Annotated in this window: 98 protein-coding genes, 3 tRNA genes and 1 other RNA gene (1 of these 102 cut by a window edge); 68 read left to right on the plus strand and 34 right to left on the minus strand. The window is 54.9% G+C overall.

All coding sequences use genetic code 11. The features are described 5' to 3' along the window. Positions 1-287: 287 nt before the first annotated feature. Entirely contained in the window at positions 288-1,439 is a 1,152-nt protein-coding gene (metK, locus tag PAGR_RS04470; protein ID WP_013027081.1) for a methionine adenosyltransferase, read from the minus strand. Positions 1,440-2,243: 804 nt separating this feature from the next. Between metK and speA the strand changes: the two genes are divergently transcribed. Together speA and speB are read left to right on the plus strand one after the other, a co-directional pair. Next, positions 2,244-4,223, plus strand: a complete 1,980-nt coding sequence (gene speA, locus PAGR_RS04475; protein ID WP_014594507.1) for a biosynthetic arginine decarboxylase — start codon at positions 2,244-2,246, stop codon at positions 4,221-4,223. Between the two features lie 159 nt (positions 4,224-4,382). Next, positions 4,383-5,303, plus strand: coding sequence for an agmatinase (speB, locus tag PAGR_RS04480; protein ID WP_013027079.1), 921 nt, complete (start codon positions 4,383-4,385; stop codon positions 5,301-5,303). A gap of 43 nt (positions 5,304-5,346) precedes the next feature. On the opposite strand, the gene loiP is transcribed toward speB, so the two are convergent. Further along, positions 5,347-6,102, minus strand: coding sequence for a metalloprotease LoiP (loiP, locus tag PAGR_RS04485; protein WP_014605118.1), 756 nt, complete (start codon positions 6,100-6,102; stop codon positions 5,347-5,349). 269 nt (positions 6,103-6,371) lie between these two features. Between loiP and tkt the strand changes: the two genes are divergently transcribed. The 8 genes from tkt to PAGR_RS04525 all read left to right on the plus strand — a co-directional run bounded on the left by tkt (position 6,372) and on the right by PAGR_RS04525 (position 15,315). Then, positions 6,372-8,366 carry a transketolase gene (gene tkt, locus PAGR_RS04490; protein ID WP_014605119.1) on the plus strand — a complete coding sequence of 665 codons (1,995 nt, stop codon included), beginning with the start codon at positions 6,372-6,374 and terminating at the stop codon, positions 8,364-8,366. 306 nt (positions 8,367-8,672) lie between these two features. After that, positions 8,673-9,692: an erythrose-4-phosphate dehydrogenase gene (epd, locus tag PAGR_RS04495; protein ID WP_014605120.1), complete on the plus strand. Its 1,020-nt coding sequence runs from the start codon at positions 8,673-8,675 to the stop codon at positions 9,690-9,692. 51 nt (positions 9,693-9,743) lie between these two features. Continuing rightward, positions 9,744-10,907 carry a phosphoglycerate kinase gene (gene pgk, locus PAGR_RS04500; RefSeq protein ID WP_013027075.1) on the plus strand — a complete coding sequence of 388 codons (1,164 nt, stop codon included), beginning with the start codon at positions 9,744-9,746 and terminating at the stop codon, positions 10,905-10,907. Between the two features lie 109 nt (positions 10,908-11,016). After that, positions 11,017-12,096 (plus strand): class II fructose-bisphosphate aldolase, encoded by a 1,080-nt coding sequence (fbaA, locus tag PAGR_RS04505; RefSeq protein ID WP_013027074.1) that lies wholly within the window; start codon positions 11,017-11,019, stop codon positions 12,094-12,096. Positions 12,097-12,400: 304 nt separating this feature from the next. Further along, positions 12,401-12,643, plus strand: coding sequence for a VOC family protein (locus tag PAGR_RS04510; RefSeq protein WP_231963249.1), 243 nt, complete (start codon positions 12,401-12,403; stop codon positions 12,641-12,643). Between the two features lie 176 nt (positions 12,644-12,819). Next, positions 12,820-13,695, plus strand: a complete 876-nt coding sequence (gene mscS, locus PAGR_RS04515) for a small-conductance mechanosensitive channel MscS (RefSeq protein ID WP_014594505.1) — start codon at positions 12,820-12,822, stop codon at positions 13,693-13,695. A 123-nt stretch (positions 13,696-13,818) separates the two neighbouring features. Next, a complete protein-coding gene (gene argO, locus PAGR_RS04520; protein ID WP_014605121.1) occupies positions 13,819-14,442 on the plus strand; it encodes an arginine exporter ArgO in 624 nt (207 codons plus the stop codon). A gap of 144 nt (positions 14,443-14,586) precedes the next feature. Continuing rightward, positions 14,587-15,315: an oxidative stress defense protein gene (locus PAGR_RS04525; protein ID WP_013027070.1), complete on the plus strand. Its 729-nt coding sequence runs from the start codon at positions 14,587-14,589 to the stop codon at positions 15,313-15,315. Positions 15,316-15,611: 296 nt separating this feature from the next. Here PAGR_RS04525 and PAGR_RS04530 read toward each other — a convergent pair whose 3' ends face one another. Beyond that, the gene (locus PAGR_RS04530; RefSeq protein WP_014594503.1) at positions 15,612-16,514 is read right to left on the minus strand and encodes a LysR family transcriptional regulator ArgP; all 903 of its coding nucleotides are present in this window, start codon (positions 16,512-16,514) and stop codon (positions 15,612-15,614) included. A gap of 181 nt (positions 16,515-16,695) precedes the next feature. Here PAGR_RS04530 and rpiA point away from each other — a divergent pair, with 181 nt between their 5' ends. Both rpiA and serA read left to right on the plus strand, forming a co-directional pair. Further along, complete coding sequence (gene rpiA / locus PAGR_RS04535; RefSeq protein ID WP_014605122.1) at positions 16,696-17,355, plus strand: ribose-5-phosphate isomerase RpiA; 660 nt, start codon at positions 16,696-16,698, stop codon at positions 17,353-17,355. A gap of 278 nt (positions 17,356-17,633) precedes the next feature. Beyond that, complete coding sequence (serA, locus tag PAGR_RS04540; protein WP_013027067.1) at positions 17,634-18,872, plus strand: phosphoglycerate dehydrogenase; 1,239 nt, start codon at positions 17,634-17,636, stop codon at positions 18,870-18,872. A gap of 42 nt (positions 18,873-18,914) precedes the next feature. Here the strand turns inward: serA and PAGR_RS04545 are convergent, their stop codons facing one another. The 3 genes from PAGR_RS04545 to zapA form a co-directional block, all read right to left on the minus strand. Continuing rightward, positions 18,915-19,511: a 5-formyltetrahydrofolate cyclo-ligase gene (locus PAGR_RS04545; protein ID WP_013027066.1), complete on the minus strand. Its 597-nt coding sequence runs from the start codon at positions 19,509-19,511 to the stop codon at positions 18,915-18,917. 77 nt (positions 19,512-19,588) lie between these two features. Then, positions 19,589-19,772, minus strand: a non-coding RNA gene (gene ssrS, locus PAGR_RS22970) — 6S RNA. Between the two features lie 39 nt (positions 19,773-19,811). Further along, on the minus strand, positions 19,812-20,141 hold the full coding sequence (gene zapA / locus PAGR_RS04550) for a cell division protein ZapA (RefSeq protein ID WP_015699590.1): 330 nt from the start codon (positions 20,139-20,141) through the stop codon (positions 19,812-19,814). A 171-nt stretch (positions 20,142-20,312) separates the two neighbouring features. On the opposite strand from zapA, the gene PAGR_RS04555 reads away from it, so the two are divergent. From PAGR_RS04555 to PAGR_RS04590, 8 genes are all read left to right on the plus strand, one after another. Next, positions 20,313-20,891 carry a YecA/YgfB family protein gene (locus PAGR_RS04555; RefSeq protein WP_024471434.1) on the plus strand — a complete coding sequence of 193 codons (579 nt, stop codon included), beginning with the start codon at positions 20,313-20,315 and terminating at the stop codon, positions 20,889-20,891. Between the two features lie 33 nt (positions 20,892-20,924). Continuing rightward, positions 20,925-22,247 carry a Xaa-Pro aminopeptidase gene (gene pepP / locus PAGR_RS04560; RefSeq protein WP_014605123.1) on the plus strand — a complete coding sequence of 441 codons (1,323 nt, stop codon included), beginning with the start codon at positions 20,925-20,927 and terminating at the stop codon, positions 22,245-22,247. Continuing rightward, complete coding sequence (ubiH, locus tag PAGR_RS04565) at positions 22,244-23,422, plus strand: 2-octaprenyl-6-methoxyphenyl hydroxylase (protein ID WP_014605124.1); 1,179 nt, start codon at positions 22,244-22,246, stop codon at positions 23,420-23,422. Before pepP ends, ubiH begins: the two co-directional genes overlap by 4 nt. Before the next feature lie 13 nt (positions 23,423-23,435). After that, the gene (gene ubiI, locus PAGR_RS04570; RefSeq protein WP_014605125.1) at positions 23,436-24,638 is read left to right on the plus strand and encodes an FAD-dependent 2-octaprenylphenol hydroxylase; all 1,203 of its coding nucleotides are present in this window, start codon (positions 23,436-23,438) and stop codon (positions 24,636-24,638) included. 432 nt (positions 24,639-25,070) lie between these two features. Further along, positions 25,071-26,168: a glycine cleavage system aminomethyltransferase GcvT gene (gene gcvT / locus PAGR_RS04575; protein WP_014605126.1), complete on the plus strand. Its 1,098-nt coding sequence runs from the start codon at positions 25,071-25,073 to the stop codon at positions 26,166-26,168. A 24-nt stretch (positions 26,169-26,192) separates the two neighbouring features. Then, positions 26,193-26,579, plus strand: coding sequence for a glycine cleavage system protein GcvH (gcvH, locus tag PAGR_RS04580; protein ID WP_014594498.1), 387 nt, complete (start codon positions 26,193-26,195; stop codon positions 26,577-26,579). 81 nt (positions 26,580-26,660) lie between these two features. Next, the gene (gene gcvP / locus PAGR_RS04585; protein ID WP_014605127.1) at positions 26,661-29,534 is read left to right on the plus strand and encodes an aminomethyl-transferring glycine dehydrogenase; all 2,874 of its coding nucleotides are present in this window, start codon (positions 26,661-26,663) and stop codon (positions 29,532-29,534) included. Positions 29,535-29,595: 61 nt separating this feature from the next. Continuing rightward, positions 29,596-30,339: an SDR family oxidoreductase gene (locus tag PAGR_RS04590; protein WP_014605128.1), complete on the plus strand. Its 744-nt coding sequence runs from the start codon at positions 29,596-29,598 to the stop codon at positions 30,337-30,339. 34 nt (positions 30,340-30,373) lie between these two features. On the opposite strand, the gene PAGR_RS04595 is transcribed toward PAGR_RS04590, so the two are convergent. Both PAGR_RS04595 and PAGR_RS04600 read right to left on the minus strand, forming a co-directional pair. Further along, a complete protein-coding gene (locus tag PAGR_RS04595) occupies positions 30,374-31,801 on the minus strand; it encodes a 6-phospho-beta-glucosidase (RefSeq protein ID WP_014594496.1) in 1,428 nt (475 codons plus the stop codon). A gap of 114 nt (positions 31,802-31,915) precedes the next feature. Next, positions 31,916-32,635: a MurR/RpiR family transcriptional regulator gene (locus PAGR_RS04600; protein WP_014594495.1), complete on the minus strand. Its 720-nt coding sequence runs from the start codon at positions 32,633-32,635 to the stop codon at positions 31,916-31,918. A gap of 163 nt (positions 32,636-32,798) precedes the next feature. On the opposite strand from PAGR_RS04600, the gene trhA reads away from it, so the two are divergent. Beyond that, positions 32,799-33,452: a PAQR family membrane homeostasis protein TrhA gene (gene trhA, locus PAGR_RS04605; protein ID WP_014605129.1), complete on the plus strand. Its 654-nt coding sequence runs from the start codon at positions 32,799-32,801 to the stop codon at positions 33,450-33,452. Between the two features lie 34 nt (positions 33,453-33,486). Here trhA and ygfZ read toward each other — a convergent pair whose 3' ends face one another. Continuing rightward, a complete protein-coding gene (gene ygfZ / locus PAGR_RS04610) occupies positions 33,487-34,473 on the minus strand; it encodes a tRNA-modifying protein YgfZ (RefSeq protein ID WP_014605130.1) in 987 nt (328 codons plus the stop codon). 224 nt (positions 34,474-34,697) lie between these two features. Here ygfZ and sdhE point away from each other — a divergent pair, with 224 nt between their 5' ends. Further along, entirely contained in the window at positions 34,698-34,964 is a 267-nt protein-coding gene (gene sdhE / locus PAGR_RS04615) for an FAD assembly factor SdhE (protein ID WP_014605131.1), read from the plus strand. Then, positions 34,939-35,352, plus strand: coding sequence for a protein YgfX (locus tag PAGR_RS04620; protein ID WP_044042288.1), 414 nt, complete (start codon positions 34,939-34,941; stop codon positions 35,350-35,352). Before sdhE ends, PAGR_RS04620 begins: the two co-directional genes overlap by 26 nt. A gap of 138 nt (positions 35,353-35,490) precedes the next feature. Here the strand turns inward: PAGR_RS04620 and fldB are convergent, their stop codons facing one another. Further along, positions 35,491-36,009: a flavodoxin FldB gene (gene fldB / locus PAGR_RS04625; protein WP_013027050.1), complete on the minus strand. Its 519-nt coding sequence runs from the start codon at positions 36,007-36,009 to the stop codon at positions 35,491-35,493. Positions 36,010-36,111: 102 nt separating this feature from the next. Between fldB and xerD the strand changes: the two genes are divergently transcribed. The 6 genes from xerD to PAGR_RS04655 all read left to right on the plus strand — a co-directional run bounded on the left by xerD (position 36,112) and on the right by PAGR_RS04655 (position 42,940). Continuing rightward, positions 36,112-37,005, plus strand: coding sequence for a site-specific tyrosine recombinase XerD (gene xerD, locus PAGR_RS04630; protein ID WP_014605133.1), 894 nt, complete (start codon positions 36,112-36,114; stop codon positions 37,003-37,005). 22 nt (positions 37,006-37,027) lie between these two features. Further along, the gene (gene dsbC / locus PAGR_RS04635) at positions 37,028-37,741 is read left to right on the plus strand and encodes a bifunctional protein-disulfide isomerase/oxidoreductase DsbC (protein ID WP_014605134.1); all 714 of its coding nucleotides are present in this window, start codon (positions 37,028-37,030) and stop codon (positions 37,739-37,741) included. A 3-nt stretch (positions 37,742-37,744) separates the two neighbouring features. Beyond that, positions 37,745-39,484 carry a single-stranded-DNA-specific exonuclease RecJ gene (gene recJ, locus PAGR_RS04640; RefSeq protein WP_013027000.1) on the plus strand — a complete coding sequence of 580 codons (1,740 nt, stop codon included), beginning with the start codon at positions 37,745-37,747 and terminating at the stop codon, positions 39,482-39,484. 200 nt (positions 39,485-39,684) lie between these two features. Next, positions 39,685-40,783, plus strand: a protein-coding gene (gene prfB / locus PAGR_RS04645) for a peptide chain release factor 2 (protein ID WP_104933680.1) whose coding sequence is annotated in 2 segments (ribosomal slippage) — positions 39,685-39,759 and positions 39,761-40,783 — 1,098 coding nt in all. Because the reading frame shifts where the segments join, the coding sequence is not laid out codon by codon here. Between the two features lie 9 nt (positions 40,784-40,792). Continuing rightward, positions 40,793-42,313 carry a lysine--tRNA ligase gene (lysS, locus tag PAGR_RS04650; protein ID WP_014605135.1) on the plus strand — a complete coding sequence of 507 codons (1,521 nt, stop codon included), beginning with the start codon at positions 40,793-40,795 and terminating at the stop codon, positions 42,311-42,313. Positions 42,314-42,445: 132 nt separating this feature from the next. Continuing rightward, positions 42,446-42,940: a cupin domain-containing protein gene (locus PAGR_RS04655; protein WP_014594486.1), complete on the plus strand. Its 495-nt coding sequence runs from the start codon at positions 42,446-42,448 to the stop codon at positions 42,938-42,940. Here the strand turns inward: PAGR_RS04655 and PAGR_RS04660 are convergent. Continuing rightward, complete coding sequence (locus PAGR_RS04660; RefSeq protein WP_014605136.1) at positions 42,937-43,563, minus strand: hypothetical protein; 627 nt, start codon at positions 43,561-43,563, stop codon at positions 42,937-42,939. The genes PAGR_RS04655 and PAGR_RS04660 overlap by 4 nt on opposite strands. A gap of 367 nt (positions 43,564-43,930) precedes the next feature. Here PAGR_RS04660 and PAGR_RS04665 point away from each other — a divergent pair, with 367 nt between their 5' ends. Beyond that, the gene (locus tag PAGR_RS04665; protein ID WP_014605137.1) at positions 43,931-45,094 is read left to right on the plus strand and encodes an MFS transporter; all 1,164 of its coding nucleotides are present in this window, start codon (positions 43,931-43,933) and stop codon (positions 45,092-45,094) included. On the opposite strand, the gene PAGR_RS04670 is transcribed toward PAGR_RS04665, so the two are convergent. Further along, entirely contained in the window at positions 45,091-46,011 is a 921-nt protein-coding gene (locus PAGR_RS04670) for a LysR family transcriptional regulator (protein WP_014594484.1), read from the minus strand. The two genes, PAGR_RS04665 and PAGR_RS04670, sit on opposite strands and share 4 nt — an antisense overlap. A gap of 100 nt (positions 46,012-46,111) precedes the next feature. Here PAGR_RS04670 and lysA point away from each other — a divergent pair, with 100 nt between their 5' ends. Then, entirely contained in the window at positions 46,112-47,362 is a 1,251-nt protein-coding gene (gene lysA, locus PAGR_RS04675; RefSeq protein WP_014605138.1) for a diaminopimelate decarboxylase, read from the plus strand. A 69-nt stretch (positions 47,363-47,431) separates the two neighbouring features. On the opposite strand, the gene PAGR_RS04680 is transcribed toward lysA, so the two are convergent. The 4 genes from PAGR_RS04680 to mutH all read right to left on the minus strand — a co-directional run bounded on the left by PAGR_RS04680 (position 47,432) and on the right by mutH (position 50,438). Further along, positions 47,432-48,472 (minus strand): NADP(H)-dependent aldo-keto reductase, encoded by a 1,041-nt coding sequence (locus PAGR_RS04680; protein ID WP_014594482.1) that lies wholly within the window; start codon positions 48,470-48,472, stop codon positions 47,432-47,434. Positions 48,473-48,612: 140 nt separating this feature from the next. Next, entirely contained in the window at positions 48,613-48,831 is a 219-nt protein-coding gene (locus PAGR_RS04685) for a YgdI/YgdR family lipoprotein (protein WP_014594481.1), read from the minus strand. Positions 48,832-48,949: 118 nt separating this feature from the next. Next, a complete protein-coding gene (locus tag PAGR_RS04690) occupies positions 48,950-49,660 on the minus strand; it encodes a TerC family protein (protein ID WP_014605139.1) in 711 nt (236 codons plus the stop codon). A 100-nt stretch (positions 49,661-49,760) separates the two neighbouring features. After that, positions 49,761-50,438: a DNA mismatch repair endonuclease MutH gene (gene mutH, locus PAGR_RS04695; RefSeq protein ID WP_013026989.1), complete on the minus strand. Its 678-nt coding sequence runs from the start codon at positions 50,436-50,438 to the stop codon at positions 49,761-49,763. A gap of 686 nt (positions 50,439-51,124) precedes the next feature. On the opposite strand from mutH, the gene rppH reads away from it, so the two are divergent. The 12 genes from rppH to recD all read left to right on the plus strand — a co-directional run bounded on the left by rppH (position 51,125) and on the right by recD (position 69,430). Then, entirely contained in the window at positions 51,125-51,652 is a 528-nt protein-coding gene (gene rppH, locus PAGR_RS04700; protein ID WP_013026988.1) for an RNA pyrophosphohydrolase, read from the plus strand. 12 nt (positions 51,653-51,664) lie between these two features. Beyond that, complete coding sequence (gene ptsP, locus PAGR_RS04705; protein WP_014605140.1) at positions 51,665-53,911, plus strand: phosphoenolpyruvate--protein phosphotransferase; 2,247 nt, start codon at positions 51,665-51,667, stop codon at positions 53,909-53,911. A 109-nt stretch (positions 53,912-54,020) separates the two neighbouring features. Further along, complete coding sequence (gene lgt, locus PAGR_RS04710; protein WP_024471441.1) at positions 54,021-54,902, plus strand: prolipoprotein diacylglyceryl transferase; 882 nt, start codon at positions 54,021-54,023, stop codon at positions 54,900-54,902. Then, a complete protein-coding gene (gene thyA / locus PAGR_RS04715; RefSeq protein WP_014594480.1) occupies positions 54,899-55,693 on the plus strand; it encodes a thymidylate synthase in 795 nt (264 codons plus the stop codon). Before lgt ends, thyA begins: the two co-directional genes overlap by 4 nt. Positions 55,694-55,885: 192 nt before the next feature. Further along, complete coding sequence (locus tag PAGR_RS04720; protein WP_013026984.1) at positions 55,886-56,356, plus strand: prepilin peptidase-dependent protein; 471 nt, start codon at positions 55,886-55,888, stop codon at positions 56,354-56,356. Then, positions 56,353-56,880, plus strand: coding sequence for a prepilin peptidase-dependent protein (locus tag PAGR_RS04725; RefSeq protein ID WP_014605141.1), 528 nt, complete (start codon positions 56,353-56,355; stop codon positions 56,878-56,880). Before PAGR_RS04720 ends, PAGR_RS04725 begins: the two co-directional genes overlap by 4 nt. After that, the gene (locus tag PAGR_RS04730) at positions 56,877-57,281 is read left to right on the plus strand and encodes a DUF2509 family protein (RefSeq protein WP_014605142.1); all 405 of its coding nucleotides are present in this window, start codon (positions 56,877-56,879) and stop codon (positions 57,279-57,281) included. The genes PAGR_RS04725 and PAGR_RS04730 overlap by 4 nt, the downstream gene beginning before the upstream one ends. Next, positions 57,241-57,567, plus strand: a complete 327-nt coding sequence (locus PAGR_RS04735; RefSeq protein WP_230957768.1) for a prepilin-type N-terminal cleavage/methylation domain-containing protein — start codon at positions 57,241-57,243, stop codon at positions 57,565-57,567. Before PAGR_RS04730 ends, PAGR_RS04735 begins: the two co-directional genes overlap by 41 nt. 112 nt (positions 57,568-57,679) lie before the next feature. Continuing rightward, positions 57,680-61,057 carry an exodeoxyribonuclease V subunit gamma gene (gene recC, locus PAGR_RS04740; protein ID WP_014605144.1) on the plus strand — a complete coding sequence of 1,126 codons (3,378 nt, stop codon included), beginning with the start codon at positions 57,680-57,682 and terminating at the stop codon, positions 61,055-61,057. A 101-nt stretch (positions 61,058-61,158) separates the two neighbouring features. Further along, positions 61,159-64,050: a pitrilysin gene (gene ptrA, locus PAGR_RS04745; protein ID WP_014605145.1), complete on the plus strand. Its 2,892-nt coding sequence runs from the start codon at positions 61,159-61,161 to the stop codon at positions 64,048-64,050. Then, positions 64,047-67,586, plus strand: coding sequence for an exodeoxyribonuclease V subunit beta (recB, locus tag PAGR_RS04750; RefSeq protein WP_014605146.1), 3,540 nt, complete (start codon positions 64,047-64,049; stop codon positions 67,584-67,586). Before ptrA ends, recB begins: the two co-directional genes overlap by 4 nt. After that, positions 67,583-69,430, plus strand: a complete 1,848-nt coding sequence (gene recD, locus PAGR_RS04755; RefSeq protein WP_014605147.1) for an exodeoxyribonuclease V subunit alpha — start codon at positions 67,583-67,585, stop codon at positions 69,428-69,430. Before recB ends, recD begins: the two co-directional genes overlap by 4 nt. A 34-nt stretch (positions 69,431-69,464) precedes the next feature. Here recD and argA read toward each other — a convergent pair whose 3' ends face one another. Further along, positions 69,465-70,793 (minus strand): amino-acid N-acetyltransferase, encoded by a 1,329-nt coding sequence (argA, locus tag PAGR_RS04760; protein ID WP_013026976.1) that lies wholly within the window; start codon positions 70,791-70,793, stop codon positions 69,465-69,467. Between the two features lie 233 nt (positions 70,794-71,026). On the opposite strand from argA, the gene amiC reads away from it, so the two are divergent. Continuing rightward, positions 71,027-72,271 carry an N-acetylmuramoyl-L-alanine amidase AmiC gene (gene amiC / locus PAGR_RS04765; RefSeq protein ID WP_013026975.1) on the plus strand — a complete coding sequence of 415 codons (1,245 nt, stop codon included), beginning with the start codon at positions 71,027-71,029 and terminating at the stop codon, positions 72,269-72,271. 130 nt (positions 72,272-72,401) lie between these two features. Here amiC and dsdA read toward each other — a convergent pair whose 3' ends face one another. The 4 genes from dsdA to PAGR_RS04785 form a co-directional block, all read right to left on the minus strand. After that, on the minus strand, positions 72,402-73,730 hold the full coding sequence (gene dsdA, locus PAGR_RS04770; protein ID WP_014605148.1) for a D-serine ammonia-lyase: 1,329 nt from the start codon (positions 73,728-73,730) through the stop codon (positions 72,402-72,404). A gap of 195 nt (positions 73,731-73,925) precedes the next feature. After that, a tRNA-Met gene (locus PAGR_RS04775) sits at positions 73,926-74,002 on the minus strand. A 60-nt stretch (positions 74,003-74,062) separates the two neighbouring features. Continuing rightward, a tRNA-Met gene (locus PAGR_RS04780) sits at positions 74,063-74,139 on the minus strand. A 61-nt stretch (positions 74,140-74,200) separates the two neighbouring features. Next, positions 74,201-74,277, minus strand: a tRNA-Met gene (locus PAGR_RS04785). 204 nt (positions 74,278-74,481) lie between these two features. Here PAGR_RS04785 and mltA point away from each other — a divergent pair. Continuing rightward, positions 74,482-75,630, plus strand: a complete 1,149-nt coding sequence (gene mltA / locus PAGR_RS04790; RefSeq protein ID WP_014605149.1) for a murein transglycosylase A — start codon at positions 74,482-74,484, stop codon at positions 75,628-75,630. A gap of 49 nt (positions 75,631-75,679) precedes the next feature. After that, positions 75,680-76,480, plus strand: a complete 801-nt coding sequence (tcdA, locus tag PAGR_RS04795; protein WP_014594469.1) for a tRNA cyclic N6-threonylcarbamoyladenosine(37) synthase TcdA — start codon at positions 75,680-75,682, stop codon at positions 76,478-76,480. On the opposite strand, the gene csdE is transcribed toward tcdA, so the two are convergent. Together csdE and csdA are read right to left on the minus strand one after the other, a co-directional pair. Continuing rightward, the gene (gene csdE / locus PAGR_RS04800) at positions 76,477-76,926 is read right to left on the minus strand and encodes a cysteine desulfurase sulfur acceptor subunit CsdE (RefSeq protein WP_014594468.1); all 450 of its coding nucleotides are present in this window, start codon (positions 76,924-76,926) and stop codon (positions 76,477-76,479) included. The genes tcdA and csdE overlap by 4 nt on opposite strands. Positions 76,927-76,928: 2 nt before the next feature. Beyond that, positions 76,929-78,137, minus strand: coding sequence for a cysteine desulfurase CsdA (gene csdA, locus PAGR_RS04805; RefSeq protein WP_014594467.1), 1,209 nt, complete (start codon positions 78,135-78,137; stop codon positions 76,929-76,931). 211 nt (positions 78,138-78,348) lie between these two features. Here csdA and PAGR_RS04810 point away from each other — a divergent pair, with 211 nt between their 5' ends. The 4 genes from PAGR_RS04810 to rlmM all read left to right on the plus strand — a co-directional run bounded on the left by PAGR_RS04810 (position 78,349) and on the right by rlmM (position 81,363). Further along, positions 78,349-78,570, plus strand: a complete 222-nt coding sequence (locus PAGR_RS04810) for a YgdI/YgdR family lipoprotein (RefSeq protein WP_013026969.1) — start codon at positions 78,349-78,351, stop codon at positions 78,568-78,570. 336 nt (positions 78,571-78,906) lie between these two features. Beyond that, positions 78,907-79,824 (plus strand): transcriptional regulator GcvA, encoded by a 918-nt coding sequence (locus PAGR_RS04815; protein ID WP_014594466.1) that lies wholly within the window; start codon positions 78,907-78,909, stop codon positions 79,822-79,824. Between the two features lie 50 nt (positions 79,825-79,874). Beyond that, positions 79,875-80,270 carry a DUF423 domain-containing protein gene (locus tag PAGR_RS04820; RefSeq protein ID WP_014605150.1) on the plus strand — a complete coding sequence of 132 codons (396 nt, stop codon included), beginning with the start codon at positions 79,875-79,877 and terminating at the stop codon, positions 80,268-80,270. Beyond that, positions 80,263-81,363 (plus strand): 23S rRNA (cytidine(2498)-2'-O)-methyltransferase RlmM, encoded by a 1,101-nt coding sequence (gene rlmM / locus PAGR_RS04825; protein WP_013026966.1) that lies wholly within the window; start codon positions 80,263-80,265, stop codon positions 81,361-81,363. The genes PAGR_RS04820 and rlmM overlap by 8 nt, the downstream gene beginning before the upstream one ends. 42 nt (positions 81,364-81,405) lie before the next feature. Here rlmM and xni read toward each other — a convergent pair whose 3' ends face one another. The 3 genes from xni to queF form a co-directional block, all read right to left on the minus strand. Continuing rightward, the gene (gene xni, locus PAGR_RS04830) at positions 81,406-82,164 is read right to left on the minus strand and encodes a flap endonuclease Xni (protein ID WP_014605151.1); all 759 of its coding nucleotides are present in this window, start codon (positions 82,162-82,164) and stop codon (positions 81,406-81,408) included. Between the two features lie 33 nt (positions 82,165-82,197). Continuing rightward, positions 82,198-83,562: a nucleotide 5'-monophosphate nucleosidase PpnN gene (gene ppnN / locus PAGR_RS04835; protein ID WP_014605152.1), complete on the minus strand. Its 1,365-nt coding sequence runs from the start codon at positions 83,560-83,562 to the stop codon at positions 82,198-82,200. A gap of 169 nt (positions 83,563-83,731) precedes the next feature. Further along, positions 83,732-84,577: an NADPH-dependent 7-cyano-7-deazaguanine reductase QueF gene (gene queF / locus PAGR_RS04840; RefSeq protein WP_041455829.1), complete on the minus strand. Its 846-nt coding sequence runs from the start codon at positions 84,575-84,577 to the stop codon at positions 83,732-83,734. Between the two features lie 61 nt (positions 84,578-84,638). Here queF and syd point away from each other — a divergent pair, with 61 nt between their 5' ends. From syd to PAGR_RS04860, 4 genes are all read left to right on the plus strand, one after another. Next, positions 84,639-85,187 carry a SecY-interacting protein gene (gene syd, locus PAGR_RS04845; RefSeq protein WP_014594463.1) on the plus strand — a complete coding sequence of 183 codons (549 nt, stop codon included), beginning with the start codon at positions 84,639-84,641 and terminating at the stop codon, positions 85,185-85,187. A 579-nt stretch (positions 85,188-85,766) separates the two neighbouring features. After that, positions 85,767-86,096, plus strand: a complete 330-nt coding sequence (locus PAGR_RS04850) for a YqcC family protein (RefSeq protein WP_014594462.1) — start codon at positions 85,767-85,769, stop codon at positions 86,094-86,096. After that, positions 86,096-86,875, plus strand: coding sequence for a tRNA pseudouridine(65) synthase TruC (truC, locus tag PAGR_RS04855; RefSeq protein WP_014594461.1), 780 nt, complete (start codon positions 86,096-86,098; stop codon positions 86,873-86,875). The genes PAGR_RS04850 and truC overlap by 1 nt, the downstream gene beginning before the upstream one ends. 12 nt (positions 86,876-86,887) lie before the next feature. Beyond that, entirely contained in the window at positions 86,888-87,334 is a 447-nt protein-coding gene (locus PAGR_RS04860; protein WP_014594460.1) for a flavodoxin, read from the plus strand. 119 nt (positions 87,335-87,453) lie between these two features. On the opposite strand, the gene garD is transcribed toward PAGR_RS04860, so the two are convergent. Next, complete coding sequence (gene garD / locus PAGR_RS04865) at positions 87,454-89,013, minus strand: galactarate dehydratase (protein ID WP_014605154.1); 1,560 nt, start codon at positions 89,011-89,013, stop codon at positions 87,454-87,456. A gap of 511 nt (positions 89,014-89,524) precedes the next feature. Here garD and PAGR_RS04870 point away from each other — a divergent pair. The 6 genes from PAGR_RS04870 to PAGR_RS04895 all read left to right on the plus strand — a co-directional run bounded on the left by PAGR_RS04870 (position 89,525) and on the right by PAGR_RS04895 (position 96,500). Further along, positions 89,525-90,868 carry an MFS transporter gene (locus PAGR_RS04870; RefSeq protein ID WP_014594458.1) on the plus strand — a complete coding sequence of 448 codons (1,344 nt, stop codon included), beginning with the start codon at positions 89,525-89,527 and terminating at the stop codon, positions 90,866-90,868. Positions 90,869-90,877: 9 nt separating this feature from the next. Beyond that, complete coding sequence (locus tag PAGR_RS04875; protein ID WP_014605155.1) at positions 90,878-92,224, plus strand: enolase C-terminal domain-like protein; 1,347 nt, start codon at positions 90,878-90,880, stop codon at positions 92,222-92,224. A gap of 10 nt (positions 92,225-92,234) precedes the next feature. Further along, complete coding sequence (gudD, locus tag PAGR_RS04880; protein ID WP_014605156.1) at positions 92,235-93,566, plus strand: glucarate dehydratase; 1,332 nt, start codon at positions 92,235-92,237, stop codon at positions 93,564-93,566. A 46-nt stretch (positions 93,567-93,612) separates the two neighbouring features. Next, complete coding sequence (garL, locus tag PAGR_RS04885; RefSeq protein ID WP_014605157.1) at positions 93,613-94,383, plus strand: 2-dehydro-3-deoxyglucarate aldolase; 771 nt, start codon at positions 93,613-93,615, stop codon at positions 94,381-94,383. Between the two features lie 18 nt (positions 94,384-94,401). Then, positions 94,402-95,286: a 2-hydroxy-3-oxopropionate reductase gene (gene garR, locus PAGR_RS04890; RefSeq protein WP_014594454.1), complete on the plus strand. Its 885-nt coding sequence runs from the start codon at positions 94,402-94,404 to the stop codon at positions 95,284-95,286. A 74-nt stretch (positions 95,287-95,360) separates the two neighbouring features. Then, positions 95,361-96,500 carry a glycerate kinase gene (locus PAGR_RS04895; RefSeq protein ID WP_014605158.1) on the plus strand — a complete coding sequence of 380 codons (1,140 nt, stop codon included), beginning with the start codon at positions 95,361-95,363 and terminating at the stop codon, positions 96,498-96,500. A gap of 56 nt (positions 96,501-96,556) precedes the next feature. Here PAGR_RS04895 and barA read toward each other — a convergent pair whose 3' ends face one another. Next, the gene (gene barA, locus PAGR_RS04900; RefSeq protein WP_031283989.1) at positions 96,557-99,286 is read right to left on the minus strand and encodes a two-component sensor histidine kinase BarA; all 2,730 of its coding nucleotides are present in this window, start codon (positions 99,284-99,286) and stop codon (positions 96,557-96,559) included. 86 nt (positions 99,287-99,372) lie between these two features. Between barA and rlmD the strand changes: the two genes are divergently transcribed. From rlmD to PAGR_RS04930, 6 genes are all read left to right on the plus strand, one after another. After that, positions 99,373-100,692 carry a 23S rRNA (uracil(1939)-C(5))-methyltransferase RlmD gene (gene rlmD / locus PAGR_RS04905; protein WP_014594451.1) on the plus strand — a complete coding sequence of 440 codons (1,320 nt, stop codon included), beginning with the start codon at positions 99,373-99,375 and terminating at the stop codon, positions 100,690-100,692. Positions 100,693-100,724: 32 nt separating this feature from the next. Continuing rightward, positions 100,725-102,956, plus strand: a complete 2,232-nt coding sequence (gene relA, locus PAGR_RS04910; protein ID WP_013026949.1) for a GTP diphosphokinase — start codon at positions 100,725-100,727, stop codon at positions 102,954-102,956. A gap of 92 nt (positions 102,957-103,048) precedes the next feature. After that, entirely contained in the window at positions 103,049-103,837 is a 789-nt protein-coding gene (mazG, locus tag PAGR_RS04915; protein ID WP_044042520.1) for a nucleoside triphosphate pyrophosphohydrolase, read from the plus strand. A 229-nt stretch (positions 103,838-104,066) separates the two neighbouring features. Further along, the gene (pyrG, locus tag PAGR_RS04920) at positions 104,067-105,704 is read left to right on the plus strand and encodes a glutamine hydrolyzing CTP synthase (RefSeq protein WP_013026947.1); all 1,638 of its coding nucleotides are present in this window, start codon (positions 104,067-104,069) and stop codon (positions 105,702-105,704) included. A 76-nt stretch (positions 105,705-105,780) separates the two neighbouring features. Next, positions 105,781-107,076 (plus strand): phosphopyruvate hydratase, encoded by a 1,296-nt coding sequence (gene eno, locus PAGR_RS04925; protein WP_013026946.1) that lies wholly within the window; start codon positions 105,781-105,783, stop codon positions 107,074-107,076. 239 nt (positions 107,077-107,315) lie between these two features. Further along, entirely contained in the window at positions 107,316-108,431 is a 1,116-nt protein-coding gene (locus PAGR_RS04930; RefSeq protein WP_014594448.1) for an endonuclease/exonuclease/phosphatase family protein, read from the plus strand. Between the two features lie 57 nt (positions 108,432-108,488). Here PAGR_RS04930 and PAGR_RS04935 read toward each other — a convergent pair whose 3' ends face one another. From PAGR_RS04935 to PAGR_RS04945, 3 genes are read right to left on the minus strand one after another with little or no spacing between them, the layout of a single operon-like run. Continuing rightward, complete coding sequence (locus PAGR_RS04935; protein WP_014605161.1) at positions 108,489-109,601, minus strand: M20 family metallopeptidase; 1,113 nt, start codon at positions 109,599-109,601, stop codon at positions 108,489-108,491. Between the two features lie 3 nt (positions 109,602-109,604). Continuing rightward, positions 109,605-110,072, minus strand: coding sequence for a YjiG family protein (locus PAGR_RS04940; protein WP_014605162.1), 468 nt, complete (start codon positions 110,070-110,072; stop codon positions 109,605-109,607). Further along, entirely contained in the window at positions 110,065-110,778 is a 714-nt protein-coding gene (locus tag PAGR_RS04945; protein WP_014605163.1) for a nucleoside recognition domain-containing protein, read from the minus strand. Before PAGR_RS04945 ends, PAGR_RS04940 begins: the two co-directional genes overlap by 8 nt. Positions 110,779-111,045: 267 nt before the next feature. Between PAGR_RS04945 and queE the strand changes: the two genes are divergently transcribed. Then, positions 111,046-111,717: a 7-carboxy-7-deazaguanine synthase QueE gene (gene queE, locus PAGR_RS04950; protein ID WP_014605164.1), complete on the plus strand. Its 672-nt coding sequence runs from the start codon at positions 111,046-111,048 to the stop codon at positions 111,715-111,717. A 32-nt stretch (positions 111,718-111,749) separates the two neighbouring features. On the opposite strand, the gene PAGR_RS04955 is transcribed toward queE, so the two are convergent. From PAGR_RS04955 to PAGR_RS04965, 3 genes are all read right to left on the minus strand, one after another. Continuing rightward, positions 111,750-112,349: an inorganic diphosphatase gene (locus tag PAGR_RS04955; protein WP_013026940.1), complete on the minus strand. Its 600-nt coding sequence runs from the start codon at positions 112,347-112,349 to the stop codon at positions 111,750-111,752. A 176-nt stretch (positions 112,350-112,525) separates the two neighbouring features. After that, positions 112,526-112,885 (minus strand): 6-carboxytetrahydropterin synthase QueD, encoded by a 360-nt coding sequence (queD, locus tag PAGR_RS04960; RefSeq protein WP_013026939.1) that lies wholly within the window; start codon positions 112,883-112,885, stop codon positions 112,526-112,528. Positions 112,886-113,014: 129 nt separating this feature from the next. After that, positions 113,015-113,842, minus strand: a complete 828-nt coding sequence (locus tag PAGR_RS04965) for an arylamine N-acetyltransferase family protein (RefSeq protein ID WP_014605165.1) — start codon at positions 113,840-113,842, stop codon at positions 113,015-113,017. 273 nt (positions 113,843-114,115) lie between these two features. On the opposite strand from PAGR_RS04965, the gene cysJ reads away from it, so the two are divergent. After that, a protein-coding gene (gene cysJ / locus PAGR_RS04970; RefSeq protein WP_044042292.1) for an NADPH-dependent assimilatory sulfite reductase flavoprotein subunit crosses the window boundary here: on the plus strand, positions 114,116-115,343 show its 5' portion. Its footprint extends 575 nt past the window's final position; the window shows 1,228 of its 1,803 coding nt (coding positions 1-1,228); it begins with the start codon at positions 114,116-114,118; the stop codon falls past the right edge of the window.

Here is a 115,343-nt window from a genome sequence, read left to right on the forward strand (position 1 = left end):
TGAGGTATAGCACCCTCGAAGTTTCTGACAATGCCCTGTTTAACGCCTATCAGATGACGCTGAAAATAACGCATTTTAGGAAGAATAACTACGGCGATAAATTCCTAAATAGCCGATATCTAAAGCGTTTCAAATTGTAAGCGTTAACACATTAGCTGAGCACAGGCTGAGAGAAAGTGTAGCTGAGTTAAAAAAATGTGCAGGTGGGGGAAACTGAAGGCCCGAAAGGAATAAAAAGAAAAAAAAAGCCCCGCCGCGAGGCAGGGCTTTTTGAGACGTTTTCAGGCTTACAGGCCCGCAGCCTCACGCAACTGTTCTGCTTTGTCAGTTTTTTCCCAAGGGAAATGTTCGCGACCAAAGTGGCCATAGGCAGCGGTTTCTTTATAGATCGGATGCAGCAGATCCAGCATCTGAATCAGGCCGTAAGGACGCAGATCGAAGAACTCGCGCACCAGTAAGGTCAGCTGTTCAGTAGACACTTTCTCAGTGCCAAAGGTCTCGACCATGATGGAGGTCGGCTCGGCAACACCGATGGCGTAGGAAACCTGGATCTCACAACGATCGGCCAGACCCGCTGCCACGATGTTTTTTGCAACATAGCGGGCGGCATAGGCGGCTGAACGGTCAACTTTTGACGGGTCTTTGCCTGAGAAGGCGCCACCGCCGTGACGTGCCATACCGCCGTAGGTATCAACAATGATTTTGCGACCGGTCAGGCCACAGTCACCCATTGGGCCACCAATAACAAAACGGCCCGTTGGGTTGATGTGATATTTGGTGGATGCGCTCAGCCACTCGGCAGGCAGGACGGGCTTGATGATTTCTTCCATCACCGCTTCCTGCAGATCTTTTTGTGAGATCGCTTCACTGTGCTGAGTTGACAGAACGACCGCATCAATACCGACGATTTTGCCGTCGTCGTACTGGAAGGTCACCTGGCTTTTGGCATCCGGACGCAGCCATGGCAGCGTGCCGTTCTTACGCACTTCGGCCTGGCGCTGAACCAGACGGTGCGCATAGGTCACCGGGGCTGGCATCAGAACATCGGTTTCGTTTGTCGCATAGCCAAACATCAAACCCTGATCGCCCGCACCCTGTTCCAGTGGATCGCTACGGTCAACGCCCTGGTTGATATCCTGAGACTGTTTGCCAATAGCGCTTAATACTGCGCAGGAGTTGGCATCAAAGCCCATATCGGAATGAACATAGCCGATTTCACGTACGGTATTACGAGTGATTTCTTCAATATCAACCCAGGCGCTGGTGGTGATCTCACCGCCAACCAGAACCATACCGGTTTTAACGTACGTTTCGCAGGCCACGCGCGCTTTGGGATCCTGTTCCAGGATCGCATCAAGCACAGCATCAGAAATCTGGTCGGCGATTTTATCAGGATGTCCTTCGGATACGGACTCGGATGTAAAAAGATGTTTAGCCATTATGTTCTTTACCTTACCAATGGTTTGAATTCGACTGCATAGCGCAAGTGAGTATTAGCTGACTTAACGCCCCTTAAGGCAAAGCCGTGAGCAGTCAGGTAGTGTCAGCACGCAGGCCAACTCCGCCTGGATATTAACCTGTTTAGATGGAAAACCATCTGGACGTCTATTTTAGGTTACGCGGTGAGCGAATTACCAGCCCTTTTTGATGTTGCACTGTTAACTTTACGCGCAGCAGTGGAAAATCCTGCTGACAGCGCGTGCATTAAGCAAATAATCTCTTTGCTTTTTTTAGGCGCAAAATGTATAAAACGCCGCTGCGTTCTCAGCAGAAAAAAAGGATGACGCGCTTACCGCGTCGCGCCCGTCAGACAGCTGTCTGGCTTTCACCCTGGTGGTTTTCCACATGTCCAGGACATGTGCGGAGGTGATACGAGTAATGAGCCTTATCTTCTCTCTCCCGGCCTTTTCGCGTGCTGGCACGGCGCTGGCGTTATCCTGTTTCCCGTCCTTATTTCTCTTCTGCCGACATTTTATTAGTTTCGGTAATTATCCCGACACAAGCGCTGGTTAACCTCTGACGCGATAGCGGTTTATATCGTCCAGGCGGTGAGCGTCGTGAATTATTCGCGGCCCTTTTGTACCTGACGTGGCTGAGTGTTTTACACTTAACACTACAGTGATGCATCGTGCAGGTTCGCAACGCAGACAGAGCATGACGTAATATGTGGCAACGAATTTCCAGACTCCCGACCTTCAAGTCGGTTTACATTATTATCTTTCAACGGAAAATTGAGGTTCGCGATGTCTGACGGCATGAAGAATATCAAGGGTTCGTCAGCTGGCGAACAAGGTGCACTCCGCTCAATGCAGGAGGTGGCGATGAACGATCAGGACGCCAGCCTGATGCTGCGGACCTACAACATTGCCTGGTGGGGCAATAACTACTATGACGTCAATGAACTGGGTCATATTAGCGTCTGCCCCGATCCGGATCGTCCGGATGTGCGTGTCGATCTGGCTAAGCTGGTTAAGGAACGCGAGGCCCAGGGCCAACGTCTGCCCGCGCTGTTCTGTTTCCCTCAGATTCTTCAGCATCGCCTGCGCTCAATAAACGCTGCTTTTAAACGCGCACGTGAGTCTTACGGTTATACCGGTGATTACTTCCTGGTGTATCCCATCAAGGTGAACCAGCATAAGCGCGTCATCGAATCCCTGGTCAATTCTGGCGAACCGCTGGGTCTGGAAGCCGGTTCAAAAGCCGAACTGATGGCGGTACTGGCCCATGCCGGTCAGACCCGTTCGGTTATTGTATGTAATGGTTACAAAGATCGTGAATATATTCGTCTGGCGCTGATTGGCGAGAAGATAGGGCACAAGGTTTATCTGGTTCTGGAGAAGATGACCGAAGTGCGCATGGTGCTGGAAGAAGCCGAGCGCCTGAATGTGGTGCCGCGTCTGGGCATTCGTGCACGTCTCGCTTCACAGGGTTCTGGTAAGTGGCAGTCGAGCGGCGGCGAAAAATCTAAATTTGGCCTGTCAGCAACGCAGGTGCTCAAGCTGGTTGAAATCATGCGTGAAGCGGGCCGGATCGACAGCCTGCAGCTGCTGCATTTCCATTTGGGATCGCAGATGTCTAACATTCGCGATATCGCGACCGGGGTGCGTGAGTCTGCGCGCTTCTATGTGGAACTGGCAAAACTCGGTGTCAACATTAAGTGCTTTGACGTTGGCGGCGGCCTGGGCGTTGACTATGAAGGTACCCGTTCACAGTCCGACTGTTCGGTCAATTACGGACTGAATGAATATGCCAATAACGTGATCTGGGGAATTGGCGCAGCCTGTGACGAGCATGGACTTGAGCACCCAACGGTGATTACCGAATCCGGCCGCGCAGTCACGGCTCACCACACGGTGCTGGTATCTAACATCATCGGCGTTGAGCGTAACGAATTCAGTAAGCCAGAAGCGCCAGAGATTGAGGATGCCCCGCGTCCTATCCTGAGCATGTGGGAAACCTGGCAGGAGATGCACGAGCCGGACACGCGTCGTTCGCTGCGTGAATGGCTGCACGACAGCCAGATGGACCTGTTTGATATCCATACAGGCTACTCATCCGGTACCTACAGCCTGAAACAGCGCGCCTGGGCAGAACAGCTTTATCTGAGCATCTGTCACTACATTCAGCAGCATCTTGATCCCAGCAACCGCGCGCACCGTCCGATCATCGACGAGTTGCAGGAGCGCATGGCGGACAAGATCTACGTTAACTTCTCGCTGTTCCAGTCCATGCCGGATGCATGGGGCATCGATCAGCTGTTCCCTGTGCTGCCGCTGGAAGGCCTGAATAAAAAACCGGAACGTCGTGCCGTGCTGCTGGACATCACCTGTGACTCTGACGGTACCATCGATCACTATGTTGATGGTGACGGTATTGCCACAACCATGCCGATGCCGGAGTACGACGTGGACAACCCACCGATGCTTGGCTTCTTTATGGTCGGCGCCTATCAGGAAATCCTGGGTAACATGCATAACCTGTTTGGTGACACCGAAGCGGTTGACGTGTTTGCCTTCCAGAATGGCGAGGTGGAGGTTCAACTGTCGGATGAGGGCGATACCGTGGCCGACATGCTGCAGTATGTTCAGCTCGATCCGAACGAACTGATGACGCTGTTCCGTAAGCAGATTCAGACTTCTGAACTGGATGACGAACTGCGTGAGCAGTTCCTGCAGGAGTTCGAAAGCGGTCTGTATGGCTACACCTATTTAGAAGACGAATAAAGCCCCGCGAAGCGCTTGCAGCGGGTCGGGACATTGTTGATAATCGGCAGCAACCCATCCCTTCCTCGTCGGGCCTAACGACGCGGAGGGGATTTTTTTTATCTCAACCTTCATGGTGCGCGCTCCAGGCCCGCCTCATGCACAGACAGAGGACGACTTATGTACAATACCCTCGGCAATCAGTACGACAATTCACTGGTTTCTAATGCCTTTGGTTTTATGCGTTTTCCGGTTAATTTCCAGCCTTACGACAGCGACGCAGAGTGGGTGATCACCGGGGTGCCCTTTGACGCCGCGACCTCAGGCCGTCCAGGCAGCCGTCTTGGCCCAGGCGCTATCCGCCAGATTTCGACCAATCTCGCCTGGGAAGGCTGCCGCTGGCCGTGGGAGTTTGACCTGCGTCAGCGCCTGAACGTGGTGGACTGCGGCGATCTGGTTTACGCCTTTGGTGATTCACAGGATCTGTCTGACAAGCTGCAGGCCCACGCAGAGAAACTGCTGGCGAACGGCAAACGCATGATGACCTTTGGTGGCGATCACTACGTCACGCTTCCCCTGCTGCGCGCGCATGCGAAGCACTTTGGTAAAATGGCGCTGGTACACTTTGACGCCCATACCGATACCTACTCCAATGGTCCAACGTTTGACCATGGCACCATGTTCTTTACCGCACCGAAAGAGGGGCTCATCGATCCTCAGCACTCGGTGCAAATCGGTATTCGTACCGAATTCGACAAAAGCCTGGGCTTTAACGTGCTGGATGCTGCTCAGGTTAACGACCGCAGCGTGGACGATCTTCTGGCGGAAATTAAGCGCACCGTCGGCGACCTGCCAGTTTATCTGACATTTGATATCGACTGTCTGGATCCTGCGCATGCGCCGGGCACCGGTACGCCGGTCATTGGCGGTTTAACCACAGATAAAGCCACTAAACTGATTCGTGGTTTACAGGGCATGAATATCGTGGGGATGGATCTGGTGGAAGTCGCGCCGGGTTACGATCACGCCGATCTAACGGCACTTGCCGCCGCTACGCTGGCGCTGGACATGTTGCACGTTCAGGCAGCGAATAAAGGCTGATGCGACAGAGGGATAACCTCAGGGTTATCCCTCTGATTCTGACTTACTTGCCGTCTGCGGCGATGCGATCGCGAATATGCTGCGCACGCGCTTCGGAGTCAGGATGCGAGTCAAACATTGAGCTTTGACGGCCCTGTTCCAGTTTTGCCAGTTTTTCAAAGCTGGTTGCCAGCCCGACCGGATCAATACCGCGCTTTTTCAGCAGGTTGTATGAGTAGTCATCAGCCTGAGTCTCCTGCGTCTGCGAGAACTGGGCATTCACTAATTTTTCACCCATATCACCCAACTGCGACTGTGACAGCGAACCAATAATACCGCCAGCCGATGCCGCCGCGGTGCGTGCTGCCGTTGTGGTGAAGGCGACCTGCATCGCTTTGCGCGTATGACCCAGCGCAACGTGGCCCATTTCATGGCCCAGTACCGCCTCGACTTCATTGTCGGTCATCATATCCATCAGTCCGCTGTAAACGCGGATGCAGCCATTGGCCATTGCCCAGGCGTTAACGTCTTTGGTCTGGTAAACCTTGTAGTTAGCCGGGATACCATTGATGTTGTCGCCCAGTGCCGAAGCGATTTTATTCAGCCGTTGCTGGTACTCGCTGTCAGCTGGCGCGACCTGATTTTCTTTGTCCATTTGGGCGCAGGACTGATCGCTAAGCTGCTTAACCTGAGCATCACTCAACGTGTAAGCCTGAAATGCCTGTGCGCCGGATTGCAGCAGACCATTACTATTTACACCCTCACAGCCGCTAAGCAGCGCAACCAGGCCCAGAGCCAGTGCCGTTTTATGAATTTTCATTCTGTCGTCCCATAAGTAACAAGATAAAAAACAAACACCTGAATCCCTACAAGGTGGTTTAACCAACAGGTTATAGTTCGTGATAAACCTTTTTGCTAGCAGACATGACTGGAAAAGCCAGACGAAGCGGGAACATTTAGCGTTTTACGACATTACTTTTGCCCCGTTTTTCATGTACATTGTGGTGAAACTTTTCCCGTGCTTTGCCCGATAGCTGATTAATTACAACAGGTTAAGGCGCAAATCATTAATCCGAACTGGAGTAGAAGATGCCCTCTCGTAAAGATCTTGCCAACGCCATTCGCGCGTTAAGTATGGACGCAGTGCAAAAAGCTAAATCGGGACATCCGGGTGCCCCGATGGGCATGGCGGATATCGCCGAAGTCTTGTGGCGCGGCTATCTCAATCATAACCCAACCAACCCACACTGGGCCGATCGCGACCGTTTTGTTCTGTCCAATGGTCACGGTTCGATGCTGATTTACAGCCTGCTGCACCTTACCGGCTACGATTTACCGATTAGCGAGCTGGAAAACTTCCGTCAGTTGCATTCTAAAACGCCGGGGCACCCTGAATATGGCTATACCGTGGGCGTGGAAACCACGACCGGTCCGCTGGGGCAGGGCATCGCTAACGCCGTAGGTTTTGCCATTGCGGAGCGCACGCTGGCAGCACAGTTCAACCGTCCGGGCCATGAGATCGTAGATCATAATACCTGGGTCTTTATGGGCGACGGCTGCATGATGGAAGGCATCTCACACGAAGTGTGCTCGCTGGCGGGTACGCTGAAGCTGGGCAAGCTGGTGGCATTCTATGATGACAATGGTATCTCCATCGATGGTCATGTTGACGGCTGGTTCACCGATGACACCGCGAAGCGCTTCGAAGCTTACGGCTGGCATGTGGTGCGCGGCGTTGACGGTCACGATGCCGACGCCATCGCGAAAGCCATTGAAGAAGCGAAAGCGGTGAGCGACAAGCCGTCACTGCTGATGTGCAAAACTGTGATCGGTTTTGGTTCACCGAATAAAGCGGGGACCCACGACTCACACGGCGCACCGCTGGGCGATGACGAGATAGCGCTCACCCGCAAACAGTTAGGCTGGGACTATCCGCCTTTCGTTATTCCTTCAGACATTTATGCTGAGTGGGATGCTAAGGAAGTAGGCAAGGCGAAAGAGGATGCGTGGAACACGAAATTCGCGGCCTATGCCAGTGCCTTCCCAGAGCTGGCTGCAGAATTTACGCGCCGCATGAGCAACGAACTGCCGGCTAACTGGCAGCAGGAATCGCAGAAGTTTATCGAGCAGTTACAGGCTAACCCGGCGAAAATCGCCAGCCGTAAAGCCTCACAAAATGCGATCGAAGCCTTTGGTAAAATCCTGCCAGAATATCTGGGCGGTTCGGCTGATCTGGCACCCAGTAACCTCACCATCTGGTCTGGCTCTAAGCCCATCAATGAAGACGCTGCCGGCAACTATATTCACTACGGCGTGCGTGAATTCGGTATGACCGCGATTGCCAACGGTCTGGCGCTGCATGGCGGCTTCCTGCCTTATACCGCGACCTTCCTGATGTTTGTTGAGTATGCACGTAACGCCGCCCGTATGGCCGCGCTGATGAAAATCCGTCAGATTATGGTTTATACCCACGACTCAATTGGCCTGGGCGAAGATGGCCCGACGCACCAGCCGGTAGAGCAGATGGCGAGCCTGCGTACCACACCAAACATGAGCCTGTGGCGTCCGTGTGATCAGGTGGAATCAGCAGTGGCGTGGAAATATGCGATTGAGCGTAAAGATGGTCCAAGCGCACTGATCTTCTCTCGTCAGAATCTGGCGCAGCAGGATCGTACCGCAGAGCAGCTGGCAAACGTGTCCCGCGGCGGTTATGTGCTGAAAGACAGCGCGGGCACGCCAGAGCTGATTCTGATCGCCACCGGTTCAGAAGTTGAACTGGCTGTGGCTGCGTATCAGAAACTGACCGATGAAGGCCGTAAGGTTCGCGTGGTTTCCATGCCATCAACGGATGCGTTCGACAAGCAGTCTGCAGAGTATCGTGAATCTGTCCTGCCGAAGGCCGTTGCCGCTCGCGTTGCTATTGAAGCGGGTATTGCAGACTATTGGTTCAAATATACCGGCCTGAACGGCGCTATCGTCGGCATGACCACCTTTGGTGAGTCAGCGCCTGCTGAGAAGCTGTTTGAAGTCTTCGGCTTCACGGTAGACAACGTAGTAGCGAAAGCAAAAGCGTTGCTGGCCTGACAAAAGGGCGCAGGCGAGTGAAGGCTCGCCTGAACCAGATGAAAGGGGGCCCAGTTTGCCCCCTTATCGACAAAATTATTCCTGTAGTAATAGCGATTTTTTGCGTAATTTTGTGATGTAGATCCAAAAATACGCAGCCCGCTTGATCGCAATCATTCCCGTTATTCCGTCCTTCTATTATCCTAGCTGAACCGTTTCAGTTTAGGCTGCTTTGCCAGCGGTCGGGCTAAGAATCTCCTGTACAAAATGCAGTGAAACGCTCAGGCTATCTGCACCTTTTTTTCAGTCTGGTTTGGCAGGAGAAAGATGACCATTCGGGTAGCGATAAACGGCTTTGGTCGCATTGGGCGCAACGTGTTGCGTGCACTGTATGAAACGGGGCGCCGCGCGGAGATCACAGTGGTGGCAGTTAACGAACTGGCTGAGGCTGCGGGCATGGCGCACCTGCTAAAGTACGATACCAGTCATGGGCGTTTCGCGCTGGATGTGCGTCAGGAGCGTGATCAGCTGTGGGTCGGAGACGATATTATCCGTATCCTGCATCGTGCCGGACTGGACGAACTGCCCTGGGGCGAGCTTAACGTTGACGTGGTGCTGGACTGCACAGGCGTTTACGGTTCCCGTGATGACGGCGAAGCCTATCTGCGTGCAGGAGCGAAGAAAGTGCTGTTTTCCCATCCAGGGGGGAACGATCTTGATGCAACCGTGGTGTACGGCGTTAACGAGCAGGAACTGAAACAAACGGACTGTATTGTCTCTAATGCATCCTGTACCACTAACTGCATTATTCCGGTGATTAAGCTACTGGACGACGCTTTTGGTATCGAGTCGGGGACGGTAACGACTATCCATTCGGCGATGCACGATCAGCAGGTGATTGACGCCTACCACAGCGATCTGCGCCGTACGCGTGCGGCCAGTCAGTCTATCATCCCGGTGGATACCCGGTTGGCGGCAGGCATTGCGCGTATTTTTCCGAAATTTAACGATCGCTTCGAAGCCATCGCGGTTCGCGTACCGACGATCAACGTGACGGCCATTGATCTCAGCGTTTCCGTGCGCCAGCCCGTTCGGGCCTGTGAGGTTAACGCCTTGTTGCAAAGCGCGGCAGAAGGGGCATTTCGTGGTATAGTTGACTATACAGAATTGCCGTTAGTCTCAGTAGATTTCAACCATGATCCGCACAGTGCCATTGTGGACGGTACACAAACGCGGGTCAGCGGTCAGCATCTGATCAAAACCCTGGTCTGGTGTGACAACGAATGGGGCTTTGCTAACCGAATGCTCGACACAACGTTAGCGATGGCCGCAAGCGGTTTCAGGTAAGACGCGGTTTGCGTCTGGCAAAACTTATGAGAATCAACGAGAGGGTTCACCATGTCCGTAATTAAGATGACCGATCTGGATCTTGCTGGCAAACGCGTTTTAATTCGCGCCGATCTCAACGTACCAGTGAAAGAAGGGAAAGTGACGTCAGATGCACGTATTCGTGCTTCACTGCCAACTATCGAAGCGGCGTTGAAACAGGGCGCCAAAGTGATGGTTACCTCTCACCTGGGTCGTCCGACCGAAGGTGAATACAACGAAGAATTCTCACTGCTGCCAGTAGTGAACTACCTGAAAGAGAAACTTAACGGTACTCAGGTTACCCTGGCGAAAGACTACCTCGACGGCGTCGATATCGGCGCGGGCGAACTGGTCGTACTGGAAAACGTTCGCTTCAATAAAGGCGAAAAGAAAGACGACGAAGCGCTGTCTAAGAAATACGCTGCGCTGTGCGACGTCTTTGTTATGGATGCTTTTGGTACCGCGCACCGCGCCCAGGCATCCACGCATGGCGTTGGCAAATTTGCCCCTGTCGCCTGTGCTGGCCCGCTGCTGTCAGCTGAGCTGGAAGCGCTGGGTAAAGTGATGAAGAACCCTGAGCGCCCGCTGGTGGCTGTGGTCGGTGGTTCTAAGGTTTCAACCAAATTTGACGTGCTGCAGTCGCTGGTGAAGATTGCCGATACCGTGATTGTCGGCGGCGGCATCGCCAACACCTTTGTCGCTATCGACAACAACGTGGGCAAATCGCTGTATGAGCCAGACTTCGTTGACGCGGCCAAAGGCCTGCGCGATCAGTACGGCATTCCTGTTCCAACCGATTCACGTGTTGGCACGGAATTCTCTGAAACTGCCCCGGCAACCGTGAAAAAGGTTTCGGAAGTCGCAGATAACGAAGAGATTATGGACTTCGGTGATGAAACCGCTCAGGCCATGGCGACCATCCTGAAGAATGCCAAAACCATTCTGTGGAACGGCCCGGTGGGCGTGTTTGAATTCCCGAACTTCCGCAAAGGCACCGAGATTGTGGCTAACGCCATTGCAGACAGCGAAGCATTCTCAGTGGCGGGCGGCGGTGATACGCTGGCGGCTATCGACCTGTTCGGTATCGAAGACAAAATCTCCTACATCTCTACCGGCGGCGGTGCCTTCCTGGAGTTCGTGGAAGGCAAAAAACTGCCTGCCGTAGCCATGCTGGAAGAGCGTGCGAAGCAGTAATCCTTTGGGGGCGGTGCCCTACGGCATCGCCTGAAAACTCGCCCGAAACCGGGCGTTTAAATCGCTGTCCCCGTATCGGGGATAACCGGTCACGAAACAGGACACAATCATGTCTAAAATTTTTGATTTCGTAAAACCCGGCGTTGTCACTGGTGATGACGTTCAGAAGATCTTCAAAGTAGCGAAAGAGAACAAATTCGCTCTGCCTGCGGTCAACTGTGTCGGCACCGACTCCATTAACGCTGTACTGGAAGCCGCGGCGAAAGTAAAAGCGCCGGTTATCGTACAGTTCTCCAACGGTGGTGCTGCATTCATCGCCGGTAAAGGTTTTAAAACAGACAAGCCACAGGGCGCAGCGATTTTCGGTGCCATCTCTGGCGCACACCACGTGCATCTGATGGCTGAGCAGTACGGCGTGCCGGTTATCCTGCATACCGACCACTGCGCCAAGAAACTGCTGCCGTGGATCGACGGTCTGCTGGACGCGGGCGAAGAGCACTTCAAGAAAACCGGTAAGCCGCTGTTCTCTTCTCACATGATCGACCTGTCCGAAGAGTCACTGGAAGAAAACATCGAAATCAGCAGCAAATACCTGGCGCGCATGGCGAAAATCGACATGACCCTGGAAATTGAGCTGGGCTGCACCGGTGGTGAAGAAGATGGCGTAGATAACAGCCATATGGATGCTTCAGCGCTTTACACTCAGCCAGAAGACGTAAACTACGCGTACGAAAAACTGAATGCGATCAGCCCGCGCTTCACCATTGCGGCCTCTTTCGGTAACGTGCACGGCGTTTACAAGCCAGGCAACGTTAAACTGACCCCAACCATTCTGCGTGATTCACAGAAATATGTCTGTGAAAAACACGGTCTGCCGCACAACGCGCTGGATTTCGTATTCCACGGTGGTTCAGGTTCATCTGCTGCAGAAATCGAAGAGTCTATCAGCTACGGCGTGATCAAGATGAATATCGATACCGATACTCAATGGGCAACCTGGGACGGCATCCTGCAGTACTACAAAAAGAACGAAGGCTATCTTCAGGCGCAGCTGGGTAACCCAGAAGGCGCAGACAAGCCTAACAAGAAATACTATGACCCACGTGTATGGCTGCGCTCTGCCCAGGCATCCATGGTGGTGCGTCTGGAGCAGGCGTTCAAAGAACTCAACGCCGTTGACGTTCTGTAAGCATCACGCTGCTGGCGTCTGAGTTCGAGAGAACGGCAGACGAACGACTCAGTCCCGATCGTCCGATCGGGACTTTTTTTTATCCTTTCTGCTCACGCTCAGTTTCATTTCTTTTTGTCGGGCGACACATTCTGACGTGCTGTCACAACCTCACTGCAGCGCGCGCTGTATCCTGTGTGTGGCTTAACAGGTGAGGGCAATCGTATGGCCGTCAAACGCATTGTGGCGAATATTCGGGCCGGAAATATGGAAGAAGCAGAACGCTTTTACAGTGACATTCTCGATCTGAAACTGGCGATGGATCATGACCTGGGCCGCGGATAACACGATGGTGCCGCAGGTCAGTATTGCGCGGGAAGGCGGCGCCGGCACAGCTGTTCCGGATTTATCCATTGAGGTTGATAATCTTGATGAGGTGTATCAACGCGTTGTCGCTGCGAGGCTGCCGGTCGACTATGCGCTTACAGAAGAAGCGTGGGGCGTGCGTCGTTTTTATGTCCGTGATCCGTTTGGCAGGCTGATTAATATACTCAGCCATGTGCCCTGAACAAACATCGTGCGCGGAGGCCGGCGTGCTGATGCGTAAGTGTGCAAAACCGCCTTCCCGTATCACTCAGTTTGGCGTCTGGCTAAATAATTGATTACCCTTAACCATTGGGTGTCGGATTACATCTGGCAGTTTTTTGTCTTTCCCCACAGGGGAACTATCGACAGGGCTTACAAATGGAAGACTTGAATGTTGTTAATGGCATTAACAGTGCCGGGGGCTGGCTGGTACACAACCAGGCGCTGATTCTGAGTTATGCCGTCAATATCGTCGCGGCAATTGCCATTATCATTGTCGGCATGATCATCGCCAGGGTGATTTCTAACACGGTTAATCGCCTGCTGCTCGCGCGCCATATTGACGCCACCGTAGCCGATTTCCTTTCCGCCCTGGTGCGCTATGGCGTTATCGCCTTCACGGTCATTGCTGCGCTGGGTCGTGTCGGCGTGCAGACGGCATCGGTTATCGCCGTGCTGGGTGCCGCCGGTCTGGCAGTAGGTTTAGCCCTGCAAGGCTCGCTCTCCAATCTGGCGGCTGGCGTCCTCCTGGTCACCTTCCGTCCTTTCCGCACCGGTGAGTTTGTCGATTTGGGCGGCGTAATGGGCACCGTGCTCAATGTGCAAATTTTCTCGACCACCCTGAAATCTGCCGATGGCAAAATCGTTGTGGTGCCAAATGGTAAAATCATCAGTGGCAATATCATCAACTTCTCGCGCGAGCCAGTGCGCCGGAATGAATTCATTATCGGCGTTGCCTACGAAGCCGATGTGGATGAGGTGATTGCCCTGTTGCGCGGCGTCGTTGAGGCCGATCAGCGCGTACTTAAAGAACGTGGCATCCAGATTGGCCTGAATGAATTAGGGGCGTCATCGCTTAACTTCGTGGTGCGTTGCTGGAGTAACAGCAGCGATCTGCAGGACGTTTACTGGGACTTACTGAAAAACTTTAAACGTGCGCTGGACAGCAAAGGTATTGGCATCCCTTATCCACAAATGGATGTGCACCTGCACCAGGTTCAACAACCTGAAAGCGAGACGACCGCAACGCAGTAATGTTAATGGGCGGCAGCGGTCGCCCATTAATTTTGTTAATAGCAGATTAATTTTTTCAATTTCCGCTAATCAGACTCGCTCTTTATAATCCCTGCATCTCGCCGATGTAAGGAATGTCATCCAGTGTTAACCATTTACTTTCAAGGGCTTGCTCTTGGGGCTGCGCTTATCCTGCCGTTAGGCCCACAAAACGCCTTCGTGCTGAACCAGGGGGTAAAGCGCCAGTATCATTTGATGACTGCGGCGCTTTGTGCGTTAAGCGATATCGCATTGATCTGTGCAGGCATTTTTGGCGGCAGTGCGCTCCTGAATCAGTCTCCCTTACTGCTGATGCTGATTACTTGTGCCGGGGTTGCCTTTCTGCTCTGGTTCGGTTGGGGAGCCTTACGCACGGCATTTAGCCGTAACATTGAACTGGCATCGGGTAGCCACGCAACGCAGAGCAGAAAACGAATTATCGCGACGATGTTGGCGGTGACCTGGCTGAATCCGCATGTTTATCTTGATACCTTTGTTGTGCTGGGAAGCCTGGGCGGGCAGTTACCCGGAACGGTTGCGCGACAGTGGTTTGCGCTGGGGGCCATCAGCGCCTCGGTGCTGTGGTTTTTCGGTCTGGCGCTGCTGGCGGCCTGGCTTGCGCCTCTACTGCAAACGGCGCGCGCTCAACGCATCATCAATCTGCTGGTCGGTGCGGTCATGTGGTTTATTGCGTTTCAGCTTGCCCGGCAGGTCATCACGGGATTTTGAGTAAAAGCTATACGAAAACGGGTTATTGAGGCCAGTCTGCCGAACTTTTGCCATAATCTTCACTCCAAACAACGCGTAATATGATGCGCTTGTGGGCTTCATGTACTGGGAGCCATCGAACTGACCTTTTCAAGGAGGACTTTCATGAAACTGAAAGCATTGGCGCTTGCCGCGATGATGAGTGCAGGGGCATTGCCTTTGAGCGTACAGGCTGACGAACTGCCGAACGGACCCCATGTTGTTACGTCAGGTAAGGCAACTGTAGATGCCCGCCCGGATATCGCGACGCTGTCAATTGTGGTGAATGTCTCATCGAAAGATGCCGCAGAGGCAAAAAAGCAGGTCGATAGCCGCGTAGCGCAATATTTTGATTTCCTGCAAAAAAACGGTATTGAGAAAAAGGATATCGAAGCCGCGAACCTGACGACGCAGCCAGAATATGATTACACCAAAGACGGTAAGTCACAGCTCAAAGGCTACCGTGCGGTGCGTCAGGTTCAGGTCACCGTACGTCAGCTGGACAAACTTAACGATCTGCTTGATGGTGCGCTGAAGTCAGGTCTGAATGAAGTGCGTAGCGTTGAACTGGGCGTCGCTAATCCTGAGAGCTACAAGCAGCAGGCACGTCAGGCCGCAATCAAAAATGCGACCCAACAGGCGGCTGAACTGGCTGAAGGTTTTAATGCCAAACTGGGCCCGATCTACAGCATTCGTTATCAGGTGGCAAACTATCAGCCAATGCCAATGAACCGCATGTTTAAAGCCGCGGCTGTGGCAGATACTTCTGCACAGGAAACCTACGATCAGCAAAGCATCAACTTTGATGACCAGGTGGATGTGGTTTTTGAGATGAAACCAAATACGGCACAGTAAGCCTTTATTGGTATTGTGGTTAAGCCATCAGGGGCAATTTTTGCCAGGCGGTCCTCGCGCCGCTGACGCGGTTCCTTCACATCGCTCATCAACCTGACGGACCGGCGCAGACGGCACATCCCTGTGCCGTCTGCGCCTTTTACCCGCATCCTTGCGGGTAAATCCTGGTTGATTCCCTCTGCTCAGCGCTGCGTATTGCCTTCTAAAAAATGCCCCTGACGGCCATTAACGCCGTGCCGCTTTCACAAGTGCACCTTCTCACCGCAACGCCCAAATTTTGCTGCGGCAAAGGGCGATTATTCCGCCGTATCCTGACGTAGCACCCGATGGCCATGCGCAATCAGCGCATCCGTTACCCGACGCATCAGGCGGCTTTCAGGTGCAAAGCGGTGCCAGTACAGCATCCGACGTTGATACAGCCCCGGCGTGAGGTCGATTAGCTCGCCACTCGCCAGTTCGCGTTCAATCTGCAGATGAGGGATCATACAGCAGGTCGAGCCCTGCCGGGCCATTTGCACAAACGCTTCGGACGAGTTGACGATGTGGCAGGGAACGCTACCCGGTGATAAATCAAAATTCTGCTGCAAAAAGGCCTGATGCATATCATCCAGGTGATCAAATGCCACGGCTGGCGCTTTAAGCAGGGCGGAACGCGTTACACCGTTGGGGAAAAAGCGCTCTGCAAAATCCTTTGACGCCACAAACAAATAATCCAGCGCACCCAGTTGATCCACCAGACAGCTGGGTAGCGGCTGCGGTTGAATACTGACTGCGCCAACCACTTCGCCTCGTCTCAGACGCTCTTGAGTGCGGGTTTCATCCTCAACCTGAAGGTTCAGGCGTACAGGTGAATCGGCCAGTACGTCTTTTAATGCCGGTAACAGCCACGTTGCCAGACTGTCGGCGTTGACCGCCAGCGACAGCAGTAGCGGCGTCGTGCCGCTGTTCTCATCGCCCAGCCACTCTTCCTCCAGTAACTCAACCTGGTGCAGAAGGGCGAGCAGCTTTTGCCCTTGTTCAGTGGGACGAGGCGGTACCGTACGAACTAATAACGGCTGACCAAACAGATTTTCCAACTGTTTAATGCGTTGCGAGACGGCAGACTGCGTAATGCAAAGTTTTTGTGCGGCACGTTCAAATCCGCGTTCACGTATCACTGCGTCCAGCGCCTGAAGCGTTCTGTAGTCCGGGCGTTTCATTATTTTTCTCTCTCCTTCAGGATGGACGTTACTATGCCACAAATACTCCAACGGAAATGTCAGCGATATTTTTGTGGGCTGGCTTCCAAAGCATTAAATCCGCCCAATGCATCCGAGCATTTTCAGCAAGCCTTGCTTTATACTACGCGCATTTCCTTATCGCACAGGTTCTAAACATATCATGACCCAGGATGAACTGAAAAAAGCTGTTGGTTGGGCCGCACTGGATTATGTGCAGCCCGGTACTGTCGTCGGCGTCGGTACGGGTTCTACGGCCGCTCACTTTATTGATGCGCTCGGCAGCATTAAACATCAGATTGAGGGGGCCGTATCCAGTTCCGAAGCGTCGACGCAAAAGCTAAAAAGCCTGGGCATTCAGGTGTTTGATTTGAACGAGATTGATGATCTGGCCATCTATGTCGACGGTGCCGATGAAATTAACCCACAAATGCAGATGATCAAAGGGGGCGGTGCTGCCTTAACTCGCGAGAAAATCGTCGCGGCGGTTGCCAAAAAGTTTATCTGCATCGCCGACGCATCCAAAGAAGTGGACGTGCTTGGACGCTTCCCGTTGCCGGTTGAAGTTATCCCGATGGCGCGAAGCTATGTCGCGCGTGAACTGGTGAAGCTGGGCGGTTTGCCGGAATATCGTCAGAATGTGGTGACTGACAACGGTAATATCATTCTTGATGTGCACAATCTGCGTATTCTCGATCCCATCGAGCTGGAAAAAACGATTAATGCCCTGCCTGGCGTCGTCACTGTGGGGCTGTTCGCCACGCGTGGCGCAGATGTCGCATTGATTGGCGGACCTGACGGTGTCAAAACCCTCAAAAAATAAAGTACGGGCGCGCAACAGGGCGCCCGCTTTTTTTGATTTAAAAAAACTTTTCTCACCAGGCTGAAATTTGGTGACTTATGTCACATAACCGTCATCGGCAGCGGGTTCGTTCTTCTCGATGCGGCCAACCCACGATTTTGTCTGGCAAAGTACGCCCTCTGAGCCCTGCCATGCTGGCGGTCAGGCAATCGTTTGTATTGCCGCAGGCGATTTTTTTGATATTTTGACAGACGGCTGACTGCGTTCAGTCCTCGTTGAATTCTGAATAGGGTTGGGAAATGGCAAAGGTATCACTGGAAAAAGACAAAATTAAGTTCCTGCTGGTGGAAGGTGTCCATCAGAGCGCGCTGGAAAATCTTCGTGCTGCAGGTTACACCAATATTGAATTCCACAAAGGCGCACTGGATGCCGAGGCGTTAAAAGCTTCCGCTCGCGATGCGCATTTTATCGGTATCCGTTCCCGTTCCCAACTGACCGAAGAGATTTTTGCTGCTGCAGAAAAACTGGTAGCGGTGGGCTGTTTCTGTATCGGAACGAATCAGGTTGATTTAAATGCCGCAGCGAAACGCGGTATCCCGGTTTTTAACGCACCTTTCTCAAATACGCGCTCTGTGGCCGAGCTGGTTATTGGCGAGATGCTGCTGATGCTGCGCGGTGTTCCGGAAGCGAATGCCAAAGCGCACCGTGGTATCTGGAATAAAATCGCCAAGGGCTCTTTTGAAGCGCGCGGTAAAAAGCTGGGTATCATTGGCTATGGCCATATCGGTATGCAACTGGGCGTGCTGGCAGAAAGTCTGGGCATGCACGTTTACTTCTATGATATCGAAAACAAGCTGCCGTTGGGCAACGCATCACAGGTTCGTAGCCTGACGCAGCTGCTAAATATGAGTGACGTTGTCAGCCTGCATGTCCCGGAAACCGCCTCTACGCAAAATATGATTTCTGCCAATGAGCTGGCGCAGATGAAGCCTGGCGGCCTGCTGATAAACGCCTCACGCGGCACCGTGGTAGATATTCCTGCACTGTGCGAAGCGCTGGCCAGCAAGCAGGTTGGTGGCGCTGCGATTGATGTGTTCCCTGTAGAGCCGGCGACCAACAGCGATCCGTTTGTTTCCCCACTGAGCGAATTCGACAACGTTATCCTGACGCCGCACATCGGGGGATCGACGGAAGAAGCGCAGGAGAATATCGGGATTGAAGTCGCGGGCAAGCTGGCGAAATATTCGGATAACGGTTCAACGCTGTCCGCCGTCAATTTCCCGGAAGTGTCATTGCCGATGCACGGCATTAGCGCCAGTCGTCTGCTGCATATTCACGAAAACCGTCCGGGCGTACTCACCGCGATCAACCAGATTTTCGCTGAACAAGGCATCAACATTGCCGCTCAGTACCTGCAAACCTCTCCGATGATGGGTTATGTGGTCATCGACATTGATGCTGAGCACGAACTGGCAGAGAAAGCTCTGCAGCTGATGAAGGCGATTCCGGGAACGATTCGCGCCCGCCTGCTTTACTGATCCCACGCTGTCACCTACCCGGGCACACAAGCATGCCCGGGTTTATTCATCCCATAGCCACAGTTTTGATGGCGTCAGCACGGCCGGCAAAGGAATGTCCCACGCCGCTGTAGGCAGCGCGTCAACCCGCTGACAGTCATGAGCGATACCCACCGGTAAAAACCCATGCTGTTTCCAGTTCTGTAAGGTGCGATCGTAGAAGCCGCCCCCCATTCCTAAACGCTGTCCGGCGCGATCAAACGCCACCAGCGGTACCATCATTACATCCAGTTCATCCAGCGTGATCAGATGGCGGATATCCAGTGGGGGTTCGGGAATGCGCAGTTTATTTTGGATTAACTGTGTTTCTGGCGTATAGCGCAGAAAAAGCAGATGGCCCGCTGCGAAGGGGTGCAGAACCGGCAGGTAAACCCGTTTGTTTTGCTGCCACAGCCTGGCGATAAGCGGTCGTGTATTGATTTCGCCATCAACAGACAAAAACAGTGCCACGTTGTTGGCATCGGCCAGTGGTGCAAAGTTGATCGCATGTTGGGCGAGTTGTTCGGCTGCCGCATGTTGCTGCTCAGCGCTCAGAGCGCGACGTAGGTGGCGAACGTGCTGACGGATGTCCTGACGCAGTACTAAAGAGGGTGCTGACATGGTGTCCCCCAGACAAAGTCGCTTAAGCGACGCATTATATCATGCCTGGTGGGAGGTAATGCAGTACGACCAGAAAGGAGATCTCCGAGATGCCGCCGTAGGCTGTAACCCTTGAACCCTTGGTTCAAGGTGAACATGCCGTCGCAACCATCAGGCTTCTCGGACGGACCGAGCATGCTCACAGGTTGCGGAGCGTCACATTCTGTTGGTATGAAATATCGGCTCAGGGGACTGGCCCACTTGCAAACATCTCAGAGAAAATTGACTTCACCGTTAGTGTAGCACACTGACCATGAAGTGTTATTCGAACTTCGCATCCTGGCGGTCGGTTATGCGACCTTGCTCAACTAAAGCCTGTTCAATGGTCTGCTGTAACATACGGATTCGTTGTTCCATGTTAGCAGCATAGTCACGCGTCTTACCTTTCTCTTGTGCCAGTTCATGGCAAATGTTTAACGCGGCAATGAACACCAGTTGCTCTGTATTTGTGACTCTAGTGCGAACTTTTAAATCTTGCAACCGTTGATTGAGATCTTCTGCCGCCGCGTTCAGCGCATCTTGCTGTTCAGGCGGACAATTCACTCTCAAAGAACGACCAAAAATTTGTAAATCTACCGGTTGTGCAGACATGCCACCTTCCTGACTGATTACCTGGCTCGCCATTCCCCTTAGCCTTCAATGGCCTGGGAGGCGGGCAACTATATAGACCTGAGAAATAAGATACAACCCCTTTTCTGGAAACCTTGAGGCAGCTAGTGGTAGCATACCACGAACTCTTACAGCCAACGACGATGAAAAATGATGTCTTCACAGAACGCAACCCCCGATTACAACGCGCTGGCGGCGGCGCTCTCACAGCATGGCGTGGGCATGACGCCTGCGGAAATGCACGGCTTACTCAGCGGCATCTTATGTGGCGGTAACGCGGATAACAGCTGGAAAACGCTGGTCCACGATCTTGCGAACGAAGGCATGGCTTTTTCGCAGACGCTGTCCCTGCCACTGCAGTCTTTGCATGAAAGCATTGCGACTGCGCTAGAGGACGATGGCTTCCTTTTTCAACTGATGCTGCCCGCCGATGATGACATTACGGTGTTTGATCGCGCTGATGCACTGGCGGGCTGGGTAAACCATTTTTTACTCGGTCTGGGCGTAACCCAGCCTAAACTGGATAAGGTCACCGGTGAAACGGGCGAGGCCATTGACGATCTGCGCACGATTGCTCAGTTGGGCTACGACGAAGACGAAGATCAGGAAGAATTAGAGCAGTCGCTGGAAGAGGTGATTGAGTACGTTCGTGTTGCAGCACTACTTTGCCACGACACTTTCACTCGTCCGCAACCGACTGCGCCAGAAGTACAAAAGCCAACGCTACACTAAGCCAGCTATCTGAGTTTAACAGGGAGTGCAGACATGATTTCACTGGAAAATTTTCAGCAGCGCCGTCAGGCGCTGCTGGCGAAAATGGTTCCGGGCAGCGCAGCGTTAATTTTTGCCGCGCCTGAAGTAACGCGCAGTAATGATAGCGAATATCCGTTTCGTCAGAACAGCGACTTCTGGTACTTCACGGGGTTCAATGAGCCTCAGGCGTTACTGGTGCTGATCAAAAGTGATGAGAACCACAATCACAGTGTGCTGTTTAATCGTGTTCGCGACCTGACTGCAGAAATCTGGTTTGGCCGCCGTCTGGGACAGGATGCGGCGCCCGCTAAGCTCGGCGTGGATCGGGCCCTGCCCTGGAACGATATTGGTGAACAACTCCACCTGCTGCTGAACGGCCTGGATGAGGTTTACCATGCGCAGGGCCAATATGCTGAAGCCGATAAACTGGTGTTCGGTGCGCTGGATAAACTGCGGCAGGGTTTTCGCCAGAATCTCAGCGCGCCTGCCAGCCTGACAGACTGGCGTCCCTGGGTGCATGAGATGCGCCTGTTCAAAAGTCCGGAAGAGATTGCCATTCTGCGCCGTGCGGGTGAGATCAGTGCGCTGGCGCATACGCGCGCAATGCAGGCCTGCCGTCCGGGACTGTACGAATATCATCTGGAAGGGGAAATTCATCATGAATTTAACCGCCACGGTGCGCGATTCCCGTCTTACAACACGATTGTGGGTTCCGGCGAAAACGGCTGCATTCTGCACTACACCGAAAACGAGTGTGAGATGCAGGACGGTGATCTGGTGCTTATCGATGCCGGATGTGAATGGCAGGGCTATGCGGGTGACATTACCCGGACGTTCCCGGTTAACGGTAAATTCACTCAGCCGCAGCGGGCGGTGTACAACATCGTACTCAAATCACTGGAAACGGCACTGTCCCGATTCCGCCCTGGCGTTAGCATCCGCGAGGTTAATGATGACGTCGTGCGCATTATGGTCACTGGACTGGTTGAGTTGGGGATAATGCAGGGCGAGGTCGATACGCTGATCGCTGAAGATGCCCATCGTAAATTCTTTATGCATGGTCTGGGCCACTGGTTGGGTCTGGATGTCCACGATGTGGGGCACTACGGCACACCAAGCCGCGATCGTATCCTGGAGCCGGGCATGGTTATCACCGTCGAACCGGGGTTGTATATCGCGCCCGATGCTGACGTCCCTGTGGAATACCGCGGTATCGGCATCCGCATCGAGGATGACATTGTGATTACCGAAACCGGTATTGAGAACCTCACCGACAGCGTCGTGAAAGATCCTGATGCAATTGAAGCGCTGATGGCGGCGGCACGCGCGTTATGACCATTCTTATCGCCGGTGGAGGAATGACTGGCGCCACACTGGCGCTGGCCATCGCGCATCTGACACAGGGTAAACTGCCCGTGACGCTGATTGAAAGCAGCGAGCCTGGCAGCCGTGCGCATCCGGGCTATGACGGCCGGGCGATTGCGCTGTCTGCCGGAACCTGCCAGCAGCTTGCTGATATCAATCTCTGGCAGCGGATTTCCCCCTGTGCCACACCGATTACCACTATTCACGTATCCGATCGCGGCCATGCCGGTTTCGTGTCACTCGCCGCCAGCGATTATGCGATTCCCGCGCTGGGGCAGGTGGTTGAATTATTCGACGTAGGGCAAAGCCTGTTCACACAGTTAAAACAGGCACCCGGCGTCACACTGCGCTGTCCCGCGCGCGTCACTCAGGTGGCCCGAACCCAGGAAAGCGTTCGGGTCACGCTTGATAATGATGAACAGCTGGAAGGCGACGTGCTGGTAGCCGCTGATGGCACCCGTTCAGCCGTTGCGGCCGCCTGCGGCATGCAGTGGCACACCGAGCCCTATCAGCAGTTAGCGCTTATTGCCAACGTCACCAGTGAGCTTCCCCATCAGGGCCGGGCTTTTGAACGCTTTACCGAGTTTGGCCCGTTGGCGCTGTTGCCAATGTCAGATAATCGCCTCTCGCTGGTGTGGTGCCATCCGCTGGATCAGCGCCCGCAGGTCGAAAGCTGGAGTGACGAGGCGTTTCTCAGCCAGCTTCAGCGCGCGTTTGGCTGGCGACTGGGCAAATTTATCCATACCGGTAAGCGTGACGTTTATCCGTTAGCGCTGCAGCAGGCCGATTCGGTGGTTTCCCATCGCGTCGTTACGGTTGGTAACGCGGCACAGACGCTGCATCCTATTGCCGGTCAGGGGTTCAATCTTGGCCTGCGTGACGTGATGTCGCTTGCAGAAACCCTGGCAACCGCGCACCGACAGCAGCAGGACCCTGGCAGCTATGCGGTCCTGCAACATTACCGCCAACGTCGCCAGCAGGATCGGGCCATTACCGTGGGCATCACTGACGGCCTGGTGCGTATGTTTGCCAACCGCCATGCGCCGCTGGTCGTCGGGCGCAACCTTGGCCTGCTGGCAATGGATCACCTGCCATGGCTGAGAAATCTTCTGGCCGAGCGTACGCTCGGCTGGGTTAAGCGTTAACTGAGAGGCACTGATGCAAACTTACGATGTAGTGGTCGCCGGTGGCGGTATGGTGGGTCTGGCAGTAGCCTGCGGTCTGCAAGGGAGCGGATTACGCATTGCCGTGCTGGAGCAGTCTGCCGGGCCGCAATTTGATGCAGGCGCATCGCCGTCCGTACGCGTATCCGCAATTAACGCGGCCAGTGAACGTCTTTTGCAGAAGCTGGACGTCTGGTCAACGATTCTGTCGCTCCGTGCCAGCCCTTATCAGGCAATGGAGGTCTGGGATCGCGACAGCTTCGGTGCGATCGCATTTGACGGTGAGCAGCAGGGCCTGACGCATCTTGGGCACATCATCGAAAACCCTGTGATCCACAGCGCCTTATGGCAGCGCGCCAGCCAGTGCAGTGATGTTACGCTGCTGCCTGCTTCCCAACTGCAGCAGGTGGCCTTTGGCGATAATGAAGCCTTTATTACGCTGCAGGATGGCAGCATGATGAGTGCGCGGCTAATGGTGGCGGCGGACGGGGCCAACTCCTGGTTGCGTAACAAAGCCGATATTCCCCTGACGTTCTGGGATTACGATCATCATGCGCTGGTCGGGAATATTCGCACGGCGCTGCCACACGACGGCGTAGCGCGCCAGGTTTTTCACGGCGATGGCATTCTGGCTTTCCTGCCGATGCAGGATCCCCATCTCTGTTCTATCGTCTGGTCTCTTTCTCCTCAGGAAGCCAGCCGTCTCGAAACCATGCCGGAGGCGCTGTTTAATCAACAACTGTCGGTCGCGTTCGATATGCGCCTGGGGCTGTGCCAGCTGGAAGGCGAGCGCAAGTGTTTCCCGCTCACGGCACGCTATGCACGTAACTTTGCCGCTCACCGGCTGGCGCTGGTGGGCGATGCGGCACATACCATTCATCCGCTGGCAGGACAGGGCGTCAACCTGGGTTTCATGGATGCTGCTGAGCTGATTGGCGAAATCCGCCGCCTGCACCAGCAGGGCAAAGATATCGGCGAGCACCTTTATCTGCGCCGCTACGAGCGCAGTCGCAAACACAGCGCTGCCATGATGCTTGCCGGAATGCAGGGTTTTCGTGAACTGTTTGCAGGCAATCATCCAGCCAAAAAGCTGTTTCGCGATCTGGGCCTGAAACTGGCTGATAACCTGCCGGGCGTGAAGCCGGTAATGCTGCGTCAGGCCATGGGCCTGAACGATATGCCAGCATGGCTGCGGTAACGCCGCTCACCCGCAAAAAGCCAGCATAATTGCTGGCTTTTTTTATGCTCACCCTCCGCTGCACCGTAAAAATGCAGGGCTGCACTCTGACTGCGCATCGTTTGATTTATTCTAATTTTGCGTGAAGTTTCGCATTACTTTTTTTTATCCATGGCTGTTTTCGACCCGCTATTTTTTTAACATCCTGCTGGACTGTGCGCATAAATTTGCTGTTAATAAATCACTATGGCGTATTTATTGCGTGGTTAATCACAAAATTATAGTTTTTTATCCTGATTAACCCGGGGCCTGGTTAGGCTGTGCCACGTCTTTCGACCTCGCTTTGCTTATGGTTAATCGCCTGATTCGGTGGTAACGTCAAGGCAAAGAGAACGTTTGCGTCGGCTACATGGCGCGTGGTTTCAAACTCACTCGTTTCTGCACAGGATAGTTATGACTCAGCACACACCTTTGTTTGAACAGCACCAGGCAAATGGCGCGCGGATGGTGGATTTCCACGGTTGGATGATGCCGTTGCACTATGGCTCTCAGATGGATGAGCATCATGCCGTGCGCAGCGACGCGGGCATGTTCGATGTTTCGCACATGACCATTGTGGATTTAAAAGGTGAGCGCACGCGCGAGTTTTTGCGCTTCCTGCTGGCAAACGACGTCGCCAAACTGACTCAGCCGGGCAAAGCCCTGTATACCGGCATGCTGAATGCTTCCGCTGGCGTAATTGACGATTTAATTGTTTATTTTATGGACGAGACGTTTTTTCGTCTGGTGGTCAACTCCGCGACGCGTGAAAAGGATCTGGCCTGGATCGGCGAGCATGCACAGGGTTACGGCGTCGCGTTAACAGAACGCGACGATCTCGCACTCATTGCTGTACAGGGCCCGCAGGCGCAGCAAAAAGCCCAAACCTTATTCAGTGACGCACAGCGTCAGGCTGTAGAGGGCATGAAGCCGTTCTTCGGCGTGCAGGCCGGTGAACTGTTCATTGCCACAACCGGTTATACCGGCGAAGCGGGCTATGAAATTGCGCTGCCTGCCGCCGATGCCGTCGGATTCTGGCAGCGTTTGTTGAGTGCGGGCGTCAAACCCGCCGGGCTGGGCGCACGCGACACCTTGCGTCTGGAAGCGGGTATGAATCTTTACGGTCAGGAAATGGACGAGAGCGTATCGCCGCTGGTGGCCAATATGGGCTGGACCATTAGCTGGGAACCTGGCGACCGCCACTTTATCGGACGTGAAGCGCTGGAAAGCCAGCGAGAAAAGGGCACTGAAAAACTGGTTGGGCTGATCCTCACGGAAAAAGGCGTTCTGCGTAACGGGTTGCCGGTGCGTTTTACCGATCAGCAGGGTCAGTTGCAGCAGGGGGTGATCACCAGCGGTTCCTTCTCACCGACGTTGGGTTACAGCATTGCACTGGCCCGCGTGCCGGCAGGGATTGGGGAAAACGCGATTGTTGAGATCCGTAACCGTGAAATGCCTGTGAAAGTCACTAAACCAATTTTCGTTCGCGCCGGAAAACCGGTTGCGCAGTAAAACATAATTACAGGAGAAAGGGCGATGAGCAATGTGCCAGTGGAGTTGAAGTACCGCGACAGTCACGAATGGCTGCGCAAAAACGCGGACGGTACCTATACCGTTGGTATCACCGAACATGCGCAGGAGTTGCTGGGCGATATGGTGTTTGTTGACCTGCCTGAGGTCGGTGCCACTTTCTCTGCCGGAGAAGAGTGCGCAGTTGCGGAATCGGTCAAAGCCGCTTCAGACATTTACGCGCCCATCAGCGGTGAAATCGTTGCCGTCAACGACGCCCTTAACGATTCCCCTGAACAGGTTAACAGCGAGCCTTATGACGGCGGCTGGTTATTCCAGATTAAGGCCAGCGATGAGTCAGAAATCGACTCGCTGCTGGATGCGGATGCTTATAAAGCCTCCATTGACGAGTAATCGTCGTGCGGCCTCAAACTGAGGCCGCAGATATCTGACTTGCATTCTCTGTTCCCCAGCCCGATTCAGGATTTACAGCTCATGACTCAGACTCTCAGCCAGCTTGAACACAACGGTGCCTTCATTGAGCGCCATATTGGTCCGTCGCCAGAACAACAGGCCGTCATGCTGGAGGCGATCGGTGCCAGCTCTCTGGCGTCGTTGATTGGTTCTATCGTTCCCGCCGACATTCAGTTGCCAGGCCCGCCAGCGGTGGGCGATGCCGCAACTGAACAACAGGCGCTGGCTGAGTTGAAGGCCATTGCCGGGCAAAACCTGCTTTATAAATCCTGGATCGGCATGGGATACAGCGCGGTGATTACGCCGCCGGTGATTTTGCGAAATATGCTGGAGAACCCCGGCTGGTACACGGCGTATACGCCGTATCAGCCAGAAGTGTCGCAGGGACGGCTTGAAGCCCTGCTTAACTTCCAGCAGGTTACGATCGATTTGACCGGCATGGACATTGCCTCCGCTTCTCTGCTGGATGAAGCGACCGCCGCCGCCGAAGCGATGGCGATGTCAAAACGCATCAGCAAACTGAAAAACGCGACCCGGTTCTTTATCGCTAACGATATTCATCCGCAAACGCTGGACGTCGTGCGTACCCGTGCCGAAACCTTTGGCTTTGAGCTGATTATTGACAGCCCGGCCAAAGCACTGGATCACGACAACCTGTTTGGTGTGCTGCTACAGCAGGTGGGCACTACGGGAGAAGTACACGACTACACCCACCTGATTAGCGAGCTGAAAGCACGCAAGGTGGTTGTCAGCGTCGCTGCCGACTTTATGGCGCTGGTGCTGCTGACATCTCCGGGCAAACAAGGCGCGGATATCGTGTTCGGTTCGGCCCAACGCTTTGGTGTGCCAATGGGTTATGGTGGCCCGCATGCTGCCTTCTTCGCCAGCCGCGACGAACATAAGCGTTCAATGCCTGGCCGCATTATCGGCGTTTCCCGCGATGCCGCAGGCAACACCGCCTTGCGCATGGCGATGCAAACCCGTGAGCAGCATATCCGTCGCGAAAAAGCGAACTCCAATATCTGTACTTCTCAGGTGCTGCTGGCCAATATCGCCGGGCTGTATGCCGTGTTCCACGGGCCGGTCGGGCTGAAACGTATTGCGTCGCGTATCCACCGCTTTACCGATATTCTGGCTGCCGGACTGCAGCGTGGCGGGCTTAAACTGCGTCATAGCCATTGGTTTGACACACTAACGGTAGAGGTTGCGGATAAAGCGGGCGTACTCAACCGTGCGCTGAGCTTCGGTGTGAACCTGCGTAGCGACATTCTCAATGCCGTCGGTATCACGCTGGATGAAACCACGCGCCGTGAAGACATCGCTACGCTGTTCGCTATTTTGCTGGGGGATGAGCACGGTCAGGATATCGATCGGCTCGACAGCCTGGTTACGGCCGACAACCCGTCCATTCCGGCCGCGCAGCAGCGTGAAAGCGAGATTCTGACGCATCCGGTGTTTAACCGTCATCACAGCGAAACTGAGATGATGCGCTATATGCACAGCCTGGAGAAAAAAGATCTGGCGCTGAATCAGGCCATGATTCCGTTGGGTTCCTGCACCATGAAACTCAATGCCGCCGCCGAGATGATCCCCATCACCTGGCCTGAATTTGCCGAACTGCACCCGTTCTGCCCGGCTGAACAGGCTGGCGGCTACCTGCAAATGATTGGGCAGCTTTCACAGTGGCTGGTTCAACTGACTGGTTACGATGTACTCTGCATGCAGCCTAACTCGGGTGCGCAGGGTGAATATGCCGGTCTGTTAGCGATTCGTCGTTATCACGAAAGCCGCGGTGAGGGGGAACGGCATCTCTGCCTGATCCCCAGCTCGGCGCACGGTACTAATCCGGCTTCGGCTCAGATGGCGGGCATGGATGTCGTGGTGGTCGCCTGTGACAAGCAGGGCAACATCGATCTGGGCGACCTGCGTGAAAAAGCGGCTCAGGCTGGCGATAAGCTGTCATGCATTATGGTGACCTATCCGTCTACTCACGGCGTTTACGAGGAAACTATTCGCGAGGTGTGCCAGATTGTGCATCAGTTCGGCGGCCAGGTTTATCTTGATGGCGCCAACATGAACGCGCAGGTAGGCATTACCACGCCGGGCTACATCGGCGCAGACGTTTCGCACCTTAACCTGCATAAAACCTTCTGCATCCCGCACGGCGGAGGTGGGCCGGGAATGGGACCGATCGGCGTGAAAGCCCATCTGGCCCCGTTTGTGCCGGGCCACAGCGTTGTACAAATTGACGGCATGCTGACGCAACAGGGCGCAGTTTCCGCTGCGCCATTTGGCAGCGCATCTATTTTGCCTATCAGCTGGATGTATATCCGTATGATGGGGGCAGAAGGGCTGAAGCAGGCCAGTTCGGTCGCGATCCTTAACGCTAACTATATTGCCAGCCGGCTAAAATCGGCCTATCCCATCCTGTATGCAGGGCGCGACGGCCGCGTAGCGCACGAATGTATTCTTGATATTCGTCCGTTAAAAGAGCAAACCGGTATCAGTGAACTGGATATCGCGAAACGCCTCATCGACTACGGTTTCCATGCGCCCACCATGTCGTTCCCGGTCGCCGGAACACTCATGGTCGAACCGACAGAATCAGAAGGCAAAATTGAACTGGACCGCTTTATTGATGCCATGCTGGCGATTCGCATGGAAATCGGCCGGGTGGAAACGGGTGAGTGGTCACTTGAGGATAACCCGCTGGTTAACGCGCCTCATACACAAATGGAAGTCATCGGAGAATGGTCTCATTCCTACAGCCGTGAACTGGCCGTGTTCCCTGCTGGCAGCCACAATAAATACTGGCCAACGGTGAAGCGCCTGGACGATGTCTTTGGCGATCGTAACCTGTTCTGTTCGTGTGTCCCGATGAGCGATTATGCGTAAGTCAGCTTAACGCGTTTAGTTATGAGGGCCGATTTTCGGCCCTTTTTTTATGGAGGTTTGTATGCAGCTCGCACTCGTTACCGGCGGCAGTCGCGGCATTGGTCGCGCGACGTCCCTCTTACTGGCATCCCGAGGCTACCGGGTGGCGGTCAATTTCCGTTCACGTGCCAGTGAAGCCCATCAGGTTGTAGATGAGATTGTACGTAACGGCGGTGAGGCCTTTAGCGTTCAGGCCGATATCAGCGATGAAACACAGGTGATGTCGCTGTTTCAACGGCTGGATCAGGAAGATCTGCCGTTCACGCTGCTGGTGAATAACGCCGGCATTCTGTTCCAACAATGTCGCCTTGAGCAACTGGATGCCTCGCGTATTCAGCAGGTTTTTGCCACGAATGTGCTTGGCGCATTTCTTTGCTGTCGTGAAGCCGTCCTGCGCATGGGCACCCATCATGGCGGTCAGGGCGGCAGCATCGTCAATGTCTCCTCTGCAGCTGCCCGCACGGGGTCGCCAAACGAATATGTCGACTATGCGGCATCGAAAGGCGCAATGGACACCATGACCAAAGGCCTGTCGCTGGAAGTGGCCCAGCAGGGAATTCGGGTCAATGGCGTACGTCCGGGGATGATTTACACCGAGATGCATGCTGACGGCGGAGAACCCGGCAGGGTAGACAGGCTGGCCAGCGGCATACCAATGGGGCGTGGCGGCTATGCCGAAGAAATCGCAGAAGCCGTTGTCTGGTTAGCCAGCGATGCCGCTTCTTACATTACGGGCAGCATTATCGATGCTGCCGGCGGGCGCTAGAATGATGCCGCAGCAGGGCGCTGCGGCAAACGACTTACAGCTTTTCACCATTGCTGGCGATGACCTGTTGATACCAGGCAAAACTCTTTTTCCTGGAGCGCGAGAAGTCTCCGCTGCCGTCATCGTTTTTATTCACGTGAATAAAACCGTAACGCTTGTTGTACTGACCGGTAGTGAAAGACACGCAGTCGATACAGCCCCAGGGCGTGTACCCCATGAGATCCACCCCGTCATGAATGACGGCTTTTTTCATCTCTTCAATATGCGCGGCCAGATAATCAATGCGGTAATCATCCTCTATCACGCCCTGCGCATTCGGTTTGTCGATGGCGCCAAAACCGTTTTCAACAATAAACAGGGGTTTCTGATAGCGTTCATACACATCATTAAGAACATACCGCAGACCAACAGGATCGATCTGCCAGCCCCAGTCTGAGGCTTTAACGTGCGGATTTTTAACCGTGCCTTCGAAGCCGGTAATAGGATCATCAACGCCACTGGCGCGGGTCTGAACGGCTGTACTCATGTAATAACTGAAGCCCACATAATCGGCACAGCCATTGCGCAGGGTTTCAGCGTCTTCAGGCTCCATGTCGATATGATAGCCTTTGCGCGCCCACTCTTTCAGGGCGTAAGCCGGGTAGTAACCGCGCATCTGCACGTCGCTAAAGACATAGCGTTGATGCATCGCTTCCTGAGCGAGCATGACGTCATCCGGATGGCAGGAGAAGGGGTAAACCGGCACCATGGCGATCATGCAGCCAATCTTAAACTCCGGGTTGATCTCGTGGCCCAGCTTCACGACTTTGGCGCTGGCAACAAACTGGTGATGCATGACCTGATACATCGCCTGTTCAGGTTTTTCATGTTCCGTGAAAATAACGCCTGAGCAGCAGTAACCAAACAGCGGATATTGCCAGTTACGCTGGTTGTTAATTTCGTTAAAGGTCATCCAGTATTTCACTTTATTCTTATAACGCTTCAGCACAACTTCACTAAAGCGCACAAAGAAATCGACAACCTTACGATTGTGCCAGCCACCGTATTCTTTTACCAGGTGATAGGGCATTTCAAAATGGGAGAGAGTAATAACCGGCTCAATACCGTATTTAAGCAATTCATCAAACAGATCGTCATAGAATTGCAGGCCGGCTTCATTGGGTTGCGGTTCATCGCCGTTAGGGAAAATACGGGTCCAGGCAATTGAGGTACGGAAGCATTTAAATCCCATCTCAGCAAACAGCGCGATATCCTGTTTGTAATGAGAATAAAATTCAACAGCCTGATGATTTGGATAGAATTTTCCTGGCTGGACGCCGTCGGTGATGACGCGGTCCACGCCATGAGCGCCGCCGGTCAGTACATCAGCAATACTGATGCCCTTACCGCCCTGATCCCAGCCGCCCTCTACCTGATGAGCCGCGACCGCGCCGCCCCACAGAAACGTTTTTGGTAAGCTCATTATGCACTCTCCCCTGAGGATTAAATTGGGGTGAGTGTAGCAAAGCACTTAATAATGTCACGCTATAACACCGCCGCGAAAAAGGGATTTGTTACAGCTAAAAAACGCTTTGTTTTATTTACCCAGTTGCCGACCCAGTGACTCGATAATATACATGACAGGCACCTGGGTCGTAATATCGCTCTGGTCGGGCATACGTATCACCGGTACATGATAGGACACCGTAAAGTCGCTCATTTTTGCCAGCGAGCAGGTTTCACTATTCGTAATGGCGATGATTTTACACTGATTCAGGTTGAACTGACTGGCAATGCGCAGCACCTCTTCCGTTTCGCCGGAGACAGAAAGAATAATGGCCAGGGCATTTTCATATAAACTCGGACTGATCGGATAATAGGGATCGTCGATCGCGTGGCTGAATTTGCCCACGTTTGAAAAAAAACGTGCCCCGTATTTCCCCAGGCTGCCCGATGTGCCGACACCAATAAAAAACACCCGCTCAGCCTGATTAATCATCCCCACAGCCCGATGGATGACCTGCTCAAACTCATCATTATTGATGCTTTTAAAAAAACTCAGCATATCTGCGATGCCGGAGACAGGCAGCGCAGGCGCGGTTTGTTCCCTGGCCAGACGCAGTCGGATACGGAATTCTGACCATCCTTCACACTGCATCTTGCGACAGAAGCGTAATACCGTTGTGGTCGATACCGCAGCCTGTTCAGCCAGCTCGCGAATGGTCATGTAACTGACGCTGTCACGATGTTTGATAATGTACTGATAAACCTGCATTTCAAGATCGTTCAGGGTAGCAAGATCGTGATGCGAGAACATGGAAAAGCTCACCCGGCAATTAACTGGCCCGCATTTTAACAGAATTCGAAGGGGAGGTGACCGCAATAATTATTTTAAGCTTACACTTGTACACTGAAAGTTTTTCTGGGTAATCTGTTGGACGATAAATCTGCAGTTGTTATCACTTTCAGGCAGGAATGTTATGAGTCACAAAAGTTTGCCGACGCAGGGTTATCCATTGGCAGAGGAAATTGCCAACAGTATTAGTCATGGACTGGGTTGTCTGTTCGGCATTGTAGGGTTAATGCTGCTGCTCGATAAGGCATCGGTCATGAATGCCGGGCTGACCGCCATTGTCAGCTCCAGCCTCTATGGCGGCAGTATGATTCTGCTGTTTCTGGCCTCAACGCTTTACCACGCCGTCAGCCACCCACGTGCGAAGCGCGTACTGAAAAAAGTGGATCACTGCGCAATCTACCTGTTAATTGCTGGCACCTACACGCCGTTTCTGATGGTTGGTCTGCAGTCGCCTCTCGCCTATGGGCTGATGGCGGTAATATGGGGCCTGGCACTGTTGGGCATTATTTTTAAGCTGACGATTGCCGAACGCTTTAAGGTACTGTCGCTGGTGACTTATCTCTGCATGGGATGGCTGTCGCTGATTGTGGTCTATCAGCTGGCGATGAAACTGTCGGCGGGGGGCATCTGGCTGCTGGCGTCGGGGGGCATTATCTATTCCCTGGGCGTGATTTTTTACGTCGCGCGTCGGGTGCCGTTTAACCATGCTATCTGGCACGCGTTTGTTTTAGGCGGTTGTGTTTGCCATTTCTGCGCCATCTACTTCTACGTTATGTAACGTCACAGGGCGGGACGTGGTCCCGCCCCTGAACTCAGCTTTCTTCCAGCGAGTAAGGCAAGGGCTGAATCATCAGCTTACCGCCTTCATCGCCTTCAACCCGTAATACGCTATCCGGCTCCAGATCGTTGTTCATGACCACCTGCACCCAGATGACGCCGTCGTCCAGTTGCACCGCAGCAAGAACGGTGCCCGTGCGACGCCAGCGCTCGCCCATCTGCAGCTCCAGGGAATCGTTGGCGGCGGGCAGGTGGCTGGCTTGTCCTGACAGCCAGTAGAGCGCCCGTTTATTCGCGCCCCGGTATTTGGCTCTGGCCACCATCTCCTGGCCGGTATAGCAGCCCTTTTTAAAGCTAATCGCGTCCAGCGCCTGCATGTTTGCGGCCTGGGGAATAAACTGCGCGCTGGTGGCTGCGTCAATAACCGGAATTCCGGCTTCGATGTCCAGGGCCAGCCACTGGGTGCTGTCATTGAACTGCGCATCGTCTGCCAGCGTCTGCTTCAGGGCATCGGCCTGGGCGGGCGACGTGACCAGCAGAAAGCGTTCTGCTGGATGGGCAAACCACAGCAGCGTGGTGTCGCCCTGCTGTACCACCGGGGTGGTGCTGTCAGGCAGCGTGTCAAAAACATTGGCCAGCGCCGCGCGGGCCTGGAAACCCGCCACGCCCAGCAGTGCGACATCGTCATCCGCGGTCAGGGTAACTTTAGAAAATACGGCGTATTTTTTTAACTCCAGCAGCTGAGTGTCTCGCAACTCACGACGCACCAAATAGGCATAACCCTCAGCGCGATGAAACAGGCGCAGGTTGCTCCACATCTTGCCCTTGGCGTCACAGTGGGCGGCAGGCAGGTGATGAGAGGCATCCAGTGCCGCCACATCCAGGGTCAACTGGCCTTGTAAATAGGACGTGCTGTCAGGGCCGACCACGGCAACCAGTGCCCAGGCATCCAGAGACATTAACGTGAGCGGCAGACGTGATGAGGCCGCAGGTTGGCGTGGGGGAAGCGTAAATGTTGGCATCGATAAATCCTGAGTCTGAAGGTTCATCCGAAACAATGTCTTCAATGGTAAAAGAGCACACTGGCAATGCAACCTGTTTACTAAAGAGGGCGCACAAAACGCGTGCCGATGTGTAAAAAAAGCCTGAGTCTGCGGCGCGTTGCACAGGGTCGGTTTGTGAACCTGCAGCCAGCAGTAATCCAGGGTACACTAGCTGCCACGATGTGAAATGTGGAAACGAATGCATGGATATTCATAATAAATCGCGCGTTCAATGGGCCTGCCGTCGTGGCATGCTGGAACTGGATGTCGCTATTATGCCGTTCTTTAAGTACGAATATGACACGTTAAATGATACCGATAAGCAGGTGTTTATCGCACTGCTGAAAAGTGACGATCCCGATCTTTTCAACTGGATGATGAACCACGGTGAGCCTGCCGATCCCGAGCTGAAACGCATGGTGAAGCTGATTCAGCAGCGTAATCGTGAACGCGGTCCGGTGGCAATGTAAACTTCATCCCTCTTTGCGCGCACGCCTGATCCTCGCACTGATGCTGTCAGTAACGATAGCAGGCGTTGGCATTATGGAACTGCCTGCGGCAGAGTGGATGATAAAGCCCGGGCTGGTCGTGGTGGTGCTGTGGGAAGGATGGAAACAGGATCGCCGCTTGCGTCAACGGCATGGACAGTTACGGCGCGACAGCAATCGTGAGTGGCACTGGCAGGGAGAAGACTGGCAAACGCAGCAGCCGTTGTACTGGTTGCCTGGCGCGGTGTTGCTGGTCGCACGAAACCGCAAGGGCAAGATCTTACGGCTCTGGCTGATGCAGGACAACATGCAGCCAGAGGCGTGGCGCGCCTTGCGGTCATGCTGTTTCAGCGAAACCGCAAGGCGCTAAATAGCGTGCCCGGAACAGCGCATCACGAGAAAGCGTGCCGATTTCAGAACACGCTTTTCCAGGTCAGGCTTTCCAAATACAGTCGTATCGACGGCGCGTCCTTTGCCAGGATTTCAGGATTGCGTTTTAGCGCGCGGCTTAAAGCCGCTCGGCGGTTTCTGTCAGAATCTGCTCGCACCACTGCTCAACGCGCTCATCCGTGGCTTCAAACTGATTGACGTCATCCAGCGCCAGTCCGACAAATTGCTTGCCGTCGGCACTCAGCGGTTTGGGGCTGGTAAAGTCATAGCCGTCCAGCGGCCAGTAGCCCACAAACTGCACCCCCATCGGCTGGAGCAGTTCATGTAGCATGCCTAAAGCATCCAGAAACCACTCACCGTAGCCAATCTGGTCGCCCATGCCGTACAGCGCCACGATCTTGTTGCGCAAATTGAGCGTCGGCAACTGGGGCCAGATAGCTTCCCAGTCCTCCTGCAGCTCGCCAAAGTCCCAAGTGGGAATCCCCAAAATCAACAGATCATAGTCTTCCATCAGACGCGGATCGTCATCTTTCACGTTGTGCAACGTCACCAGCTCGTCGCCAATAAAATCCCGAATTTTCTCCGCTACGATTTCGGTGTAACAGGTACTGGAACCGTAAAAAAGACCTATTTTCATGCAGATAGTGCTCTGTTAATCCTGACTTTGGCGTAATTGTATCAGAAGCAGGGTTGAATCAGGCATAATGAGCACGATTTCATACTGAACGGTGGGGAAAACGTGCAAGATAGTGAACTGACAGAACAGTTTCTTGATGCGCTGTGGATCGAGCGCAATCTGGCGCAAAATACCCTGTCCTCCTATCGGCAGGATCTGCAAACTCTCACCGGCTGGCTGGCGCATCACGGCTTAACGCTGACAACCCTGAGCGCGCCCGATCTGCAACAGTTTCTCGCGGAGAGACTGGAAGGCGGCTATAAAGCCTCCAGCTCTGCACGCCTGCTCAGCGCCATGCGCCGTCTGTTTCAGTATTTGTACCGCGAAAATATGCGCACTGACGATCCCAGCGCAATGCTGGCCGCGCCCAAACTGCCCCAGCGGTTGCCAAAAGATCTGAGCGAGGCGCAGGTGGATCGCCTGCTGCAGGCACCCGATGTTAACGTGCCGCTTGAACTGCGCGATAAAGCCATGCTGGAATTGTTATATGCCACCGGCTTACGGGTTTCGGAACTGGTGGGACTGACCCTGAATGACGTCAGCCTGCGCCAGGGCGTGGTGCGCGTGATCGGTAAAGGCAATAAAGAGCGGCTGGTGCCATTAGGTGAAGAGGCGGTTCACTGGCTGGAATACTATATGGAGCACGGGCGGCCGTGGTTGCTCAATGGGCAGACGCTGGACGTGTTTTTCCCCAGTAACCGTGCCCAGCAGATGACGCGGCAAACCTTCTGGCATCGTATCAAGCATTACGCCATGCTGGCGGGCATTGATAGCGAAAAGCTTTCTCCCCACGTGTTGCGCCATGCTTTCGCCACGCATTTGCTGAACCATGGGGCTGACCTACGTGTCGTACAGATGTTACTGGGGCACAGCGACCTCTCAACGACGCAGATTTATACGCATGTCGCCACGGAACGTCTGCGACTGTTACATCAACAGCATCATCCGCGCGCATAGCTGGCGGAGAGTAAGGAAAACAATGAACAAACATGTTGCCATGCTGGCGCTGCTGGCCAGCGCTTTTTCCGGTTTGACCCACGCTGATGACAGCGCCATTCAGCTTTCCCTGAAGAAACTGGGTTTGCACCAGGCTGAGATCCAACCTGCACCGCTGCCGGGTTTTAAAACCGTGCTCACCGAAAGCGGCGTGCTGTACGTTACCGATGATGGTAAACACATGATCCAGGGACCGCTTTACGATGTCAGCGGTGCTCAGCCGGTCAACGTGACGAACGCGCTACTGGATAAAAAAGTTGAGGCGCTGGTTCCGGAAATGATCGTGTATAAAGCGCCCAAAGAGCAGCATGTGGTGACAGTGTTTACGGATATCACCTGTGGCTACTGCCACAAACTGCACGAACAAATGGCTGACTACAACGCGCTGGGCATCACCGTTCGCTATCTGGCTTTCCCACGTGAAGGCATGAACGGCAAAGTTGCCAGCGCCATGAAGGCCGTGTGGTGCAGCGCCGATCGCAATAAAGCCTTTGATGAGGCGATGAAAGGCGATGTGCCGAAGATGGATGCGCCAGCCTCCTGCACGATTGATATCGGCAAGCAGTACCAGCTTGGCGTACTGTTTGGTATCCAGGGCACGCCGGCGATTCTGACTGAAAGTGGCATGATGATCCCCGGCTATCAAAGTCCACAGGAGCTCAAGCAGGTACTGGATAATCAAAAGCGTGGTGGTTAAGGCGTGGTAAAGCACGAAGTTGAGTTACGTCGCCGTGAAGCGGTAGCCGATTTGCCGGGGCTACCGGCAGATTTACCGCCGCTCCTGCGTCGGCTTTATCTGCAACGTGGCGTCACCAACGCCGCCGAGCTCGAAAGGGGCGCGAAAAACCTGCTCCCTTTCAGTGCACTGAGCGGCATAGACAAGGCCGTTAACCTGCTTCATCAGGCGCTGCTGGATGGCCGCTGCATTATGGTCGTCGGGGATTTCGACGCTGACGGTGCCACCAGTACCGCCCTGACGGTGCTGGCGCTGCGCAGCATGGGATGCAGCAACGTGCAGTACCTGGTGCCCAATCGTTTCGAAGATGGCTACGGCCTGAGTCCGGAAGTGGTTGAGCAGGCCCGCGCGCGCGGTGCAGAGATGATTCTGACCGTCGATAACGGCATTTCGTCCCATGCGGGTGTGGCGCTTGCGCATCAGCACGGCATTGCGGTGTTGGTGACCGACCACCACTTACCGGGCGAAACGCTGCCTGACGCCGATGCTATCGTTAATCCCAACCTGCCTGACTGTCATTTCCCCTCTCGTTCGCTGGCGGGCGTGGGCGTCGCTTTCTATCTGATGATGGCCCTGCGCGCCCACTTGCGCACTCAGGGCTGGTTTGGCGTCACGCGGTCGGAACCCAATCTGGCCGACCTGCTCGATCTGGTGGCGTTGGGCACGGTGGCAGATGTGGTGCCGCTGGATGCCAACAACCGCATTTTAGTGTGGCAGGGCCTGAGTCGTATTCGGGCCGGAAAGTGCCGTCCGGGCATCAAGGCCCTGCTGGAAATCGCCAACCGCGATGCCCGACAGCTGGCCGCCAGCGACCTGGGTTTTGCCCTGGGGCCCCGGCTTAACGCTGCCGGTCGGCTGGACGATATGTCTGTCGGGGTGGCGCTGTTACTGACCGACGATCTCAGCCAGTCGCGCATGTTAGCCAGTGAACTGGATGCGCTGAACCAGATGCGCAAAGAGATTGAGCAGGGGATGCAGAGCGAGGCACTGGCGTTATGCCAAAAGCTGGAGAACGAGCAAACCGATTTGCCGCTGGGGCTGGCCTTTTATCATCCTGAGTGGCATCAGGGCGTGGTCGGGATTCTGGCTTCCCGCCTGAAAGAGCGTTTTCATCGCCCGGTTATTGCCTTCGCACCGGCCGGTGATGGCATGCTGAAGGGATCGGGACGATCGATTGCCGGTCTGCATCTGCGCGATGCGCTGGAGCGTCTTGATACGTTGCATCCTGGCCTGATGCAGAAGTTTGGTGGTCACGCGATGGCCGCCGGACTGTCGCTGGAAGAGGCCCGCTACGACGAGTTTCGTCAGCGTTTTGCGGACCTGGTGGGCGAATGGCTGGCCGGCGAAGCGTTGCAGGGCGTCATCTGGTCGGACGGTGCCCTGCAGCCCGCTGAATTTTCTCTTCAGACGGCGGAAGTGCTGCGTGATGCCGGCCCATGGGGCCAGTCTTTCCCTGAGCCCGCTTTCGACGGCCGGTTCAGGCTACTGCAGCAGCGCCTCGTTGGTGAACGTCACCTGAAGGTCATGGTTGAACCTCTGGAAGGCGGACCGCTGATCGACGGTATCGCGTTCAACGTGGATACCACGTTGTGGCCTGACAGCAGCGTGCGCCAGGTCGAACTGGCCTATCGGCTTGATATCAATGAGTATCGCGGCAATCGCTCCGTCCAACTGATCATTGAACATCTCTGGCCGCTCAGTTAGCCAGCGGTGACGGCGGGGCCTCACATTCCCGCCGTTGCCAGTTTAACCTTGCCACGCCCGCGTCGGCAGAGCCAGTCCAGCTGGCTCAACGAAAGATTAACCTCTGCGCATTTTCTCAACGCTACAAACCGCCGTCGGTTTCGGGTAAACTCGCAGGTTAAATTTCTTATTCCATCGAACGTAAAAAAGACGCTAAACACATGTTTGAAATCAACCCGGTCAAATACCGTATTCAGGACCTCAGCGAACGCAGCGACGTTCTTCGGGGGTATCTTTGACTACGATGCTAAGAAAGAACGCCTTGAGGAAGTAAACGCCGAGCTGGAACAGCCCGACGTCTGGAACGAGCCTGAACGCGCTCAGGCACTGGGCAAAGAACGCTCCTCCCTGGAAGCCATCGTGGATACGTTCGATCAGATGAGCCAGGGGCTGGAAGATGTGCAGGGGCTGCTTGATCTGGCGGTAGAAGCCGATGACGAAGAAACCTTCAACGAAGCGGTCGCCGAGCTGGACGCGCTGGAAGGCAAGCTCGGCGAGCTAGAGTTCCGCCGTATGTTCTCTGGCGAGTACGACAGCGCCGACTGTTACATCGATCTGCAGGCCGGTTCTGGTGGAACAGAAGCGCAGGACTGGGCCAGCATGCTGATGCGCATGTATCTGCGTTGGGCAGAAGCCAAAGGGTTCAAAACAGAAATTATTGAAGAGTCAGAAGGTGAAGTCGCGGGCATTAAGTCGGTGACGATTCGCGTGTCTGGCGATTACGCGTTTGGCTGGCTCCGCACCGAAACCGGCGTACATCGTCTGGTACGTAAGAGTCCATTTGACTCCGGTGGTCGCCGCCATACCTCCTTCAGTTCAGCCTTTATCTATCCGGAAGTGGATGACGATATTGATATCGACATCAACCCGGCTGACCTGCGTATTGACGTGTACCGCGCCTCTGGTGCAGGTGGTCAGCACGTTAACCGTACGGAATCGGCGGTGCGTATTACCCACGTTCCAACCGGTACGGTCACCCAGTGTCAAAACGATCGCTCTCAGCACAAAAACAAAGATCAGGCGATGAAGCAGATGAAGGCGAAGCTGTACGAGCTTGAAATGCAGAAAAAAAATGCCGAGAAGCAGATGCTGGAAGACAACAAGTCTGACATTGGCTGGGGCAGCCAGATCCGTTCTTATGTTCTGGACGACTCACGTATTAAAGATCTGCGTACCGGCGTGGAAACGCGCAACACGCAGGCGGTGCTGGATGGCGATCTGGACCGTTTCATTGAAGCAAGTTTAAAAGCAGGGCTATAAGGAACCGACATGTCTGAACAACAACCGCAGAGCGCTGACGTCGCACTTGAGTTAAATAACGAACTGAAAACGCGTCGCGAGAAGCTGAGCGTGCTGCGTGAAAACGGCGTGGCGTTTCCTAACGATTTTCGTCGTGATACCACCTCCGATCGGCTGCATGCCAGCTATGACGAGAAGAGTAACGAAGAGCTGGAAGACTTAGGCATTGAGGTCAGCGTGGCTGGCCGTATGATGACGCGCCGTATCATGGGCAAGGCGTCTTTCATTACCCTGCAGGACGTGGGCGGCCGCATTCAGCTGTACGTGGCACGTGACGATCTGGCCGAAGGTATCTACAACGAGCAATTCAAAAAGTGGGACCTGGGCGATATCCTCGGCGCACGCGGTAAGCTGTTCAAAACCAAAACCGGCGAATTGTCGATTCACTGCTCAGAGCTGCGCTTGTTAACGAAAGCCCTGCGCCCGCTGCCAGACAAATTTCACGGTCTGGCCGATCAGGAAACGCGCTATCGTCAGCGCTATCTTGATCTGATCGCCAACGATGAATCACGCAACACCTTCAAAATCCGTTCGCAGATCATGGCCGGCATTCGTCAGTTCATGGTTGGACGCGATTTTATGGAAGTGGAAACGCCAATGATGCAGGTGATCCCGGGCGGCGCTTCAGCGCGTCCGTTTATCACGCATCACAACGCGCTGGATATCGATATGTATCTGCGTATTGCGCCAGAGCTGTATCTGAAACGCCTGGTGGTGGGCGGTTTCGATCGCGTGTTCGAGATCAACCGTAACTTCCGCAACGAGGGGATTTCGCCTCGTCACAACCCAGAGTTCACCATGATGGAACTCTATATGGCTTATGCGGATTACAAAGACCTGATTGAACTGACCGAAAGCCTGTTCCGTACGCTGGCGCAGGATATCCTGGGCTGCACGGTTGTGCCTTACGGTGAGCAGGAATTCGATTTTGGTAAGCCGTTTGAAAAACTCACCATGCGTGAAGCGATCAAGAAGTACCGTCCGGAAACCGATCTGGCCGATCTTGACGATTTCGACAAAGCGGTGGCGATTGCTCAGACCATTGGCATCAAAGTCGAGAAAAGCTGGGGCTTAGGGCGCGTAGTGACCGAAATTTTTGAAGAAACCGCTGAAGCACATCTGATTCAGCCAACCTTCATTACCGAGTATCCGGCTGAAGTGTCGCCGCTGGCCCGTCGCAACGACGAAAATCCTGAGATCACCGATCGCTTTGAGTTCTTTATTGGCGGACGTGAAATCGGCAACGGTTTCTCTGAGCTTAACGATGCGCAGGATCAGGCTGAGCGTTTCCTGCAGCAGGTGAATGCGAAAGATGCGGGCGATGATGAAGCGATGTTCTATGACGAGGATTATGTCACCGCCCTGGAACATGGTTTACCGCCAACGGCAGGCTTAGGCATTGGTATTGACCGCATGGTCATGCTGTTTACCAACAGCCACACCATCCGCGACGTAATTCTGTTCCCGGCGTTGCGCCCAGGCTCAAAGTAATTATCAGATGCTGGTTAAAGGCCGGGTGATTCCGGCCTTTTTTATTTCTGCTCTGCAACCCGCCACGGCATGTGCGCTTGAGTATTCCCGTCCCCTCTGCCAGGCTGAACATCTCAACCTGGAGCCACCATTATGAAGCCACGTCCTGACTGCATTCTTCACTGGCAAGCGCTGGAAGGCGAAGACAACGAACATTATTCCGATAGCGATGAGCTGATGTCCATTGGTACACCACTGGCGAAACTGTCTGGATTAACCCGGCTGGGCATTCATCATGAAAGGTTGCCGCCCGGACGCCGCATGTCTTATCCCCATGCGGAAAGTGCGGAAGAGGAGTTTATCTTCGTGCTGGAAGGTTATCCACACGCGTGGATCAATGGCGAATTGTATCCGCTGTCACCGGGAGAGGCCGTGGCGTTTCCGGCCGGTACCGGCATTTGTCACACCTTTATCAATAACAGCGACGCCGACGCGCGCTTTCTGGTGATCGGCGAGGTCAGCAAAGCGGAGAACCGCATTACCTATCCGCTAAACCGCGACTACGAAGCCACGCGCGAAGACAAGTGGCTTAACCCACCGCAACAGCAGATGGGCACACATCCCGGACTGCCGGACGAAAAGCCTTAAGATTTCACAGCATTATCCAGCCAGGTCTGGAAGCGTGAGTAGGGCACATAGAGCGCCACATCTTTATACAGCGTTTTTCCGCTCTGGTTGTCGTTGATGCGCTGGCTGTAACCCACAATCACGCCTGCCAGCGTGTCGTCAGATGCATTATAAACCGCGCCCCCTGACATGCCCTTAACCACGCCCGCATTGGCGGCCACGACAACGCAGTTCGCTTTGTTCCAGTCATTTGCCAGCGTGGTGTTCACCAGGTTTTTCCCGGTAGAGCTCACGGGCATTGCAGAGATGAAGCTGTAGCCGTAAAGATTCACTTTGTCGCCAATATGGCTGTTACGGAAGGACGGTGGCAGGTTGGCTTCGCTGTTCTTGTGGTAGACGATCGCAAGATCGCACTCAGGATGCCAGGCTTTCACGCGGTACAGCGAATATTTTGCGACGTGGGCGGCCGTGAGGCTGTAGTCAGGGGTAAGGGGAATAGTCGTGCCCAGCGTGCCCAGCCCCAGCACGGTGGGAATGCCTGTTACGGTCATATCCACGCGCTTCTCTGCTTCTCTACTGTATTCATAATGGCCGACTGAGCAGCCTGTAAGACTGATTACCATCAAAACGATAAGCCGTTGCATTTTCTCTCTCCGCGTCAGTTGGACTGCATTTCATCTGGCGATTCATAAGAGCTATATCGGCAACGCTAATACTTTATTGATAACTAAAATCGGTATTAGCAAAAAAACGGCTACTTCGCTGGCAACCTTTATCATCGTCCGGTGCGTTACGCGGCGGCATGCTCGCTAACTGTATGTTTAATAAGCCTGGTTGATGTGTGTGTCAATTATTGCCATACACGCAATAGATTGTTGTTGTTATGTGAGTATCAGATGACAGGTAGCTATGCTGTAATACGTAGTGTGATATAGATCATAAATTATAGCTCGTTTATCAGGATGCATGCGTCATCCGTCTCGTTGTAATTATCATTTTTGGGAGAGTGTTATGCCTGTTGCATTGCTTGCACTGGCGCTGAGTGCGTTCGCTATCGGAACCACTGAGTTTGTGATCATGGGCCTGTTGCCGGAGGTCGCAAACGATTTGCGCGTGTCCATTCCGTCCGCAGGTTGGTTAATTAGCGGCTATGCATTAGGCGTAGCAATCGGTGCACCGATCATGGCGCTGTTAACGGCGAAGTTGCCCCGTAAAAAAACGCTGATTCTGTTGATGGTAATTTTTATCATCGGCAATCTGCTGTGTGCTCTGGCCTACAGCTATAACCTGCTGATGCTGGCACGGGTGATTACCGCCCTCTGTCACGGGGCTTTCTTTGGGATTGGATCGGTGGTCGCGGCCAGTCTGGTTTCCGCCGATCGTCAGGCTTCTGCCGTGGCGTTGATGTTTACCGGTCTGACGCTGGCCAATGTATTAGGCGTGCCGTTGGGAACCTGGTTTGGTCAGCTGTTTGGCTGGCGTGCGACATTCTGGGGCGTTTCGGCTATCGGCGTACTGGCCTTCATTGCCTTAATCACCAGCCTGCCGGGAAATAAGAATGAGAAGCCGGTCGATCTGGCGAGCGAAATCAGCGCGCTGGCCAACGTCAAACTGTGGCTGTCATTACTGATGACGGTCTGTTTTGCTGCCGCCATGTTTGCCCTGTTTAGCTACATAGCACCGCTGCTGCTGCAGGTTACCGGCATCAGCGATCGTGGCGTGAGCTGGACGTTGTTTCTGATTGGCGCGGGCCTGACCGTGGGCAATATTCTGGGGGGCAAAATGGCCGACCGCAAAGTCTCCCTGAGCCTGATAGGCAGTTTTTCGCTGATTACGCTGTTCTCACTGCTGTTTAGCTGGACCAGCCACGCGCTCTGGCTGGCGGAGATCACCTTGTTCCTGTGGGCAATGGCAACCTTTGCCACGGTTCCCGGCCTGCAGATCAATGTGGTGCGTCACGGTAAAGAGGCACCTAATCTGGTTTCCACCCTGAATATTTCTGCCTTTAACGTTGGCAATGCGCTTGGCGCGTGGGTAGGCGGCGCGGTGATTGCGCGCGGCTATGGACTGACCGCGGTTCCTGTTGCCGCCGCCGCGCTGGCGGCGGTTGGACTGATGGTTTGCTTGATCACCTTCCGCAAATCCGGCGGTGCTGCGGCCCGGGTGCATGCCTAAGCGAGTCTGTCCGCAATTTGCTCAGGAAAACGGGCCACCTGTTGCTGCAGGTGGTTCACAAACGCCTCTACCAGCGCGGATGCCGGCCGATGCTGCGGCCTGACGAGGCTAACGGTAAAAGGCACAGCGACGCTAAAAGGGCGCATCACCACACCGCTGTCGGCGTAATCCAGCGCCGTCAGCGGATTCACCACTGAGATCCCCACTCCGGCCTGCACCATCGCGCACACGGACGCCGCGCTGTGGGTTTCCATCACCATCCTGCGTGTCACACCTTGCTCATGAAACAGTGCGTCGAGCAGCTGGCGGTAGCTGTCCGTGCGCGACAGGCTGACATAGTTCTCACCGGCGAAGTCCTGCGGCGTCAGCAAGGCGCGCTGCGCCAGGCGATGGTGCTGCGGTAACACGCACACTTCATCGCAGGTCAGCAGCGCCTGGCGATCGGTCCCGGCGGGGGCGTGCTGCGTTTCCGTAATGCCCAGATCGTAACGCTGAGCCGACAACCACTCTTCCAGTAACGGGGATTCCTGCGGAATAATGTTCAGACTGACATCAGGGTAGCGCTGCAAAAAGGTCTGGCAGACGGGCGGCAGCAGTGACTGGGAAAAAACCGGCAGGCAGGCGATAGAGAGCTCACCCTGGCGAAACTGGCGTAATCCCTCTGCGGCATCAATGATGCGATCCAGCCCATACCATGAGCGCTGCACTTCTTCGAACAGCCGTAAGCCCTGTACGGTAGGCTGTAAGCGGCCGCGCACGCGCTCAAACAGCGTCAGACTCAGCTGCCGTTCCAGTCGCGCCAGCTCGCGGCTGACGGTAGGCTGGGACGTCTGCAGCAGAGTCCCAGCCTGCGTGAGGTTTCCGCTGGTCATAACAGCATGAAAAATCTCGATATGCCGCCAGTTGATTTTTGCCATGCATCATTCCATATCATTTTTGCATAGATGCTATTAAAACAGATATTTTTCGGCATGGCACGATTCTGGCTTAATGGTTTTATTGCCACAGGAGAACCCCATGCCTCGTCCACTTAATACCACCGAAACCGCCCTGAACGTCGATAATTTACTGCCGCTGGCACGTCAGTACAGCGGCCCGTTCTGGGCTTATGATGCGCAGGTTATCCAACAGCGTATTGCTCAACTCCACGCATTTGATGTGGTGCGCTTTGCGCAAAAAGCCTGTTCTAACACCCACATTCTGCGCCTGATGCATTCTGCGGGCGTTAAGGTTGATTCGGTTTCCCTGGGCGAAATTGAGCGTGCGCTGGTGGCCGGTTTTCAGCCCGACAGTGACGAAATCGTATTCACTGCCGATGTCCTGGATAACCCTACGCTTGCCAGGATTGCAGAGCTTAAGGTGCCGGTTAACGCCGGATCCGTCGATATGCTGCATCAACTGGGTGCCGTTTCGCCAGGACATGCCGTCTGGCTGCGCATTAACCCCGGCTTTGGTCACGGGCACAGCCAAAAAACCAATACCGGTGGCGAAAACAGTAAGCACGGCATCTGGCCCAGCGATTTGCCCGCTGCTCAGGCGGCCATCGAACAATATGGACTGCGCCTGATCGGCATTCATATGCATATCGGTTCAGGCGTGGACTATGCGCACCTGCAGCAGGTCTGCGATGCCATGGTGGATTTGGTCGTGGAATTTGGCCAGGATCTTGAGGCTATCTCTGCCGGAGGCGGTTTATCCATTCCCTATCACTACGGGGAAGAGGCGATCGATACCGATCACTATTTTGGCCTGTGGGACACGGCACGCCAGCGCGTGGCGGACCATCTGGGCCATGCCGTGAAGCTGGAAATCGAACCCGGCCGTTTCCTGGTCGCGGAGTCAGGCGTGCTGGTCTCTCAGGTTCGGGCAGTAAAAGAGATGGGCAGCCGCCACTTTGTGCTGGTGGATGCAGGCTTCAGTGATCTGATGCGCCCCTCCATGTACGGCAGCTACCATCATATCTCTGTGATGGCGGGCGATAACCGGGCGATCGATGAACAGGCAACGATCGACAGCGTGGTTGCAGGCCCTCTGTGCGAGTCGGGCGATGTTTTCACACAGCTTGAAGGTGGCAAGGTGGAAACCCGCGCTATTCCGGCCGCGAAAGTCGGGGATTATCTGGTGTTTCACGACACCGGCGCTTACGGCGCATCGATGTCCTCAAACTACAACAGCCGCCCACTGATTCCTGAGATCCTGTTTGAAAACGGCGAGCCGAGAGAAATCCGCCGCGCGCAGCGCATTGAAGATCTGCTGGCGCTGGAATGAGGCTACTGCGCCTGTTGAAAGACGATGACTGACAGGCCAGCCGTGCCACCGCACGGCTGGTCGTCCCCGTCAGGGGGCTGGATAGGTGTAACGGCGATGGATCGCTTCGAGTTCTTCCAGAACCTCATTGCTGAGCGTTACGTTGGCGCTGTCGATATTGATCTTTAACTGATCCAGCGTGGTTGCGCCCAGCAGGGTGCTGGACACAAAAGGTTGTTGACGAACAAACGCCAGTGCCATTTGTGAAGGATCAAGCTGATGTTTTTGGGCCAGCGCCACATATTCCGCCACCGCCAGTTGAGACTGCTCACCGCTGTAGCGGGTAAAGCGGCTAAACAGGGTATTACGTGAACCCGCGGGCTGCGCGCCATTCAGGTATTTACCGCTCAACGTACCAAACGCCAGGCAGGAATAGGCCAGCAGCTCCACGCCTTCATGCTGGCTGATTTCCGCCAGGCCCACTTCAAAACTGCGATTTAGCAGGCTGTAGGGGTTTTGAATAGAGACGATACGCGGCAGTTCATGCTTTTCTGCCAGCTGCAGATAACGCATGACGCCCCACGGCGTTTCATTCGACACGCCGATATAGCGGATCTTACCTGCCCGCACCTGCTCAGCCAGAGCCTCCAGCGTTTCTAACAGCGTGACAGGGACGCTGTTCTCACTGTACTGATAGCCCAGCTTGCCAAAAAAGTTGGTTTGACGCTGCGGCCAGTGAAGCTGATACAGATCGATGTAGTCGGTGTTTAAACGTTTCAGGCTGGCATCCAGCGCCTCGCGAATATTTTTGCGATCCAGCGCCATATTAGGACGAATCGACGCATCGTTGCCGCGCGTTGGGCCGGCAACTTTACTGGCAAGAACGATTTTGTCTCGGCTACCGGTCTTTTTTAACCAGCTGCCAATATATTTTTCGGTCAGCCCCTGAGTTTCGGGCCGCGGGGGAACAGGATACATCTCGGCAGTATCAATCAGGTTGATGCCCGAACTGAGGGCTAAATCCAGTTGAGCGTGGGCGTCGGCTTCGCTGTTTTGCTCACCAAACGTCATGGTGCCCAATCCAAGCTGGCTCACTTCCAGCGAGCTATGGGGGATACGGTGATAGTGCATTGCCGGCTTCCTTTTCTGTAGGGATAAGTAATATGACTTCAGGGACTATAGCGCGAGGCGTAGCGGCTAAGAAAGGGGGATAACAGAGAGAAATAGCCTGCCGACGCGGGGGAGGGGCGACAGGCCGATACTTTTCGCATCTAACGTTCAATAATGGTAGAAACGTCGTCACTGTTGATCTGCACCGTATGGCCTGACTGATCGGTGTATTGCACCAGCCCCGTTTCTTTATCAATGCTCGGTTTGCCTTCGGTCATAATCATCCGGCCATCTTTTGTTGCCATAACATAATTGGAACTGCATCCACCCAATGTCACCGCAGCAACGGCCAATAATACAATTTTACTCAGCCCTTTCATTATGCTCATCCTCACGAATCGTCCACTGCAAAAAGTGTAGTAATAAATCCTTTTACCGATTGGGTTAATCGTATCAATCTGAAAATAACCGGGCGGCGCGGAGCCGCCCTTGACAACATTAGTGCGTTTTTTTCTTACTGCGCATCAGGTTAAGGCACTCAACGGCCATCGAGAAGAACATGGCAAAATAAATGTAACCTTTTGGTACATGCACCGCGAAACTTTCCAGGATCAGGGTAAAACCCACCAAAATCAGGAACGAGAGAGCCAGCATTTTGACCGATGGATGACGATCAACGAACTCGCCAATACTGCGGGCAGCGACCATCATCATTAATACCGCAATCACCACTGCCGCCATCATAATAAACAAATGGTCGGAGAGGCCCACGGCCGTAATAACGGAGTCGAGACTAAAAATGATGTCGAGCAACATGATTTGAACAATGGCACCCATGAAAGAGTGAACGTTGGTTTTGTGCTCGGCTTCTTCGCCTTCTATCGTTTCATGAATCTCCATGCTGGACTTCCACAGCAAGAATAATCCACCAAACAACAGGATGAGATCGCGTGCTGAAAAAGCATGATCCATGAGGGTAAACAATGGGTTGGTCAGTCTTGCGACCCAGGCAATAGAGGCCAGTAACCCCAGACGCATCAGCATTGCGCCCATCAAACCGATGCGGCGTGCGCGGGCTTGCTGATGTTTGGGGAGTTTTGCCACCACTAACGACAGAAAGATAATGTTATCAATGCCCAGAACCACTTCCAGAATGGTCAGGGTGCCCAGCGCCAGCCAGGCGTTGGGATCGGTAATCCACTCGAACATACCTGCACTCATATCCTAAACGAAAATTAAACAAAGATTATACGCACCAAATTTGTCTAACTCACATTTAAATACCGCCAGGGACGCGAGAATAAGGCTGTCAGACCAGAAAATGGCGTGCCAGAAGCGGGCCTGTAAAACTTTTCTTGAGATAAAACCCGCGTGGCAGCGTCATGATGGGCTGTCCGCGATCGCCGATCCCTTCCGTTAAGGCTTTGCTGTTTGCTGCTTTGGGGCGAATCTGCAGCCAGGCACCGTGACGGGCGGTGATGCGTTCTACCTGACCCAGTACGATCATATCCATCAACTCCTCCCAGTCCTGGCGCAGCATCTCATCTTCCTGCGCGTCGGGGCTCCACAGCAGCGGCGCGCCAACCCGACGTTCGCCTAATGGGATGTCACGCTCGCCCTCTACCGGCATCCACAGGACGCGCGCCAGCTTATGGCGGACATGGCTGTTTTGCCAGGTGACGCCGCTGTTTCCGGTGAGGGGCGCAACGCAAACAAATGTTGTTTCCAGCGGCTTGCCATAGCGATCGACAGGGATCGTTTTCAGTTCAATTCCCAGGTGTGCGAAATCCTGTTCTGCTTTACTGCCCGCACTGGCGCCCAGATGCCATTCCAGCAGCATCCCGACCCAGCCTTTATCCCGTTTCAGGTTGGCCGGTATCGGAATGCCTGCCTGGTCGGCCAGGGTTTGCAGCGTTAAACCTGCCAGTGACTGGGCGCGCGATAACAGTGTTGACTCATCTTCAGGTGGCCCGGGAAGGAATGTCATGTGAATAACTCATAATGATTAATAATTAAGCAGCCTGCAGCAGCCTCAGGTTTTCCACAGGAAAGAACGCGGTATAACTCACATAATAACATGAAACATAGTACTTTTTTTTACAGCGAAATTGGCAGGCTCCAACTCATGTCGCAGGTTATCCCAACTTGCTATCAACAATGAACAGGATCTCAAGCCCAGTTATCCACAGAAAAATGGGATAACCCCGTCTCAGGTTGCCTACTGGTTCCATTTACAGCCTTGACTTTGCTGTTTTTCAACAAAAATTAAGCCGTTTGATGCAAGCTTGAGCCGATCGCTGTGGATAAAAAGCATTGTGGTGGATCTTTAGCCAATTGTCAGCACGAAGGAATTATCCGCCCCCTTTCCGGCAGGGTAAAAGGCAGCAGAGTAAAAAAATAGGCTTATATTTCAAGAATAAATCGTGGTCTGGTTTTTGGTGCCTTCAGATTCATCCTGGTACGTTATTCAGTTAACTCCCGTGTTCTGCACAAAGCTATCCACAGAAAACGTGAATAAGATCTCTCTTTTTACGGACTTTTGTTTATAACTTCGCATGAGTCTGTGAGTTATCCCGACATTACGCCCCTAAGCGCCCGCAAATCCAGTGGTTTACCGCCTGTAAGGAGTGTGAAACAATCAGACCATTCAATTTTAGCTTTTGAGGTAGTCCGGTGATCGATGATGATGGCTACCGCCCGAATGTTGGTATCGTAATTTGTAACAGGCAGGGGCAAGTGTTATGGGCCAGGCGCTTTGGACAGCACTCCTGGCAATTTCCTCAGGGAGGCATCAATCCCGGTGAAACCGCGGAACAGGCGATGTATCGCGAACTGTTCGAAGAAGTCGGGTTACACCGCAAAGATGTTCGAATACTTGCATCTACCCGTAACTGGTTGCGCTACAAGTTGCCAAAACGTTTGGTGCGTTGGGACACAAAACCGGTTTGTATTGGTCAGAAACAAAAGTGGTTTCTTCTGCAGTTGATGTGTAATGACGCAGACATTAATGTGCAGCACAGCAGCACGCCGGAATTCGACGGCTGGCGGTGGGTAAGCTTTTGGTATCCGGTCCGTCAGGTTGTCTCTTTTAAGCGCGATGTTTATCGTCGGGTGATGAAAGAATTCGCTGGCGTAGTGATGTCCATGCAGGAGAGTGCGGTGCAGCGAAATCATCCTGCCCATCGACGTAAAAGAGGATAGGCCACGCCCTTTATGCTCACTCAGTTGCGAGAAATTGTTGAAAAGGTGGCGAGTGCGCCACGTCTGAATGAAGCACTCGACATTCTGGTTAATGAGATCTGCCTGGCGATGGAAACGGAAGTCTGTTCCGTCTACCTCGCCGATCACGAACGTCGCTGTTATTACCTGATGGCGACACGCGGTTTGAAAAAACCGCGTGGGCTAACGGTCAAGCTGGCGTTTGATGAAGGTATTGTCGGTCTGGTGGGGCGACTCGCTGAGCCGATTAACCTTGCCGATGCGCAGAGCCATCCCAGCTTTAAGTACATTCCTTCAGTAAAGGAAGAGCGCTATCGCTCTTTCCTTGGCGTGCCTATTATCAGCCGCCGCCAGCTTATGGGCGTGCTGGTGGTTCAGCAGCGTGAACATCGGCAGTTCGACGAAAGTGAAGAGTCGTTTCTCGTTACCCTGGCCACGCAGCTGGCTGCCTTACTGTCACAATCGCAACTGAGTCAGTTGTTTGGTCAGTATCGTCTGGCACGTATTCGGGCCATTGCTGCCGCCCCAGGCGTTGCCGTCGCGCCGGGCTGGGTAGACGAAACCCAGCCCTTACTCGATCAGGTTTCTGCCGCCTCAACGCTGGATCCGCAGCGTGAACGCGAGCGTTTGTCACTGGCCATGACCGAAGCCGCCAGTGAATTCCGTCGCTTCAGTAAACGCTTTACCGCCAGCGCGCAAAAAGAGAGCGCGGCGATCTTCGATCTCTACTCGCACCTGTTAACGGACGCACGCCTGAAAAAGGATCTTTTCGCGGAGATCGAGCGGGGATCCGTTGCCGAGTGGGCGGTCAAAACCGTCATTGAAAAGTTTGCCGCCCAGTTTGCCAGCCTGACGGACAGCTATCTGAAAGAGCGCGCCGGCGATCTACGGGTGTTGGGTCAACGTTTGCTGTTCCATCTCGATGATTCTCTGGTGGGCGTGAACGCCTGGCCTGAGCGTTTCGTGCTGGTGGCAGACGAACTCACCGCCACAACGCTGGCGGAAATTCCGCACGAGCGTCTGGCAGGGATTGTGGTACGCGACGGCGCGGCGAACTCCCATGCGGCCATTTTGACCCGGGCGATGGGCATTCCGACCGTCATGGGTGCGGACATTCAACCCAGTCAGTTAAATAAACGTTTGCTGATTGTCGATGGCTATCGCGGTGAACTGCTGATCGATCCTGAACCGGTTCTGGTGCAGGAGTACCAGCGGCTAATCAGTGAAGAAAATGCCCTCAGCAAAATGGCTGAAGGCGGCGTGGACAGGCCGGGCGAGCTGCGTAGCGGTCAACGTATACAGGTTATGCTGAACGCGGGGCTGAGCCCGGAGCATGAGCAAACGCTGGGCAGCTGGGTTGACGGTATTGGCCTTTACCGCACTGAAATTCCCTTTATGCTGCAAAGCGGTTTTCCATCGGAAGAAGAGCAGGTTGCTCAGTATCAGGGCATGCTGCAGCTGTTCCACGAAAAGCCGGTTACGCTGCGCACGCTGGATATCGGGGCAGATAAGCAGTTGCCTTACATGCCGATCAGTGAAGAGAATCCTTGCCTGGGCTGGCGGGGCATTCGTCTCACGCTCGACCAACCAGAGATTTTTATGGTGCAGGTGCGCGCGATGCTGCGTGCTAACGCCGCGTCAGGCAATTTGAGTATTTTGTTGCCGATGATCAGCCATATCGATGAGATAGACGAAGCCAGGCGGCTCATTCAGCGTGCCGGGACAGAAGTGGAAGAGATGCTCGGCTATACCATTCCGGCGCCGCGCATCGGGATTATGATTGAAGTGCCTTCTATGCTGTTTATGATCCCGCACCTCGCGTCGCGCGTCGATTTTGTGTCTGTCGGGACCAATGACCTGACGCAGTATTTACTGGCGGTGGATCGTAATAATACTCGCGTGGCGAACCTGTATGATTCGCTGCATCCGGCTATGCTGCGTGCGCTACAGGCAATTTCCATTGAAGCCCATTTGGCGAATCTGGAATTATGCTTATGTGGTGAAATGGCGGGCGATCCGATGTGTGTGGCGCTATTGATAGGGATGGGATATCACCATCTCAGCATGAACGGGAAGAATGTCTCACGCGTGAAATATCTGCTGCGTCATCTGGATTACGAAGAAGTCCAGAAACTCAGCACCCAGGCGCTCAAAGCCTATTCAGCGTCAGATGTGCGTCAGCTGGTCTCGGCGTTTATGGAAGAGCGCGGCCTGGGCGGCCTGATTCGCGGCGGTCGTTAACCCAGGTTACATTTCTGCGGCTACTCAGAAAACTGGCTGTGCTATGATGCCCAGCCCTAATTTATGTGCATCACGTCCCCTTTTCAGGGCTGAAAATAAACGGTGAATGATGAATAACGGCTATATCGCATTTCCGCAGTTCGATCCGGTAATCTTCTCGATCGGACCGCTTTCGCTTCACTGGTACGGATTGATGTATCTGGTGGGTTTTGTTTTCGCCATGTGGCTGGCGGTGCGTCGGGCCAACAAGCCAGGCAGCGGCTGGAAAAAAGAGGAAGTAGAGAACCTGCTTTACGCGGGCTTCCTGGGCGTTTTCCTGGGTGGTCGTATTGGTTATGTGCTGTTTTATAACCTGCCGCTGTTTCTCGATAATCCGCTTTACCTGTTCAAAGTCTGGGATGGCGGTATGTCATTCCACGGCGGGCTGATTGGCGTGATCCTGGTGATGCTGATATTTGCGCGTCGCACCAAACGTAATTTCTTTCAGGTCTCTGATTTTATTGCGCCGCTTATTCCGTTTGGCTTGGGCGCTGGTCGCCTGGGTAATTTTATCAATGGTGAACTCTGGGGCCGTGTCGATCCCAATTTCCGTTTCGCCATGCTGTTCCCCGGCTCGCGCAGCGAAGATATCGCGCTGGCGGCCAACAACCCACAATATCAGGCCTTACTGAACACCTATGGCGTGCTGCCGCGTCATCCTTCACAGCTGTACGAGCTGTTTCTTGAAGGCATCGTGCTGTTCATTATCCTGAACCTGTTTATTCGTAAACCTCGCCCGATGGGCAGCGTCTCTGGCCTGTTCCTGATTGGCTACGGCACATTCCGCATTATTGTTGAATTCTTCCGTCAGCCAGACGCACAGCTTGGTTTGCTCACCGGTGGACTGAGCATGGGGCAACTCCTGTCGATCCCAATGATTATTGCCGGTGTGATTATGATGATTTGGGCGTACCGCCGTCGCCCGCAGCAACAACTTCACGAGGAAAAATGAAACAGTATCTGGACTTAATGCGCTACGTGCTGAACGAAGGCACACCAAAATCTGACCGTACCGGTACAGGCACGCTTTCAATTTTTGGTCACCAGATGCGTTTTAATCTGCAGGATGGTTTTCCGCTGGTCACCACAAAAAAGTGCCACCTGCGCTCCATCATTCATGAACTGCTGTGGTTTCTGCAAGGCGATACCAATATCGGTTACCTGAAAGAAAACAACGTCTCAATCTGGGATGAGTGGGCGGACGAGCAGGGTAATCTTGGGCCAGTCTACGGCAAGCAGTGGCGCAGTTGGGGCACGGCAAGCGGTCAGGAAATTGATCAAATCACCAAGGTGATTGAACAACTGAAACGCGATCCGGATTCCCGCCGCATTATTGTGTCAGCCTGGAACGTCGGCGAGCTGGATGAAATGGCGCTGGCACCCTGCCATGCGTTTTTCCAGTTCTATGTTGCGGACGGTAAACTCTCCTGTCAGCTTTATCAGCGCTCTTGCGATATCTTCCTGGGGCTGCCGTTTAATATCGCCAGCTATGCATTGCTGGTACATATGGTGGCACAGCAGTGCGATCTGGACGTGGGTGATTTTGTCTGGACCGGGGGCGATACGCACCTTTACAGCAACCATCTGGAGCAGGCACGTCTGCAGCTGACACGTGAGCCGCGACCGCTGCCGACGCTTGTCATCAAGCGAAAACCTGCTTCGTTGTTCGATTATCGCTTCGACGATTTCGAGATTGAAGGTTACGATCCGCATCCGGCGATTAAAGCCCCGGTTGCCGTCTGACGTTTTCCTGATAATAAGCCCCGGTATGACGTTGCATGCTGGGGCTTTTTTTATCTTTCCGCCCAGCGCTTTGCGGCGATGATCTCAAACGATGCTTCAAACACGGCATGCAGTTGAAATAGTCTGCAGCGCCGCTTCCCGTTCCCGCTTTTACTCATTGCCATCCCGCCCGCCAGATCGCACGCTGTTGCCATGAAAAGACCAACATCAAAAGGGTTTACGCTGGCAGAGCTACTGTTTGTCATGGTGATTGTCGGCATTCTCAGCGCGTTTGCCACTCAGGGCTGGCAGCGCTGGCAGCAGCGTCAACAATTACGGGATAGCGCTCGCCAGCTGCAGTTTTTTTTGCTCAGCGTACGGGCTCAGGCCAACTGGCAAAACCGCGACTTTGTGCTGTGGGCGCGAACCATGCAGCCCTGGTGCTTAGGCGTTGGCGATGCGCCGGTGAACGGCTGTGATCCCGCCCGACGCCTGCATTTTATTGCGCCGCACACGGGCGTGACCTTGCAGCCGCTACGCGGTGAGCCAGGCTTTTACGGACGGCGCAACGTGGCCAGAGCGGGCAGCATTGAGCTGGTCAATCCAGCGGGACGAATCCGGCTGATCATCTCGTCACGGGCGCGGATTCGCCTGTGCTCCTCAGAGGAAGCAGGCTGCGAATGAAAGTGGCCGGATTTAGCCTGCTGGAAATGCTGATTGCGATGGCCATCAGTGCGGTACTGATGGTGGGCGCAGGGCGCTTTATGCCGCTGCTGTTGGGGGAAAATCTCCGTCTGCAACAGCGGGTGCAATTGCAAACGGAGCTGCAGCAGATGTTGTCTACACTGGAAAAAGCCGTGCGACGGGCAGGCTATTGCCCGGGAGAATGTGGCCGTGAAGGATTAACAATAACCGGGAGCTGTCTGCTTATCCGCTTTGATGAGAACAGCAACGGTCGCTGGGAAGATATCAGTCATGGTGAAAGCGACTATTACGGCTACCGGCTGCGGCAAAAGCAGCTGGAGATGCAGCGCGGTGTGGATAACTGCAATGGCAGTGGCTGGGAGCGCTTGTCCGACCCCGCGTTTCTCTCTGTGGAAGCCCTTGAACTGCAGCGGGAAGGCCAGCGGGTCAGGATAATGCTGCAGGGGCGAACGGGTCAGCAGGAGGAAACAGTGGTGCGCTGGGTGGAGGGCATGAATTTGTGAAGGCGCAGGGCAACAGCGCGCTGGGGATGGTGTTAATCATCATGCTGACAGGCGGCATAACGCTGCACGCCAGCCGCGACATGCTGACGCAGGGGATGCGCGGGGTTGCCGATGAGCAGCGTTTCATTCAGGGATTCTGGCAGGCGCAGTCGGCGCTGCAGTGGGGGCTGACCTTACAGTGGCCCGAGCAACCGTCGTTGATCTGCCAACAGGAGAACCAGTATGGCTGGCAGAGCTGCCTGCACAGAACCGCAGATGACAAAGGATTACTTAAAGGTGAAGACCGCACAGGCGAGATGGCCCTGTGGCGCTGGGTACGGGTGCAGGGCAGCACCATTCATCCTTTGCCGCAGGGCTGGATTGACTACTGCCCGCTGGCCGCGTCAGAGCAATGTTTCTGACGCGCGTGGGTTCAGCCTGCCGGAAGCCCTGTTTGCCCTGCTACTGATGGCTGTGAGCACCAGCGCTCTGCTTCAGTATCACCGCGTGTTGACGCTGGGTTTCAGTCAGCAGTGGCAGCAACGAGAAGCCTGGCGCGTTGCAGAGCAGCGACTGCTTGGCCACGAGGTGCCAGGCTGGCAATCCCGTTTCGAGAAAACACAAGGTCCGGGAGGCTGTGCGCTGGAAAAAGCCGAGGTGAGCGGGCCGCATCAACGTCACGCCAGCCTGATGCGTTTAACCTGTTAAGCGGTTAGGGCATTATGCTTACCCGCCTTTTGGTAGGCTTGAAATGCGATACGCGGTAGAGTGAGTATCCTCTGAGGTCGCTATGCCGTTTTGATTTTCCACAGGAGTTTTCATGTTTCACGTTTATCACTCTAATCAGCTTGATCTGCTCAAAAGCCTGGCAGCCAGAGTGATTAAACTGGATCCGCTTGACGATCCTTTTGCCTCAGAAATGGTGCTGGTACAAAGTCCGGGCATGGCGCAATGGTTACAGATGGAGCTGGCGCACACCTTTGGCATTGCGGCGAATATTGAATTTCCGCTACCGGCCAGTTTTATCTGGGAAATGTTTGTTCGCGTACTGCCGGACATTCCGGTCGAAAGCGCTTTTAGCAAAGCCAGCATGAGCTGGAAGCTGATGCACCGTTTACCCTCGCTGCTGCTACAGGATGAGTTTGCCTCACTGCGCCATTACCTGAGCGATGATGGTGACAAGCGCAAACTGTTTCAGCTCAGTGCCCGCGTCGCTGACCTGTTTGACCAGTATCTGGTTTATCGCGCCGACTGGCTGAACAGTTGGGAGCGGGGTCAGCACATCGACGGCCTGGGCGATGCCCAGATTTGGCAGGCGGCGCTATGGCGTGACTTAGTGAATTACACCGAGGAACTGGGCCAGCCTAAATGGCACCGTGCCAACCTCTATGCGCGCTTTATCCATACGCTGGAGCAGACGCAGACCCCACCAGCCAACCTGCCCGAACGGGTTTTTATTTGCGGCATATCAGCGCTTCCGCCGGTCTATCTTCAGGCGTTACAGGCGCTGGGGCGACATATCGATATCTATCTGCTGTTCACGAATCCCTGCCGCGACTACTGGGGCGACATTCAGGATTATGCTTTTCTGGCGAAGTTACAAAGCCGTCAGCGTCGCCGCCACGATCGGGAGGAGTATCGTGGATTGTTTAGCGATGTGGCGCGTGCGCCTGCGCTGTTCAGTGACGAAGGCGAGCAGCAGCTCACGAACCCGCTCCTGGCCTCCTGGGGCAAGCTGGGGCGCGATAACCTTTACCTGCTCAGCCAGATGGATCTTAACAGCGAAATTGACGCCTTTGTCGATGTAGAGGAAGACAACCTGCTGCACAGCATGCAGCACGATCTTCTCAATCTGCAGGACAAGGCCGTGATCGGTCTGACGGCCGACGAACTGGCCTACAGTGGGCAAAAGCGTTGTCTGGATCCAGCGGATCGATCCATCGCCATACAGGTTTGTCACAGTGCCCAACGCGAAGTGGAAGTGTTGCAGGATCATTTACTGGCGCGGATGGAGGCGGATCCCGGGCTAAAAGCACGCGATATCATTGTCATGGTCGCCGACATTGACGCCTATGCGCCTTTTATTCAGGCCGTGTTTGCTAATGCTCCGGCCGAACGTTATCTGCCGTTTGCCATCTCTGACCGCCGTGCCAGTCAGGCGCATCCAGCGATTGTGGCTTTTCTGCATTTACTGGCGCTGCCCGACAGCCGTTTCGTCTCCGAAGATGTGCTGGCGCTGCTGGACGTGCCCGCCTTAGCGAACCACTTCTCGATTGACGAAAGCGGGCTGCGTTTACTGCGGCGCTGGGTGAGCGAATCGGGCGTACGCTGGGGGCTGGATGATGCCAGCGTTGAGGCACTGGCCCTGCCGGTTACCGGTCAGCATACCTGGCGCTTTGGGCTGCAACGCATGCTGCTTGGCTATGCGATGGAAAGCCAGCATGGCGACTGGCAGGGCATCCTGCCCTACGATGAGTCAAGTGGACTGGTGGCCGAACTGGCAGGTCATCTGGCTGAGCTGCTGTCGCGGCTCAACCACTGGCGTCAGGTGCTGTCCGAACCGCGCCCGCTGGAAGCGTGGCTGCCTTTGTGCCGCGAGCTGCTCAATGCATTCTTTACGGCCGATCCCGAAACTGAAGCTGCACTGCTGCTGGTGGAAGAGCAGTGGAAGGCGTTGATTGAATACGGCATGGACGCACGCTTCGATGAGCCCATTCCGGTGGTGTTGCTGCGCGACGATCTGCGCGGCCGACTGGACCAGCAGCGTATCAGTCAGCGTTTTCTCGCCGGACAAATCAACTTTTGTACCCTGATGCCAATGCGTTCCATCCCGTTTAGCGTCGTGTGTTTACTGGGGATGAACGATGGCGTTTATCCGCGTACCCTGGCGCCGCTGGGATTTGACCTGATGCAACAGCAGTCGCGTAAAGGGGACCGTAGCCGCCGTGATGACGACCGTTACCTGTTTCTGGAGGCCCTGATCTCCGCGCAGCAACAGCTCTATATCAGCTATATCGGACGCGCGATACAGGACAATACCGAACGTTATCCGTCCGTGCTGGTCACAGAATTACTGGAATATATTGGGCAAAGTTTTTATCTGCCAGGCGATGAAGACCAGGATCTGGACGAGAGCGCGCGCCGGGTCAGGTCGCATCTGGAACACTTACACAGCCGGATGCCGTTCGCGCCCGAGAACTTTCAGCCCGCGTCGGCAGCCCACAGTTTTGCCCGCGAATGGCTTCCCGCCGCGCGGGGTACGGGTCAGCCCCAGCCCGATTTCGTTCAGCCCCTGCTCACGCCGCCCGTAGAGACATTAGCCCTTGAACAGTTCCTGCGATTCTGGCGTCATCCCGTGCGGGCCTGGTTTCAGCAACGCTTGGGCGTGAGTTTCTGGCTTGAAGAAAATGAACTCCCCGACAGCGAACCCTTTGCGCTGGATAGCCTGGAGCGTTACCAGATTAATGCCCAACTGCTGAATGCACTGGTAACAGGCGAGGACACCGATCGTCTTTATGCCCATCACCGCGCTGCCGGAAACTTACCTTATGGCGCGTTTGGTGAACTGTTCTGGCAGGCTCAGCGTGAAGAGATGCAGGAGGTGGCGGCAGACGTCACCTCTCAACGTAGCGAAGGGGAAAGCTGGGAAATCAATCTGGATCTGGACGGCGTCAGCCTGTCCGGCTGGCTGACTCAGGTGCAGAGTGACGGGCTACTGCGCTGGCGGCCAGGCGTGCTGAATATCAATGATGGTTTATTACTGTGGCTCGAACATTTAGTTTATTGTGCACTGGGCGGTAACGGCAGAAGCCGCATGTTTGGCCGCCAGCAGAGCTACTGGTGCTTCCACGCCGTTGCGCCGGATGACGCCACGGCCCAGTTAGCGCGCTACATGCAAGGTTATCTGCAAGGAATGCGCGAACCCTTGATGCTCCTGACTAAAAGCGGGGGCGCCTGGATCAGCACCTGTTTTGATAAGAAAAGCCATCAGTTCCTCAGTGATGAGGCCACGCAGCTCAAAGCCCGCAACAATTTGCTGGCGGCCTGGGTGGGGGGGTATCAGCAGGAGGGCGAGGGAAGCGATCCCTATTTGCAGCGGCTGTGCAGAGTACTGGACGAATCCCAGCTACAGCGCATAACCGAGGCGGCGGCGTGCTGGTACTCACCGGTGCTGCAGGCCCATCAGGACGATCGGTAAGTCACACCTTTGCAGGTGATGAGAACACCAACGAACGTTTGTTGTATTTTCAGCCGCCAATGCGCTGGCAAGGCGGCTTTTGGGTAACGTAAGAGGTTTACATGCGCACACATGCACGCTTGATCCTGGCCATTCTGTTCAGCCTGGTGGCGTTTACGGTTCAGGCCGAAACGGGCCAGGGCTGGCAGCCCGTTAACAGTACCATCGGTAAAAGCGAACAGGATCCGCGTCAGTATCAGGCTATTACGCTGGATAATGGCATGACCGTGCTGCTGGTGTCAGACAAGGATGCTCCTAAATCGCTGGCGGCTTTAACCCTGCCGATTGGTTCACTGGACGATCCTGCGCAACAGGCTGGCCTGGCACATTATCTTGAGCACATGGTGCTGATGGGCTCAACGCGTTATCCGGAACCTGACAGCCTGGCGGACTTCCTCAAAAAGCATGGTGGCAGCCACAATGCCAGCACGGCGTCCTACCGCACCGCTTTTTACCTTGAAGTGGAAAACGATGCCCTTGCGCCTGCCGTCGATCGCCTGGCCGACGCCATTGCGGCACCGTTACTGGATCCGGTCAATGCCGATCGGGAACGTCATGCGGTCAATGCTGAGCTGACAATGGCGCGCGCCCGCGACGCTTTGCGCATGGGCCAAGTGGGGGCCGAGACGATCAATCCGGCCCATCCGGCTGCGCACTTCTATGGGGGCAATCTTGAAACCCTGCGAGATAAACCCGGCAGTAACCTGCATCAGGCGCTGCTGGACTTTTACCACAGCCACTATTCTGCCAACCTGATGAAGGCCGTTATCTACAGCAACCAGTCCCTGGCGCAGATGGCCGCCATTGCGGCAGACACCTTTGGTCGGGTGGCTAACCACAATGCCAGCGTTCCGATGATTAATGAGCCTGTTGTCACCGAGGCGCAGCAGGGTATTCTTATTCATTATGTGCCTGCACAACCCCGTAAACAGCTCAAAATTGAGTTCCGCATTCCGAATAACAGCGATCGCTTCCGTAGTAAAACGGACACGCTCATCGGCTATTTAATTGGCAACCGTAGCCCCAATACGCTGGCTGACTGGCTGCAAAAACAGGGGCTGGCCGATGGCGTCAGCGCCGGAGCCGATCCGGTTACCGAGCGCAACAGCGGCATCTTTACGATCAGCGTCTCACTCACCGATAAAGGCCTCGCCCAACGCGACGACGTCGTGGCGGCCGTCTTTAGCTACATTGCCATGCTGCGCGAAAAAGGCATCGATCGTCGCTACTTCGACGAAGTTTCACATGTTCTGGCGCTGGATTTCCGTTATCCCTCCATTACCCGCAACATGGACTACATCGAGTGGCTGGCCGATACGATGCTGCGGGTACCGGTAGAGCATACGCTGGATGCCCCTTATCTTGCCGACCGCTACGATGCCGGGGCGATTCAGGCCCGTCTGGAAGAGATGACGCCGCAGAAGGCGCGCATCTGGTATATCAGCCCGCAGGAGCCGCACAACAGGCTGGCCTATTTCGTCAATGCGCCCTATCAGGTAGATAAAATTAGCGCTCAGACTTTTGCGCAGTGGCAGCAGCGCGGGCGCGGGATTCAGCTCGCGATGCCGGTGCTGAATCCCTATATTCCCGATGATTTTACGCTGGTTTCTGCCGCAGAGAAGGCCTATCGCCATCCGGTAAAGCTAGATAACGATTTCGGGATGCGTATTTACTGGATGCCAAGCCAGTTCTATGCGAATGAGCCCAAAGCCAGCATTACCGTGGCGTTGCGAAACCAGCAGGCCATCAGCGATGCGCGCCAGCAGGTGCTGTTTGGTCTGAATGACTATCTGGCCAGCCTGGCGCTGGATGAGTTGAGCTCACAGGCCTCCATTGGCGGTATCAGCTTTTCGACCAGTGAGAACGATGGTCTGGTCTTTAACGCCAGTGGCTTTACGCAGCGTCTGCCCGCCTTGCTTAAACAGCTGGTGGATCGTTACCGCACCTTCCAGCCCAGTGAGTCGCAGCTGGAGCAGGCTAAATCCTGGTACCTGGAGCGACTGGACGCGGCCGAAAAAGGCAAAGCCTTTGAGCAGGCTATTCAGCCAATGCAGCTCCTGTCGCAACTGCCTTATACTCAGCGAGAAACCCGCCGCAAACTGGTGAGCGGCATTACGCTGGATGAGGTGGTGGCTTACCGCGATGCGTTAATAAAAAATGCCACGCCGGAGATGATGGCGGTTGGCAACCTGAGCGCCGACAGCGTCACGCAGTTGGGGCGCGATCTGAAACAGCAGATGCAGTGCAAAGGGACTCACTACTGGCACAGCAACTACCTCAGCGTTGAAAAGCCGTTAAAGGCGAATCTGGAGCAGCACGGCAGCAGTACCGACTCTGCGCTGGCCGCGCTCTATATTCCTTTAGGCTATGACGAATACCAGAGCATGGCCAACAGCGCGATGCTCAGCCAGATCGTGCAGCCATGGTTTTACAATCAGCTACGGACGGAAGAGCAACTGGGCTATGCCGTCTTTGCCTTCCGGATGCCGGTGGGACGTCAGTGGGGAATTGGTTTTCTGTTGCAGAGTAACAGCAAGCAGCCCGCCTATCTGATGCAGCGCTATCAGGCATTTTATCCCCAGGCTGAGCAGCGTCTGCGTACGATGAGCCAGGCCGATTTTACGCAGTATCAGCAGGCGATGCTCAACGATCTCAGACAGCGTCCACAAACGCTGAACGAAGAAGCCGATCGTTTCAGCCGCGATTTCGATCGCCAGAACAACGATTTCGATACCCGGCAAAAGCTGATGGAGCAGGTCCAGCTGCTTACGCCTGCCGGCCTGGCCGATTTCTTTCATCAGGCCGTGATGCAGAAAAAAGGCATGGCCATGACGTCGCAGATCGCCGGAAGCGGCGAGCGTAAAATCGAATTTGCCCCGCTGCCTGGCTGGAGAACCTGGCAGGAAATCGCCAAACTGCAGCAGTCGCTGCCGGTAAAGAGTGAAACCCAATGATGCAGTCAAGACCCGAGTCGCTTAACCCGTTAACGCTGCCGCTGAACGGTGAACGGTTAATTGAGGCGTCAGCGGGGACCGGTAAAACCTTTACGATCGGCCTGCTCTATTTACGTCTGCTATTAGGGCTGGGCGGTGAGAACGCCTGGCGCAGGCCGCTGTCCGTCGAAGAGATTCTGGTGGTGACCTTTACCGAAGCCGCTACGGCTGAACTGCGCGGTCGTATCCGTGACAATATCCATCAGCTACGTCTGGCCTGCGTGCGTGGTAAAAGCCATAACCCCATGCACCAACAGCTGATGGAGCAGATCCCAGACCTGCCCCAGGCCGCGTCACAACTGCTGGCGGCCGAGCGACAAATGGATGAGGCGGCAATTTTTACCATCCACGGCTTTTGTCAGCGCATGCTTAACCTGAACGCTTTTGAATCGGGCATGCTGTTCGAGCAGGAACTGATTGAAAACGAACAAACGCTGCTCCGACAGGCCACGGCCGATTTCTGGCGTCGCCAGTGTTATCCCCTGTCGCTGGATGTGGCCAGAGTCATTGCGGCGGAGTGGAGCGGGCCGGACAGTTTACTGACCACGCTGCGGCCCTGGCTGCAGGGGGAGTCACCGACGCTCAGGCGCCCACCTCGCCCAGAGGAAACGCTGGCCTCCCGCCATGCGGCCAATCTTGAGCGAATTAACGCCCTTAAGCAGCAGTGGCAGGCTGCCAGCGCCGATGTGGAAGGGCTCATTAGCGCGTCTGGTGTTGATAAGCGCAGTTATAGCAGTAAGCACTTACCTAACTGGGTGGCTAAAGTCACCCAGTGGGCACTCGATGACACGCTTGATTACCTGCTGCCCAAAGAGCTGGAGCGCTTTGGGCAGCAGGTGCTGCACGAGAAGACCAAAAAGGGCGAGGCACCGCAACATGCATTGTTTGATGCGGTAGATCGCTTTCTGGCCGAACCGCTGACGTTGCGAGACGTCATTATCTGGCAGGCCCTGACCGAGGTCCGCGAGGCGGTCCAGCGCGAAAAGCGTCAGCGCGCACTACTGGGCTTTGATGACCTGTTGAGCCGTCTGGATGAGGCGCTTCAACAGCCGGGCGGGGCACTGCTGGCGGAAACGATTCGCGGGCGCTTCCCGGTCGCGCTGATTGATGAATTCCAGGATACCGATCCGCAGCAGTATCGTATCTTTCGTACGCTGTATCTCCATCAGCCAGAGTTAGCCCTGCTGCTTATTGGCGATCCCAAACAGGCGATTTATGCCTTCCGTGGTGCGGATATCTTTACCTATCTGCGCGCCCGTAGTGAAGTTAGTGCTCACTACACATTAGATACTAACTGGCGCTCCTCGCCTGACATGGTGGACAGCGTTAACCGGCTGTTTTCACAGGTTGATTCGCCGTTTCTGTTCTCTTCCATTCCTTTTCTCCCGGTCAGTCCGGCTGCGCCTAATCAGGCCCTGAAGCTGATTTATCAGCAGCAACCGCAGCCCGCGCTGCGCTTCTGGCTTCAGCCGGGTGAAGGTGTGGGAGTAAGTGATTACCAACAATTTATGGCGCAGCAGTGTGCCGCGGATATCAGCCGCTGGCTGGTAGCCGGACAGCAGGGGCAGGCGCTGATTGGTAAAGGCGATGCCCTGCAGCCGGTTAAGGCATCGGACATTACCGTGCTGGTGCGCAGCCGTAACGAGGCCAGCCTGATCCGCGATGCGCTAAACAGCCTGTCGATTCCCTCCGTTTATCTTTCCAGCCGCGACAGCGTTTACACCACGCCGGAAGCGCGTGAACTGTTATGGCTCCTGCAGGCGGTTCAGTCACCTGAACAGGAGCGATTGCTGCGCAGCGCGCTGGCGACGTCCATCTTTGCTATTGATGCCGCCGAACTGGACGCGCTGGCGCAGAACGAACGCCACTGGGATGCACTGGTGGAGCAGTTTGTCAGCTGGCAGCAAATCTGGCATCAGCGCGGCGTTTTACCCATGCTGCGCGACGTGATGATCACGCGGCAACTGGCCGAAAATATGCTGGCATCAGACAATGGCGAACGGCGCTTAACCGATCTGATGCACCTGGGTGAACTCCTGCAGGAAGCGGCGGTTCAGCTCGACAGCACCCATGCGCTGGTGCGTTTTCTGGCACAGCAAATTGCCCGCCCCGATAGCCAGGCGGCCAGTCAGCAACTGCGTCTTGAAAGCGATCGTCATCTGGTGCAAATCGTCACCATTCATAAATCGAAAGGATTGCAGTATCCCCTGGTCTGGCTGCCCTTTGCCGCCGGATTCCGCGAGGCCGCCAGTGCGCTGTATCACGATCGTGAAAGCTTTGCTGCGATGCTGGACGTGCAGGGGGATGAGTACAGCCTGACGCTGGCAGAAGAGGAGCGCCTGGCAGAGGATTTACGCCTGCTCTACGTGGCACTGACCCGTTCGGTTCACCACTGCAGCGTAGGTATTGCACCGCTGATTAAGGGCGCGCGTAAAAAAGCGGGTGAAAGCGACTTGCACAAAAGCGCGCTCGGTTTCCTGGTGCAGCGCGGCGAAATCGCCGATGCCGCGCAGCTCAGTCAGCATCTGCAGGCGCTTGAGGGCGCGGGAATTGAGGTTATCAGCAGCGCGCTCCAGCCCGGGGCGATCTGGCATGAAGGCCTGGGCAGCAACGATGCGCTGAGCAGTCGGGAAATGACGCGAGCGCTGGCCGACAGCTGGCGCGTCACCAGTTATTCGGGTTTGCAGCAGCACGGTAGCTCACCGCTGCTGGACGCCTTGCCTAAATTTGATATCGACGCCGCAGGCGAAACGGCAGACGAAGAGGATACCCTGTTGACGCCGCACCATTTTCCGCGCGGTGCGGCACCCGGGACGTTTCTCCACGGATTGTTTGAATCAATCGATTTCACCGAACCGCCAGAGGCGCTGTGGCTGGAAGATCAGCTCCAGCAAAACGGGTATTCACTCAGTTGGCTTCCGGTCATTCAGCAGTGGATTGCGCGCGTCCTGACAACGCCGCTTAACAAGGAAGGCGTAACGCTGTCCAGTATTAACAGCCGCGACCGGCTGATTGAAATGGAATTTTATCTCCCGATCAATAACCTGCTGACCGCGACCGATCTGGATGCGCTGGTACGCCGGTACGATCCGCTGTCGCAGCGCGGTCCGGCACTGGATTTCCGCCAGGTGAAAGGCATGTTGAAAGGGTTCATTGATTTGGTGTTCCGCTGGCAGGGAAAATACTATCTGCTGGATTATAAATCGAACTGGCTGGGGGAAAGTCGTGCCGCATACACGCCCGAGGCGATGGAGCAGGCGATGATCGACCACCGCTACGATCTGCAATACCAGCTGTATACCCTGGCGCTGCACCGTTATCTCCAGCACCGTCTGGCAGGCTATGACTACCAACAGCATTTCGGCGGCGTCTTTTACCTGTTTCTGCGTGGCGTCGATGGCAGCCCGGACGACAACGGCATTTTCGCCACCCGACCCGACCCGGCGTTTATTGATGAAATGGACAGGCTGTTTGGCAATACAGAGGAAATGTTATGAGTGATATAAACGCCTTACTGCTCCAGGCAGTCGAAAAGCGTTTACTGCGACCTCTGGATATACAGTTTGCCCGCTTGATTGCGGACGACGCCCAGCCTTTTCTGCTGCTGGCAGCGGCCTGCGTCAGTGCCGATGCCGGAGAAGGTCACGTCTGTCTGCCGCTGGCTAATCTGAGCGAGGCCGGACTCTTTGCGGGGCGTCAGCCGGCCCTGGCCCAGGCACTGTGGCAGGCCGCAGGCGCGCCGGACGATGTGCATGCTGCACTGGCGGGCTGGTCAGCAATCAGTGATGGCAGTGCCGTCACCCCGCTGGTGCTGAGCCATGAGCGTTTGTATCTGCATCGCTTGTGGCAGAGCGAAGGGCAGGTTGCGCGCTTTTTTTCGTTGCAGCCCGACGAAGGAACATTTGATGCGCACCGGGCCAGCGAGGTACTGACCAGCCTGTTTGGCAGCCGTCCTGACGACTGGCAAAAGATTGCCGCAGCCGTGGCGCTGACGCGAAAAACCGCCGTGATTTCAGGTGGTCCGGGAACCGGTAAAACCACCACGGTGGCAAAGCTGCTGGCTGCGCTAATCCGATTGAATACGGTGCCGCTGCGCATACAGCTGGCGGCGCCCACGGGCAAAGCCGCGGCCCGTTTAACGGAGTCGCTGGGTAAAGCTCTACAGGGACTGGCCGTGAGCGAGGAAGAGCGCACCCGGTTCCCTGCGGAAGCGACGACGCTGCACCGCCTGCTGGGTGCACAACCGGACACGCAGCGTCTGCGCTATCACGCGGGCAACCTGTTGCATCTGGATGTACTGGTGGTCGATGAGGCCTCAATGGTCGACCTGAGCATGATGGCAAAACTGATCTCTGCCTTGCCACAGCATGCGCGCGTGGTCTTTCTGGGCGATCGCGATCAGCTGGCTTCGGTGGAGGCGGGCGCCGTGCTGGGGGATATTTGCCGCTGCAGCGAAACAGGATTTAGCCCGTCACGGGCTGCACAGCTGACGGCCCTGACCGGCTGCACGCTCACAGGCGACGATGTTGAGGCCGCGCCAGCCGTTCGCGACAGCATTTGCCTGCTGCGACAGAGCTATCGTTTTGATGAAAAGTCCGGAATAGGTCAGCTGGCACGGGCGGTGAACCAGGGCGATGCGCGCCAGATGAGCGCGATTTTTGCCGCCGGACACCAGGATGTTTCTTTTCAGCCGCTGAACGACGGCGACGCTTATCAGGCTATGCTGGACGAGGTAGCGCGGGGTTATAGCGATTATCTGCATGCCGTTCAGCATCAGGCTACGCCAGAGCAGGTTATTAACGCATTCAGCCGTTATCAGCTGTTGTGTGCCCTGCGTGAAGGGCCCTTTGGCGTGCACGGGCTGAATCAGCGCATTGAGCAACGCCTGATGCAGCTGCAGCGCATCAGACGTCCTGCGTTGGGCAGCCGCTGGTATGCGGGAAGGCCGGTAATGATCACCCGTAATGACAGCGCACTGGGGCTGTTTAACGGCGATATCGGTATTACTCTACGCGATGAGGAAGGCCAGCTCAGAGTCTTTTTTCCGTTGCCAGACGGCAGCGTGAAAGCGATTCAGCCCAGCCGTTTGCCGTCTCATGAAACCGCCTGGGTTATGACGGTACACAAGTCGCAGGGATCGGAGTTTGACCATACCGCGCTGGTCATGCCGACCCAGTTTCTGCCGGTGCTGACCCGCGAGCTGGTTTATACCGCAATTACGCGTGCGCGCAGTCAACTGACGCTTTACAGCGATCGTGCAATATTTGACCGCGCCGTACAGCTGCAAACGCAGCGGCGAAGCGGGCTGGTGGAAAGGTTAGGGGCGGCCGGGCAGGCGTAACAGCAAGGGCGGCATGGCTGCCGCCCGGTAACTGTCAGGTTAAATCCGCCATCAGCACCTTTGAGCGGCGCTGATAGTTGTACATCTCTTTCTTACTTTCTGGCAGCGACTCAATATCCACCGGCGTAAAACCGCGCTCCTGAAACCAGTGAATACTGCGCGTAGTCAGCACGAACAGTTTTTCCAGCCCCATTTGCCGAGCCTGAAGCGCGACGCGCTGCAGCAGCAACTCGCCACGCGATGAACTGCGATAGTCCGGATGCACTGCGACGCAGGCCATTTCCCCAATCTTTTCATCCATAAACGGATAAAGCGCGGCACAGGCGATGGTCAGGTTATCGCGCTGGATGATGGTGAATTTATCGATCTCCATTTCCAGTTGCTCACGTGAGCGACGTACCAGAATGCCTTGCTGCTCCAGCGGGCGAATCAGCTCCAGAATACCGCCGATGTCGTTGATGGTGGCACGGCGGATCTGCTCGGCCGACTCCATCACAATCTGCGTCCCGATGCCGTCGCGCGAGAACAACTCCTGCAGCAGCGCACCGTCTTCCTGATAGCTGATGAGATGGCTGCGGCGCACGCCACTGCGACAGGCTTTTACCGCGCCCCGTAAAAAACGCACGGTACCTGAAAGAAAATCACCGTCGCTTTCCATTTCATCGATACGTGCCTGCGCATCGTTAGGAAAGAGCTCCGAGACAATATTGCCTTCACGATCGATCACGCCTTGTTCAGAACAGAAGCCAATCATCTTTTCGGCCTTGAGCTTAATGGCGAGCTGGGTGGCAACCTCTTCAGACGTCAGGTTAAAGCTTTCACCCGTCACCGACACCGCCACCGGGCCAAGCAGCACAATGGCATCGTTATCCAACTGACGATGAATGGCCTCTTCATCAATACGACGAATGCGTCCACTGTGGCAGTAATCCACCCCGTCATCCACGCCGAGCGGTTGAGCAATAATGAAGTTACCGCTCACCACGTTAATGTGCGCGCCCTGCAAAGGTGTGTTGTTCAGGCTCATTGAGAGCCGGGCCGTGATATCCAGCTGCAGCCGGCCTGCGGCCTGTTTGACGAGTTCCAGCGACTGAGCATCGGTCACACGGGTATATTTGTGGTAAGCCGGTTCCAGCTGATGTGCCGCCAGGCTGGCATCAATCTGTGGGCGCGCGCCATACACCACGACCAGACGGATACCGAGGCTATGCAGCAAGCCGATATCATTGACAATACTGGAGAAATTCTCATGCTCAATGGCTTCACCGCCGAGCATGATGACGAATGTCTTATCCCGATGCGCATTGATATAGGGAACGGTGTGGCGAAAACCCTGAACCAGTTCGGTACTACGTTCCTTCACGGCTAACCCTCAGTGAATGTTTATTCGTATTTTGTGTATTTTTATGCCTTTAGCCATCGTTTTGCAAGCGCTAATCCTGACGATAATTTACGTTTTTTTTGGTGCCAAAGCCGCTAACAGCCTGCATTATTTGGGGTTTCCGGGGTGACATTGCCTGCAGGATTGGATAAAGTTTTCGCCGCCATTTTATTTGGCTGCCGTTTTTTTAAACACTATATAACAGCTGGAGTGGCATGTCGGAAGGTAATCCCCTGGTTTCACGTAGACGATTATTAAAAGGTACAGGGGCGCTGTTACTGCTCAGCGTCAGCGGTGTGAGTATGGCCGCGACCAGCCATATTTTAGCGGTCCGCATCTGGCCCTCTTCCACTTACTCGCGTATGACGCTGGAGTCTAACGTCGCGCTTAAGTACAAGCAGTTTGCCCTGACGAACCCTGACCGCCTGGTCATTGATATCGATGGCTTGCATCTTAACTCAGTCCTTAAGGGCGTGAATCAGCACGTGCGTGTTGACGATCCTTTTATTAAAAGCGCCAGAGTGGGGCAGTTTGATGCCAATACCGTGCGCGTCGTACTGGAACTGAAACGCAACGTGTCCCCTAAAATCTTCAGCCTTGACCCGGTGTCCACGATCAAACACCGACTGGTGGTCGATCTCTATCCCAGCCAGGATAGCGTTGAAGATGATCCGCTTCTGGCATTACTTAAAGATTACAATCAGGGCGATCTGGAAAAAAATGAGGCCGTTCAGGCGCCTCTGCCCGGTAAAGCGGGACGCGATCGCCCGATCATCATCATGATCGATCCCGGGCATGGCGGTGAAGATCCCGGTGCCCACGGTAAACATAAAACACGTGAAAAGGATATCGTGCTGAAGATTGGCCGTCGGCTGAAAACCTTGATCGAAAAAGAGCACAACATGAAGGCTTACATGACCCGCAACGAGGATGTGTTTATTCCCCTGCGGGTGCGGGTTGCTAAAGCACGCAAGCAACGTGCCGACCTGTTTGTCTCAATTCATGCCGATGCGTTCACCAGCCGGGCCGCGCGCGGTTCTTCCGTGTTTGCGCTGTCGACCAGCGGCGCGACCTCTGCGGCGGCGCGTTTCCTGGCGCAAACCCAGAACGAAGCCGATCAGATTGGCGGCGTCAGCATGAGTGGAGATCGCTATCTGGATCACACCATGTTTGATATGGTGCAGCGCCAGACGATCCATGACAGCCTGAAGTTTGGTAAAGAAGTGCTGCACCGCATGGGGCGCATCAATCACCTGCACAAACGCACCGTGGATCAGGCCGGTTTTGCCGTGCTTAAGGCACCAGATATTCCCTCTATTCTGGTGGAGACGGCCTTTATCAGTAATGTTGAAGAAGAGCGTAAGTTGCGCACCACGCGCTATCAGCATCAGGTGGCAGAGGCGATCCTGGAAGGAATCAAAGCCTATTTTAAAAGCGGTGTCGCACTGGCTCATCGCTGAGTAACCCTCAGGAAAACGGCCGCTGGCGCATTTTCCTGGCCTGCTGAGACACCAGGACCGGAAAGCGATCCCACGCGGCTTCAGGATCAGGCCGCGCAGGTTGGCCTGCTGTTCAGAGGCCGCCGGGTGCTCAGCGCCCCTTTGCCAGATAACGGGCCATTTCGTCTTCCGGCACCATTCCGCCGCCCGTTGCCCAGACCAGATGTGTCGCCTGACCTAACTGCGCCGCGGTAAAACCGTGCATTTGCAGGTAAGCTGTGGCACTGCAGACGCGCTGGGGGCCAGCCATACCGGCGAGGGCCGAGGGCTCCAGCCGCAGGTCTTCTTCCTGCGCCAGCCAACTCAGCATGTCGTACAGGCTTTGATCGTCAAGCGTATAGAGCCCGTCCAGCAGGCGCTGCATGGCCCGGCCAACGAAGCCGGAAGCGCGTCCGACCGCCAGTCCATCGGCTGCCGTGATATTGTCGATGCCGATGTCCTGTACCGAAATACCCTCGTGCAAACCCGTGCAGATGCCCAGCAACATGCAGGGAGAGTGGGTGGGTTCGGCGAACAGGCAGTGAACGTGTTCACCAAAAGCCAGCTTCAGACCAAAGGCGACGCCGCCGGGGCCACCGCCCACGCCGCAGGGTAAATACACAAATAACGGATAATGGCGGTCAACCACGCGGCCCTGCTGTTCAAACTGAGCCTTCAGGCGCTGCCCGGCAACGGCATAACCTAAAAACAGGGTGCGGGAGTTTTCATCGTCGATAAAGAAACAGTCCGGGTCGGACTCTGCCGCTTTACGTCCTTGCTCTACCGCTACGCCATAATCCTGTTGATACTCAATTACCGTGACGCCGTGACTGCGTAGTTTGGCTTTCTTCCATTCGCGGGCGTCCGCCGACATATGCACGGTAACTTTAAAGCCAAGACGGGCGCTGATGATGCCAATCGACAGGCCAAGATTACCGGTTGAGCCCACGGCAATACTGTACCGGTTAAAAAATTGCCTGAACGAAGGCGAGAGTAGCCTGCTGTAATCCTCTTCCCGGGTCAGTAAACCTGCATCCAGTGCCAGTTTCTCGGCATGGGTCAGCACTTCATAAATCCCACCACGCGCTTTGATTGAGCCAGAAATTGGCAGGTGGCTGTCTTTCTTCAACAGCAGCGTACCCGCAATGTGTTGTCCGTATTCCCTTTGTAGCCGCGCCTGCATCGCCGGTATGGCTACGAGCTCCGACTCAATAATTCCTCCCGTGGCGGCCGTTTCAGGAAAGGCCTGTGCCAGAAAAGGTGCAAACCGGTTCAGGCGTGCATGCGCCTCTTCAACATCCTGGGCCGTCAGGCCAACATGGGGTAAGGCTTCTGCGACGGTGGTCGTGGCGGGATTAAACCAGGTGGTTTCATTGAGCGCAATTAAATCCGCGACCTGCGGAAACTGAGTGGTCAGTGCAGCAATATTGTGGTTATTCATAGCAGACCTTGTGATGTCCGAATGAATCATCAAAACAGAAATATAGCGGCAAGAGCAATAGCTGCGGCCTGAACAGGGTTCTGTCTGAGTGGCAAACGCGAGAACAGCTTAAAAAGAGGAAGAGAAGGAGAGGTGACTACACTGGCGGTTGAGCGAATTTCAGAAACAAAAAAACACCCTTTCAGGTGTTTAAAGTGGTTGCGGGGGCCGGATTTGAACCGACGACCTTCGGGTTATGAGCCCGACGAGCTACCAGGCTGCTCCACCCCGCGTCCGATTGCGCATAGCGACTTTCACATTGTCTCTTCTGTGTGAGCAAAATCACAGAAAATTGGTTGCGGAGGCCGGATTTGAACCGACGACCTTCGGGTTATGAGCCCGACGAGCTACCAGGCTGCTCCACCCCGCGTCCGATTGCGCATAGCGACTTTCACATTGTCTCTTCTGTATGAGCAAAATCACAGAAGAATTGGTTGCGGGGGCCGGATTTGAACCGACGACCTTCGGGTTATGAGCCCGACGAGCTACCAGGCTGCTCCACCCCGCGTCCGTGGATGCGCACTATACTCCGCACGATGATTGTTGCAACCCCTTTTTGCCCTAAAAGGCTAAATTTGCTGTTAATTGATGAAGGATTCCTCCATTTGGTGATTTATTGCGCCGATATCCGTTATGACGAAACAGGATGGATTTCATTCTGATGACGGCTTTGCTATCGTCGCGTGGCGAACAGTTATAAAAAGAGATGAAGATGAAAGGACGTTGGGCGAAGTACGCACTTACTGGCGCATTTTTAGCGCTGCTGGCTGGCTGTAGCGGTAAGCCAACCGATCGGGGTCAGCAATATAAAGACGGCAAACTGGATCAGCCCCTTGCGCTGGTCAATCAACCTAATGCTAAAGGCCGCCCGGTTAACGGCCGGGACTTTGGTGAACAGGTCCGGCAGATTCAGTCTGCCTCCTCTGGCCTGTTTCTCCGCAACAACAGTACTTACAGTGCGGTAGAAAACTGGCTGATAGCCGGCGGCGACACGCGCCAGCTGCGCCAGTTTGGTCTGGACGCGTTTCAGATGGAAGGCACAGACAACTACGGCAACGTGCAGTTCACCGGGTACTACACGCCAGTCGTTGAGGCACGTTACACCCGTCAGGGTGAGTTCCAGTATCCCATTTACCGGATGCCGCCACGTAAGCGCGGACAAAAGCTGCCAAGCCGTGCTTCTATATATAGTGGTGGGTTGGACGATCGCTATGTGATTGCCTGGAGTAATTCACTCATCGATAACTTTATTATGGACGTACAGGGGAGCGGCTACGTTGATTTTGGCGACGGGCGTCCAATGCGCTTTTTTGGTTATGGCGGAAAAAACGGCTGGGGCTATCATAGCATCGGTAAAGAGCTGATCGATCGTGGCGAAGTGAAGCGAGAAGACATGTCCATGCAGGCGATTCGCCAGTGGGCTGACGAGCATTCTCCGCAGGAAGTGCGTGCGCTGTTAGAAACCAACCCTTCATTTGTGTTTTTCAAACCTGAAGACTATGTGCCGGTGCGCGGTGCCAGCGCTGTACCGCTGGTGGCGAAAGCTTCTGTGGCATCAGACCGCTCACTGATTCCTGCCGGAACGGTGTTGCTGGCAGAAGTGCCGCAGTTAAATGAAAAAGGGAAATTTAACGGTAAATATGAGATGCGAATGATGGTGGCGCTGGATGTTGGCGGTGCCATCAAAGGCCAGCACTTCGACATTTATCAGGGCGTGGGCCCGGATGCCGCTCATCTTGCCGGTTTCTATAACCATTATGGACGCGTATGGGTGCTTAAATCTGCCCCTGGCGCCGGTCAGCCGCTGTTCAGCAATGCGCAGGGCGGCAACAACGGCACCCTGTTGTTGGGTGCTAACTAATTTTTGATGTGGCGGGCGTTCTGGCCCGCACTCTGTAACAGGTTTGACTATGAAAGTGTTAAACGATGCCTGGCACCAGCGCTTTGGTGGCACGGCACGTCTTTATGGCCAGCAGGCTCTGCAGCGGTTTGCGGATGCGCATTTCTGCGTCATTGGGATTGGTGGCGTAGGTTCCTGGGCTGCAGAGGCATTGGTACGCACCGGTATCGGCAGGATTACCCTGATCGATATGGACGATGTCTGCATCACCAATACCAATCGTCAGATACATGCGATCCATGGCAACGTGGGTAAAGCCAAGACGGAAGTCATGGCGGATCGCCTGCGCGCCATTAATCCTGATTGTGAAGTGGTGTGCATTGATGATTTTATTACGCCGGAAAACACGGCGACCCTGCTGACGGGCGATATCGATTACGTGATTGATGCCATTGATAGCGTGCGGCCCAAAGCCGCGCTGATTGCCTGGTGTCGGCGCAACAAGATCCCGCTGGTCACTACCGGTGGCGCAGGCGGCCAGATCGATCCGACACAAATTCAGGTCACCGATTTAGCCAAAACGATCCAGGATCCGCTTGCGGCCAAACTGCGCGAGCGCCTTAAACAGTTTGGTGTCGTGAAGAACAGCAAAGGCAAGCTGGGCATTGACTGCGTATTTTCTACTGAGGCGCTGGTTTATCCGCAGGCGGATGGCACGGTTTGCGCCTCACGCAGTACGGCAGAAGGGCCGAAAAGAATGGACTGCGAATCCGGGTTTGGCGCGGCAACGATGGTGACGGCCACCTTCGGCTTTGTTGCGGTATCCCATGCCCTGAAGAAGTTTCTGGCGCGCGCGGCGCGCCAGGCTTAACCCTGATACCGTTGGGCACTCTGCCGCACGGCGTCAGCCAGCGCTTTCAGGCCACTGCTGCGTGATGCGCTAAGCTGAGCGCGCAGGCCCAGCGCCTCAAACAGATCGAGCGGATCGGACGCCAGCAACTGAGCTGGCGTCTTGCCTTCAACGGCGGTTAGCAACACGGCCAGCAGACCGCGCACGATACGACCTTCGCTGTCTCCATAGAAGTGCAGGGTACCCTTCTCTCCCAGTTGACTGCCGAACCAGACGCGGTTTTCGCAGCCGCTCAGTTCGATATCCGCTGTTTTTAACGCGTCAGGCAACCCGGGTAACTGCCGTCCCAGTAAAATCAGCTGCCGGTAGCGATCTTCCCACTGATGAAAGCGGGAGAAGGTAGCCTGTAAATCAGCCGTGGTGATTTCAGCGCCGAATGGGTGAGGCGCTAACAGCGGTGTGTTCATTATTAAAACTCCGATAACAGATCGATGGCGCTGCGCATGGCGCGCAGCAGGGCATCGACATCCTGAAGATTATTATAAGGTGCAAACGAAACGCGCAGCGTGCCGTCAACGCCCAATGCCGCCATCAATGGCTGAGCGCAATGCTGACCCGCCCGCAGGGCGATACCGTGCTCGGCCAGAAGCGTCACGATGTCGCTGTGATGAATGCCTTGAATGTCGAAGGCCAGCAGGCTGGCACTGCCACAGCGGAAGCTACGAAAGCCGGGCAGTTCAGCCAGTTGCTCCTCGGCCAGGCTGGCAAGCTGCTGGCTCCACATCTCGGCTTTGCGCATATCCAACTGCTTCAGCCAGCCGAGCGCGGCGCTTAACCCGGTAACGCCAGCAACGTTGGGTGTGCCCGCCTCGAAACGCCAGGGAACGGGCTGCGGCGTAAAGCCGGTAAAATCGACCTGTGTCAGCATCTTTCCGCCGCCCTGTAAGGGAAGCATCTCTTCCAGCTGTTCCGCTTTTCCGTACAGCACGCCAATGCCCATTGGCCCGTAGAGCTTGTGGCCGGAAAAAGCATAAAAATCAATATCCAGCGCCTGCACATCCGGTGGGCAATGCACCACGCCCTGAGCGCCATCCACCATGACTTTTGCGCCTGCTGCGTGGGCCAGCGCAATGGCCTGCGCTAGATCGGGACAGCCGCCGGTCACGTTAGACATCTGCCCGACCGCCAGCAGCCGGGTCCGGTTGTTAATCAGCGCAGGCAGCAGTGAGATATCCGGCAGGCGATCGGCACCAATCGGCCATTTCACCACCCGCGCGCCACTGGCCTGCGCAACCATCAGCCAGGGCACCAGATTCGCATGATGTTCTGCCTCACTGACAATTATCTCATCGCCAGGCTGTAAACGCGGCGCTAACCAGCCATGCGCCACCAGGTTTATCGCATCAGTGGTGCCGCGCGTCCATACGATCTGGCGATCGCTGGCGGCATTCAGCCAGTGTGCCACCATGCTACGCGCCTGTTCGTACTGCTCCGTTAACTGGCGGGCAGCAGCAAACTGGCTCCGGTGAACGGTGCCAGCGCTCAGGCTGTAGAATTGCTGCGTCGCGTCTATCACCGTCTGCGGTTTCAGCATGGTGGCGGCACTGTCAAGATAGACACCGGCATCGTTTAGCGCAGGAAACTGCTGACGAAATGAAGAAGGGTTGAAGGCGCTCATACGTGGCTCACAGGTTGTTAATTTTCAGGTCCAGGCTGAAAGATGGCTGTCTGTCTGGCAAAGCTGGAAAAGCGGGTTATGCTGAGTATTGCAAGGTATAAACTTAACCCGCATGGCGAGACGACCTACTTACAGTCGATCGCACTTGACCGTTTCTTTGGTCAGCGTAACGCGGGGGGTTTGGTGCAATCAATCTGCAAGGAGATAGAAGATGAAAAAACTCGCCGCAATGCTGGCCATTTGTACAATGGCCTTTACCCTGGCTGCCTGTTCAAGCAACTACGTGATGCATACCAATGATGGACGCACTATCGTCGCTGAAGGCAAACCAAAGGTCGATACTGACACAGGTATGATCAGCTATAAAGATGCGAATGGCAATGAGCAGCAGATTAACCGTTCAGATGTGAAAGAAATGGTTGAAATGAAGTAATCAGCCCATAAAAAAAGCACCGCAATTTGCGGTGCTACTCAATATCACAATGGACAGACAGGGTAAATCTACAGGAATTAAAAAAGCTTGATCTGTAAAGGTCAGACCAAAATTGCAAACACAACATCACGACCACAAGCCAAAAGCTTTCAGAAAATCTGCGAACTCACTCACAAATCCAAAAACTTTTCGTTCCGGCTCAGGAAGTAGCGCAACTATAGGTATTTGCTGGAGCTTCATCAACGGACAATTTATAATGTCTCGGATTATAAATTCTAATACGTAAAGCCTTTGTATTAGTTCGCGTATTTTTTGCCAGGCTGGCTATGGATAACCATGTCAAAACGTCTTCCTCCCCTTAATGCACTGCGGGTTTTCGATGCCGCAGCACGCCATTTAAGCTTTACCAAAGCGGCTGAAGAGCTGTTTGTCACCCAGGCTGCCGTCAGCCATCAGATCAAATCACTGGAAGATTTTCTGGGATTAAAGCTCTTCAGGCGGAGGAATCGTTCGCTTTTGCTCACGGAAGAGGGGCAAAGCTACTATCTGGACATTAAAGAAATCTTCTCTGCCCTGAATGAAGCCACGCGCAAGCTGCAGGCACGCAGTGCCAAAGGCGCGCTCACGGTCAGTTTACTGCCGAGTTTTGCCATTCAATGGCTCGTGCCGCGCCTCTCCAGCTTTAATCTGGCTTATCCGGGAATCGATGTCCGTATCCAGGCCGTTGACCGCGATGAGGAGAAACTGGCCGACGATGTGGACGTGGCGATTTTCTATGGTCGGGGCAACTGGCCTGGCTTACGGGTGGAAAAACTCTACGCAGAATACCTGCTGCCGGTCTGTTCTCCGGCGTTGATGACCGGGGAAAATCCGCTTAAAACCCCTATGGATCTTGCTCGCTTTACTCTACTGCATGATGCGTCGCGTCGTGACTGGCAATCCTATATTCGCCAGCTCGGCGTTCAGCATATCAACGTTCAACAGGGCCCCATCTTCAGTCACAGCGCCATGGTGTTGCAGGCGGCGATTCATGGTCAGGGCGTGGCATTGGCCAATAACGTTATGGCGCAGAGCGAAATCGAAGCGGGGCGGTTGATTTGTCCGTTTAATGACGTTTTAGTGAGCAAAAATGCTTTTTATCTGGTTTGTCATGACAGCCAGGCAGAACTGGGTAAAATAGCCGCCTTTCGACAGTGGATCCTCGCTAAAGCGGCAACCGAACAAGAAAAATTCCGCTTTCGTTATGATCAGTAACTTTTTGATTTTTTTGCAGGGACCTGCAAACGCACCTTGAGGATAGATTGATGTCCAGACGTGCCATGTTTATTTTTGCGGCCATCAGCGGCTTTTTCCTGGTGGCATTTGGTGCTTTTGGTGCTCACGTGTTGAACAAAACGCTGGGAGCCACTGAAATGGCCTGGATTCACACCGGGCTGGAATATCAGGCTTACCATACGCTGGCTGTACTGGGGCTGGGTGCGGCAATGCTGTATCGCTGTAACATCTGGTTTTACTGGAGCAGTGCGTCTATGGCGCTGGGAACCGTATTATTTAGCGGCAGCCTCTATTCACTGGCGCTGTCGCATTTAACGTTTTTTGTATTTATCACGCCAGTCGGAGGCCTATTCTTCCTCGTCGGCTGGCTATTGATGTTGATTGGCGCACTGCGTCTTAAAACCAAGGCAGAACGCCATGAATAAAGTTTTACTGTATTGCCGCTCCGGCTTTGAAAAAGAGTGTGCGGCAGAGATTAGTGCGAAAGCAGCAGAGCGTAACGTCTACGGCTTTCCACGGGTAAAAGAAGATGCCGGTTATGTGCTGTTTGAATGCTATCAGCAGCCCGATGCGGAAAGGCTGATTCGGGAACTGCCATTTGAAACCCTGATTTTCGCCCGCCAGATGCTGGTTGTCGGCGAGCTGCTGCGTGACTTGCCCCAGGACGATCGTATTTCGCCGATCGTTGGCATGTTAAGCGGTGTGGTCGAGAAAGGCGGCGAGCTGCGTGTTGAGGTGCCTGACACCAATGAAGCAAAAGAGCTCACCAAATTCTGCCGCAAGTTTACCGTTCCCCTGCGTGCCAGCCTGCGTGAGAGCAAAATTCTGCTTAATTACGAGAGCCCAAAACGCCCGGTCGTGCACGTGTTCTTTATTGCTCCCGGTACCTGTTACGTGGGCTATTCGCTGCCAGAAAACAATTCCCCCTTTTATATGGGCATTCCGCGTCTTAAGTTTCCCTCTGATGCGCCAAGCCGTTCAACGCTTAAGCTGGAAGAGGCTTTCCACGTTTTTGTGCCCGCCGACGAGTGGGATGAGCGGTTAGCCAGCGGCATGTATGCGGTGGATCTGGGCGCCTGCCCTGGCGGCTGGACGTATCAGCTGGTACAGCGCAGCATGATGGTCTACGCCGTGGATAACGGCCCCATGGCACCGAGTCTGATGGATACCGGACAGGTCTTTCACGAACGCGAAGACGGTTTCCGCTTCCGCCCACCGCGCACCAATATCAGCTGGCTGGTCTGCGACATGGTGGAAAAACCGGCTCGCGTGGCCAATCTGATGGCGGACTGGCTGGTGAATGGCTGGTGTCGTGAGGCCATTTTCAACCTGAAGCTGCCCATGAAGAAGCGGTATGAAGAAGTCACGCAGAATCTGGCCATGATCGAGCAGCGCCTCACGGAAAATGGCATTAATGCGCAAATTCGCGCACGCCAGCTCTACCACGATCGTGAAGAAGTAACGGTGCATATTCGTCGTATCTGGGCCGCGGTCGGTGGCCGTCGCGACGAGCGCTAATCGAACCGATCGGGCGCGATGGTGCCCGATCGGTTGACCATGCTAGTCACCGCTGTAACGCAGTAAATTCAGATTTCCTTCCAGCACCAAATCCTGTTTCAGCCGGGCGACGTCGCGGCTGATGAACGCCATCTCTTGCCCTGTCTGCAGTTTATTGCGCCATTTGGTGGGGACCTGATCCAACTGTTGGTAAAGCGATTCCAGTGAGCCAAACTGCTGCAGCAGTTCCCGGGCGCTTTTGGGGCCGATGCCCGCGATACCCGGGATTTTACTGCTGCTGATGCCGCATAATCCCCAGTAGTCGGGCAGCACAGTGGGCGCAACGCCAAACTCCGTTTCAATAAACGGCAAATCCAGCCAGCGCTTCTGAAAATAATCGCGGATGCGAATGTCCGGCGCCAGTAGCTGGCAGTAGCCTTTGTCGGTGGAAACGATAGTGGCCTGATGGCCCGCCCGCGCCATTTTTACCGCCAGCGTGGCCGCCAGATCGTCGGCTTCATCCTGTTCGGCAATCCAGCAGCTCACGCCCACGGCCCGAAACGCCGCCTGCAAAGCGGGCATTTCAGCCTGCAAATCTTCCGGCATGGGCGGGCGACCGCTTTTATAGTCGGGCAGCAGCTGATGCCGCCATCCCTGATGGCGCGCTTCACCGTCAAACACGGCCACAACGTGAGAAGGACGCGTGTGGCCGAGAAGCTGGCGCAATGCCGCCACGCAGCCGTCCACACAGGGAGAGCCTTGAACGGCGTGAAGGCGGCGAATGAGATTGAGTGCATCAACAATAAGTAAGTGATGTGACATAAGGTACGGGCAGCCCGGCGGCTGCCTCCTGATTTACTTAATGATTTCGTAGCACGGGATATAGGCAGTACCTGGCAGTTTCATACGCTGCTGCGCCACAAAGCCCTGTAGCAGTTCATCCATGCGGTGCATGATGTCGGCATCACCGTGCAGTTTATAAGGGCCTTTTTCCCGGATCTCACGGATGCCCATCTCTTTAACGTTACCTGCCACAATGCCCGAGAACGCCCGGCGCAGGTCGGCTGCCAGTTTTTCCGGCGGCTGGTTAGTGTAGAGATTGAGATTGGCCATATTTTCATGCGTTGGCATAAAGGGCACCTGCAAATCCTGCGCGATGCGGATAGACCAGTTAAAGCTGTAGGCATCACCCGTTTCGCGGCGGTGTTCTTTCACCTGCGGCATCGCTTTTCTCATCAGGCGGGCCACCTCGGCGGCATCATCAATAATGATCTGATAATGCTTACGTGCCTGCTCCCCGAGCGTGCTGACAATAAAGTCATCCAGCACACGGAAATAGTCGGCGCTTTCTTTCGGCCCGGTCAGAATGAGCGGCAGAACCTGATGCTCATTTTGCGGATTCATCAGAATGCCCAGCAGGTAAAGAAACTCCTCTGCCGTCCCCACGCCCCCAGGGAAAATAATGATGCCATGTGCAATGCGTACAAAGGCTTCCAGACGTTTTTCGATGTCCGGCATGATGATCAGTTCGTTCACCAGCGGGTTAGGCGGTTCAGCCGCGATAATCGACGGCTCGGTTAAACCGATAAAGCGGCTGTCGCGGTAGCGTTGCTGCGCATGGCCTACCGCCGCCCCCTTCATGGGCGCTTCCATCACGCCCGGGCCACAGCCGGTACAAATATTCAGTTCACGCAGGCCCAACTGCGTACCGACGTTACGACAGTACTGGTATTCCACCGCGTTAATCGAGTGGCCGCCCCAACAGACAACGGTATTGGGATATTCGCCCACGTGTAATGCCCGGGCATTACGCAGAATAGAAAACACGGTGTTGGTAATCATGACCGAATCGTTGTCTTCTGCGCAGGGTAACCGGCCGGAACTGGCTAACTGGCCGTTAACAAACAGGATATCGCGCAGCACGGCAAACAGGTTAGCCTGCAGTGAACGAATAATATGGCCGTCAACAAAGGCCTCTTCGGGGGGATTGATCAGTTCAAGCTTGATACCGCGCTCGCGGCGCAGCACGTTAATATCGAAGTTCTCAAAGCGGGACAGAAGCTCGTGGCTGCTGTCAGTCTGGCTGCCAGAATTGAGCACGGCGAGCGAGCAGTTACGGAAAAGTTGATATAAATCGCTGCTGGCTGTGCGCTTCAGCATATCTACTTCCAGTTGGGAGAGCAGATCCATAGAGCCAAGAGGGCTGACATGTGTAATCAAATGAACTCCTTTGCACCCGCTGGGGTGATGGCTGACACTGCAAATGCAGTGACGAAAATCCCTGGTTGGCAATCCACTGTATGCCGCCTTGCCCAGAGTAGCCTTGTCGGCAGGGCTGACTCAAGTGGAACGCTATAGTTGACCGGCAGCCTGAGAAATACCTCGCAAACTACTGACGAACCAGACGAGAATGACCCGGCGTAAAGGGCACATTACTACGCCATGGATTAATATCCAGTCCGCCCCGACGCGTATAACGCGCGTAAACGGTGAGCTGTTCGGGCTGACAAAAACGCATCAGGTCATTGAAGATACGCTCAACGCACTGTTCATGAAACTCATTATGTTGACGAAATGAAATGATGTAGCGCAGCAGCGCTTCGCGATCGAGCCGTGGGCCCTTATAGCGAATCATCACCGAGCCCCAGTCAGGCTGATTGGTGATCAGACAGTTGGACTTAAGCAGGTGACTGACCAGCGTTTCTTCCACCTGTTCCTCACCGGCTGCGTTAATCAGATAATCGGCATTGAAGGCATAATCTTCAATTTCGATATCCTGCTCATCTATGCAGTAGCCTGCAAAGTGTCCCACAGGTTGACCTTCAATTTCATTTAACCGAAACAGCGCGACGCGCACCTCGCCTTCGGCACAGACACGCAGATCCTGCTCCAGCGTCTGGCGCACCTCGCCCCAGTCTGCGAACCGCGTCTGGTTAAAGCTGTTAAGATAGAGTTTGAAACTCTTGGACTCGATAAGATTACGACTATGGGCGTCCAGCACCACTTCGCCAACCGCCACCTGCGGAACGCCTTTGCTGTTGAGCCAGGAGAGTTCATATAGCGTCCAGATATCGCCTCCGGTAAAAGGCAGGTTATCAGGATAAAGGCCAAGTGGTTCGCGGTTCATGCTGCGCGGAACGGCCTGTAATAAGCTGTTGTCGTAGCGATCGTGATAAGCTGTGGGCTTGCCAAGCGTCAGGTTGCTGAGCGCCGGATCCGGCTGATAAGAAGACATAACGGTTACCACTGAGGTCATCAAAGTGAGTAAGTGTAACCTATCAGAAGTGAGAATTTGAATGATGCAGCAAACGGCTGAAGCGTTAACTGATTTTACCACCCGATACTGTCTGCACTGGCAGCAGAATAATGGCCATGCACCGGCCAGTCGCGATCTTTATGGCGTTCCTTCACCCTGCCTGATTGAAAATCGTGGCGAGCGGGCGCTGTGGCAGCCGCAGCCCTTTAGCCTGCCGCCGTCTCTGGATGCCGTTGAGCGCGCGCTGGATATCCAGCTCCAGCCGCAGATTACTGCATTTTATACCCACCAGTTCGCGGGAGACATGCGCGCCACTCACGACCAAAACAGGCTAACGCTTCTGCAGGTCTGGAGCGAAGAGGACTTTGTCCGACTGCAGGAAAATCTGATTGGTCATTTAGTGATGCAGCGCCGGCTGAAGCAGGCGCCGACGCTGTTTATCGCGACAACGGATTCCGAAGAAAACATTATCTCGCTGTGTAACCTGAGCGGACATGTCATTCTGGAAACCCCAGGGCGCAAACATCGCCAGACGCTGGCACCTGATATCCCATCATTTCTTAATGATTTACAACCGCTTAGTGACTAGTTGCAGATATCCGCTATCGACGGTGTGAGAGATCTCTTACAAGCTCTGTGAGAGATCGCTCTATCCTTCACGCAGTGATCATTTCGGAAAGATGTAAAAATATTGTAAATCATTAACTTATTAGCTGCGCTGATGAGCGCTTTTCATAAGATATCGTTATAAGGCGTTTTACCACCTTGTGCTCTGAGTAATTTCTGACGAGAATATCACTCGCGGACAGGATGTCCTGGACAACAGGAGCCGTCAGGATGACGGTAGCCAGGAGGCCGGAGCGTAACGGAGTTTACGTCACAAGGAAGGCTTCAGGATGAAGCAGGACACTCTGGATTGAGTTAAAGGACACCTCCAGGACGGAGAATGAGAGCTCCTCAGAAGAGGTGGCGGGCCTGGATGCTAAGGATTTGTCAGGATGATGCGCGAATGGAATTCGCACGGGAAAAGTTGTCACGGATGAGCAGGGAGCACTAACGTAGCGGGAAAGCTGCAAACGAACCGGGAGCACTGTTTAATACAGTGCTCCCTTTTTTTATGCCTGCGGGTTATGCTTGCCGCCCATTTTTATCCGGTCAGAGGTGAAGCATGACGCTGGAACACTTAATTTTGCAACGACTCGAACAGGTCGAAGTGATAATGCGCGAGCACGATCTCTGGCAGTCTGTTGCGCCAGACGATCACGCGTTCACCAGCCAGCAACCTTTCTTCCTTGATACGCTTCAGCCGCTGGAATGGTTACAGTGGGTGCTGATACCGCGCGTTCAGGCCATCATTGGTGCCGGGCAGCCGTTGCCGAAGAACGTCGCGATCGCCCCCTATTTTGAAGTGGCGTTAACGCCCGGGCAGCCCGGTCGTGCCCTGCTGGTGTTGACGTTAAAGCAGCTGGATGCCCTTCTGGAGGATGAGTCTGCCTGATGTTAGAGATCATTTATCAGGATGCGTGGCTGGTGGCGGTGAACAAACCCGCCGGTTGGCTGGTCCACCGTAGCTGGCTTGATCGCCATGAAACGCAGTTTGTCATGCAGACGGTACGCGACCAGATAGGCCAGCATGTTTTCACGGCGCACCGGCTTGATCGCCCCACATCGGGCGTTCTGCTAATGGGCCTGTCCAGTGAGGTGGGCCGCCTGCTTTCCCAGCAGTTTGAGCATCATCAGATGGAGAAGACCTATCATGCCGTGGTGCGCGGCTGGCTGGAAGGCCGCGATCGGCTGGATTATCCGCTTGTCGAAGAACTGGATAAAATTGCCGACAAATTTGTCAGCGACCCCCGCGCGCCTCAGCCTGCGGTGACCGATTACGCCTCACTGGCCACCGTAGAAATGCCGGTCGCAGTGAGTCGTTATCCCACTGCGCGTTACAGCCTGATTGAGCTCAAACCCAAAACCGGACGCAAGCATCAGCTGCGTCGGCATATGTCTCATCTTCGCCATCCCATTATCGGCGATTCGGCCCATGGCGATTTGCGTCAGAATCGGGGGGCGGCTGCACACTTTGGCGCAAATCGTTTAATGTTGCATGCCAGCAGCTTGTCGCTCAGCCACCCGGTGACGGGAGAACCCCTGGTTATTCGCGCCGGACTTGATCTTGTCTGGCAACGGGTGATGGATCAGTTTGGCTGGCAGGCCTGTATGCCGGATGTGCCACGGGTTGAGTTTATGGCTGGCTCAGGTCAGGATAGCGGGACGGAATAAAGGGGAAAAGAAATGGCGAAAATTGGTATTTTTGTAGGCACCGTTTATGGCAATGCATTACTGGTTGCAGAAGAAGCAGAACCGGCATTGCAGCAGCAGGGCCATGACGTGAAGATTTTTGAAGATCCTACGTTAGCCGAATGGCAAAACTATGCGGATGATGTCGCCTTAGTGATTACATCAACCACCGGTCAGGGCGATTTCCCGGATACTATTTCTGGCCTGTTCCATGACGTGCAGGACAAACTGGGCCACCAGCCAGGGCTGCGCTACGGCGTTATTGCTTTGGGCGACAGCAGCTACGAGAATTTCTGCGGTGCGGGTAAGCGCTTTGATGCCCTGTTACAGGAGCATCAGGCTAAACGGGTAGGTGAGGTTCTGCTGGTTGATGCCACGGAACATCCAGAACCTGAATCCGTCACCACGCCGTGGGTTGAGCAGTGGGGCAAGCAGCTCTGATAAGATCAAGTCTGCTACGCTGTTCCGCTGCCGTCCGGATTACACCGGCGGCAGCGGTGTTGCGACAACAGGATTCTGCGTACAGCGCGTTCCGTCATTGCCCTGCGCGCCCCCGTTTCTCAGGTTATCGGCGCGGGATTAAATACGGCCAGCTGATTACGAATTCCCCAGCGATCTGACCAGGTTTGCTTTCTGCCACTGGCAATGTCCAGTATCAATTCAAACAACCGCCAGCCAACCTGCTCAATGGTTTCCTCGCCTGTTGCAATCGTGCCAGCATTGATGTCCATCAGGTCATGCCAGCGCTCGGCCAGCGCGTTACGGGTAGCCATTTTTATTACCGGGATTGCCGCCAGGCCATACGGGGTTCCTCTGCCGGTGGTAAAGACCTGCAGGGTGATGCCAGAGGCGAGCTGCTGCGTGCCGCACACAAAATCGCTGGCGGGCGTCGCGGCAAAAATCAGTCCACGTCGTGTCGGACGTTGTCCGGGCGACAGAACCTCCACAATCGGGCTTCGGCCTGATTTGGCAATGGAACCCAGGGCTTTTTCCACCACGTTTGCCAGCCCACCTTTCTTGTTGCCCGGTGAGGGATTGGCGCTGCGATCGGTTTTGCCTTGATCAAGGTAGCGGTCATACCATGCCATCTCTTCAATCAGCCGCTGACCCACTTCCTGATTGATCACGCGCGGTGTCAGTAAGTGAATGGCATCGCGCACCTCGGTGACCTCAGAGAACATAACGGTCGCGCCGCTGCGCACCAGCAGGTCGGAAGCAAAGCCCACCGCGGGATTCGCCGTCACGCCAGAAAAAGCATCACTGCCGCCGCACTGCATGCCCACGACCAGTTCCGAGGCAGGGCAGGTTTCACGCTGGCGCTGGTTAAGCCGTTTCAGATGCCGCTCTGCGACCTGGAGGATCTCATCCACCATGGCGCCAAAGCCCACCAGCTTCTCATCCTGCAAACGCACAATATCCTCCTCATCCAGCGAGATGGGCTGCACGTCGGGCGTACCGGTCAACAAGCGCTCAGGTTGTAGTTTTTCACAACCCAGACTGACTACCATGATCTCCCCGCCAAAATTCGCGTTAAGGGCCAGGTTGTGGACGGAACGCATAGGAATAACCGCCGCAGGCGCGTTGATTGCCACGCCGCAGCCGTAGAGATGATTTAGCGCAACCACGCCGTCCACATTGGGATAACGGGGCAGCAAATCACGCTCTATCATTTGCACCACATAATCCACCACGCCCGCCACGCAGTGAACGCTGGTGGTAATGCCCAACAGGTTACGGGTGCCCACGCTGCCGTCAGCGTTGCGATAGCCCTCGAAGGTATAACCTTCAAGCGGCGGTAAGTCAGGCGGCACGTTATTCGCCAGGGGCAAACTCTGCAAATCCGGTGCGTCCGGAAGCGCAATGAGTGATTCATCGATCCAACTGCCTTGGGCAATATCACGAACGGCAAGGCCAATAATTTCACCATAGCGCAATACAGGCTGACCCTGAGGAATGGCGGCCAACGCCACCTTATGCCCCTGCGGTACATGTTCGGTTAGTGTTAATCCATCTTTAAACGTGGTGCCCGCAGTCAGCCCCTGGCTGTTTACCACAATCGCAACGTTATCGTTTTCGTGAACTTTAATGTAAAGCGGTTGCTCTTTTGAAATGGGGTTCATCGCTCACCTTCCAGTGCGTAGCGCCTTGCTGGTACGGCGCATTCATTATGAGACGTCAGGTGTCACAGGTTCGGTATTTGCCACCGTCAGTATAAGAAGGTGTTACTGCCTGCACATTGTGCAATTGACCTATATTCGGCTGAGAGATGACGCGGTTTTATTATCTTTTTACTAAATCAAGTGAAGATTCTCACAAAGCCGCTTATCAACGCCTGTTTGGGCGTGCTTATTGTGACTTTTTACAAATAACGTGAAACGTCCCGCAGCAGTTTATGCATTAGCCCAAAAAATCATCGTTCATTCACCTTATTCCAGGGTGATGTTCCAATGCCTCACCCAAACCCGCTTCCTATACTGATTTCCGTTTTCCCGATCAGGTTATTCGTCACGACGCATTATCGGTTTGCCATTAAAAAAAATCGCCGTGTTTAACCTACATCTCTCTGATACCCAACGCGATGTGTATGCAGTCAGAGCGAATGTAGCTTTCGCTATATTTCAGGAGTGCATCATGAGTAGTTATCACCAGACAACGGAGGCGGTACAAAAACGGACGAACGCGCGTTACTGGATAGTGGTCATGCTATTTATTGTGACCTCATTCAACTACGGTGACCGCGCCACGTTGTCTATCGCGGGTTCGGCCATGGCAAAAGAAATTGGCCTCGATCCCGTGGGGATGGGGTTTATCTTCTCTGCTTTTTCATGGGCCTATGTCATTGGGCAAATCCCCGGTGGCTGGCTGTTGGATCGCTTTGGTTCTAAGCGCGTCTATTTCTGGAGTATCTTTCTTTGGTCGTTGTTTACCCTGCTGCAGGGGTTCGTGGACGTGTTCAGCGGCTACACCATCGTCATGGCGCTGTTTATGCTGCGCTTTATGGTCGGGCTGGCGGAAGCCCCTTCATTCCCGGGTAACAGCCGTATTGTGGCAGCCTGGTTTCCGGCTCAGGAGCGCGGCACTGCCGTGGCGATTTTCAACTCCGCACAATACTTCGCGACGGTAATTTTCGCGCCCATCATGGGCTGGTTGACCTCCGCGGTGGGCTGGGCGCACGTGTTCTGGTTTATGGGAGGGCTGGGCATTATTTTGAGCTTTATCTGGCTCAAAGTGATTTACGATCCCTGCGATCATCCCGGCGTGAACAAAGCGGAGCTGGACTACATGGCGGAGGGCGGCGCGCTGATCAATATGGATCAGAAAAGCGAGAAGCAAAAAGTCAGCTTCAGTGATAAGTGGTTCCAGATCAAGCAACTGCTGCAGTCGCGCATGATGATCGGTGTCTACATTGGCCAGTACTGCATCAACGCTTTGACCTACTTCTTTATCACCTGGTTTCCGGTTTATCTGGTGCAGGCAAGGGGCATGTCGATCCTTAAAGCGGGCTTTGTCGCCTCGGTGCCTGCGCTGTGCGGCTTTATCGGTGGCGTGCTCGGCGGGGTGATCTCTGACTGGCTGATGCGCAAAACCGGCTCACTCAATATCGCCCGTAAAACCCCGATTGTGCTCGGCATGTTGCTCTCGACGTCCATGGTGGTCTGTAACTATGTCGAGACGGACTGGGTCGTGGTGCTGTTCATGGCAACCGCCTTCTTTGGTAAAGGGATTGGCGCGCTGGGATGGGCAGTGATGGCGGACACCGCACCGAAAGAGATTAGCGGCCTGAGCGGCGGTCTGTTCAATATGTTCGGTAATGCATCCGGCATTATTACCCCTATCGCGATCGGCTACATCATTGCCTCTACCGGTTCTTATAACGGCGCGCTGGTTTATGTCGGTATCCACGCGTTCGTTGCCGTACTCAGCTACCTGGTGCTGGTGGATAACATCAAACGCATTGAGCTGAAAACACGCTAAGGAGCCTGCATGAATACGCAATCGACGCCCGTTATTACGACTATGCAGGTGGTCCCTGTGGCTGGCTACGACAGTATGCTGCTCAACATTGGCGGGGCACACAATGCCCGCTTCACGCGCAATATCGTGATCCTGACCGACAGTGCAGGACACACCGGGCTGGGTGAAGCACCGGGGGGAGAAACCCTCTATCAGACCTTAATCGAGGCCGCGCCGCAGGTGATCGGTCAGCAGGTCGCCCGTATGAACCGGCTGGTGCAGAAGATTCATCAGGGGAATCAGTCCGCCGATTTCGAGACTTTTGGCAAAGGGGCCTGGACCTTTGAGCTGCGCGTCAACGCGGTCGCGGCACTGGAAGCCGCACTGCTGGACCTTCTGGGACAATGCCTGGGCGTGCCGGTCGCCGAACTGCTTGGACCGGGTAAGCAGCGCGATGAGGTGACGGTTTTAGGCTACCTGTTCTACTTAGGCGATCGCCGTAAAACCGATTTGCCTTATCTGACGGGTGAGAAGGCGCAGCATGACTGGTATCACCTGCGCCATCAGGAAGCGCTGAATAGCGAGTCGGTTGTCCGGCTGGCCGAGGCGGCGCAGGATAAATACGGTTTCAAAGATTTCAAACTCAAGGGCGGAGTGCTGCCGGGCGAACAGGAGATCGCCACCGCGCAGGCGCTGAAAAAGCGCTTCCCCGAGGCGCGCATCACCGTCGATCCTAACGGCGCGTGGTGGCTGGACGAGGCGATCGGATTCTGTAAGGGCATGCAGGATGTCCTGACCTATGCAGAAGATCCCTGTGGCGCCGAGCAGGGTTATTCAGGGCGCGAGGTGATGGCCGAGTTTCGTCGTGCGACCGGATTACCGGTCGCCACCAACATGATCGCCACCAACTGGCGTGAAATGAACCATGCGCTGATGCTCAATGCTGTCGATATCCCACTGGCCGATCCACACTTCTGGACGATGAGCGGCGCCGTTCGGGTCGCGCAACTGTGCGATGAATGGGGCTTAACCTGGGGCTGCCACTCGAATAACCACTTTGATATTTCTCTCGCGATGTTCACCCATGTCGGTGCCGCCGCGCCCGGTAATCCCACCGCCATAGATACGCACTGGATCTGGCAGGAGGGCGATCAACGCCTGACAAAAGAGCCGCTGCAGATCCGTCAGGGCAAAATCACGGTGCCAGATGCGCCTGGCCTGGGCATTGAACTGGATTGGGAACGACTCCGCCTGGCAAACGAACACTACAAATCACTGCCGGCGGGCGGACGTAATGACGCCACAGCCATGCAGTACTTGCTACCAGGCTGGACATTTGACCGTAAACGGCCGGCCTTTGGCCGGGCCTCTGCTTAAGGGATAACAGATGAATACCACACCAAAAATTACCGCCATGCAGGTCATCCCGGTTGCCGGCTATGACAGCATGTTACTGAACCTGAGCGGCGCACATTCGCCTTTTTTCACCCGCAATATCGTGATCATTGAAGACAACGCAGGCCATACCGGCGTAGGTGAAATCCCCGGTGGCGAAAAGATTCGTCAAACCCTGGAAGAGGCTGCCGCGCTGGTGGTGGGCAAAACGATTGGCGAATATAAAAACATCCTGAGCCAGGTTCGCGCCACCTTTGCCAATCGCGATGCCGCTGGGCGAGGTAATCAGACCTTTGATCTTCGCACCACCATTCACGTGGTCACCGGCATCGAAGCCTCACTGCTGGATCTGCTGGGGCAGCATCTGGGCGTCAATGTCGCCTCGCTATTGGGCGACGGACAGCAGCGCGACAAAGTCGAAATGCTGGGTTATCTGTTCTACGTTGGCGATCGCAACAAGACCTCGCTGGCCTACCAGCATCAGGACAACGATACCTGCGACTGGTATCGCCTGCGCCATCAGGAAGCGCTCACGCCGGATGCCGTGGTACGGCTGGCCGAAGCGGCCTATGAAAAATACGGGTTCAACGATTTTAAACTTAAAGGCGGCGTGCTGAGCGGCAGTGATGAGGCAGAAGCGATTACTGCACTCGCGAAGCGCTTCCCCCAGGCGCGCGTCACTATCGATCCCAACGGTGCCTGGTCGCTTGACGAAGCCATTACGCTGGGTAAGCAGCTTAAAAACGTCCTCGCCTATGCAGAAGATCCCTGTGGCGCAGAGCAGGGCTATTCGGGGCGTGAAGTGATGGCCGAGTTCCGGCGCGCTACCGGTCTGCCGACGGCGACGAATATGATCGCCACTGACTGGCGTCAAATGGGCCACACGTTGTCATTACAGTCGGTGGATATCCCACTGGCCGATCCGCACTTCTGGACGATGCAGGGTTCCGTGCGCGTGGCGCAAATGTGCCACGCGTTTGGCCTGACGTGGGGTTCGCACTCCAACAACCATTTCGATATTTCACTGGCGATGTTCACCCATGTTGCCGCTGCCGCACCGGGCAAGATCACCGCTATTGATACCCACTGGATCTGGCAGGAAGGCAATCAACGACTGACGAAAACGCCTTTCCAGATTGAAGGCGGCATGGTCGCAGTGCCGCAGGCACCGGGCCTGGGCATTGAACTGGATATGGACCAGGTCATGCAGGCTAACGCGCTGTATCAAAAGCATGGCCTTGGCGCACGTGATGATGCTCAGGCCATGCAGTTCCTGATCCCACAGTGGACGTTTGATAACAAGCGTCCGTGCCTGGTGCGTTAACTTTTTTGGGCTTCCTTCAGGAAGCCCGTTCCACAGGAGTCAAATCATGAGTAATACAGCCTGGCCAAATGAATTCCGTCGCCGCCTGCTGGCAGGTGAAACCCTGATCGGCAGTTGGTGCGCCATGGCAAGTCCCATCTCTACCGAGGTGTTAGGGCTGGCCGGATTTGACTGGTTAGTTCTGGATGGCGAGCACGCACCGAACGATATCACCACGTTTGTTCCCCAGCTAATGGCGCTGAAGGGCAGCCGCAGCGCGCCGGTGGTACGTCCACCCTGTAATGAACCGGTCATCATCAAGCGCCTGCTGGATATTGGTTTTAATAACATCCTTGTTCCCTTTGTTGAGAACGAAGACGAAGCCAGACGTGCAGTTGCCTCCACGCGCTATCCGCCTGCCGGAATTCGCGGCGTGTCTGTTTCCCATCGCAGCAACATGTACGGCACGGTGCCGGATTATAACACCACCATCAACGACAACATTTCGGTGCTGGTCCAAATAGAAACCCAGCAGGCTGTCGACAACATTGACGCCATCGCCGCCGTTGACGGCGTGGACGGCATTTTTGTCGGGCCAGGCGATCTCTCTGCCGCTCTCGGCTATCTCGGGCAGCCGGCCCATCCGGAGGTGTTAACGGTCATCAAACACATCTTTGAGCGGGCAAAAGCCGCCAACAAGCCCAGCGGCATTCTGGCACCGGTGGAAGCCGATGCCCGTCGCTATCTCGAATGGGGCGCAACCTTTGTTGCCGTTGGCAGCGATCTCGGTGTTTTCCGCAGTGCCACGCAGGCGTTGTGCGACAAATTTAAAAAGTAATCATCCAGGAGAAACGACATGAAAATTGGCTTTATTGGCCTGGGCATCATGGGCAAACCAATGAGTAAAAACCTGCTGAAAGCCGGTTATTCACTGGTGGTACGCGATCACAATGCAGAAAGCGAAGCTGAGCTGGTGAAGCTGGGGGCGACCACAGCGGCGAATGCCAAAGAACTGGCGCAACAGTGCGATGTGGTGATCACCATGGTGCCAAATTCCCCACAGGTGAAAGAGGTTTGCCTGGGCGAAAACGGCATTATCGATGGCGCGAAACCGGGCCTGATTGTGATCGACATGAGCTCCATTGCGCCGCTGGCGAGCCGTGAAGTCCACGATGCGCTGGCAGCAAAGCAGATTCACATGCTGGATGCGCCGGTGAGCGGCGGTGAGCCCAAAGCGATTGAGGGGACGTTATCCGTGATGGTGGGCGGCGATAAAGCCGTGTTTGACCAGTGCTACGACATCATGAAAGCCATGGCGGGATCGGTGGTTCATACCGGCGATATCGGCGCAGGCAACGTGACGAAGCTGGCAAATCAGGTCATTGTAGCGCTGAATATTGCCGCCATGTCAGAAGCCTTGTCGCTGGCGACCAAAGCGGGCGTCAGTCCGGAACTGGTGTATCAGGCGATTCGTGGCGGTCTGGCGGGCAGCACCGTGCTGGATGCCAAAGCGCCCATGGTGATGGACCGCAACTTTAAGCCGGGTTTCCGCATTGATTTACATATCAAGGATCTGGCTAACGCGCTGGATACCTCGCACAGCCTTGGTGCGCACCTGCCGCTGACGGCGGCCGTGATGGAAATGATGCAGGCGTTGCGTAATGACGGACAGGGTAGTGCCGACCACAGCGCGCTGGCCTGCTATTATGAGAAATTAGCAAAGGTTGAGATCTCTCGCTAATGCCTTGCCCGGCTTCTGTGGAGGCCGGGCCGATTTCACGCTCTGATCGTTAATTAATACCGCCTGGATTGCCTATGAAAATCGTAATCGCACCGGATTCATATAAAGAAAGTCTTTCGGCCCTGGAAGTGGCATCGGCAATCGAAGCGGGGTTCCGTGAGGTTTTTCCCGATGCCCATTATGTGAAAATACCGGTTGCTGATGGTGGTGAAGGCACGGTGGAAGCCATGGTGGCTGCGACCCAGGGAAAGCGGGTCAGGTTAAAGGTCACCGGTCCGCTGGGTGAACCCGTCGAGGCGTTTTACGGCCTGTCGGGTAATGAAGATACCGCCTATATCGAGATGGCGGCGGCCAGCGGCCTGGAGCTGGTACCGGCAGCGCAGCGGGATCCCCTGATCACCACCTCGTTTGGGACTGGGGAGCTAATTAAAAACGCGCTGGATAAAGGCGTCCGACACATCATTATCGGTATCGGTGGCAGCGCCACCAATGACGGTGGTGCTGGCATGATGCAGGCGCTGGGCGCTCGCTTGCTGGATAAACAGGGCGAGCAAATTGGTCGGGGAGGTGGCGCATTGCCTGACCTGGCAAGCATTGACGTTACCGGACTGGACCCGCGCATTCGGCAGTGCCGCGTTGAAGTGGCCTGCGATGTAACCAATACGCTGACGGGCGATCACGGTGCCTCTGCGGTGTTTGGCCCCCAGAAAGGCGCGACGCCAGAACGGGTTGAGCAACTGGATCGAGCCCTGACACATTACGCTGCGCTTATTCAGCGCGATTTGGGTATTGATGTGCTGCAGATCAGCGGTGGCGGCGCTGCCGGTGGCATGGGGGCTGCGCTGCACGCGTTTTGTCAGGCGGAATTACGCCGTGGGATTGAGATTGTGACGGAAGCGCTGGGCCTGGAGGAGCAGGTAAAAGATGCCGATCTGGTCATTACCGGCGAGGGGCGAATCGACAGCCAGAGCATCAAGGGCAAGGTGCCGATTGGTGTGGCAAAGGTCGCTAAGCGTTTTAATATTCCCGTGATAGGCATTGCCGGTAGCCTGACTGACGATGTCGGTGTGGTGCATCAGCATGGCCTGGATGCCGTATTTAGCGTGCTTTACCGTATTTGCTCGCTGGATGAGGCGCTAAAAGGGGCAGAAAACAATGTCCGTCTCACCGCGCGCAATGTGGCTGCCACAATGAAAATCGCCGGGTTTCACTAAGCGTATTCACGGCCCTTCACCTGACAGGGCCGTTTGTTCTTTCGCAGTATGCCCGGCTAAGGCATGGAGAGGATGCGCCGTGCCTGTCTGGCGACGTTCTCCATTTCATCCTGAAGCTCCAGCAGTTCCGGCTCCAGCGCTTCGATATCGCTTGCCTGATGAAGCTCTTTCTCAAGCTTACGGCACAGTTGTTTCATCCGCGGAACGCCGCTGTAGCTGGCGCTGCCGTGAAGTTTATGAATGATCTCACGCAGGGAGGTCGCGTCGTTGTCGGCGATAAACTGCGCCATTTTACCGTGCACTTCCGGCAGGAATGCCAACAGCATTCGGAGTAAATCCCGCGCCAGATCCGGCTTATTCGCTGCCTGGCGTAATGCCAGCTTCCAGTCCAGCGTGGGTAAGATTGGGGGGATCTCGGGCGCCGTGGTGCTCGGGCTGGGCATATAGCGGGCCAGGACCTGAGCGAGCTTGTTTTCATCAATAGGCTTGGCCAGGTAGTCGTTCATGCCGGCCCGGATAAGATGTTCGCGTTCACCGTCAATAGCGTGGGCGGTAACGGCGACTATCGGGGTGGTTGCGTGGTTGGGCAGCGTGCGGATGATCTCGCTGGCCCGAATGCCATCAATATCGGGCATTTGTATATCCATTAAGATCACGTCCAGCACTTGCCTGTGGGCCACACGGATGGCCTGCTCCGCATTATTGCACAGTACGATGTGTTGAACCTGCTCTTCCAGCAGCGCCCCAATCAGCTTGAGGTTAGCGGGATTGTCGTCCACGGCCATCACGGTCAGCGGCAGACGCGGTGAGGCCGATAGTTCACTGCTGTGACGGGCATGCAGCTCCAGCAGCATCGGCAACAGGCGCGTCTGCGAGACGGGTTTTGCGATGCAGCCATCAATGCCACGCACTTTCAGCTCATCGGCCAGTAACATCATCGGACTCGGCAGCGCCATAATGACCTGGTCGGCGCGCTCCAGAAGCGTATGGATCAGCCTGTCCTCAAGCACCTGCGCCTGGCTGGCGTTGACCGGCATGGCCATTAACACAATGGGATAGCGCGACTGGCTCAGACCCTCCAGGGTTAAACTGTGCTCAACCTGCAACGGCGTGGCACCTAAAATCTCTACCACCGCGCTGGCGACGTCGGGGTTCGCCTCCACATAGGCCATGCGCGTGTTCGACAGTGCATCCAGCACTCGAGGCATACTCGGTGCATTGGGATTGAGGTCCAGTTTAACGCGCACCCAAAAAGTGGAGCCGTGGTTCTGACGGCTGACGAAGGTGATCTCCCCGTTCATTTCCCTTACCAGTTTTTGGGTAATGACCAGGCCCAGCCCCGATCCTCCGTGGCGGCGGGAAATGCTGGCATCCGCCTGGCGAAAGGCCTGAAACAGCTGGGCCTGCTGCTCTTCAGAAATGCCAATGCCTGTGTCGCGAACCTGAATCTCCAGTTCAACATGCGTCGCCGTAATCGTGTGCTGTTCTACCCGTAAATTGATGGTCCCTTTTTCGGTAAATTTAATCGCGTTGCCCATCAGGTTGATCAGGATCTGCTGCAGGCGGAGCGCATCGCCAATCACGTTGTCCGGCACGCTGTTATCGCAGACCACGGTCAACTCCAGCCCCTTCTCATGGGCAGATGGGGCCAGCAAAACCAGGGTTTCATCCAGGGTGGCGCGCAACGGAAAGGGAATGGACTCCAGCATCAGCTTGCCGGCTTCCAGTCTGGAAAAATCAAGCACGTCATTAATGATGGACAGGAGATTGTTGGCCGAGCGCTCAATGGTCAGCATGTAGTCGCGCTGCGTGGTGCGCAGCGGCGTTTTCAACATCTGACGGGTAAAGCCCAGCACGCCATTAAGCGGCGTACGCAACTCATGCGACATATTTGCCAGAAATTCGGATTTGATACGGGCGGCTTCCTGCGCGCGCTTTTTGGCCAGATCCAGCTCGACGTTCTGAATCTCCAGCTGCTCCAGCGTTTCCCGCAGGTCCCATGTGGCCTGATCGATATTATGCTGCATCTCTTCATGATAGGCGGTGAGCGACATCGCCATCGCGTTGATACCGTTTTTCAGGATACTCAATTCACCCAGCATATGGCCTTCAACCCGGCTGTCCAGTTGTCCACGGCGAATTCGGTCAACGGTGCTGACCATATTACGAATAGGGCCGGTGACGTCCCGCATCAGGCGATAGGCAAACAGCATGGCAATACACAGGCAGAACAGCAGCATCAGGGTAGCAATAAAAACTTCCCGATATTGCTGTAAGCGCACGGATTGCAGATCCAGCTCTATCGCCACATAGCCCAACGGGTTACCTGCGGGTTTGGCATCCTGACCCGGCAGCTCATCCACGGCGTAACGTTCAGAGATAATCGGCTTGCGTAAGATCAGCAGGTTGCCACTGCCTTCAACGGACACATCCTCAGGCAGCGCGCGAATAGCCTGCTTGCTTTCCAGACTCAGGTTTTGGTGATTATTAGAGGTGACATAAAGCTGATTATTATCGTCGAAAACGGAGATGGCGCGCACGATCCCGGAATGGCGGCGATGCAGTAAACTGACCAGTTCACGCAGCGCGTCACGATTGTGCCATGTCATGCTGTATTCGGTAGAAACCGCCAGCGGTTCGATGATATTGGCCCCGGCATCGATGACCTGGCGCTGCAGCTCATTATAACGATGCACGACAAAAAATGAGCTGAGCAGTAACCCAACCATCAACGTTGGGGCCAAAATTAAAATCATCATTCGCGCCCGCAGGCTGTATTTGGTCATAATAGTCGCCTGCTGTCCGGCATGAACGTCCCTGTGCATCTGCTGAACCTTGTGCACATCGAATCTTAAAGAGAAAGAACCACACTATGGCGCAATTTTACTCCGCAAAACAGCGCGTGACGACCCAACAACGGATCACCGTCACCATTGAAGACCTCGACCCGTTTGGTCAGGGCGTTGCCCGCTACAAGGGCAAAACCCTGTTTGTCTCGGGCGCGCTGCCCGGAGAGCAGGCCGAGGTCACCCTGCTGGAGGATAAACGCCAGTATGCCAGAGCGAAAGCCGTGCGCCTGCTTAACCACAGTCCTTCACGGGTTGCGCCGCGCTGTCCCCATTTTAGCCGCTGTGGCGGTTGTCAGCAGCAGCATGTCGACGAGGCGTTACAACAGCAAAGTAAATCACGTGCGCTGGCACGGATGTTGACCCAGGCAGCGAACCAGCCGGTGGCGGTTGATGAGATCATTGCCGGACCGGCCTGGGGCTACCGTCGCCGCGTCAGGCTTGGCCTGCAGTGGCAGAACAAAACACAGCAGTTGCTGATGGGGTTTCGCCAGGCGGCCACCAACGATCTCGTCGATATCCAGCAGTGCCCCATCATGGTGCCCCAGCTTGAAGCGCTGATTATTCCGCTGCGCAATTGTCTCACTATGCTTAATGCTGTCAAACGCTTAGGTCATGTTGAGCTGGTGCTGGCTGACAACGGCCCGGTGCTGTTATTGCGCCATCTCGATGCATTAAGTACCGATGATATTGCAAAACTGGAACGTTTTTCGCATCAGCACCAACTGATGCTGTTTCTGGATGATGGAAGCGAGACGCTGCGCGCATCTGGCGATCGGCAGCCGTTTTATCATTCTCACCAGCTTGAGCTAATCTTCAGTCCAAAGGATTTTATTCAGGTCAACGATACGGTGAATCAGCAGATGGTGGCGAAGGCCATTGCGTGGCTGGATTTGCAACCTGAAGATCGGGTGCTGGATCTGTTTTGCGGCATGGGAAACTTTACGCTTCCTGTAGGAAAATCGGTACAAAGTGCCGTGGGTGTGGAGGGCGTTGCAGCATTAGTGCAGCAGGCAGAGTATAATGCTGACGTGAATGCGCTAAAAAACGTCAAATTCTTCCAGCATAATCTGGAAGAAGATGTTTCGCGCCAGCCCTGGGCTATGCAGGGATTTAACAAGGTATTACTCGATCCGGCTCGCGCTGGGGCGGCAGGTGTCATGGCACATGTCGTCAAATTATCGCCAGAATGCGTGGTCTATGTTTCGTGTAATCCTGTGACACTCGCACGTGACAGTGAAACATTGCTGTCAGCGGGTTACCAATTGGAAAGGGTCGCGATGCTGGATATGTTTCCTCATACCCGTCATCTCGAATCCATGGTGCTGTTCAGAAAAAAAATATAAGTGTCCGGCAGGGGCGCTGTGCAGGAGAGGATATGGTTGCGGTCAGAAGTGCGCATTTAAATACGGAAGGGGAGTTTGCCCTTGACCAGTGGATCGCCAGTCTTGGCGTTGCTAACCCGCATTCCTGTGATCGCCTTGCTGAAACCTGGCGCTATTGTGAAGCGCAGACTCAGGGGCATCCTCACCAGTCGCTGCTGCTGTGGCGCGGCATCGAGATGGTGGAAATTCTCTCGATGCTCAGCATGGATATCGAAAGCCTGTGCGCCGCATTGATTTTCCCGCTCGCGAATGACGAAGTGGTCAGCGAAGAAGAGCTGGAAAAAACCGTCGGTCCGGGCATCGTTTCGCTGGTGCACGGGGTCCGCGATATGGACGCCATTCGTCAGCTGAAAGCCATTCATAACGATTCAATGGCTTCTGAGCAGGTGGATAATGTCCGCCGTATGCTGCTCGCCATGGTGGAAGATTTCCGCTGCGTGGTGCTGAAGTTGGCTGAGCGCATCATGAACCTGCGCGAAGTTAAAGACGCGCCGGAAGATGAACGCGTACTGGCGGCGAAAGAGAGCACCAATATTTATGCCCCGCTGGCGAACCGCCTGGGCATCGGTCAGCTTAAGTGGGAGCTGGAAGATTACTGCTTCCGCTACCTGCATCCCGACGAGTACAAGCGCATTGCTAAGCTGCTGCACGAGCGCCGCATCGACCGTGAGCAGTACATCGATAACTTTGTCGATAATCTGCGCAAAGAGATGGCAAAAGAGGGCGTGCGGGCCGAAGTGTACGGCCGTCCTAAACATATCTACAGCATCTGGCGCAAGATGCAGAAGAAGTCGCTGGCGTTTGATGAGCTATTTGATGTTCGCGCGGTGCGTATTGTTGCCGAGCGACTGCAGGACTGCTACGGCGCGCTGGGCACGGTGCACACGCTGTATCGCCACCTGCCCAACGAGTTCGACGACTATGTCGCCAACCCCAAACCTAACGGCTATCAGTCCATTCATACCGTGGTTCTGGGGCCCGAGGGCAAAACCGTCGAGATCCAGATCCGTACCCGCCAGATGCATGAGGACGCTGAGCTGGGCGTCGCCGCGCACTGGAAATACAAAGAAGGGCCGTCGTCCAGCCATGCGCGCGGCGCGGCAGGTCACGAAGAGCGCATTGCCTGGCTACGTAAGCTGATCTCATGGCAGGAAGAGATGGCGGATTCCGGCGAGCTGCTGGAAGAGGTGCGCAGCCAGGTATTTGACGACCGCGTCTATGTCTTTACGCCAAAAGGGGACGTGGTCGATTTGCCGGCAGGTTCTACCCCGCTGGATTTCGCTTATCACATTCACAGCGATATCGGTCACCGCTGCATCGGTGCCAAGATTGGTGGCCGCATCGTGCCCTTCACCTATCAGCTGCAGATGGGCGATCAGGTGGAAGTCATCACCCAAAAACAGCCGAACCCGAGTCGTGACTGGCTGAACCCTAACCTGGGGTTCATCACCACCAGCCGAGGCCGCGCCAAGATTCATAACTGGTTCCGCAAGCAGGATCGCGATAAAAACATTCTTGCCGGCCGTCAGATTCTGGATAACGAGCTGAATCAGATGGATATCAGCCTGCGTGAAGCCGAGAAACTGCTGCTGCCGCGCTATAACGTTACCTCGCTGGACGAGTTGCTGGCTGCCATCGGCGGGGGGGACATTCGCCTTCATCAGATGGTGAATTTCCTGCAGGCGAAGCTCAATAAGCCGACGGCGGAAGAGCAGGATCGTGAAGCCCTGCGCCAGCTCACACAAAAATCGCATGCGCCAACGTCACGCAAAGAGAGCGGCCGTGTGGTCGTGGAAGGCGTGGGCAACCTGATGCACCATATTGCACGCTGCTGTCAGCCGATTCCGGGTGACGACATCGTGGGTTTTATCACGCACGGACGGGGCATTTCGATTCACCGCGCCGATTGCGACCAGCTGTCTGAGCTGATTTCCACCGCGCCCGAGCGCATTGTGGATGCCGTATGGGGCGAAAGCTACTCCAGCGGCTACTCGCTGGTCGTAAGGGTGACGGCCAACGATCGTAGCGGGCTGTTACGCGATATCACCACCATCCTCGCGAATGAGAAGGTTAACGTCCTGGGCGTTTCAAGCCGCAGCGATACCAAAAAACAGCTCGCCACCATTGATATGGACATCGAGATTTATAACCACCAGGTCCTGGGGCGCGTGCTGTCTCGCCTGAATCAGGTGCCTGACATTATCGATGCCCGCCGCCTGCACTAATCGTCCGTTATCAGGCGCATGTCTTGACCGACGTGCGCCTGGCTGCTTTTATCACCGCTGTTATGTCAACTGAACACCTGAAGGATTTCCCTATGACGTCAATTGATCGCCTGCTGGGCATTATGAAAACCCTGCGCGATCCGCAGCAGGGTTGCCCGTGGGATCGCGAGCAGACCTTTGCCACTATCGCGCCTTACACGCTGGAAGAAACCTATGAAGTGCTGGACGCCATCCAGCGCGAGGACTTCGACGATCTGCGGGGGGAGCTGGGCGATTTGCTGTTTCAGGTGGTGTTTTATGCCCAGATGGCCCAGGAGCAGGGGCGTTTTAATTTTGATGATATCTGCCATGCCATCAGTGACAAGCTGGAACGCCGCCATCCACACATTTTTGCGGACGGCACGGCAGAAAACAGCGCAGACGTGTTGAAAAACTGGGAAGCCATTAAACGCGCGGAACGGGCAGAAAAAACCCAGCACTCAGCGCTGGACGATATTCCCAAAGCCCTGCCAGCCCTGATGCGCGCCCATAAAATTCAGAAACGATGCCACAACGTGGGCTTCGACTGGAGCACACTGGGGCCGATGGTCGATAAGGTGCATGAAGAGATTGACGAAGTCATGCATGAAGCGCAGCAAAGCGTTATCGATCCCCAAAAGCTGGAAGAAGAGATTGGCGATCTCCTGTTTGCGACCGTTAACCTCTCTCGTCATTTGGGCAGCAAGGCCGAAACGGCGCTGCAGAAAGCCAACGACAAGTTTGAGCGACGTTTCCGCGCGGTAGAAGCTATTATCAGCGCGCAGGGCCTGACAATGCCGGGGGCGACGCTGGAACAGATGGAGGCCGCCTGGCAGCAGGTGAAGGCAACGGAAAAAAGCTGATTATTCCTGTACCGCGCATAAAGTGTGCGCTCGAGCTTACTCGATTCAGCCTGACGTCAGATTTGTGACGCAGGTCAAAATTTTGTTTACCGCTATCCGCTATGTTACCCGCAGCAATGCTTTGGGAGAGGGATGTGATTCATCAATTGTGGCTGATAGCGGTTTCCAGTATACTGTTTTCCCGTCCTGGTTATTCCACCGTCTTTAAACCTAAACTCTCAGGTTCAGCATGACAACGAATTATATTTTTGTGACCGGCGGGGTCGTATCCTCTCTGGGTAAAGGCATTGCCGCAGCCTCCCTCGCAGCCATTCTCGAAGCGCGTGGTCTGAATGTGACCATCATGAAACTGGATCCGTACATCAACGTCGATCCGGGTACCATGAGCCCTACTCAGCATGGTGAAGTGTTTGTCACCGATGATGGTGCCGAAACCGATCTGGATTTGGGTCACTACGAGCGCTTCATCCGCACTAAAATGTCGCGCCGCAACAACTTCACCACGGGCCGTATCTACTCAGAAGTCCTGCGCAAAGAGCGTCGCGGTGACTACCTTGGCGCCACTATTCAGGTCATCCCTCATATCACGAATGCGATCAAAGAGCGCATTCTTGAAGGCGGTGAAGGTCACGATGTGGTGCTGGTCGAAATCGGCGGTACGGTTGGTGATATCGAATCCCTGCCGTTCCTGGAAGCGATTCGTCAGATGGCGGTGGATGTGGGCCGCGAGCATACGATGTATATGCACCTGACGCTGGTGCCTTACATGGCCGCCGCAGGCGAGGTGAAAACCAAGCCGACGCAGCACTCGGTCAAAGAGCTGCTCTCCATCGGTATTCAGCCTGACGTGCTCATTTGCCGGTCCGATCGTGCGGTGCCAGCCAATGAGCGTGGCAAAATTGCCCTGTTCTGTAACGTGCCGGAAAAAGCCGTTATCTCGCTGAAAGACGTCGATTCAATTTATAAAATTCCTGGCATGTTGAAATCACAGGGCCTGGACGACTACATCTGTAAGCGTTTCAACCTGAACGCCCCGGAAGCCAATCTGGCCGAGTGGGAGCAGGTGATTTATGAAGAAGCCAATCCGGGCGGCGAAGTCACCATTGGCATGGTGGGCAAATATGTCGAGCTGCCGGATGCCTATAAATCCGTTATTGAAGCGCTGAAGCACGGCGGTCTGAAAAATCGTGTGACCGTAAACATCAAGCTGATCGACTCACAGGACGTTGAAACCCGTGGTGTCGAATTGCTGAAAGATTTGGATGCCATTCTGATCCCTGGCGGCTTTGGCTACCGTGGTGTAGAAGGCAAGCTGATGACGGCGAAATACGCGCGTGAAAACAACGTGCCTTATCTCGGCATCTGCCTCGGCATGCAGGTCGCACTGATGGAGTTCGCCCGTAACGTCGCCGGAATGGAAGGCGCTAACTCCACTGAATTTGTGCCAGACTGTAAGTATCCGGTGGTGGCACTGATCACCGAATGGCGTGACGAAGAAGGCAACGTGGAAGTGCGTACTGAACAGAGCGATCTGGGTGGCACCATGCGCCTGGGCAGCCAGCAGTGCCAGCTGAATCCGGAAAGTAAGGTTCGCCAGCTGTACGGTTCTGACACCATTGTTGAGCGCCATCGTCACCGCTATGAAGTGAACAACATGCTGCTGAAGCAAATTGAGGCAGCGGGTTTACGCGTGGCAGGTCGTTCAGGTGACGATCAGTTGGTTGAGATCATTGAGATCCCGAATCATCCATGGTTTATTGCTTGCCAGTTCCACCCTGAGTTCACATCGACGCCTCGCGATGGTCATCCGTTGTTTGCGGGTTTTGTGAAAGCAGCACATGAGCATCAGAAGCGTTTAGCGAAATAAGTTTAACGAACAACGCGCGAACTTTTCGCGCGTTGTTTGTCTTAGGATTGACTAACTTGTACTGAGGAAAATCGTAATGGCCAAAATCGTAAAAGTCATCGGTCGCGAAATTATCGACTCACGTGGCAACCCAACTGTTGAAGCAGAAGTTCACCTGGAAGGTGGTTTCGTTGGTCTGGCTGCGGCACCTTCAGGTGCATCTACCGGTTCTCGTGAAGCACTGGAACTGCGTGACGGTGACAAATCCCGTTTCCTGGGCAAAGGCGTAACCAAAGCCGTTGCTGCGGTTAACGGCCCGATTGCTGAAGCGGTAAAAGGCAAAGACGCGAAAGATCAGGCGAACATCGATAAAATCATGATCGACCTGGACGGTACTGAGAACAAATCTAACTTCGGTGCTAACGCCATTCTGGCTGTTTCCCTGGCAGCAGCGAAAGCCGCAGCGGCCTCTAAAGGTCAGGCGCTGTATGAGCACATCGCTGAACTGAACGGCACCCCGGGCAAATACTCTATGCCACTGCCAATGATGAACATCATCAACGGCGGCGAACATGCAGACAACAACGTCGACATTCAGGAATTCATGATTCAGCCGGTTGGCGCTTCAAACGTTAAAGAAGCGATCCGTATGGGTTCTGAAGTGTTCCACAACCTGGCAAAAGTGCTGAAAAGCAAAGGCATGAGCACGGCGGTGGGTGACGAAGGTGGCTATGCGCCAAACCTGGGTTCTAACGCCGAAGCGCTGGCCGTTATCGCTGAAGCGGTAAAAGCAGCCGGTTACGAGCTGGGTAAAGACATCACCCTGGCTATGGACTGTGCGGCTTCTGAATTCTACAAAGATGGCAAATACGTTCTGGCCGGTGAAGGCGGTAAAGCGTTTACCTCAGAAGAGTTCACCCACTTCCTGGAAGATCTGACTAAACAGTATCCGATCGTTTCTATCGAAGATGGCCTGGACGAGTCTGACTGGGATGGCTTCGCCTACCAGACCAAAGTGCTGGGCGACAAAATCCAGCTGGTGGGCGACGACCTGTTCGTAACCAACACCAAAATCCTGAAAGAAGGTATCGAGAAAGGCATCGCTAACTCTATACTGATCAAATTCAACCAGATCGGTTCACTGACCGAAACCCTGGCTGCAATTAAAATGGCGAAAGATGCAGGCTATACCGCTGTGATCTCTCACCGCTCAGGCGAAACTGAAGATGCGACCATCGCTGACCTGGCGGTCGGTACAGCTGCGGGCCAGATCAAAACCGGTTCAATGAGCCGTTCTGACCGTGTTGCTAAGTACAACCAGCTGATCCGTATCGAAGAAGCGCTGGGTTCAAAAGCCCCCTTCAACGGTCTGAAAGAAGTTAAAGGTCAGTAAGTTTACTGCCGTCTGACTTCTGATCATAACCCGCCCACGTGGCGGGTTTTTTTATGCCCGGATCTTATGCGGCTTCCTCCATCTTTTTGCGCGACGTCTATGCTGTTTACATCCGTTCTTAATAAAACCCACCGACACTGAATAACGAGCAAGGTGCGCCGGGCTGACCCCGCACCTTACCGCTGGCCTGAAGCACGCGCTTCAGGTTCACATTTCTGACAGGCAGAAGGGGGAAACGCATGAGACTGGCTTCTTATAACGTGGAAAACCTGTTCGATCGCGCCAGAGCAATGAACCAAAACGAATGGCGTGAGGGCAAACCGACGCTGGAAAAATTCGCCCAACTGAATGCACTGCTGGGGCAGGTGGAATACAGCGATGCGACTAAGAAGCAAATGGTGGAATTGATGGAGGCGCTGGGGCTGCAAAAGTCAGATACCGGCCCCTTTGTTATCCTGCGGCGTAACCGGGGAAAGCTTTTAACCCGCCCCACAGACAACAGCGGAATAAAGATTATTGCCGCAGGACGCGCCGACTGGGTCGGTTCGCTGGAACTGCGGCGTGCGCCGGTAGATGAAATAGCTATGGGATTAACAGCGCAGGTCATGATTGACCTTAAGGCAGATATTTTGACCGTTGTTGAGGCAGAAAGCCGGCCCGCTTTACTGGAATTTAATAACGCCATGCTGCCTGCGCGCCAGGGAACGCCTTTTGGCCACGTCATGGTGATTGACGGCAACGATGAGCGGGGCATAGATGTTGGCCTGATGACAGGAGCAGGCTTCGCAATCGACACCATTCGCAGCCACGTTGATGATAAGGATAAGCAGGGCGACCTGATTTTCTCGCGCGACTGTCCCGAATTTGCGATTCCGCTACCCGATGGACAAACCCTGCACGTGCTGGTTAACCATTTTAAAAGCAAAGGCTACGGTGCCAAAACGCTTTCCGACGCCCGCCGTAAACTGCAGGCCGAACGGGTGAAGGCAATTTATCAGCAGCGAATTAAAGAGGGACAAACGCTGATTGCTATCACCGGAGACTTTAACGATACGCCGGACAGCGAGGCGCTGGCACCTCTGCTGAAAGAAACCGATCTGAAAGATATCTTCACCCATGAAAAATTTGATAACGGCGGCTATCCAGGAACCTGGGGCGGCTGCAGCGCCAGTAATAAAATTGACTACATTTTACTGTCCCCCGCGCTGTGGAAAAAAGTGGAAAAGGGCGGCGTGTGGCGCAAAGGGATGTGGCCAGGCGTGCGCCCGGTAAAATGGGAAACCTATCCCGAACTGAAAAAAGAGGTGAATGCCGCCTCGGATCATGCGGCAGTCTGGGTGGACCTGAAGATCTAGTCCGAGGTATAGACGGCACAGGTCGCGGCGCTGACCGCAGCCTGTGCAGCCACAGCATTACAGCGACTGAATGATGCGTTTCAGTAAACGAATGCGCGGTTCAATGCTGTTCAGTTCCATATATTCAGACGGGCTATGAAAATTTGCGCCGATGGGGCCAAACCCATCCAGTGAGGGCGTGCCCACTGCGGCGGTATGGTTGGCATCTGAGCCCCCGCCTACAGCCTGCCAGCTAATCTCAATGTCTTCTGTTTGCCCGGCTTGCTCGACGATCTGCATTAGCGCTTCTGTTTTAGCATCTGGCGTCATGGCAGGCGTGTAAGCCTGCTGGGTAACCTGCGTCGTTACGCCGGGCTCCGTCTCAGAATGCGCAAGGGCTTTCATCGCCATGTTGACCCGCTCAAACTCAGCGTTAAGCTGAAAGCGCACGTCTACGATCATCTCTGCGTGGTCTGGCACAATATTTGTCGCGTCCCCGCCTGAGATCACGCCGGTGTTTACCGTTGTGCCCTGTGCGGGATCGGCCAGGTTCGCAACGGCAATGACGCTGTGCGCCAGTGCGTTGATGGCTGAACGGCCTTTATCGGGATCGTTGCCCGAATGCGCAGCAACGCCGCTAAAATTCAGCCGATACCGCGCCATGCCTTTCCGTGCTTTGACCAGTGAGCCATCGCTTCTCGCCGCTTCGCCAACCAGCACGCAACGGCTGCGTTTTGCCAGCCCGGTCAACCAGTGATGAGAATACACCGATCCGGTTTCTTCATCGGGATTCATGGCGACGGCAATAGATAAACGATCGCGCTCAGCGTGATTCAGCCCACGTAAAGCCCAGAGAATGGTCAGCAATCCCCCTTTCATGTCCGCCACGCCGGGGCCTCTGGCGCGATCGCCCTCAAGAGAGAAAGGACGTGCAGCCACCGTTCCCACAGGAAAAACGGTATCCATATGCCCCACCAGTAAAACATCATAATGCTCTGCATCAGGTTTGTTGGTGACCAGCAGGCCCGGGCCCACCTTGTCGTCCAGCTCAACACGCTGACAGTGCCAGCCATCCTGTTGATACCATTGCTGAAAGTGCTGGTATACCTGTTCCACGCCTTCCACCGAGCCCGTTCCGCAGTCAATATTGACAACCTGTTCCAGTTCCTGAAGATACTGTGTTAATTCCATAGGTTACTCCGCAATCATCAGTCGCATAACTATCATGGCGCCGAAGGCATTCAGCACCGACAGGGCAATCATCAAAGGGATACGTTTTGCTGGAATGCCGATCACGCCAAGAATGCGTCCAGCGTACTGGACCTGTGAACCCATCAGGTAGATGGCTGGCGCCAGGATAGCCAGATGGGCACCGGTCAGAATCCCTCGCTCAAATAAACTGATGGCAACGCCCACGCCACCGCCCATGGACATCCAGCCGCCAATGAGCACCGCGGCGGCCTCGCCCGGCAGGCCGAAAAGCCGCATCAGGGGGCCGAACAGCCATGCCATGCCAGCCAGCGTGCCGGTGAGTTCCAGGGCATAAATAATAATGAAGGCCATCAGAACGTTAGGCAGTGTGCTGGTCGTCGCGATGGTCCAGCCTTTTCGCGCTCCGGCCACAAAGACATCGGTGATCATCGGTTTAGCTGAGTCAGTCATTTTTTACCTCTGTACCTTGTCTGCGTTCGCCGATCGTCAGGATCAGGCGAACCAGATTAGCGCCCACGATTTTCATGACGAACATTACCGCCACGCACAGACCAATTGAGGCTGGAACGGCATGCGAGCCATCAAGCGCTACCAGGGTAAACAGCACCGCACCGGAGGAGAAAAAGTTGGTAATCATCGCGCCAGCGGAAAACTGAAACATAGTAAAAATTATTTTTTCTTTTTCCGTGATCTGCCCTTCATCAGCCAGTACGCGGGTTAATGATGCGTCAACATCCGTGCTTTGCAGACTCCCAATCATGGCCAGCCCGGTTGAGCCTGGGATCCCCATCAGAGGCCGCAGTAGCGGGGTAAGTAGCTTACGGGCTGCACGAAGTGCGCCGTAGTGCTCAAGCACGTTGATCATGCCTAACGCAAACATAACAGCAGGGATCAACCCAAATGCGAACAGGAACCCATCCATTGCCCCATAACCGCCTTTTCCCCGAAAGGCGCTTTGCGCGACATCCAGGGTGTCGGTTTGAAGACTGACACCGGATACCACTTTTCCGAATGCCCCGTTTAATGTGGTGAAGTCAAACACGGCATACCACTCTTTTCCGCCAGGCAGACCGGAGAAAAACACCATGGCAAACAGCAAGGCCAGGTAAGCGCCCGGTCCGACCTTGAGCGGTTCGGATTGAGAAGAGTCAGTCATCGTTTATTTCCTTACATCTTTGGCGACAAAAGGCGATGCTAAAAGTGGGATGTAAGCGGAGGAATGATGACGATCAATTTGCAGTACAAAGAGCCAGCAACGGGCCAAATAGTGCTAAACAGCTCACAATAATCAGTGAAATTCGCCTCTGGATAAACGCAAAAATCCGGCTTGCCTTAGACAGAGTCAGCCACGCCGCATCACCTGACATGATCTTAACCCGGAGTTCTGCGATAATCGCGTTTTGCTAAAACCACAGAGACCATTATGCAGTACCCGATTAACGAAATGTTCCAGACGCTGCAAGGCGAAGGTTATTACACCGGCGTGCCGGCTATTTTCATCCGCTTACAGGGATGTCCGGTAGGATGCAGCTGGTGTGACACCAAACACACCTGGGAAAAACAGGCGGATCGGGAAACATCATTAGGCGATATTCTGGTCAAAACGGTGGAAAGCGATGCCTGGGGCAACGCCGATACGGCGACGCTGCTCAGCAGCATTGCGCAACAGGGCTGGACGGCCCGGCATGTGGTGATCACTGGCGGCGAACCGGCCATTTACGATTTACGCCCGCTGACCGCATCGCTGGAGGCGGCAGGATTTCAATGCCAGATTGAAACCAGCGGAACCCATGAAATCCACTGTTCCGAACAAACCTGGGTTACCGTTTCACCGAAGGTAAATATGCGCGGCGGATACGACGTGCTGGCTCAGGCCCTGAGCCGTGCGGATGAAATCAAACATCCGGTTGCCCGGCAACGTGATGTGGAGGCGTTAGACGACCTGCTGGCTGGCATTCAGGACAGCAAAGCTCGAATCATTGCGCTGCAGCCAATTAGCCGCAAAAATGAGGCGACAAAACTTTGTATTGAGACCTGTATTGCGCGCAACTGGCGCCTGTCGATGCAGACACATAAATATCTGAACATCGCCTGATAAGACTCAGGCGGCCTCTCGCCGCCTGACCGTTATTGCTTCGCTTTCCAGGCCTCAAAAGCCTGTTTGATCTCCGCTTTGGCCGCGCTGGCGTCTTCGAATCCCTTCAGCTCCACGTTTTTACGCCCTTCCGGCAGCGCTTTATAGACGCGAAAGAACGCTTCCAGCCGCTGCTGTTCCAGCTTTGGCAGATCGGCAACCGTCTGAATCGCATCATAGGTCGGATCGACTTTGCTGGCCGGAACCGCCACGATTTTGTCATCCACTTCGCCACCGTCGATCATTTTCAGTACGCCAATCGGGCGCAGTTTAATTAATGTCCCGGGCGCAAGTGGGGCGCGGGTGTAGAAGATCACATCCAGCGGATCGTTATCGCCGCCCAGCGATTGCGTCAGCGAACCGTAGTTTGCCGGATAAGCGACCGGCATCGACTGAAAACGATCGGCAACGATAAAACCGGTTTTCGCATCGGTTTCATATTTGATGATTCCGCCTGCGGGAATTTCCGTCACGGCATAGAATTCGTCGGGCAGTGAATCGGGTTGTGGAAAGCTGAGGATGTTTTCCGCCTGAACGGCGGCAGAGGCGGTGATAAAAAAGAGACAAGCAAAAAGCGGTTTTACCAGGTTCATTGTTGATTCTCTTGATCTTTAATGAAGGAGAGAACAGCCTGGTGGGGAAAGATGACAGAAGGATGACGTCAGACAGAGGAGGAGAGTTCAGCTGATGTCGTGCAGGAGAGGCGGCAGCAGGCCGATCAACAGGTCAGTCAGCGGGTGACCGGCCCTGCGCTGCCGTACAGAGCAGATTAACCGCGATAGGTGCAGCCTGCAGTACAGGTTTCTTTGATCATCACCGCACTCAGTAGCGGCAGGCGAGGCTTCATGTGATCCCAAATCCATTTTGCCAGGACTTCGCTGGTGGGATTCTCCAGTCCGGGGATCTCATTAAGATAATAGTGATCGAGCCTGTCATAGAGGGGTTTAAACGCCGCTTTCAGCTCAGCAAAATCCATGACCCAGCCGGTATGCGCATCCACTTCACCGGTAATTTCCAGACGAACAAGGAATGAGTGACCGTGCAGACGGCCGCATTTGTGTCCTGCCGGCACATTGGGTAAATAGTGTGCGGCTTCGAACTGGAACTCTTTAAATAACGTGGTAGACATAATCGCTCTCAGGCATTAAAAACGGCTGAATTCTACCTGAAAGGGCAGTTTTTCGCATCTGCTAAGCGCCGTTAAACGACGATTAAGCCAGAATAGTAAAAGGATTCGCGCGCCTTTCCCACAATGCGCTCAGCCATGACTCGGATCGTCAGCCGGAAGCCGCGCCACGATAGCTTCCGCTATGCCGTAATCCTCAATCAGCAGCCGTTGCTGCTCTGAACGTGACAGCGGCGTAAAGGTTTCCTTTCCCTCAGGGTCCCTGATAACCCGTTCTCCCTTCACGATTCCGGTGATGCTCCCGGCGCTGGCGCGGCGAATCAGCAAGGCACCGTCAAAGCGGCTGCTATGTCGGCTCTGTTGATGACGTGACTGAAACGCGTCAACGGGGAGGCAGGTAGTCAGAATTTTGCAGTCGATTCCTGCCCGACCCAGCGGTTTCCAGTGTATGTACCAACTGCCGTCTCGCTCATAAACGCGTGTGCCCCAGACGGGATGGGGATTCAGCCTGGCTTCCAGCGGGAGCGGATGGCCATGGAGCAGCGTGCTGTCAACCACCCGCGTGCCTGCATCCGTGTTAACAAACAGCATGCCATGACCGGGGGAACCTGCGGGCGCCGGACGTGAGGACAGCATGGTGGAAAGGCCAAACTGCACGTTGAATCCCACGTGTATCAGCAGGGCATGCAACGCGCCATGGCCCGCCCAGCAGGTGCCGCCTGTGCCATAGGTTAACCAGTGAGTGAAAAAGTCGGTTGCCGTGCTGCCGGGCAAGGGGAGGGCGCTGTCGTGGTCAGTCATTAGACGGCGGCGAAGATTATCAAAGGGTACCGACTGGCACCAGGCGCGATATATCTCACTCAGTCCGACCTCATCAGGGGCGGGAGGCGCGCTAAACCCCAGTTTTTGCAGAATCTGCTCCGCCATTGCTTGCGGTAACGCGGTGATAATGCCTGGCACCTGTCGTTGCTCCTGGCCGTTTTCCTGTTGTTAACCCAGCAATTTGCCGCGATCACCCGTCGTAAAGTCCAGTGCGCGCCGTGATTACCTGAGTGTGTTAACTCTCAATATTCTTACCACTTTTAACGATTAATTTTATCTGAAAAACCATTTAGTCATTTTGGTTATTTGATATGTCGAAGGCGTATTTAATCGTTAATATAGCAGCCTGTACCCTTTCTTCTCTTCCGCTACTATTCGGTCCGGACTTCTGCTACTGGAATTTTTATCGCGATGACGACTCAGGCACCAGGCTCAATGCTTCCGCTCTCTCAGGAGCAACTTGCTCGTTTACAGGCAGCAACGACAGATTTTTCCACCACTCAGATGGCCTGGCTCTCTGGCTATTTCTGGGGCATGGTCAATCAAACGCCAGGCCAGGCGGTTGCCAGCGCGCCTGCGCAGGCTGAAACCCCGGCGATTACGCTGCTCTCTGCCTCACAAACCGGCAATGCCCGCCGGGTAGCCGAGCAGTTACGCGATGACCTGCAGGCGGCAAAACTGACCGTGAATCTGGTCAACGCGGGCGACTTTAAATTTAAGCAGATTGGCCAGGAAAAAATTCTGATTGTCGTGACCTCGACGCAGGGCGAAGGCGAACCACCGGAAGAGGCCGTTGCGCTGCATAAATTCCTGATGTCTAAGAAAGCGCCCAAAATGGACGGCGCGGCCTTTGCCGTGTTTGGTCTGGGCGATACCTCCTATGAATTCTTCAGCAAAGCGGGCAAAGATTTTGACAGCCGCCTGGCCGAGCTGGGTGCAGAACGACTGTTGGATCGGGTCGATGCGGATGTTGAATATGCCGAGCAGGCCAGCGCCTGGCGCGCGGCAATTACTGCCGCACTGAAAGAACGCGTACCGGCAGCGTCACCGGCCCAGAGTGCGGCAACCGTCGCCGGCAGCGTGAACGAAGTCTTCACCAGCCCTTACACTAAAGAGCAGCCGCTTAGTGCCAGCCTGGCGGTTAACCAGAAAATTACCGGGCGCGATTCGGACAAAGATGTGCGTCATATCGAAATCGACCTGGGCGATTCAGGGTTACGCTACCAGCCTGGTGATGCGCTGGGCGTCTGGTATGAGAATGACGCCGCGCTGGTTAACGAGCTGCTTGAACTGGTGTGGCTAAAAGGCGATGAGCCGGTTGAGGTGCAGGGCCAGACGTTACCGCTGGCAGAGGCGTTGCAGAAGCATTTTGAGTTAACGGTCAATACGGCGCAAATCGTCGCGCAGTACGCAGCCTTAGCGCGTAACGACGAACTGCTGTCGCTGGTGGATGATAAAGCCAAACTGCAGCAGTATGCGCAACGCTATCCGATTGTTGATATGGTTCGTCTGGCACCAGCTCAACTGAGCGCAGAACAGTTATCCGGCTTGCTGCGTCCGTTAACGCCGCGTCTTTACTCTATCGCTTCGTCTCAGGCCGAAACCGATACCGAAGTACATATCACCGTGGGGGCCGTGC

Origin of the sequence: Pantoea ananatis PA13 (assembly GCF_000233595.1) — a bacterium.
Classification (GTDB): domain Bacteria; phylum Pseudomonadota; class Gammaproteobacteria; order Enterobacterales; family Enterobacteriaceae; genus Pantoea; species Pantoea ananatis.

Bases quoted from the DNA above. Each gene is read 5' to 3' on its own strand.
- metK (WP_013027081.1), bottom strand. From the start codon at position 1,439: ATGGCTAAACATCTTTTTACATCCGAGTCCGTATCCGAAGGACATCCT.
- speA (WP_014594507.1), top strand. From the start codon at position 2,244: ATGTCTGACGGCATGAAGAATATCAAGGGTTCGTCAGCTGGCGAACAA.
- speB (WP_013027079.1), top strand. From the start codon at position 4,383: ATGTACAATACCCTCGGCAATCAGTACGACAATTCACTGGTTTCTAAT.
- loiP (WP_014605118.1), bottom strand. From the start codon at position 6,102: ATGAAAATTCATAAAACGGCACTGGCTCTGGGCCTGGTTGCGCTGCTT.
- tkt (WP_014605119.1), top strand. From the start codon at position 6,372: ATGCCCTCTCGTAAAGATCTTGCCAACGCCATTCGCGCGTTAAGTATG.
- epd (WP_014605120.1), top strand. From the start codon at position 8,673: ATGACCATTCGGGTAGCGATAAACGGCTTTGGTCGCATTGGGCGCAAC.
- pgk (WP_013027075.1), top strand. From the start codon at position 9,744: ATGTCCGTAATTAAGATGACCGATCTGGATCTTGCTGGCAAACGCGTT.
- fbaA (WP_013027074.1), top strand. From the start codon at position 11,017: ATGTCTAAAATTTTTGATTTCGTAAAACCCGGCGTTGTCACTGGTGAT.
- PAGR_RS04510 (WP_231963249.1), top strand. From the start codon at position 12,401: ATGACCTGGGCCGCGGATAACACGATGGTGCCGCAGGTCAGTATTGCG.
- mscS (WP_014594505.1), top strand. From the start codon at position 12,820: ATGGAAGACTTGAATGTTGTTAATGGCATTAACAGTGCCGGGGGCTGG.
- PAGR_RS04525 (WP_013027070.1), top strand. From the start codon at position 14,587: ATGAAACTGAAAGCATTGGCGCTTGCCGCGATGATGAGTGCAGGGGCA.
- PAGR_RS04530 (WP_014594503.1), bottom strand. From the start codon at position 16,514: ATGAAACGCCCGGACTACAGAACGCTTCAGGCGCTGGACGCAGTGATA.
- rpiA (WP_014605122.1), top strand. From the start codon at position 16,696: ATGACCCAGGATGAACTGAAAAAAGCTGTTGGTTGGGCCGCACTGGAT.
- serA (WP_013027067.1), top strand. From the start codon at position 17,634: ATGGCAAAGGTATCACTGGAAAAAGACAAAATTAAGTTCCTGCTGGTG.
- PAGR_RS04545 (WP_013027066.1), bottom strand. From the start codon at position 19,511: ATGTCAGCACCCTCTTTAGTACTGCGTCAGGACATCCGTCAGCACGTT.
- zapA (WP_015699590.1), bottom strand. From the start codon at position 20,141: ATGTCTGCACAACCGGTAGATTTACAAATTTTTGGTCGTTCTTTGAGA.
- PAGR_RS04555 (WP_024471434.1), top strand. From the start codon at position 20,313: ATGTCTTCACAGAACGCAACCCCCGATTACAACGCGCTGGCGGCGGCG.
- pepP (WP_014605123.1), top strand. From the start codon at position 20,925: ATGATTTCACTGGAAAATTTTCAGCAGCGCCGTCAGGCGCTGCTGGCG.
- ubiH (WP_014605124.1), top strand. From the start codon at position 22,244: ATGACCATTCTTATCGCCGGTGGAGGAATGACTGGCGCCACACTGGCG.
- ubiI (WP_014605125.1), top strand. From the start codon at position 23,436: ATGCAAACTTACGATGTAGTGGTCGCCGGTGGCGGTATGGTGGGTCTG.
- gcvT (WP_014605126.1), top strand. From the start codon at position 25,071: ATGACTCAGCACACACCTTTGTTTGAACAGCACCAGGCAAATGGCGCG.
- gcvH (WP_014594498.1), top strand. From the start codon at position 26,193: ATGAGCAATGTGCCAGTGGAGTTGAAGTACCGCGACAGTCACGAATGG.
- gcvP (WP_014605127.1), top strand. From the start codon at position 26,661: ATGACTCAGACTCTCAGCCAGCTTGAACACAACGGTGCCTTCATTGAG.
- PAGR_RS04590 (WP_014605128.1), top strand. From the start codon at position 29,596: ATGCAGCTCGCACTCGTTACCGGCGGCAGTCGCGGCATTGGTCGCGCG.
- PAGR_RS04595 (WP_014594496.1), bottom strand. From the start codon at position 31,801: ATGAGCTTACCAAAAACGTTTCTGTGGGGCGGCGCGGTCGCGGCTCAT.
- PAGR_RS04600 (WP_014594495.1), bottom strand. From the start codon at position 32,635: ATGTTCTCGCATCACGATCTTGCTACCCTGAACGATCTTGAAATGCAG.
- trhA (WP_014605129.1), top strand. From the start codon at position 32,799: ATGAGTCACAAAAGTTTGCCGACGCAGGGTTATCCATTGGCAGAGGAA.
- ygfZ (WP_014605130.1), bottom strand. From the start codon at position 34,473: ATGCCAACATTTACGCTTCCCCCACGCCAACCTGCGGCCTCATCACGT.
- sdhE (WP_014605131.1), top strand. From the start codon at position 34,698: ATGGATATTCATAATAAATCGCGCGTTCAATGGGCCTGCCGTCGTGGC.
- fldB (WP_013027050.1), bottom strand. From the start codon at position 36,009: ATGAAAATAGGTCTTTTTTACGGTTCCAGTACCTGTTACACCGAAATC.
- dsbC (WP_014605134.1), top strand. From the start codon at position 37,028: ATGAACAAACATGTTGCCATGCTGGCGCTGCTGGCCAGCGCTTTTTCC.
- lysS (WP_014605135.1), top strand. From the start codon at position 40,793: ATGTCTGAACAACAACCGCAGAGCGCTGACGTCGCACTTGAGTTAAAT.
- PAGR_RS04655 (WP_014594486.1), top strand. From the start codon at position 42,446: ATGAAGCCACGTCCTGACTGCATTCTTCACTGGCAAGCGCTGGAAGGC.
- PAGR_RS04660 (WP_014605136.1), bottom strand. From the start codon at position 43,563: ATGCAACGGCTTATCGTTTTGATGGTAATCAGTCTTACAGGCTGCTCA.
- PAGR_RS04665 (WP_014605137.1), top strand. From the start codon at position 43,931: ATGCCTGTTGCATTGCTTGCACTGGCGCTGAGTGCGTTCGCTATCGGA.
- PAGR_RS04670 (WP_014594484.1), bottom strand. From the start codon at position 46,011: ATGGCAAAAATCAACTGGCGGCATATCGAGATTTTTCATGCTGTTATG.
- lysA (WP_014605138.1), top strand. From the start codon at position 46,112: ATGCCTCGTCCACTTAATACCACCGAAACCGCCCTGAACGTCGATAAT.
- PAGR_RS04680 (WP_014594482.1), bottom strand. From the start codon at position 48,472: ATGCACTATCACCGTATCCCCCATAGCTCGCTGGAAGTGAGCCAGCTT.
- PAGR_RS04685 (WP_014594481.1), bottom strand. From the start codon at position 48,831: ATGAAAGGGCTGAGTAAAATTGTATTATTGGCCGTTGCTGCGGTGACA.
- PAGR_RS04690 (WP_014605139.1), bottom strand. From the start codon at position 49,660: ATGTTCGAGTGGATTACCGATCCCAACGCCTGGCTGGCGCTGGGCACC.
- mutH (WP_013026989.1), bottom strand. From the start codon at position 50,438: ATGACATTCCTTCCCGGGCCACCTGAAGATGAGTCAACACTGTTATCG.
- ptsP (WP_014605140.1), top strand. From the start codon at position 51,665: ATGCTCACTCAGTTGCGAGAAATTGTTGAAAAGGTGGCGAGTGCGCCA.
- lgt (WP_024471441.1), top strand. From the start codon at position 54,021: ATGAATAACGGCTATATCGCATTTCCGCAGTTCGATCCGGTAATCTTC.
- thyA (WP_014594480.1), top strand. From the start codon at position 54,899: ATGAAACAGTATCTGGACTTAATGCGCTACGTGCTGAACGAAGGCACA.
- PAGR_RS04720 (WP_013026984.1), top strand. From the start codon at position 55,886: ATGAAAAGACCAACATCAAAAGGGTTTACGCTGGCAGAGCTACTGTTT.
- PAGR_RS04725 (WP_014605141.1), top strand. From the start codon at position 56,353: ATGAAAGTGGCCGGATTTAGCCTGCTGGAAATGCTGATTGCGATGGCC.
- recC (WP_014605144.1), top strand. From the start codon at position 57,680: ATGTTTCACGTTTATCACTCTAATCAGCTTGATCTGCTCAAAAGCCTG.
- ptrA (WP_014605145.1), top strand. From the start codon at position 61,159: ATGCGCACACATGCACGCTTGATCCTGGCCATTCTGTTCAGCCTGGTG.
- recB (WP_014605146.1), top strand. From the start codon at position 64,047: ATGATGCAGTCAAGACCCGAGTCGCTTAACCCGTTAACGCTGCCGCTG.
- recD (WP_014605147.1), top strand. From the start codon at position 67,583: ATGAGTGATATAAACGCCTTACTGCTCCAGGCAGTCGAAAAGCGTTTA.
- amiC (WP_013026975.1), top strand. From the start codon at position 71,027: ATGTCGGAAGGTAATCCCCTGGTTTCACGTAGACGATTATTAAAAGGT.
- dsdA (WP_014605148.1), bottom strand. From the start codon at position 73,730: ATGAATAACCACAATATTGCTGCACTGACCACTCAGTTTCCGCAGGTC.
- mltA (WP_014605149.1), top strand. From the start codon at position 74,482: ATGAAAGGACGTTGGGCGAAGTACGCACTTACTGGCGCATTTTTAGCG.
- tcdA (WP_014594469.1), top strand. From the start codon at position 75,680: ATGAAAGTGTTAAACGATGCCTGGCACCAGCGCTTTGGTGGCACGGCA.
- csdE (WP_014594468.1), bottom strand. From the start codon at position 76,926: ATGAACACACCGCTGTTAGCGCCTCACCCATTCGGCGCTGAAATCACC.
- csdA (WP_014594467.1), bottom strand. From the start codon at position 78,137: ATGAGCGCCTTCAACCCTTCTTCATTTCGTCAGCAGTTTCCTGCGCTA.
- PAGR_RS04810 (WP_013026969.1), top strand. From the start codon at position 78,349: ATGAAAAAACTCGCCGCAATGCTGGCCATTTGTACAATGGCCTTTACC.
- PAGR_RS04815 (WP_014594466.1), top strand. From the start codon at position 78,907: ATGTCAAAACGTCTTCCTCCCCTTAATGCACTGCGGGTTTTCGATGCC.
- PAGR_RS04820 (WP_014605150.1), top strand. From the start codon at position 79,875: ATGTCCAGACGTGCCATGTTTATTTTTGCGGCCATCAGCGGCTTTTTC.
- rlmM (WP_013026966.1), top strand. From the start codon at position 80,263: ATGAATAAAGTTTTACTGTATTGCCGCTCCGGCTTTGAAAAAGAGTGT.
- xni (WP_014605151.1), bottom strand. From the start codon at position 82,164: ATGTCACATCACTTACTTATTGTTGATGCACTCAATCTCATTCGCCGC.
- queF (WP_041455829.1), bottom strand. From the start codon at position 84,577: ATGTCTTCTTATCAGCCGGATCCGGCGCTCAGCAACCTGACGCTTGGC.
- syd (WP_014594463.1), top strand. From the start codon at position 84,639: ATGATGCAGCAAACGGCTGAAGCGTTAACTGATTTTACCACCCGATAC.
- PAGR_RS04850 (WP_014594462.1), top strand. From the start codon at position 85,767: ATGACGCTGGAACACTTAATTTTGCAACGACTCGAACAGGTCGAAGTG.
- truC (WP_014594461.1), top strand. From the start codon at position 86,096: ATGTTAGAGATCATTTATCAGGATGCGTGGCTGGTGGCGGTGAACAAA.
- PAGR_RS04860 (WP_014594460.1), top strand. From the start codon at position 86,888: ATGGCGAAAATTGGTATTTTTGTAGGCACCGTTTATGGCAATGCATTA.
- garD (WP_014605154.1), bottom strand. From the start codon at position 89,013: ATGAACCCCATTTCAAAAGAGCAACCGCTTTACATTAAAGTTCACGAA.
- PAGR_RS04870 (WP_014594458.1), top strand. From the start codon at position 89,525: ATGAGTAGTTATCACCAGACAACGGAGGCGGTACAAAAACGGACGAAC.
- PAGR_RS04875 (WP_014605155.1), top strand. From the start codon at position 90,878: ATGAATACGCAATCGACGCCCGTTATTACGACTATGCAGGTGGTCCCT.
- gudD (WP_014605156.1), top strand. From the start codon at position 92,235: ATGAATACCACACCAAAAATTACCGCCATGCAGGTCATCCCGGTTGCC.
- garL (WP_014605157.1), top strand. From the start codon at position 93,613: ATGAGTAATACAGCCTGGCCAAATGAATTCCGTCGCCGCCTGCTGGCA.
- garR (WP_014594454.1), top strand. From the start codon at position 94,402: ATGAAAATTGGCTTTATTGGCCTGGGCATCATGGGCAAACCAATGAGT.
- PAGR_RS04895 (WP_014605158.1), top strand. From the start codon at position 95,361: ATGAAAATCGTAATCGCACCGGATTCATATAAAGAAAGTCTTTCGGCC.
- barA (WP_031283989.1), bottom strand. From the start codon at position 99,286: ATGACCAAATACAGCCTGCGGGCGCGAATGATGATTTTAATTTTGGCC.
- rlmD (WP_014594451.1), top strand. From the start codon at position 99,373: ATGGCGCAATTTTACTCCGCAAAACAGCGCGTGACGACCCAACAACGG.
- relA (WP_013026949.1), top strand. From the start codon at position 100,725: ATGGTTGCGGTCAGAAGTGCGCATTTAAATACGGAAGGGGAGTTTGCC.
- mazG (WP_044042520.1), top strand. From the start codon at position 103,049: ATGACGTCAATTGATCGCCTGCTGGGCATTATGAAAACCCTGCGCGAT.
- pyrG (WP_013026947.1), top strand. From the start codon at position 104,067: ATGACAACGAATTATATTTTTGTGACCGGCGGGGTCGTATCCTCTCTG.
- eno (WP_013026946.1), top strand. From the start codon at position 105,781: ATGGCCAAAATCGTAAAAGTCATCGGTCGCGAAATTATCGACTCACGT.
- PAGR_RS04930 (WP_014594448.1), top strand. From the start codon at position 107,316: ATGAGACTGGCTTCTTATAACGTGGAAAACCTGTTCGATCGCGCCAGA.
- PAGR_RS04935 (WP_014605161.1), bottom strand. From the start codon at position 109,601: ATGGAATTAACACAGTATCTTCAGGAACTGGAACAGGTTGTCAATATT.
- PAGR_RS04940 (WP_014605162.1), bottom strand. From the start codon at position 110,072: ATGACTGACTCAGCTAAACCGATGATCACCGATGTCTTTGTGGCCGGA.
- PAGR_RS04945 (WP_014605163.1), bottom strand. From the start codon at position 110,778: ATGACTGACTCTTCTCAATCCGAACCGCTCAAGGTCGGACCGGGCGCT.
- queE (WP_014605164.1), top strand. From the start codon at position 111,046: ATGCAGTACCCGATTAACGAAATGTTCCAGACGCTGCAAGGCGAAGGT.
- PAGR_RS04955 (WP_013026940.1), bottom strand. From the start codon at position 112,349: ATGAACCTGGTAAAACCGCTTTTTGCTTGTCTCTTTTTTATCACCGCC.
- queD (WP_013026939.1), bottom strand. From the start codon at position 112,885: ATGTCTACCACGTTATTTAAAGAGTTCCAGTTCGAAGCCGCACACTAT.